This is a genomic window from Sphingobacterium sp. JUb56, from assembly GCF_014191365.1.
Taxonomy (GTDB): domain Bacteria; phylum Bacteroidota; class Bacteroidia; order Sphingobacteriales; family Sphingobacteriaceae; genus Sphingobacterium; species Sphingobacterium anhuiense.
Genome location: NZ_JACHWL010000001.1, coordinates 3,056,589 through 3,171,931, shown reverse-complemented (window position 1 = coordinate 3,171,931; position 115,343 = coordinate 3,056,589). Strand labels below are relative to the sequence as shown.

Sequence of the window (115,343 nt, the reverse complement as noted above, 5' to 3'; positions counted from 1 at the left end):
GGAGTATACAGGTTCTGATAATGCAAAGCATAGACCAGTGATGATTCATAGAGCACCATTTGGTTCTATGGAGCGTTTTATTGCTGTATTGATCGAACATTGTGCTGGAGAATTTCCATTATGGCTTGCCCCAGAACAATTTATCGTCTTGCCAGTGTCAGAAAAATATGAAGAATATGCGAAAAACCTTTTAGAATCGCTAAATAATTCCGATATTCGCGGACTGATAGACTTGCGTGATGAAAAAGTGGGTCGCAAAATCAGAGATGCAGAGGTGAAAAAACTGCCTTATATGTTGATTGTAGGGGAGAAAGAGGCTGAGAGTGGCACGATTTCTGTGCGTAAACATGGTTCAGTAGACATGGGATCCATGACTGCTGACGAATTTAGAGAAGTATTAATTAAAGAAATAACCGTTTAAATATTTAAACATTTGGCATTAAAAAGACCAGGTGGTCCTAGACCACCAATGAGGAAGAAAGAACCAGATCACCGCATTAATGAACTAATCCGTGTGCCTGAGGTACGTTTGGTAGGTGACAATGTGGAAACAGGAGTATATCCTACACGTAAAGCTTTAGAGCTTGCAGATGAATTGGAACTTGATTTAGTTGAGATTTCGCCAAATGCTGTTCCGCCGGTTTGTAAAATTATCGACTACAGTAAATTTGTTTACGAGCAAAAGAAGAAACAAAAAGAAATCAAAGCTAATGCAAAACAAACTGTTATTAAGGAAATCCGTTTCGGACCTAATACCAGTGAACATGATTTTGACTTCAAATTGAAACATGCGATCAAATTTCTTGAAAGCGGTGAAAAAGTTCGTGCTTACGTACACTTTAAAGGCCGTGCAATTGTACACAAAGAACAAGGGGAGATCCTGTTATTGCGTTTTGCACAAGCGTTAGAAGAAGTAGGTAAAGTTGAATTATTACCGAAATTAGAAGGAAAACGTATGTTTTTAACTTTGGCGCCTAAATTGGTAGCTAAAAAATAATAAAAAAATTCTAACAGATTGATATAAAATTTAAAGTATTATGCCAAAAGTAAAAACCAATTCCAGCGCTAAAAAACGTTTTAAGCTTACTGGAACAGGTAAAATCGCAAGAAAAAACGCTTTCAAAAGCCACATCTTGACAAAAAAGAGCACAAAACGTAAACGTAACTTAACAACAACAAGTTATGTATCTGATGGCGATATGGGCAACGTTAAACGTATGCTTGCTATCGGTAAATAAGTTTTATTCGATTTAATTAATAATAATTTTTTAACCGGGTACAGGGTTGTAAGATCATTGAGAAACATGACGCCTTTTACCAAATAATTTTAAAAATATGCCACGTTCGGTTAACGCAGTTGCTTCGAGAAGAAGACGTAAAAAAATCCTTAAATTAGCGAAAGGCTATTATGGATCACGTAGCAAAGTTTATACTATTGCTAAAAATACAGTAGAAAAAGGTTTACAGTACGCTTACCGCGACCGTAAAACAAAAAAACGCGAGTTTAGAGCTTTATGGATTCAACGTATTAACGCTGGAGCCCGTCAACAAGGATTATCTTATTCAGTGTTGATTGGTAAATTAAACGCTAAAAATATTGGTTTAAACCGTAAGGTTTTAGCTGATTTAGCTTTAAACAACCCAGATGCTTTCAAAGCAGTTATTGACGCAGTAAAATAGAGTTTTAACCCTGAGTCAATTTGTTAGATATTGGAAAGGAACCCATCAGGGTTCCTTTTTTGTTGTTACAGACTTTCGATTATTTATCGTTTTAATAATGAGCTCTTTTAAGCTTTATTTTTTTTAACTTTTTTGAAGTTTGGAATATATTTTTATTTTTATATAAAAGAGCCGTAGTTTATGAAGTTTCAAGATTTAGTTAATTTGTATGAGGAAGGAAGATATGAGGATTGTTTGTCCGAATTAGAAGTTTTTCTGGTACTGAATCCTCAAGATATCCCCACTCTAATTTTAAAAGCTACTGTACTTAAAGAACTTGATTTTCAAAATTCAGAAGAAGATAGTAAGGAATTATTATTAGAAGATTTTCAGGAAGTTATTACAATTTATAAATCTATTCTTGAAATAGAGCCCAATAATGAGGCCGCTCTTTTTGGTTTGTTGGAAACAACCCGATTCTTTTATAAAGATTTAGATTACGATGAGTATGCATCGTATATAGATAGGTTGAGTATTCATGAAGATGAACTGGAGAACGTATGCCGTTTTAAAGCTGATTTAAATTATTTGCATGAAAAGTTTAATGAATCTATAGGTAATATCAATGAATTATTATCTATTTATGAAGTGCTATACGCTCATGATCGTATTAGTAAATGTGCTTTGCTAACAGAGAGTTTACTCTTTAAAGCAATGATACTCCGTGAAAATTTAGATCAACATCAACAAGCCTTAGCTGAATTTAAAAAATACAAACATGATATTCTTTCCAATAATGTATTGCTTTACCTAGATATAGGACAGCTTGCAATGGAGTATCATGATTATGACATGATCGGTTGGGCCGGTACTAAGGCTGTGTTATATGGAAATGAAGATCCTGAACTTGACGCAGAGATATTTAAGTTTTATGAACAGGTAATAGATCTATTAAATAGTGGCTTAGAAAACAAGCAATGTATTTACTTTGCAATTATGGTCCAACGTAATTTTCGTGAAGAACTGGGATTGGACTTATCCGATCCTCTCATCGAAGCAAAACGTTATATAGATCTTAATCCAGATTGGTTTGTACCCTATCACTTTGCGGGAACTTATATTCTTGAAGGTGGTAACTACGAAGAAGCTTTACCTTATCTGGTAAAAGCTGTCGAATTAGGTGGTTTTTCAGTTACTATATACCGTTATATACTCACTTATTACGAAGTTCATAAACAATTGCCCGTCGTATTAAATTGGCCGGAAGATGGACCTATTGACTATTTTAATTCTGGTTGCGAATTTTCGGAATTCGAAAATTCAATTGGCTCACCAATACTCGATATGGCCTTATTGAATTATCGCTTACAGTTTTTTGAAAGAGCATACCTCGCATTTAAAGCTTATTTCCACGAAAATAAATTTGAAGCGAATTACTTCATTAACCATCAGCTCATGTCCATGTGCTGTAATAATTATGCATTAGCGCTGAGCAGTAAACGAAAATACGATGAAGTGATTGAGATCTGTAAAGAAGGACTGACATATAGTAGATTCTGGGAGCTGTATAATACCATGGCAGATGCCTATTTTGAAAAAAATGAATTTGAAGATGCACTAATCAATTATCACGAATTATTGGATGATAGTTTTAAAGAATTTGATTTACCAAACTACCTTCGAATTTCAGCTTATGTAACGAAATGCGAATTTAAGCTCGGGTATATTAAGGAAGCTGAAGAGCGTTTAAAAACAATTTCTCGGGAATATGATGAATTGATTCAATCTTCAGAATATGCTGAATACGATGAGGAAGATTTATTTGTTACACGTCAGGCCTATATGGAAATTCAAAATGCTCGTTTTGATTTAATCAATCATCGTGGAGATTCTGAAACGTTAAAAGATTGGCAGAAAGAGCTGGAAAGCAAACCTGATGATGCTTCAAATTGGTACATGTTAATGCAAAATTATTTCCAATTGGAACAATATGAACAATGTATTGCTTGTGCTAATAACTATGAAGCGACAAAACCCATACAGGAGATGGCATTAATAGATTATCGCAAGTTACATTACCTCAGAGGGAAGTCGTACTTTTTAACTGCAAACTATACAGCAGCATTGCAGGATTTATTGGTGGCGTATAGCTCTACAAAAGCAACTTTGGAAGAAGAGGAATCACATGGTGATTTTCATTTAATACTGCTTCATTTAATCCGTACTTATTTTCATTTAAATGACTGGAACAATGTCATTCGAATTGCTCAAGAGTCTGACGAAATGTATAAAAGTCAGAATTGGGAAGAAGATGATGATTGGTGCGAAATGTTCTTGATGTCTGCCGAAGCATCATTTCAATTGAATGATACAGAAAACGGTAAACAAAAAATACAAAATATTCTAAAGTTTTTTCCGAGGCATGAAAAGGCATTAGAGAAAAAGAAAGAATGGAGCTCCGGTTGGTTTAGCTGGTTGAAAAAATAAAGATTTTATATCCTGAATGTTTAATTTGATCATTGCTAATGTATGGTATGGATCAGCCAAAATGCACCTGTTTAATTAGCATCGTTTATAGGTATAATATGAAAGGACTGATTATTTATATTGGTCCTTTTTGTTTTATGAATGTATAAGATAAAAAAAACACGCTTTAAGCGTGCGACAAATTGTTTATAAATGTAGGTTAATCTTCACCCGATAATAAATCATCTCCATCAAATGTAAATTCGATTACATCCGTGTAGCTTTCTAATGTTTGTACTTCAAAATCTTTAATCATCTTTCTGTTTTTTATTTATTATAAAGATAAGTATCGTTTTTAATCTCTGCGTAAAATGTATGTGAAGTTTTTGTTAAGTATTTTGTGTATTTGATTTTGTTAACATTGGAGGTTTTTTTTTCATTCTAAAACCATCATTATTGAGGCAAAAAACCTGTTATTATAAAAGAAAAACTTATCTTAGTAGAATTACATAGTTAAAGTTCCGCAGTCATTTTGGAGCTTGTATATTTCCTTATTGATCACTAAATGAAACAGTCTTCATGTCAAAATTAATTAATCTAAAAATTTTTAAGCAGTTTTTACAGTCTAGTAATATTGGCGGTATTCTGTTATTTATCTGTGTTATTCTTTCTTTAATAGTAGCCAATAGTCCCTTAGCAGATTCATTCAGTAAGCTATTAAATACAACTCTAGGTTTTGAAACAGATCATATTCAGTTAAACTATTCGGTACTGCTTTGGATTAACGATGGTTTGATGGCAATATTTTTCCTTTTGGTAGGTTTAGAGATCAAGCGTGAATTGGTAGAGGGTGAATTATCTTCTCCAAAGAAAGCATTACTCCCCATATTAGCTGCTGTGGGTGGAGCTATTTTACCAGCCCTTATTTATTTGTTTATTAATAAAGGATTACCAACTGAGCATGGTTGGGGTATCCCTATGGCTACAGATATCGCTTTCGCCTTGGCTGTGATCACTTTATTGGGTAATCGGGTTCCGGCAAGTCTAAAAATATTTTTAGCGGCTTTAGCAATCGTTGATGATTTGTTGGCTATTTTAGTTATTGCATTGTTTTATAGTGGCGATCTGCATTATAATTATTTATTCATTGCATTAGGAATTTTTGCTTTCTTATTGTTGCTTAATTTTTTTGGAGTAAAAAAAATATGGGCCTATTTGATACCAGGAGTATTTATCTGGTATTTTATTCATCATTCAGGGATACATGCCACCATTGCGGGGGTATTGGTAGCACTATCATTACCAACAAATGCAACAGACGATGAATCACCGTTAGAAAAATTGGAACATATACTCACTTCTCCCGTCAATTTTATCATTATCCCTTTATTTGCAATCGCAAATACCAATATTACTATACAAAGTGAAATGGTGCACGGATTGACCACTGCTTTGGGTATTGGTATAATAGGCGGTTTATTGGTTGGAAAATCTGTTGGGATATTAGGGATATCTTTCATTGCTACGAAATTAAAGTTATGTACGTTGCCTGAAGGTGCAAATTGGAAACATATTTTTGGAGTAGGTTTACTAGGCGGTATAGGGTTTACGATGTCTATCTTTGTATCTATATTAGCTTTTACTGATCCCATGCTTATTGAAGAAGCAAAATTTGCAGTACTCATCGGATCTTTATTTTCAGGAGCAATCGGCTATTTATTTTTAGCAAGTATTGGTAAAAAGACAGCATAGCTAAATAAAAACTAAGCAGATAAAAGGCAGTCCTAATATTAGGACTGCCTTTTTATGTTTTGAACATATCTATGATTTCTGTCATTAAAATTTGAAAATAAATCGAATTAAATAGATTCTGATTATTTTTTTTCGAGGTAAATCATTTTTGTTAAGAATTAATCTAGAGTGGATCTTGATCATTTAAATTCATTCTTTAAACTAATGGATATTAAGTTAAATTGTCTTTTTTTTGTTACATGATGTACTTGTTACAATAAGGCTTTATAATTTTAATCGTTAATTATCAATATGTTATGGTAATGTTAAAAACATTTTTTCGGAATAATTATGAAAAATCAATCGATTGCGTACATTAGGTAACAACTAAACATATGGTGCTAGGGGAGATTCTTTCAATAGGGTTTAGCACTGATTAAATTACCAAATTAAACCTTTTTCACATTATGAGAAAACTATTACAGTTTCTTAACGAGGATTTTATTGAGCATAAAAAATCGATAAAATACTCCCTTTGGGCGTCCACAGCGCTCGTGTTAATTAGCCATCAGTCATTAGGTAATCCGATGTCAAAATTTGCTGATGTGTCAAGTTATGTAGTCAACACACAGATTACGCAAAACCCTGTTCGAGGAAAAGTTCAGGATGCCGCGACTAAAGAACCCATCGCTGGAGCAACAATTAGAGTCGTGGGAAAGACTTTAGCGACCTCTTCCGATGCGGAGGGTAATTTTCAGATTGATGCAGCCTTAAATGATGTATTGGAAATTACCTATGTCGGTTTTTCAAAGCAATCTGTGAATGTGACATCAACATCACTTCCACTAATTGTTGGGATGCAAGGACAAACTGGTGATTTGGATGAGGTAGTTGTGACAGGATACAGCACACAACGTAAAAAAGATCTGACCGGATCTGTTTCAGTTGTGGATGTTAATCAATTAAAAAGTACACCAGCCGCAAGTGCTGTAGAATCTTTACAGGGACGCGCTACAGGAGTTCAGGTTGTTACAGATGGTGCTCCTGGTGCAACTCCTCAGATAAAAATTCGTGGATATAGTACAATCAATAATAATGAACCATTATATGTCATCGATGGTGTACCTTATGAAGGAAAATTAAGTTGGCTGAATCAAAACGATATTGAAAGCCTGCAGGTCCTAAAAGATGCATCCGCAGCTTCTATATATGGTTCACGAGCCAATAATGGGGTTATCATTGTAACCACCAAATCAGGTAAAACTGGTAAACCTCAAATTAACTTTGATAGTTATTATGGTGTACAATCTCCAAATAAGAGCCGTTTTCCAAAAATGCTGAGTCCACAACAAATTTTAGATATTAATAATGGTCTTAGTAAAGGGAATGAAGTTTTACCGGATTATCTGCTTGCTGGGGCTAAAATAGGAGCTTCAATCACTGCTGCTGATGTTGATATGTCTAAATATAATTATGCAGACAATAAAGAAGAGTTTTATCAAATTACCAAAGCAAATAAGGCTGGTACCAATTGGTTTGATGCATTATCGAGAAATGCACCTACACAATCTTATCAATTAAGTGCTACAGGAGGAGGGGAAAATGCTTCTTATGCAGTCTCTGGAGGTTATTTAGGGCAAGAGGGGACAATTATCCATACTGGATTTGAACGTTTTAATGTGCGGTCAAACACCAATTTCTCAGCTTTTAATAAAAGATTGCGTTTTGGCGAAAATATGCAATATAGTATGACAAAGGGACATGGTATAGGAGTAAACACAAATACAGCAGGTGATTATATCGGTGAAGGAAGTGCTTTAGGTTTTGCTTACCGGATTAAAAATATTATTCCTGTCTATGATGAAGGAGGTAATTTTGCGGGATCTAAAGGTGGTTGGGGAAATGGCGAAAGTCCAGTTGCTATTGCTTATCGTGCAAAAGACGATGTGAACAAAAGTAATTTGTTTTTTGGAAATGCTTTTGGGGAATATGATATCATTAAAGGTCTGACGTTTAAAACAAGCTTTGGTATCAAATATGAAAACTATTATTCAACAGATTATACTTATCCAAATTTAGAGTTTCAGGAAGGTAGTGCAAATAATGGTGTTACAGAAACGTCTGGTTATAATACCGAATGGACCTGGACTAATACATTAAATTACAAGGCTAATTTTAATGATATTCATAAACTAAATATTTTATTGGGTACTGAGGCTATTGATAATACATATCGTCAGGTTCAGGGTAGAGGAAATGACTTTTTTATCAGTGATAATACCGATTTCTTTTACGTGAGTGCTGCTGCCAAAAAATCTGGTGAAAGTGAAGGTGCTTTTGGTTCCTTATTTTCCATTTTTGGAAAGGTAGATTATTCGCTGATGGATCGCTATATTTTTAGTGCTACAGTTCGACGTGATGGATCTTCTAACTTTGGTTCGAATAATAAATATGGTACTTTCCCAGGAGTAAGTGCTGCTTGGCGTCTATCCGAGGAAAATTTTATGAAAAGCGCTACTTGGTTAAGTGATTTAAAGGTTAGAGCGGGTTATGGTATCACAGGAAATCAACGCATACCATCTTTTCAATATCTAAAAAGATACCAGCTTTCGCAAAATTCATCTTCTTATCCGATAAACAGTGCATTGGTGAGCGGGATGTGGATTAGTGATTACCAAAATGAGAATGTAAAATGGGAGCAGGTAAAATCACTGAATATCGGTCTAGATTTTTCAATATTGAATGGAAAATTTGACGGATCATTCGATTGGTATAATAAAAAGACTTCCGATATGCTCTTTGCTTTGCCACTTCCAGCAACTGCGGCAGGTAGGGGTGCATCACCTTATTTGAATATTGGTGATATGCAGAATCAGGGAATTGAACTTTCTGTCAATTACCATCATCAGCAAAAAGATCCAGAAAAATTTAATTTTGATTTAGGCGTGAATTTTTCTAGAAATAAAAATGAAATCTTGTCCTTAGCCCCTGGAGTGGATGAAGTGATTTATGGTGCATTTAGAAGTATGGAAACTTCTGTTATGAAGACAGGTCAACCATTTGGTGCATTTTATGGATATCAGGTAGCTGGAATTTATCAAAATGCGAGTGAATTGGTTAATTTGCCATCTTACGATAAAGCACGTGTTGGCGGTTTTAGATATCAAGACTTAAATGATGATGGTAAAATTGATGCCAATGATAGAACGGTGATCGGAAGTCCTCATCCTGATTTTACCTATTCGATTAATTTTAATGCTAATTACAAAAATTTTGATATGATGATGTATTTCTACGGATCTCAGGGGAATCAGAATTATGAAGCAACACGTTATTTTACGGATATGGGTGTGTTTGATGGACAAAAAAGCGTTCGTGTATTGGATGCATGGTCAGAAGAAAATACTTCAGGTAAAGTTCCTAAGCAGGAATTACCAGGCTATGCTTTTGTAGACATCGAATCAGCTTCATCAACTTATTATATTCAAGATGCAAGCTTTTTTAAAATGAAAAATCTGCAAGTCGGTTATAACTTCAAAACTGAAAAATTATTTGGTGCTGACACGGGAATTAAAAAATTGCGTGCTTATTTGGGTGTAACCAATTTGTTTACGATAACTAAATATGAAGGATTAGATCCTGAAATTACGGCAACACCTTCAAAATATCCAGCATTGGGTGTAGATTTTGGGGTGTATCCACAATCTAGACAATATATGTTGGGCGTGAGTTTAGGATTTTAATTTAATTTTTAAAGTAAGTAAAATGAAAAATATAAAGATATTAATTGGTATTGCTGGGTTAGCAGTCGTGGGGATAAGTGGTTGTGGTAAAGGTTTTCTGGAGAAAAATCCTCAAGGTCAACTCATCGAAGAGCAGGTCAGTATTAAGAAAGGTGTGGAGTCCTCATTAATAGGTGCTTATGCTATACTAAATGGAAATGTTAACGGTACCTGGGGTAACTATGCTTCGGCACCTAGCCAATGGGTTTTTGGAGAAATGATATCGGATAATGCGCACAAAGGCTCTACTCCAACCGATCAGCCTAACATGAATAGTTTAGTGAACTTTGCTCCATTTTCATCAAATGATAATTTGAGTACAATGTGGCAGGTATATTATGAAGGGGTACTTAGAGTTAATAGTACTTTAAAATTACTGGCTCAGGATCAATCAGCAGGTAAAACTGTTCCAGCTGAGCGTGCTAAACAAATTGAAGGAGAAGCGAAAATGTTACGCGCCCATTATTATTTTCTGCTTTGGCGCGTATTCAAAAATATTCCTGTTATTGATGAAAATGTATCGATAGAGGATGCGAAAACGATTAAAAATGATCAAGATATTTTACCTTTAATCGAAAGTGACCTTAAAACTGCTGTTGCAAACTTACCTACAACCAAAATTAATAGTGAGGCTGGACGTATGGATCAATTTGCTGCGAAATCATATTTAGGAAAGTTTTATCTGTATCAGAAAAAATATAAAGAAGCACTTGATTTATTTAAAGATGTTTTATCAGGAAGGGATATTACTGCTATGCCATTTCAAGATAACTATGATGTATTGAAAGAAAATGGTCCTGAAGCGATCATGGTGGCTAAACATGTTATTAATCCAGATGGTTCAGGAGACAATGCTAATGTTGGAGATATGTTAGGCGGTTTAAATGGCGGACCTGTTGGTTGCTGTGGATTTTATCAACCTAGTATTGATTTAGTCAATGCTTATAAAGTGGATGCAAATGGTCTTCCTTTATTAGATGGTTCTTATCGTACTAATCCGTATATTTCAGATTTGACATTGACAGGCGCTGCTCTCGATAATTATAAAGTTAACATTAATTTACGTTTTGATCCACGATTAGATTATACCGTTGGTAGAAGAGATGTTAGTTATTTGGATTACGGAATTTTTCCTGGAGATCCTTGGTTAAGATCTGATAAAGGAGCGCGCCCCCATGCTGGACCATTTTCAGGACTGAAAACAATGATTCCCAAAGCACTCTTTTCTGGTCATACTTCAAATGATGGAGCTTATTTGACTGATTTAGATGTTAACATTATCAGATTGGCTGATGTAATCTTAATGGCAGCTGAATGTGAGGTCGAATTGAATAACTTATCTGAAGCTTTAAAGTATGTTAATTTCATCCGCTTAAGGGCAGCAAAATTACCAGGTAAAACGACCTCTGATGGTTCTCCGGCAGCAGTATATGTTGTAAAGCCGTATCCAACTTTTTCTTCGCAGGATTATGCACGTAATGCAGTTCGTTTTGAGCGTCGATTAGAACTGGCAATGGAAGGGCACAGGTTTTATGATCTGGTAAGATGGGGGACTGCAAAACAAGTAATTGAGAGCTACTCTGCATTTGAAGGTGGGTTTTTGCCCACATTTAAAGGGATTACATTTACACCCAACAAGAATGAAATTTTCCCTATTCCTCAAGTTGAAATCAATGCAAGTATGGGCAACTTAAAACAAAATACAGGTTTCTAATAGTAGTAAAACAAATAAATAGTAAAAGGGTTCTTCATATACTGAAGAACCCTTCTTTATTCTCGATTATTAAGTTAGAGAAATTTAGTATTTGATTGTTAGCATTTAAGTAATAAGGTCTTTCTACAAAATATTTTAAATACCATTAAAGTTGCTTTAAATCATTAATAAATGCATCGACATATTGTTCGTCTGTTGCCCATGATGTTATTAATCTAATGGCAGCATTGTCGTCATCTATTTCTTTCCAAACAAAGAACAAATAATTTTCGTGGAGTTTTGCAATCATATCTTTGGGTAAAATAGGAAAGATCTGATTTGTAGTTGAATTTGTTAAGAAAGAAAAACCTTTGAATTTTACAGTTCTTGCTATTTTCATGGCCATTTTGTTAGCATGATCTGCCAATTCGAAATATAGGTCTTCCTTGAATAATTCAAGAAATTGTATCGCAAGTACACGTCCTTTCGCTAACATTGCACCTCTTTGTTTCAGTACATAATCAAAATCTTCTGCCAGATGCGGATCTTTAAAAATAACAGCTTCGCCTAATAATGCACCATTTTTCGTTCCACCGATATAGAATACATCTGTTAATTTTGCAACATCAGCGAGTGTTAAATCATTATCTTGAGCCATTAAAGCGTGTCCCAATCGAGCACCATCAAGAAATAACAACAAATTATGCGAAAGACAACATGCTGCCAGATCTTCTAATTCTTTTTTGAGATAGATCGTGCCGATCTCAGTTGAATTGGAAATATAAACCATCCGAGGTTTTACTACATGTGGTTTTAGTGCATATTCTTGCAATGCTCTTTCAATAGCAACTGGATTAAGTTTGCCATCAGCGGTTTCTACAGTAATTACTTTATGGCCGGTTGCCTCAATAGCTCCTGTTTCATTAGCCGAAATATGTCCGGTTTTAGCACTGATCACCGCTTCATGGGGGCGTAAAAGAAAAGAAATAACAATTAGGTTGGTCTGCGTGCCTCCGGAAAGAAAATGTATGGTAGCTTGTGGGTTATTGAACTTATTTTTTAAAATATCTTTTGCTTGGATAGCATATTCATCTTCTCCATAACCAAGTTGTTGAACAAGATTTGTTTCTATTAATTTATTGAGAATATTTGGGTGTGTACCCTCAGAATAGTCATTTTTGAAATTGTACATTTTTTTATTTTAATATAACCAAGATAGAAGAGGCATAGTGGTAAATAGCTTCCTTCATTATTTATAACTTACAGCGCCACTCAATAGATCTGTAAAGATAAAATATAATTAATGATTTTATAACAGGTTAAATTTCATTGAATCGTCACAAGTTCACAATTAAATAGGCTAAACCATATCGGAATGATCTATATTAAGCCAAAAAACAAAAAATCACGGAGTGATAGTTCCGTGATTTTTAGATTTTATATGAAGGACGATATTTAACCCTTTTTCTTCTTCATGGTCATCTTAGCTTTTTTGCCGGCACCATAATTATATGTTTTACTATTACTTTCTTTCTTTTGATGGAAAGCTGCACCACGTGTTCCATCATTATCATCATCAATTAATGAGGTATTTCCCTTTTTTGCACTGTAAATTGATAATTTTTCTGGTAAATCAAGAACTTCCATTTTTTGACCTACTGTATGCTCCATCTTTTTGATTTCAGGTAACTCCAAATCTGTTGCAAAAGTAAATGACAGTTGCTCTTCTGTATTTGATTTAATGATTCGTTGTATAAGCGTATCGTTATTCTCGGGGATTTCAAAATGAAAAATATACGGTATTCCCGACAGATCTAATACTTCAGTTCCTTCATTGGCAACGATTAAGATCCGATGAGCATCCTCTTGTTTAAATAATTCGATGTCAGAAATGCTTTTATCTTCAAAAAATAAAGGGTTAAATATAACGATCTCATCGTTATATTTACGGTGTAAGCTTTTCCCTAATTTTTGTGCAGTAAGTTTACTATTAACAAAAATGATCACTTTATCAAAAACTTCGTTGTCCAGCATTAAGCTGTTGAGAAGATTGATTTTAGTTGTGAAATTTGGAACCTGATATAGGAACATATCATTTACATTAAGTTTTTCTGCAGCAAGTTCTTCTACTTCGATCAGGGCTGGTGAAACCATAAAACCATCAATCATCTGGTGCAATTTTTCATGCTCTACTGTACTAAAAACAAGATGCTGACACTTTTTAGCACTTTGAACAAGTTCTTTCACCGGAGTTATCATACCATTTTTAATTACCTCTTCTGCATCATCGATAATTATGGTATGTATTAAATTAAGATTTAAGCCCAATTTAAGGTAGACAGCTCTTGCTCTATTTGGAGTAGAAACAACGATTTCAACACCATCGACAAGTTTTTCAATTTCTTGCTCCATACTACCTCCAGCACGTAATCCAATAATACTAAGGTCTTTATTTTTACTGATCAAATAAAATTGATCAACAATAGCCTGAACACATTCTTGATCAGGAGCTAAAATCAAAACTTTTGGAGCATCAGGAACGTTGAATTTAAGTCCAGAAAGTACACTTAGGATATAAGTTGTCGTTTTACCTGAACCGTCAGGACCTATAGCGATAATATCTTGGCCTCCTAATATCCGAGACATTGATTTCACTTGTATTTCCTTGGGTGTTAAATAACCCAAACTTTCCATGGATTTTTGTAACCGCTTGCTTAATTTTAATTTATCGAAAGACACCTTATTGTCGTATTTAATGAATAATGGACAAAGTTACTTAAAAAATAATTGCAAATAGATGCTTATGGTTCTTTATGGAATATAACTAAATTCAGAGATTTAAAAGCGAAATTTATAGCAGCACCAGTAAAGGTAAAACTACTTTATTTATGACATCATGATAGTTTTCTTCAATTTAGCCTTAAACCGTTCTCAAAATAAGCCATTACGTTTTTCTTATTACCTTATTATGGTTATCTTTAAAAGGAGTCAAAATCATTAGAGAAAGGAATGGAAATGGTCACAGAATTAGAAAAATATTCATTGGTATTTCAACCCTGTGAAAAGGGTATTCAGATGGTAAGGTTAATCAAAGAAAGTTTAAAGAACAAGATTGGATGGTTTTCCAGTTGTCACTCATTGGCACATATTACAATTTGTGAGTATCTCGCGGATCGTGCGACTTTATCAAAGATAAAAAAACAAGTCACAGAGATTCTTAAATATGAAAATTCACAATATGTCTATTTCGATGAATATAGCGCTTTTCCAAAAAATGGTGCTTTTTTCATTGCTCCAGCATTAAAATCTAAACAGTTCTTGAAAAATAAAATGCAGGCCATAACCAGTATCGATTTTGATACGGAAATGTTTAAAAGTACTGAACCTCATTTGACAGTTGGGCGTAAGTTGGATCAGGAAAAGCTTGCAGTAGCTTTTGAAAATTTCAAAGCAATAGATTTAGATTTTTTTTGTTCTAGTATTTTCTTGCGAAGATTTAATCCCATTAGAAAACAATATGATACAATAGAAGAATTTAAATTTGGCAATCTTCCTAAACCTCCTAAAGAAGAGGGACAGTTGTCTTTTGATTTCTAATAAAAGGATAAAAATGTAGTTTTTCGTTTTAGGATTTATATCTTTATTTCCGCAAGATAGATGGCATATTAACGACATAGCAATCCTAATGAGTAAAGATCCTTACCAGCATGAAAAATCTCTTTCAGATGTGCACGAAAGTGTTGAAATCAGTAAGGGCAAATCAAAAATAAAAAAAATCCTCAGTTTTTTTGGACCGGCCTATTTAATTAGTGTAGGTTATATGGATCCTGGGAATTGGGCTACAGATTTAGCCGGGGGAAGTCAGTTTGGCTATGCCCTATTATGGGTTTTGTTGATGAGTAACATCATGGCTTTACTCTTGCAGAGCCTTTGTACCCGTTTAGGAATAGTGAGACGAAAAGATCTCGCACAGTGTAATCGGGAGACATACCCAAAGCGAATGAATTTTGTGCTTTATATCTTGGCAGAAATAGCAATCGCGGCCTGTGATCTCGCTGAAGTATTGGGAATGGCGATCGGATTAAACTTACTTTTTGGAATAGATATCCTTTGGGGCGTATTAATCAGTTTTGCAGATACATTTTTGATTATGTATCTACAGAAGTTAGGTATGCGAAAGATGGAACTTTTCATTATTGGTCTAATTACGATGATTGGTCTGTGCTTTATGGTAGAGATGTTTTTAGTTCAACCTGATTTCGGTGAAGTAATGACTGGCTTTATTCCAAGCTTACCCAATAGCGCTGCACTTTATATTGCAATAGGAATTATCGGAGCTACTGTAATGCCACATAATTTGTATTTACATTCAGCCTTGGTACAAACGCGAAAAATAGACAGAGATGACCATTCCATAAGAAAAGCACTCAAATATAATTTTTTTGATAGTGCAATTGCTTTAAATCTAGCCTTTCTGGTCAATGCCGCTATTCTCATCCTCGCATCTGCCGCTTTTCATAAAAACGGAATGCATGATGTAGCAGATCTGGAAGATGCTTATCACTTATTGGGGAAAACATTAGGAACAGATCTCGCTCCTAAATTATTTGCAGTAGCGTTGATATTGGCAGGTCAAAGTTCTACCGTAACTGGAACCCTTGCTGGACAGATTGTAATGGAAGGATATTTGAGATTACGGATCAGTCCCACCCTCCGAAGAATTATTACTAGATTATTAGCAATTATACCAGCAGTATTGGTCATATTAATTGCTGGAGAATCTCAAGTTGGCTCTTTATTAATTTTTAGCCAGGTTATATTAAGTATGCAGTTGGCATTTGCAGTTATTCCATTAATTCATTTTGTAAGTGATAAGGAAAAGATGGGAAATTTCGTTATAAAGCCTTATATGCAAATATTGGCATGGCTTATAGCTATTATCATCGCCGTACTTAATATCAAACTGGTATATGAGGAAATCTCAACATGGATTATTAAATATGATGTACTCTGGTTAACTATTTTATTAATTCTTGGGGCCGCAGGTATGATCGTTTTGTTGATTATGACCTTTATTTATCCTATACTTCATAAAAATAGAGCAATTGTATTGGATGTCCACCCCCCATTTGAAGATTTAAAGTTTGATGAACCCATATCGTTCAATAAAGTTGTACTTGCTTTGGACTACTCAACTTCAGATACAAAAGCAGTACAGTATGCCCTTTCTATAGCTAATACGAATTCTCATTTTATCTTGGTGCATATTGTTGAAAGTGCAGGCGTGAAATATACGGGAGAAAGTACGGATGACTTAGAGTCTAGACAAGATCTGGAAAGATTAGAGAAATATGCACATTTCTTTTCCGATAGAGCTTATCAAGTTAATTTTGAACTGGGTTATAATAATCGGGTTGCTTCTATTGCGAAGATATGTGAACAATATGCGGCTGACCTATTAATTGTTGGGAGCCATGGACATACGGGAGTTAAGGATTTTGTTTTCGGAGAAACTGTAAATAAATTACGACATGCAGTGAAAATACCCGTTTTTATTGCGCAATAACCTGAAATGATAATTATTTAAGATAAAAGATACTTAAACTGTTAACGATCTTTTTTATATTAGAGAATAAGATAAAATGCGAATGGATAATATGAAACAGGTTTATATAGAAAGAGATGTAGCAGAATTTCTAAATCTTTCTATGTATCAAAATCAGATTACTTTTTTGAGCAATTTGATGCTCTCTTCTAAGAGTGATCAAATTTTAGAAAAAATCCGAATTGAAATTGATACTGAGGGAGCGTGGATGGAACCCTTTTCTTATGAATTAGCCTATCTACCCGTCGGATTATCTGTTAAGATACCCACGGATAAAATTATTGTCAAGCCAATTTATTTCCTTCAATTAAGTGAGGTCGAACGAAGTACTTTTCAAATTAGAGTCTATCAGGACGAAAATTTATTAATAGAAGAAGTAGTGTCTATAGCATTGCATCCCTTATCATTTTTTGGAGGTTTTAATACTCTTCCAGAATTATTAGCATCTTATATTACACCTAATCATCCTTACATTTATGCTGTTAAAAGTAAGGCGATTGCCTATCTAGAACAGCAAAATTTACCTGTTAAATTTGAGGGGTACCAGGCTACAGATCCATCTCGGATTCTTGAAATGATGCGGGCGATATACCATGCTTTGCAAGCGCAAGAAATAGTATACAGCGCATTACCGCCTAGTTTTGAAGAGAATGGACAACGGCTGAGGATGGTTGATGTTATTGCAAAAAAACGTTTTGGTAATTGTATTGATATTAGTTTACTCTACGCAGCATGTTTGGAGGCCATTGATTTGAATCCAATAATAATAGTTACTAAAGGACATGCTTTCGTAGGATGTTGGCTTCATCAAGATCGATTTGCGCAGATTATTAACGAAGATAAAACCGCTATTACTAAACGTTTTGCTAAAGGAATAAGTGAAATTGTTGTTGTTGAGTCAACAAGTGTTTGTAAAGGAGCTAGTATTAACTTTAATCAGGCAATTGATCTTGCGGAAGCGAGCCTGATAGAAAGGAATGATTTCTTACTTTCCATCGACATAAAGCGTGCGCGTGCCAGCGGTATCAAACCGCTGCCATTAAAGATAGATGATTCTTTCGATCTTGAGCATGAGTTTATACGAAATCAAGTAGATTTGAAGATGCAAGAAGAAACGATTGAGGTAGGAAAAATTTATAAAGAATTTGAGGGAAATGATAATAAATCCATCAGTAAGCAGAAAGTCTGGGAAAGAAAGCTGTTAGACCTGTCATTGCGCAACAATCTTCTTAATTTGCGTATGACAAAAAATATGTTGCAGATTATGGATGTAAATATTCATGACCTGGAAGACCTGTTAGTTGATGGTAAAAGTTTTTCGATTAGTGCTAGTGCTGATGCTCCCATACTGAAGCAGTACAATATCTTGAATCCTTCATTACATCCTTCATCGCCAGCCTATCAATTGGCAAAAGAAGAATTAGCACATAACCGTTTATTATCTTATTATCATGCTGATGATTTAGATACAATTCTGACTCATATATCTCGCAATGCCAAATTATCGATCGAAGAGAACGGCTCCAGTACTTTATTCTTAGCTATAGGACTGTTACAGTGGCGGGATAAAAAAACGCTTGCCCAAGTTCGATCTGCTCCAATTATATTAATTCCGGTTGAGCTGATGCGACGTTCTATCAACAGTAAATTTGTCCTCAGAAGCCGCGAAGAAGAGGCGATGATCAATATTACCTTATTAGAGTTTCTTCGTCAAGAACACGGTTTGGATCTCCGGGATCTCGAAGAGCTTCCTAAAGATGGAAAAGGAATCGATGTTGCACAATTGATCGCACAGATGCGAAGAGCAATCATGGGACTTAAGGGATGGGATATTGTAGATCAGGTGATTTTGGGTAATTTCTCTTTTAACAAATTAATTCTTTGGAATGATATTGCACATCAATCTGAAGAAATTGCAAAAAGTAGCATTGTTCGTAGCCTTATCGATGGCCAGTTGCGATTAGATATTGGAAAAGAGGAAGTTCCATTAGATTTTGATAATATAAACCCCTCTGCTTTAGCGTTGCCTATAGCAACAGATGTATCCCAATTAGAAGCAATTTTCACTTCTAATCAGAATCAAAGTTTTGTTTTACATGGTCCTCCTGGGACAGGTAAATCCCAGACGATTACTAACATTATTGCAAATGCACTTTATCAGGGCAAAAAAGTATTGTTTGTTGCTGCGAAGAAAGCCGCATTAGATGTTGTATATAAGCGATTGGCAGCAATAGGTCTATCCAATTTCTGTTTGGAACTCCACTCCAATAAAGCAAAAAAATCAGATGTACTTTCACAGCTTGCAGAAACTTTGGAACAGCCACAGTTGAAGGGTAATTTTAATTTTCAAGATGAGGCCAATCATTTAATAAATGCTAAAAAAGAGTTACAGATTTATATTAGCCAATTGCATAAACAGCAACCTATTGGCTGGAGTTTGTACGATAGTATTACAGCATTAACAACTTTAGAATCTTATCAGTTCGCTAAAATCGATCTCCCTCAAACATTTTTTGATTCTTTGACAAATGAGAAATGGCGAACATGGAAAGATTTGGTAATCGATTTAAATTCTGTTTCAAAGATTATCGCTAATCCTAGTCAGAATCCGTTCAAAGGTATTGCTCTTGTGCAATACTCAAGTGCTATTCAACAGGAAGTTGTATCTTCTGCTGTAGAATTAAATCATACTCTGTTGGAGTATGGACAATTGCTACGTCAGTTCATATCAAATTTTGATATGCCTATTCAGAACTTATCTTGGTCAGATTTGTATTTATTCGATCAGCTTATTAAGTCCTTAACGGAACTTCCTGAGACGGATTTATCGCTTTGGAAGATGCTATTAAGCAAATCGCAAGAAGAGCGATTACAGAAATGGATCTCTGATTTTGAAATATATCAGAGTAGACGTCTGTTTTTATTAAATCATGCCCACAAAAGCGTGCTCGATGCTAATTTGACAGCATTAGAGTCTTTATGGAATGAGGCAAAACAGACCTGGTTTTTACCAAAATGGTTTAAAAAAAGAAAAGTAAAGAAAGGTTTGTCAGCTTTTAGTACCATACCTTTACATGAAGATGAAACCTTCGATCAATTTTTTGCTTATGTCAATGCCTTTCAACAAATAAGGACAGTAGTTGAGTCTAAAGAGTATGAGGCAATCCATCAAGGCTTAGGCAGCTCTTACCTGCAAGAAGATACTAATTTAAAACTTGTGCAGGAGCAAATTGAGACACTGAAAATAATTAATGGACAATTATTAGCATTAAGTAATGTTACAGTAACTGATATTGTACAAAAGTGGATTGAAAAGTCGAAAACAAAAACAACCCAATTGATCCCAAATCAAGAATATACTTTACACAGTTTAACAAAGGTATGGGGTAAACTACTTATTAAGAGTAGTGATTTTCAAACTTTAACGCAATTAGATATTCGGTCTTATCCTGTTCAGGTCGATTGGCTGACTGAAATCGAAGGTAAAATGTCTGGTATTATTGATCAAATTGATTATTTAAAGAATTGGACAAATTATTCGAAAACAAAAGAAAAAGCTATATCATTAGATTTAAACTGGTTTATTGAATTGTATGAAAAAGATGATCTTAAACAAGAACATCTTTTGGAACATTTTGATTACATCATTCATTACAATCTGGCCAATAAAGTGATCGCTTCGCATGAAGCACTTAATATGTTTAATGTCCGATTATTTGAAGATAAGATCGAAAAGTATAAACAAATTGCAAATTCTTTCACTGAATTGACTAAAAAGGAATTATTGTTACGACTAAATGAACGGTTGCCAAATAATACTATTGAAGCTCTTCAAGGATCTGAAATAGCAATTTTACAGCGTGCCATTAAAAATCGGGGACGTGGTGTAAGCATTCGAAAGCTATTCGATCAAATTCCAGCACTACTGCCTCGTTTAGCTCCGTGTATGCTTATGAGTCCAATTTCAGTTGCTCAATATTTTGAGGTAAATCCGGACCAGTTTGATTTATTAATTTTCGATGAAGCTTCTCAATTACCCACTTGTGAAGCTGTCAGTTCTTTAGCTCGATCTAAACATGCGGTTATAGTAGGTGACCCAAAACAAATGCCTCCAACATCATTCTTCATGACGAATAAAGTAGATGAGGAAAATATGGAAATTGAGGACCTTGAAAGTATTTTAGATGACTGTCTTTCTTTATCATTCCCTTCAAAATATTTGTTACGTCATTATCGAAGTAAACACGAAAGTCTTATTGCTTTTAGTAATGCACATTATTATGACAATAAATTATTAACATTTCCATCAGCAGATGATCTAAATAGTCGTGTCACTTACCAGCATGTATCAGGTCATTATGACAAGGGTAAAACCCGACAGAATAAATTCGAAGCACAGGCCATTGTTGAAGATGTCGCAAGACGGTTTCAGAATGCAAAAACTCGAAAACAAAGCGTCGGTATTGTCACCTTTAGTCAAGTACAACAGAATCTTATAGAAGATAAGCTAAACGAGTTGTATCGACTTGATTCGGAGCTGGAAGCATGGGCTACGGAAAGTGATGAACCTATTTTTATTAAAAACCTAGAAAATGTTCAAGGTGATGAACGAGATGTAATTTTGTTTTCAATTGGATATGGACCAGATGAAAATGGTCAAGTGAGTATGAACTTCGGACCGTTGAACAGGGAAGGTGGTTGGAGAAGACTGAATGTTGCGGTAACTCGGGCTCGAGAGGAAATGAAAGTTTTTGCAATACTTAGATCTGATCAGATAAACTTAAATCGTACCGCTTCAGAAGGAGTCGCGGGTTTGAAAAATTTTCTGAATTTTGCCGAAAAAGGACACCTTGTACTAGATGTTAGCCAAATAACCACGACAGATAATCATGCTAATTTAACCCAAAATATCGCAAATAGATTACGTGCCGAAGGATTAATCGTCAATGTCAATATAGGAACATCTGACTATAGAGTTGATTTAGGTATTGTTCATCCCCAACATCCCAAACGCTATATTTTATCGATTTTATTAGATGGACTTAATTATTTTCAAGCGGAAACTACCAACGACCGTGAACTGGTATTACCAAAAATGTTGGAAAGTTTAGGTTGGAATATTTTTAGAATCTGGACATTGGATTGGATTGAGAATGCGGACCTTATAGTGGAATCCATTTTAGAAAAAGTTAATGCATTGCTATTAAAAACAGAAGAGCATGACCATATTTTAGCTAACGTCACAGAAAGTATTCATCAGAATGGATATCATATTGAAGAAATTGATTATTCTCCTATAATTTCTAAACAGATCCCTTATGAGAGCACTCATTTGCCAAAAGCATTTGCTATCGGAGAAGAGGGTTTAGAAGATCTTGGAAATAGGGCATTGATCCATAGACAGATGGAGTTGCTTATTCATCATGAATCACCCATAAGTAAGTCTTTTTTATATAAGCGTATTATGGAACATTGGGAAGCGAAACCTAGTGTTAAAATCGAGCGAATTCTATCTGAAATAATAGTAGATGTTCCTTCGCATGTAACCAAACACCGTCAGCCATTTTATTGGAAGGAACAAAGTGTGGTTGATATCAACTATTATCGGTCAAATGCTGGAATAGGAAGAAATTCAGAAGATATAGCCCCAGAGGAAATTATAGTAGCATTGCAAGAAGCCGTCGAACAGAATTTAAGTATCGTTGAAGATGATTTAGTCCGATACTTGGCTCGTCAATTTGATTTTCAGAAAATGGGTAAGCAAATTGAATTTTCGATGCGTTATGCGATTGGCATAGCTGTCGAAAAACAACTTGTAACACAGGAAGAAGGCCGTATAAAGATGATCGATAATAAATAGTTTTTTTTAATCATTGTTAAATTGTAATGATCAGTTTTATAAAAAAACGAGCGTTATTCTTTAGGATAACGCTCGTGATTTGAAAATTATTTTAATTAAAATTTATAGCCCACCATGATGCCTACCGTTCTGTTTTTAGCATCAAGAGTTTTATCAATACTGCTAAATCCATGACTATAATAGGCATCTAATGTCAATTTGCTAATATCAAGACCTAATCCAATTCGACCATCAAAAGAAAACTTTTTATAATCAGTAGTTGCTGTTGATTTAACGGTTTTAATGTCATAATTCAATTGTGGTCCCAACATAGCACGTAAATTAAAATCGCCATCATTGATTAACTTATATCCTATCTGAAGCGGTAAATTTATCTGATAGAATTTTGGCGTTTTCTCATTCTTGTCAAAAGTATATTCTTTACGTAACAAGCTCACTCCTAAACCCGGTTGAAAGAATAATTCATTTCCAATACGGGCAAACCCAGAGACAGAAATACCCACTTTTCCATTATTATCTTTGACGGATTTGTTACCAAAAGATGTCATGTTATAATTGCTTCCAACTTGAAGTCCATAAGTAACTTCTTGTGCTTTTGCTGCGATGGACAATCCTAATAATGTCAATCCCATAAGGGCAGTTTTTAATGTTGTTTTCATTTTTCTAAACGTATTTGTATTTGTATGTGTATTGATTAATTATTCATTCATCTTTCCTTTATGACAACATACCATCACAATACCCTTGAAAAAAATTAAATTATTATCGTTTTATATATTTTAAATTTGAATCAATAAAAAGAAATGAAATTAGCGTAAGGGTATAGGCCAGTTCAGTTGTCATAAATAAAAGTAGATTGTTTCATGAATCCGGAAAATTCAATCAATGTCAGAAAATAAAGAAAAGAAATTTGAGCAACTGTTTCGTTTGTACTATAAGGAATTGCACCGTTCTGCATTTCGTTATTTGAGAGATAGTGAGAGCGCTGAAGAGATCGTACAACAAGTATTCTTGCGTCTATGGGAGAAAAATTGGCAGGAAGAAGTACATACATCTTTAAAAGCTTACTTATATCGTGCTGTCTATAATGAAAGTATGAATTTTTTTAAAAAAGAGCAGAGAAAGATGAAATATCAATCTTATCAGCAAAGTAGGCAAGAATTTGTTCCTGCTGCCGATCAAAGTGCAAAAGATCTTGATCAAAAACTACAAGTAGCACTAGCTAAGCTACCTGAAAAGAGTCGTACTGTTTTTGAGCTGAGCCGTTTTCAAGAGATGAAATATAAAGATATTGCTCAGACATTGGATCTTTCCATTAAAACTGTTGAAGGACATATGACCAAAGCGTTGCGACACTTACGTCTTGAGCTGATGGATTATTTAACTGTAATTATTTTTTATATCATTTATATATTATGAATAAGGAATTGCTAGAAAAATACATCATTGGAGAAACCAATGATGAAGAAAATATTAGAGTCAAAAACTGGTTAGAACAAGATATTAGGAATAGATCTGAATATTTAAAAATAAAAGATATGTGGGACCGTTTACCTAAACCACTTGAAGCACCAGAGGTAGATGTCGATCAAGCTTGGGAAAATTTTAAATTCGCTAGAGAAAATAGAGATGCTGGAGTAATAGAAGTTGCTGAGAATAAAACAGTAATGATGAAATGGAACTGGTGGGCAGCGGCTGGAGTGCTGGTCATCTGTTCATTAGGGTTTTATTTATTTAATAATAGTTATAAGCAAGAAAAAAATCTTTTTAGTGCTACCGCTGTTCTTTCAGATTCACTGCCAGATGGTTCTCAGGTTACACTTAATAAGAACTCAGAAATTGTTTATTCCCGAACATGGATGAGTAAACGGAGAAATGTAAAATTAGAGAAAGGAGAGGTATTTTTTGATGTGTTTAAAGACAAAGAGCATCCTTTTGTGATTAAATCAGGTAAGAGCCAGATTACTGTTGTAGGCACGAGTTTTAATGTGCGTCGTCATGAAGGAGCTACCGAAGTGATTGTAGCAACAGGTTTGGTTAAAGTTTCATACAGCAATAAAGAGGTTTACTTGCATCCTAAAGAAATGATTACGATCCAAGATAATGATACCACGAAAGTATCAGTCAAAAAGATGCCAGACTTGTTTTATAAGTACTATGTAGATCGTGAGTTTGTCTTCGAAAATACCAAGTTGGAGCGTGTTGTAGAACTATTAATTAAGGCGTATGATCAAAAAATTGTTATTGATCGCGAAGCAGACAAAAAGCTTTTGTTAACGGCAACATTTCAACAAAATGGTCTAAATCAAATTTTACAGGTCATATCGGACACATTTAAATGTAAGGTTATTATTAAAGATTCAATTATTCATATAACTAGATAATCATGTTTTTGGTAAAATTTATCAATCATATCACTACGAAGCCACTTTTAAAAAAGTTTAGTTACCTATTCATATTTTTAGTTTTGTTTAGCTTTTCAAAAGCGGATGCACAGCAACAGTTAGCGACCCAGATTCAAATACCTGCTTATTCGAATATGACAGTAGGTCAAATTTTTCAGGTGCTGAATGAAAAGCATGGTACTTTGTTTTCTTTTAATAGCAATATACTGCAGGCTGATAGTGTGATTCAAGTATCTGCATATAAGGGATCATTATATGGCTTTTTGGATCATACGTTAGGAAAGGAATATAGTTTTAAGGAAATTGGCAAGCATATTATTATACAATTTACGCCGCAACGTATGGCAGTAGACGTTGAAGTGCAGTCGCAGGATAAAAATAAAGTTGTTATCACAGGCTATATCAAAAATATCCGAACCAACACACCTATTTCTGACGCTAGTATTTTTGATCGCGATGCACTACTTTCTACTTTAACCGATAAAAACGGTTATTTCGAACTCGATGTTAAGAAAAAAATTAGTTTGATTGCTGTTAATGTAAGTAAAGCAATGTTTCGTGATACAAGTGTTTTAGTAATTTTTCCCATCGATACAGAAGTTGGCAGTAAAAAAAGAAAGTTTGGTTACTTTACGGAATATGAGCAAGACAATGGTTTTTATCGATCTTTTTTTGGACGAGTATTTTTATCACCGGCTCAAAGTATTCAAAATATGAATCTTGGCGGACTTTTTCTATATAGTCCATATCAGATATCGATGACTCCGGGATTAAGTTCGCATGGTTTTATTCGCTCACAGATTGTTAATAAATTTTCAATAAATATCCTAGGAGGTTCTACTGCGGGGGTAAAAGGTTTAGAAATTGGTGGAGTTTTTAATCTCAATCAATACGATATGGAAGGGTTACAGTTAGTAGGAGGGTTCAATGTCGTGGGAGGCGATGTAAATGGTGTTCAGGTAGCAGGAATATCGAATCAAGTATTTGGTGATGTCAAAGGACTGCAATTAACAGGAGGACTAAATAAGGCCGATACGGTGAAAGGAGTTCAAATTTCTGGAATAGGCAATATGATGAAAGAAAGTGCAGGAGCGACACAACTAGCAGGTGGATTTAATCACAGTAAAGGTACTGTCAGCAATCAAGTTGCAGGTATAGCTAACATTGGCAATAAAGTAAAAGGTATTCAGCTTGCTGGGTTAGTTAATATTGCAGATAGCAGCGACTATCCGATTGGCTTATTAAATTTAATTAAAAATGGTGAGAAGAGTATTTCTATTGCCATTGATCAAGATGCATATTTAGGTGTGCAATTCCGATCTGGTGGTCGTGTTCTCTATAGCATTTTAGGAGCACATGCATCATTAAAAGATGATAACACTGCCCGTTATGCTTTTGAAGCAGGTTTAGGAGCGGTTTTTTTACATGGGAACAGGTTTATGCTACGTGCTGAGATATCCAGCCGGAATCAGTTTACAGACAAATTTAAATTATTATCCAATAACCATTCTAGTTTTAGATTAATTCCGGAGCTACGTCTAAATAAAAAACTATCCGTATTCGTAGCCCCTAGCTTTAATTACGTGAGTAAAGAAGATGATGCAGTTACACAGGCGGGGAAAACCCTATGGAAAGTATGGGGACGAGATAAAAACAGAAATTCATTGTTTGGTGGTGGAGCAGTAGGTCTTATGTTAAAATTGTAATCCTGATATTATGAATTTTATAGCCGAGCTTTGTGTATGAACTCATTTTATTGAAATCCTTCTGTATAGATTTCATCATATGGATGAATGAAAAAAGAGCGTTATTATAAACTAACATAGCAATTTCATATTGAACTGAAATATGGAAAACTCATCTAGGAATATGCATAATATAAAAGAGGGTAATCATAAATAATATGATTACCCTCTTTTATTCCAGTAGATAGACAGACTGATTTAATATAAGCGCGATCTACGTCATAAAAAAAGGAGATAACCAAAATTATCTCCTTTTCTATATGTTAAACTGAATAAGAATTACTCAGCAATTACTTCGAAAGGAACTTGAACTTTCACTTCTTTGTGTAAGTTTAAGTTTGCTAAGTATTCACCAATTTCTTTAGGTTCTACTTCGAAAGTAATACGACGACGGTCAACATCAAAACCTTTAGCTTTCAAAGCATCAGCAATTTGAATGCTGTTTACTTTACCGAAGATTTTACCAGTTTCACCAGCTTTAGCACCGATTGATAACTTAATAGTTTCCAACTTAGTAGCTAATTCAGTAGCGTCTTTCTTAATTTTATCTTGTTTGAACTGAGCTTGTTTAATGTTTTCAGCTAAAACTTTCTTTGCTGATACAGTCGCTTGAATAGCAAATCCTTGAGGGATTAAATAATTACGACCGTAACCTGGCTTTACATTTACGATATCATTTTGCTCACCTAAGCCTTTGATATCTTGTTTTAAAATAACTTCCATGTTCTCTAGTCCTCCTTATTTTAATGAATCAGCTAAGTAAGGTAACAAGCCGATGTGACGAGCACGTTTAACCGCTTGAGCTACTTTACGTTGGAATTTCAATGACGTACCAGTTAAACGACGAGGTAAAATTTTACCTTGATCATTCACAAATTTCATCAAGAAGTTAGCATCTTTATAATCGATGTATTTGATACCATTCTTTTTGAAACGGCAATACTTTTTACGATTGTCCTCTACTTTAGGGGCAGTTACGTATTGGATATTTTCGTTAGCCATTAGTTTGATCCCTCCTCAGTTTTAGTTTCCGCTTTTTTGTTGAATGCACCGCTACGTTTTTTCTCGCTATAAGCTTTAGCATGTTTGTCTAAAGCAATAGTTAAGAAACGCATTACACGCTCATCACGTTTGTATTCAACCTCTAATTTATTGATTAATTCTCCTGGAGCCTTGAATTCAGTTAAGTGATAAAACCCAGTTGTTTTTTTCTGGATTGGATACGCTAATTTTTTCAAACCCCAATTGTCTTCAGCGACAATTTCGGCTCCGCCTTCTGCTAAGATGTTTTTGAATTTTGCGATTACTTCTTTCGCAGCATCTTCAGAAAGCAACGGGGTAAGAACGATTACAGATTCGTACTGTTGCATTTTGTTAAATAATTATGTTTATTAATTTTTCTCCGTACTTACGGAAGTGCAAAGATAATTAATAGATTTTAAATATACAATGATTATAGTATGGTATTTTATTTTAGTTTTTGCATTTCTGCTTTAATAGCAGTCTGAATGTTTGCTGATACCGGTATTAAAGGTAGGCGTACATAATCTTGACCGATACCCTTTTCTTGTAGGATATATTTAACCCCACAAGGATTTCCTTCAACAAAACAAAGATCTGTTATTTCAAGCAACGCATTGTGGATCGTTCTAGCTTCAGTAAAACTACCTGCAGTACATAAAGCAGCTAATTTTGAAACTTGAGCTGGATATGCATTTCCAACAACAGAAATGATTCCCACTGCACCTAAAGCCATCATAGGTAAGGTTGCAGGATCGTCACCCGAAATCAGTAAGAAATCAGCTGGTTTATCTCTTAAGATCTCGTTAAACTGAGCAAAGTTGCCAGAAGCTTCTTTTGTTGCAACGATATTCTTAAAATCTTTTGCTAAGCGTATTGTCGTGGCAGGAGTCATGTTGCTTCCTGTACGTCCTGGTACATTATATAAAATAATAGGTAGGGGAGAAGCCTCAGCTATTGCTTTATAGTGCTGATATATTCCTTCCTGTACGGGTTTATTATAATAAGGAGATACGGATAGTATAGCACAGAATCCTGTAGGATCAAAATTTTTGATCTGCTCTACAATCTCTGCCGTATTATTTCCTCCGATACCCGCAACCAATGGTACGCGAGCATTCACCTGTTTGACAGTGAAATCCCAGATACGCTTTCGTTCGTCTTTCGTTAATGTTGCTACTTCACCAGTAGTACCTAAAGAGACTAAATAATTCATACCTGAGTCAATTTGATAGTCAATTAGCTGTGCTAAAGAATCAAAATCAACTGTTCCATCTGCGTTGAAAGGTGTAACTAATGCTACACCAGCTCCATGAAGCTCGTTCATTGTGTTGTTTGTAAAGATTAATATTTAATTTATATACTTGTTGTATCTGCGATCAAAGCTAATAATTCATCTTCAGTGATCATCTTGATGTTTAGTTTTTCTGCTTTTGCTAATTTTGAAGGCCCCATTTTATCTCCCGCTACCAGGTAGCTTAATTTCGCTGAAATACTGGAAACCATTTTACCCCCATTATTTTCAATAAGTGCAGTTAATTCTTCTCTCGAATGATTTGTAAATACACCCGATATCAGAAATGTTTGGCCAGTTAATGCATTACTGTCCAAAATTACTTCTTTCTCTTCAATTTCAAACTGTAAACCGTAAGATTTTAGTTTTGCTATTAAATCTTCGTGGGCCGGTACATGTAAGTATTCATGTATACTTTCCGCAATGCGGATCCCGATATCTTGCACAGTAGCTATTTCTTCAACAGAAGCAGCCTTAATCGCATCGATTGTTTTGAAATGTTGTGCTAGTTTTTTAGCAATTGTTTCGCCAACATGTCGAATTCCTAATGCAAAGAGTAATTTTTCAAATGGCTTTTCTTTGGACTTCTCAATTCCCTTCAACATATTGTCGATAGATTTTTGTCCAAAACGCTCCAATTGCTGTAATTGATCCTGATGATCTTTTAAGCCATAGATATCAACAACATTCTTAAGAATCCCTTTCCTATAGAAAGTTTCTATAGTTTCATCGCCTAATCCTTCTATATCCATCATTTTACGGCCAATGAAGTGTTGCATTTTTCCTATAATCTGAGGCGGGCATCCATCTTCATTTGGACAATAATGAACGGCTTCGCCTTCCTGACGAATCAGTTCGGTATTGCATTCAGGGCAATGTGTCGGATATGCATAAGGTTTGGCAGATGACAATCTTTTATCTACATTAACTGCAAGTATTTTCGGAATGATTTCACCACCTTTTTCTACGAAAACAGTATCTCCCTCATGAAGGTCAAGTCTTGCGATTTCATTCGCATTGTGTAAAGAAGCTCTTTTTACAGTTGTCCCTGCTAAACTAACAGGTTTTAAATTGGCAACAGGAGTTACTGCTCCAGTACGTCCGACTTGGTAACTGATGGATTCGAGCTGTGTTTCAACACGTTCAGCCTTGAATTTATAGGAGATAGCCCAACGTGGATTCTTTGCTGTAAATCCCAGTTCCTCTTGTGCGCCATAATCATTTACTTTAATGACAATACCGTCAATTTCATAACTCAGGTCATGTCTTTTATCATCCCAGTAATCGATGAAGGAGAAAACATCATCTAGCGTCTGGCATTTTTGCGTGTGTTCACAAACGTGAAATCCCCATTCTTTGACAGCTTCGAGGCTTTCCCAATGATTATGGAATAGTTTGTTTCTATTTTCACAGTATAAAAAGTACAAGAAACAATCCAAAGGCCTTCTGGCGACTTCGGCAGAGTCCTGTAGCTTGATCGTTCCTGCAGCAAAATTACGTGGATTAGCATAAGTTTGTTCCTCGTTCTCTTCCCGCTCTGCATTTAAACGCAGAAACGCACTTTTATGCATAAAGATTTCACCTCTTATTTCAAACTCTTCGGGATAATTTCCCTTTTTTAGATGAATAGGAATGCTCCTTATTGTTTTGATATTATTGGTCACCACATCGCCCTGTGTTCCATCTCCGCGCGTGACCGCTTTTATCAGTTTACCATTCTGGTAAGTAAGGCTGATGGACAGACCATCAAATTTTAATTCACAGATGTATTCAAAGTTATCGCCGATTATTTTACGTACCCGTTGATCAAAATCACGAAGATCATCTTGATTATAAGTATTACCTAATGATAACATTGGCCAGCGATGTCTAACGGTCTCAAATTTTGTCGTTACATCACCACCAACACGTTGTGTAGGCGAGTTGGGATCTGCGAATTCAGGGTATTGTGCTTCTAAGGCTTCCAATTCTTTCATTTTCAGATCAAAATCATAATCTGAAATAAGGCTTTGAGCTAACACATAATATTGATAATTATAATGGTTTAGCTCTTGCGTTAGTGAAGTTATTTTTTGTTCAATATCCATGGATGACATGTTGCGAATTTACAAATAAAAAGTACGTTTGATCAATTTGTAAACATAAATTAATGAAAAATGCAGCTATTGATGAGAGCTGCATTTTTATGCGTTTTTACATCTTCTTAGTAAAACGTTTAAAAAAAGTTCTCTTGATCCAGATCAGAAAACTTTTGCTTCTTATCTAGGTAGAAATCAGTAATTATTGATTTCTTATATTGTCCAGTCTTATTTTCTGTTGGTATATGGTTTTTTCTCTTTTTAGCGTTTTTGAAAATATGCAGGAAGAAAGCCTGATGTGCTCTGCTAACAGCCCAAGCATCTTTAAACTTGCGATCAAGGATAAATTTCAATAAGGCTGCAAAATCAAACCAGAAACGAATAAATATAACTGTAAATAACTGCCCTATAGGAAGATTTTTTTGCAACATAAACAAATTGTTCCTAAAGTTTAAATAAGTCTTTTGTGGGTTACTGGCATTTAATGTTCCGCCTCCTACATGATAAACAGTAGAGTCGGGGCAATAACCGATACGATATCCCATTTTTTTTAAGCGCCAGCAAAGATCTATTTCTTCCATATGGGCGAAAAAATCTTCATCTAATCCCTGTGCTTCTTTCCAAGCCCAGCTTTTGATAAATAGTGAGGCTCCTGAAGCCCAAAATATTTCTTTTTCATCATCATATTGGCCAAGATCATACTCTACCTTGTCCATAATACGTCCACAGCAGAATGGGAAGCCATACCGATCGAGGTATCCACCTGCGGCGCCGGCATGTTCAAATTTTGCTTTATTATGGAAAGCAAGTATCTTCGGTTGTGCAGCAACAAGATGTGTATCCCTTTCTAACATTTCGATGACAGGTTCTATCCAGTTTGGCGTAACCTCGACATCAGAATTAAGCAATACAAAATAGTCAGCTTCCACACGCGAAAGGATATGATTATAACCACCCGCAAAACCGTAGTTTTCGGTGTTCTCTAAGATGGTAATTTTAGGATATGAAGCACGTACAAATGATAAAGAGTCATCTGTAGAAGCATTGTCTCCAATTACAAATTCTATATTAGGGTAACTGCTGTTGTATACAGAAGGTAAAAATTTTTCTAAGAAAAATCTCCCGTTCCAATTTAAAATAACAACTGCTACTTTAGGATAATTTTTCATTTTCTACGTTTTCTTTTCCATCTTCTGTGTGTCCAAAGCCAATATTGTGGCTCTTCACGGATTATTTTTTCCGTAAAAGCATTATGGATATGGGTGATTTCCTTGTCGCTGTAAGAAGATGGATCTTCAATTAATGTTGTAAATTTACAAAAATAATATCCTCTTTTTTCTTTTCTTCCGATGTGGCAAAAAACAACAGGACCATTTGTCATTTTAGAAATTCGTTCAACACCGGTATAAACAAGCGTTTCCTGATTTAGGAACTGCAAAAAATAGTCAGCATCAGAATATAGTGGAGCTTGATCTGCTACAAAAACGCTGACACTCGGTTTTCCTCTTAACTTAGCTAGATGTCGAACGATCTGCTTCATAGGAACCATAATTGCACCGAATCGAGAACGAACCTGATTGTAAACATTATCTATGGTTTTATTATTAAGAGGCTTGTATACAATGAGGGTAGGAGCTTCAGTAATTGCTCCCAGACGATGGATGCCATATTCCCAATTGGCATAATGTGCGGTGACGGCAATAACTGTTCTATTTTGGTTCAGGTGCCTGGTTAATTCATCTTCATCAACTAGTGTGATTCTTTTTTTTACTTCGGTAAGACTGATGTTTTTGAATTTTAGACATTCTAAAATCATATCAGGGAAAAAACGATAAAATTTCTTCGCTATTTTAATGATCTCTTCGTTACTTTTTTCTGGAAAAGAATTTCTAAGGTTATCGAATACGACATTTTTGCGATATCTTATGATATAATAGAATACATAGTACAACACATCAGATATCATATAGATGAACCAAAATGGCATCAAAGCGAAAAGGTATAAAAGTGCTGCTAATGCTTTTTGTTTCATGTAAACGTTGTAACTATTGTAAATCTTACCTGCAAATATCCCTAATTTAAGTTATTTTTGCAGTAGATAAAGTAAAATTCAACGTTTTTTTATGTCAACTCATTTATTATTAACGACTTGCTACCTTCCGCCGGTTTCTTATTTTCATTGTATCCAACAAAATGCATTACCTGTATTGATTGAGAAGTATGATAATTTTCAAAAACAAACTTATCGTTCAAGAACACGGATTGCAACAGCAAATGGTATACAGGAATTAATTGTGCCTATACAGCATAGTAAAAAGGAACGTTCACCAATGTCGGAAAAACGTATTTCTTATGAGTTTGATTGGCAACGATTACATTGGTTGAGTCTTCAAGCAGCATACCGCAATTCTGCTTATTTTGAATATTATGAAGATGATTTTGCACAGTTTTATAATAGGAAGTTCGATTTTCTCTTTGATTTTAATATTGCACAGCTTGAGCTTTTGTTAAAATCATTGAAATTAAAGCGTGAATTGTCGTTTACAGAAGAATATTTTAAATCTGTTCCAGATGCGTTAGATTTTAGAGACCGTATACATCCCAAGAAAGAAAGTCTCTTATTAAACCCGAAACCTTATTATCAAGTGTTTGAAGAGAAAAATGGATTTTATCCAGATTTGAGCATTGTGGATTTATTGTTTAGTCAGGGACCGCAGTCAAAAAATTATTTTTAATATAATTGATCATATATAAAACTTTTAGAGTCTATTATTGTAATACAATAATAGATTCGTTTTTTATGAAGAGTATTTTAACAACTGTATTTTGTTTGTTCTTGTGTTGCTCTGTTTTTGCCCAGTCGGGTGTAGATACACTTCATTACCGCAAAGTGTATTATTTTGGTGGAACAGGAATGGGCTTTCCGTTAGGTAAGACAAAAGATGTTCTGTCTCCAAAGTTTTCAGGAAGTTTAGGTTTGGATATTTCATTGAAAAATCCAAAGTATTATCTATATCCAGCTTTGTATACATTATCGTTTGATTACAAGCAAAAGATTCAGGACAATCAGTATCCTTATAAGATAGAGGATGCTAATGCTAATTTTTACATGTTCTCCCTAGCTGGGGGTATTCGTAAACAGCTAAAGAAATTAAATGCCTATGCTTATGCAGGTCCTGGTGTTGGATTCTTGACAGAACCAAGAGTGAAGGTCGATGCTGTCAACAGTATCGCTAAAATTGAAAATCAGAAGAAATTCTCTTTTTCGGGAAAACTCGGGGTTGGTGCTGATTATCGATTTAATGGTTTTTTCCTTGGTTTAGAAGTTGGTTATTTGCATTCTTTTAATAAAATACAGGAAACTCCAATCAATATTATGACTGTTATGGTTGGGCTTAAGTCAGACATAACAAGACTAGGTGATAAAGTAATTAAAGTAATAGGAGTAGATGGTTCAATTAGCGGAAAAGAGACGAAGTAGCGTACTCTTTTCCGATTACGCCTTTAATTATGGATTTTAACAAAATCTTCTGTTTTTTCTCTCTTTTGATTTGCAATCTGATTAATGATGATTTTGAACGCTTCAAGACGGGCTTTTTTCTTGTTATCCGTTTCAATTTCTATCCAGGGTGATAATTTGGTGCCGGTAGTTTTAAATAATGTCTTGATGTAACTGGTATAATCGCTCCATTTTTCTTGTGCCTGTTGGTCAAGAGGGCCAATTTTCCATTGTTTTAAAACGTCTGTTCTTCTTTCTTCCAGTCGCTTCGCCTGCTCTTCTTTAGATATACTTAAAAAGAATTTAATGACGATAACTCCATCCTGTATTAAAAGTTCTTCTACTTCATTAACTTGTTTTAAAAATAGCATATGTTGTTCCGGAGTACAGAAACCAAAAACTGGTTCAACAACGGCCCGGTTATACCAGCTTCTGTCAAAGAACACAATTTCCCCTGCATTGGGCAGCTGTTTGAAATAGCGTTGAAAATACCACTGAGTAGATTCTTCTGCAGTCGGTTTAGGGAGGCTGATTATCCTTAATTTTTTGGGATTTAAATATTCTACCAATCTTTCTATAGCGCCACCTTTACCAGCGGCATCTCTACCTTCAAAAATAATCAAAACACGTTTATTGTCTGCAATGACTTTATTTTGAATCGCCGTTAGCTCAATTTGCAGCTCATGTAATTCCTTCTCGTATTCATATGTCTCTAAAAACTTTTTTTCCTTGATTACTTTCTTATCAATCAAGTACTGAAAAACCTCTTTATTGTTTAAAATATTTACAAAGTCTTCTAAATTGAAATCTGCCATATCGATTGTGTTTTAATTGAATTACTCTTGTACAACAATAAATATACCTTAGAAGTTTAATATTCAGTGGAATTTGCATTATTTTTTTTGAGACATAATAAAAACATCCATGCTGTCGTTATAAATACATCAACTCTAATAATGGTATATTTAGGGAGGATAGAAGTTATTAACAAATATTAATTTTGATAATAATTATAAAAAAAAATAAAACGAAGCACAATAATTTAATAAGTCAGTCGTTTTAATTACAAATACTTTTCATAAAATAGGTTAATATATGGCTAACGATAAGCTTGAGGTTCCCCACTTCAAGCTTTTCTATTTTTTAGCTAGGCTTAAGCAAGTATAGGTGGTTATATGTAAATAAGACGTCAATTTTTTTTAAAACAGAAGAGTTTTCATTTTGAGAACCTATTTTTGCTTTCAAATCATAAGATATGAAATACATCAATAATGTTAATGCCTTCATTGCTGCCGAGCGAAATCAATTACTTGCACACCCCCTTTATTATAAAATAAAAACTATTGAAGATCTTCAAGTGTTTATGCAAGGGCATATATATGCTGTGTGGGATTTTATGTCGTTATTGAAAGCATTACAGCAGAAATTAACCTGTACAACAACGCCGTGGTATCCTTCAAAATTTCCGAATACAAGATATTTAATTAATGAAATTGTTGTCGCCGAGGAATCCGATGAATATATAGACGGTCGTAGATTGAGCCATTTTGAAATGTATTTGGACGCTCTAGATACAATAGGGGGGGATAGTAGTGAAGTTAATAATTTTCTACAGGATGTTTATGAAGGCGGTGATATTTTAAAAGTTATTGCCGAAAGCGCTTTGCATCCAAATATTAAAGAATTCTTAGCATTTACTTTTGATGTTATTGAAAATGGATCAGCTCATGAAATCGCCGCTGCGTTCACTTTTGGAAGAGAAGATTTGATACCGGATATGTTTTCTTCTATTTTAAAAGAGATCCAACTTAATTTCCCAAATTCAAATTTGGAAAAACTGCTCTATTATTTCGAAAGACATATTGAATTGGATGCAGATGAACATGGACCCTTAGCAATGAAAATGATCATGGAGCTGTGTGAGGCTGATCCTGTAAAATGGAAGCAAGTGGAAGAGGTTTCAAAAATTGCTCTACAAAAACGTATTAAATTATGGGATGCTATTGACCAGATGCTGTAAACAAAAATGATTTAATGAAGTTTAATCGTAGGGTTATTGTAATTTAATATGGGCGTTCTATATTTGTCATTGAAAATAGACTAGTTGTAAGCATATATGTTTTTTCAATATCTACATGAGTTATGGAAATCTTTGATAAGAAGGAAAGTCCGTGTTTTTATCCATGAACAAGAATATGAATTGTCCGATGATAGATCGGGCAATTTTTCTATTATAACGTATAATATTGCAGGTTTACCTCAAGTTATTTCGGCAGCCAAAACAAATCGGTCAACTAGTATCGCGACTATAGGAGTGCTATGTAATGAATTTGACATTGTGCATATTCAAGAAGATTTTAATTACAATACCTTCTTATACGAAGGCGGTAATTCTCATCCTTACCGTACCATCAGTATGGGGTTAGCTATTTTTGGGGATGGCCTGGATAGTTTGTCCCGATATCCGATAACCGATTTTAAGCGAATCGAATGGCAGAATAGGACGGGGTCAGATCGTTTAACACCAAAAGGCTTTAGTCATTGTACTGTGCATTTAGGCTTAGGTGTTGAGGTAGATTTTTATAATATTCATGCTAATTCTCAGGATCATCCGCGTGCAGCAAAGGCTAGGCGGGCTAATTATTTGCAATTGGCTACTTACATCAATAAGTTTTCAGTAGGAAAGGCAATCGTAGTTGCCGGTGATTTTAATTCTCACTTCTCATTCTCTGAAGATAACTTGGTGGAGTTTATGGATAAGACAAAGCTGGCAGATTGCTGGATCATGTTGCAACGTGATCACGTGATTCCAATTATTGACCCCCTGTTTTTATGTGTTGATATTATGGATATTAATAATGAATCAGAATCAATTGATAAAGTCATGTTCAGAAGTAATGATAAGCTGACGTTAATCCCAAAAGTTTATGAAGTAGAGAAAGAAAAGTTTGTCGATCAGTATGGCGAACCTTTGTCTGACCATTGGCCTATTTCAGTTGTTTTCGACTGGAAATTGAATGATGAGGTATAGATTGATATTTTTCCTAAGTAAAATAATTCCTTACAACAGATAGGAAATCAATAATTTTGTTTCGCATGAGATGCATTTATTATTATAGATAATACAAAATTATCTATGTTTGAAAGAAAAAAATATGGCTAACGCGACAGGATATTTAAAAAAGTTACGCTTAGAGGCAAAAAGAAATTTGGTAGAAGGTGAAGTATTTCTTAAAGAAAATGCATTGCGTGATACTGTGGTCAGCCTGCCTTCTGGTTTGCAGTATGAGATCGTAGAAGAGGGCAATGGTAAGAGTCCTAAACTAACCGATAGTGTGAAATGTTTTTATGAAGGACGCCTTATCAATGGAACTGTTTTTGACTCAACCGCCAAGAAGAAGAAACCTGTATCTTTTCCAGTGAATGAAGTGATAGCTGGATGGACAGAAGCACTGCAGCTCATGAAAGAAGGTAGTAAATGGCGTTTGTTTATTCCATCTGCGCTCGGATATGGAGAATTAAGTGTTTCGAAAGAAATTGGTGGAAATGCTGCACTAATTTTTGAAGTAGAGCTTGTATCTGTTCATTAAATTTTTCGGTCTCAATAAGAGAATAAAGCCTCATATGTCATCGCGCATGCAGGTTTGTTAAGAAAAATGTAAGTTTACTAGGGAGTGAGTTTGTGGGTCGATATGAGTTTTAAAAATTCGTCATTCTAAAATATGTATCCCTGCTGGATGATAGTCTACATAATTAGACTTTCTGTATGACAGGAAATTGAACTCATATTCTGTTTTATTCAGAATAAAAATATAGGTTTGTAGTATGAAGATAGTACAAACCGTTTTTTTGGAAGATGTTCGCGTATTTGCTCCAATTGGATTTTATGTAGAAGAGCAACTATTAGGTAATGAATTTCTGGTAAACGTTTCCGTAAAGTTTGATGCAGGTATTGATGATCACGAGAATTTAGATAAGACCGTGAATTATGAGATTTTATATCAGATCATCCATCGGGTCATGAAGCCAAAAAGGAAGTTATTAGAATCTGCTGCTCACGAAATACTAAAGGCTATACATGATCATTTTTCATTTGCAACAACAATAGATGTTTCTATAAAAAAAATGAATCCTCCCTTTGGTGGAGATGCTGCGCATTCTAAAGTTGCTGTTCAATACTCTTGCATTTAGTAGTAAGCGAGATTGATACAAATTGATAGTTTGAGCTCTCTGTTTCATCGGTATATAAACTAATTTATATACCATTAAATAAATAATCAGGATTATCATTATTATAATATCTAAGACAAAGTCACCAAGGCTTTGTCTTTTTTCTGAAATTTTTAAGACGGATCCAATTGTCTCCCTTTGCTTTGCTTCAAATTTTATGTATAAAGCAATGACCAAATTCTTCCTTATAATAAAATAAATTTTTAAAACCTTTTCTATTTGTTTTAAAAAAATCTCCAATTCTTTTATTGATCATCGTTTATCTGAGAAAAGTTGTAGCTGGAATAGACTAGTGATGTATTCGTTCGAAAATAGAAAGACCAGTTAATTTTCCTGCCTTGAAAGGATAGGGGGGAGGTTGGGAAATAGATCGAGACTGTTTAAAATACAATATATCTTAAGTAATTAGTATTGATTTGGATAAATTGTTTGTTTAAATAGTGGTAGTAAAATATTCTTATATATTCTTTTATATGTTTTTTGAATGAAAATAATATCCTTGCGCTGTTCCCTAATGTAATATATTATGTGTAGCACTGTCAGGATGTTAAGTGTGATTTAATATGAGGTGTTTTGTTAAAAAGCTCACTTAACAACCTTGTTCTTGAGCCTTGGTTTGTAATTGGAATAATGAAATGCGAAAGGCATTTAATAATATTGGTTTTACATTTTGAATTTAAGGTGTAAATGAAGCTTTTTGAAGCTGCTTTAAGCTCTTTTTAGTAATTGACCAGCTGATGCGCAGATATGGTGTTACGTGGCTTTAAATTGAGTTTGATTAAAAGTTATTGAAGTCATTAATAATGTAAAGAATGTCTTTAATGATTTTTTTAAGCTTCATTGATGCTGTATGTAAGTACTATACAAGTTGTCATTTACAGCATGTTTTATAATAAAATATGATAGCATTAAAAATTAAAATAGTGTAAATAATTTGTTTTAATTTATGTATTTAATATGTTGATTATTAATATTTTATTGCATTTTTTTTTATCATGTTAATGTCGTCTGACAAAGTTTTAAATGAGTTTTTATGATTTCATGTTTATCAACAGGAATTAAGCACCAGGCAATCTTAGTTAAACATTTTGCTATCTGAAACTAATCAATTCCTGTTTTATGGTTTGATTATAACACTTCGCTTTTATAAAAGAATATTTGTCATGCTCATTCTTATAGGGGAGGTAAAATATTGAGATGCTATTATTTTTAGTTTTCATGTTATTAAGAGCAAATGAATCTACTGTTTAAACCTTGTATGTCTAATTGAAGTATTAATGATTAATAATATGATTGCAAATTTCGCAATGTTAAATCAAATCATATTATTTTTCAATTATATAGTATTATTTAGTTAAATTAATTCTTTATATCATTTCATGTTTATATTAACTACTTCGTTTACAGTATATACCTGATGTCTTGATGGTAAAATGTATATTTTTGAATCCAAATGTTCATTAAATTTCCCTTATTTGTGATTGTTCGGTAGCTAGCTTTTAATAAAATGATCGAATCAGTTATAAAGTTGGACATCGTTTGGGGGCATTGTTGTCTAGTCAAAGTTCAAATTATTATATCTATTCATGTTTTTTTGAACAATTATAACTTCTGCTTTACTATTTATTAAAAAATGAATTACCTTCATTTAAATTTTAGCATATGAAAAATATCATCCTTTCTCTTTTATGTTTATTTTTTGCAACGGTTGTCAAAAGTCAGACGCACCAGTTGCTCTTTAAGACAGCGTATGGCAATATTAAAGTTGTCTTATATGACTATACACCAGCTCACCGGGATTTAATTTTAAATGCAATCAAGACTCAAGTGTACAAAGACGCTTTATTCAATCGTATTATTTCAGATTTTGTAGTGCAGGGGGGAGAGCATGATATTGATATTGAGAAGCGTGAATCTGCGGATCCGGCCAAAGAAAAACCTCGTCTAGCGGCTGAGTTTGATCCAAGAGCATTTCATAAAGTTGGAGCATTGGGAGCAGGAAGGGACGGAAATGCGGAGAAGGCCTCTTTCCTTAATCAGATCTATTTTGTCGTAGGAAAAAAAATAACAGCAAAAGAGCTTGATGATCTGGAAGTGAAGAAAAAAATAAAATATACTCCTGAGCAAAGAGCAACATATTTAAAAATTGGAGGACAGCCCCGTTTAGATCATGACTTTACCGTCTTTGGAGAAATATATGAAGGATTGGATGTCATTCTAAAGATCAGTAAAGTAAAAACAGACAGTCAGGATTACCCAGTACAGCCCGTTCATTTTGAGCTGTCAGAGATTAAGAATTAAACTATTAAATGTTGAAAAAAAGAGTGATACATCCTTTCTTGTTTAACGGCTGTTTATTCAGATAGTAGAAATTCCGCATAAAAATCAGGTATACCACTAGCTTTTATTTCATGAGCTACCGCAATAATATCAAATGGAACCTGTATGATTTCGGTATGTATTCGGTCTTCATGAAGTTCGACTAAAAGATAAGTTGCATCTTTGCACATCTTTTTTGATCTTCCCACGGAACCTGTGTTGATTGCCCATTTTTTGTCAATATCTTTGATGAAAGGGAGATGTGTATGACCCATAACTATTATATCAGCATGAGTTTTAAAGAAGATATCTTCAAAAGTACTGTTGGGTTCTGATGCATAAAGATATGCTTCATTGCTTTCCAGACTTCCGTGAATCAATTGAATCTTCCAGTGCTTATGTTTGACCTTAAAGTCCAATTGCATTAAGTAAGGGAGCTGCCCCAAGAATAATTTATTTTCATGTGTGATAGTTTCCTTACTGTGTTTAATGGCAATTATGCGGTTCTCAGTTTCTTCAGCATCATGTTTTTCTAATGGGATAATGGGGAGATCGAAAGCTATACGTTCATCGTGATTCCCCATTAAGCAGGGGATTTTTTCGTTTTTGATCAGTTCGATCACTTCATTACCCCAGGGAGCAAAGTCCACAAGATCACCTAAGCAATATTTATAATAAATGTTTTTTGATTGAATATCTGCTAGTACTGCATTCAGTGCAGGAAGGTTTCCGTGTATATCACTAAAAATGGCAATCTGAATCATGATCTAATTTTAAAACAAATTTAGATTATTATCAAGGCTACATATGGTGTTTTTTACTGATTTAATAGTGTTTTTGAATTGGTTTTCAATGACATCCAAATAAAAACAATATAAAATGTACAAAATTATGCGTAGATTTTTCTTATCCTACATCAATTAATTTGAGGCTTTCTTCCGCTAACTTTGTGGTATACAAAAGGAAAAAATATGAAAAATGTAGAAATTATTGCAAAACCGCAAGCAGCTCACTTTGTTGGAGATGGATTTCGAGTACATAATTTAATACCAAGTATTGCTTCTGCTAGTAGGATGAGTCCATTCATTATGCTGGATTATAACTCAACTTACCATTTTCCGCCAAGCGAAATTCCAAAAGGAGTAGGAGTACATCCACATCGTGGATTTGAAACCGTGACTATTGCTTACAAAGGTCGTGTAGAGCACGGAGATAGTTCTGGCGGCGGCGGAGTTATTAAAGAAGGTGATGTTCAATGGATGACTGCTGCATCTGGTATATTGCATAAGGAATTTCATGAAACAGAATGGAGTAAAACCGGAGGAGACTTTCAGATGGTACAGTTGTGGGTCAATTTACCTGCAAAAGATAAGATGAGTACGCCAAAATATCAAGCTATTGCAAATAACGAGCAAACTAAAGTGAAACTTGATCAAGGAGAGATTGAAGTGATTGCAGGAGAGTATCAGGGAAATAAAGGGCCTGCTTCAACTTTTACACCCATGCATGTTATGAATGCTAAGTTGGAAGCTGGAGGAAAAGCATCCTTTTCTTTCCCGGCAAATTATAATACTGCCATGATTGTCATTGAAGGAAATGTGCTAATAAATGGTAAAGATAAGGCTCCAACAGACCATTTTGTTATGTTCGGAAATGAAGGAGAGGAATTTAATGTTCAGGCGTTAGATGAGGCGGTAGTATTGATTATGAGCGGAGAGCCTATTTTAGAACCTATTGTAAGTCACGGACCATTTGTGATGAATACTAGAGCAGAAATCAATCAGGCATTTGAGGATTTTCAAACAGGTAAGTTCGGATATCTGGCTGATTAAGCTAAAAAAGACGTGCAGAAATGTAAAGCATGCTCCAAAAGTTAAATACTTTTGGGGCTTTTGGTAAAAAGTAATGACCCTATTCTTTAAAATGGCATAGTGCGATTAATTTTTAAGTGGTACTACTGCGAATTTCTTATCTTCAAAATATAGTTGTAACTGTTGTTAGCTTCATCCGCATTGTTTCTATATTTAAAATGCAGTGCTAGGTCTTTTTGCAAGTCTTTAAAAAGAGTCATCATCTGTACTAATGCTAACCAATTATTATCAGTAGACGCATCCGCATATGTTTGCAATATGCTTTGGTACAATTTCGGATCAAGGTGTTTTTCAGCAAATCTTCCCGATTTACCAAATGAAACCTGAAATTGTTTTTCAACCCCGATATGCCAAGCTATTAGATGCATGAACATAGGACGGATTACTGTTTCCATCGTATCTTTGGCATATAGAATTTCCCGGCGGGCAAGTCCTTTGGCAACATATGTGCAGACCCACCAAAACTCATTGCACGTCTCTATGAACATTCTTTCACTAGGTTTAGTGATGTGATAATCATGATCATTAGCAGGAGCGATCTTAGGAAAAAGTAAATCTTTATCTACCCAAACTTCCGTTAAACTATCACTTTTGAAATGTGAGTGGAACTTATCGATAGGGAATAAAGTTAGATCTACACGATTTTCATCTTCAAAAATCATTAAGTAAGCAAAAGTTATCCGATCTTGATCAGGATCATTTCCTAACAACATCTGATCGGGAAGTTGCTGTACCAAGACTTTACCAATAAAAGAGGTCCAATCTTTGTCAGCAATAAAAGATTCGATATCGGTTACAATAAATAATAGATCAAAATCTTGGTATTGATCGGGCTTAATTCTAGGATTTGCACGCGAACCATTCAATAAAACTGCGCGCACCCGATCATCTCTTTTCGCAAAAAAGAGAATTTTATTTTTTATGTTTCTATCGTTCATGATATGAAGGCATGATAAATAATGCTGTAAATTGGTGAAAAAAAAGCAATTAATAAATTATTAGATCTAGTAATACCAGATGTCTTTTTATTTTAAAATAAAAAACGGGAAATATAAAATCATTTTATATTTTGCCGTACTAAATATTTAAGACATATGGCTTCAGGTATATTTGCAATATTGGATGATATTGCTGCTTTAATGGATGATGTTGCGGTTACTAGTAAGATAGCAGCAAGTAAAACCGCAGGAATTCTAGGCGACGATTTGGCTGTAAATGCTGAGAAAGCCACAGGATTTCTATCTTCTCGTGAAATTCCTGTGCTATGGGCTATTACAAAAGGTTCATTTATTAATAAAATTATAATTGTTCCGATTGCACTGTTATTGAATGTTTTCTTTCCTATTGCCATCAAGTTTATTTTAATCATCGGAGGTATCTATTTAGCCTACGAAGGGGTTGAAAAAATTATAGAGTACCTTTTTCATCGCCAGAAAACAGGCCATGAAGTGGTTGTGGAAAGTGAAGAAAATAATAGTGAAACTGAGAAAATAAAAGTGAAATCAGCGATTACCACGGATTTTATTTTATCTGTAGAAATTGTGATTATTGCTTTGGGAACTGTATTAAATGAGAGTCTGACAATTCAGATTCTAACAGTAGCGGTAGTTGCTTTATTTGCGACTGTTGGTGTTTATGGAATTGTCGCATTGATTGTACGTATGGACGATGCAGGGTATAAGCTGATCAAGAGATCTAATGATGAGGGTGCTGTTTCTAAGCTAGGACATTTATTGGTTAATTCCTTACCTGTTGTTATCAAAGTCTTGGCAGTAGTTGGAACAATTGCATTGATTTTAGTCTCTGGTGGTATTTTTGAGCATAATATTGATTATTTGCATCATTTTTTACCTCAGGTTCCTTCATTATTAAAGCAAATAGCTTATGGTGCAGTTGCCGGTTTGGCCGCAGTTTTGCTTATGACAGGGGGAAAGAAGATTTTTGCCAAAAGTTAGTAGAAAATTAGAAGTTTTAAAAAAGGCATCCATCGGATGCCTTTTTTGTACATATATTGTTTCATTAAGATTCTGTAAATAATATAAAAAGAGGAATTGTATAGTATGCTGATATTATTTTAGGGGATTTAACGATTAAACTTTATGACAAATAGGGAAATAGATTTTTTAAGCCATAACGAATCAGCCTGGAATAAACAGGCATTGGATCAAAATGAATGGTCTCAGCCGGTAAGCTCAGCTTTAATTAATGCTGCTAAACAAGGTGTATGGGATGTACATCTTACCCCAGAGCCTTTACCAAAACAATGGTTAGGTGATATTAGGGATAAAAAGATACTTTGTCTTGCTTCAGCTGGCGGTCAGCAGGCTCCCATATTGGCAGCAGCAGGTGCCAAGGTTGTTGTTTTTGATATTTCAGAAGAACAGCTGAGACAAGATTCAATCGTTGCACAGCGAGATGGACTTTCTCTGGAAACGATTCAGGGAAATATGAAAGATCTGAGAATATTTGATGATCACTCATTTGATATTGTCTTTCATCCGATATCAAATCATTATGTCGAAGATGTAAATCCAGTATGGAAGGAGACTTATCGTGTGCTAAAAAAAGATGGATTTTTACTGGCTAGTTTTTTTAATCCAGTTGTATTTATTGGGGATAGAAATCCCCAGGAAATTACCGACGGTATAATTAGGCCCAAATTCAAGTTGCCATATGCAGATCTGAAAGATTTGGATGCTGACGATATTGAGAGAAAGATTGAACGACAGGAAGCATTGGTTTTTGGTCATACTTTAGCGGATCTTATCGGTGGACAATTGCGAGCGGGATTTATGATTGCTGATTTTATAGAAGATTCGCAGCCTCGACCACGATTCTTAATAGATCAGTATCTCCCCACTTTTATTGCAACGAAGGCTGTTAAGCTATAATTTGATGTGAAAATGAGAACTCCCAGATCAAGATCTTAAAAAAAGTATTGCAACGACATGGTAGTCGGGTTCTTTTAAGTAGTTTATCATGTTCAAAAAACTGGATTCAATATGGAGAATTTAAGTAAATTAAAAGGTAGTGCCGAATTTAAAAATCGAATACTTTCGAAAGATGATATTAAGCAGATCACACAGTCTAAAGGACTTTTAGGGATTTCCTTTATAAATTGTCCTGTTCAGGACGACGATATTTTGGAAATTTCTAAACTTAGCAAATTGGTCAATGTTACGCTTGAAAATACCCGTATAACAGATCGTTCGCTTGAATATTTAGCAGAATTGCCAAATTTAAATTACTTGTTCATTACGCAGGCGAATGTATCTGGGCAGGGATTTGAATATTTTATCGGACATAAAAAGTTGAATTGTGTTTGGGCCTGTCATACGAACTTAAATGATGAAACGTTGAAGATTGTTGCGCAGTTGCCTAAACTTAGTATATTGAGAATTGATGCTACGGCTGTTACATTTGAAGGTTTAATGTCAATTGCAGGTAATCCAAAGATTGAGATTGTTGCGAATGATCTATTTAGTAAGGAGCAACTAGAGCAGTTTGAGCAACAACAAAGAACCTTGGCCAAGAAAAAGAAGTCGGTTAATTCACAAGATATTACTGATGCTTCCCAAAAACTACTGCTGTTTTTTAATGCGATGACTGAATGGGAGATATATGCCGCTGTACATGGCTTTACAAATGAAACAAGTTTAAGATGTAAGTTACTTTTTCAGGAACATTGTACTTATAAACCTCGTAAAGGTTATCGACCAGATGGTTTATATTATTCCAACGCACCTAACCATACGTATTCGACGCACAAGATTGTGGATAGTGAGCAGTCAACAAAAAATAAGATCTATCTTTTTACCAAAGACCATATTGATTTTCAGTATCGTTTTATCTTGGTTCGGAATGATGATGAGTGGATGGTAGATGATGCACAAAGATTAGATGGAGGTTGGAAGAAAGTCGGATTGTAATGCAAGTTGGATTAATTTATAAATGTTAATAGTTTTAATGAAATTACTACGGATATAAGATAGGAAGGGCGAATTTAAATTAAATAAAAAGAGAACTGTTGAATTTGGTTATTATTGTTGACTACATATTAAGCGGACTATACAAAGGAATTAATTAACATGGATCCTACAAAAAACAAGCTCCAAATCGGTAAATTGTTATTGATAGCAATTCCATCTGTTTTTATCTTTTTATTGTTCTGGATTGCAACAGTATATATTGGTAATACTTATTTTGGTTCCAAATCGAGTTCTGGACAATTTTTACTCTGGATATTAAGTGGTATCATCAGTTTTATCTGTTATCCAATTGCCTCAAAACAAATTTCTAACCTCGTAGCTTTAAATAAGAATAAGATAAAGTATCCAGTTTTTGAAAGACAAAAATTTGATAAATCTGATTGGTTCTTTTTTATTTTCCTTCATAGTATTACAGCACTTCTATTATTCTGGATCTTTTCTGATTTAGAACACCATGTGCAGATCTATAATTTTTTTGTAGATACCTTTGGGAGGAATTATAAAGGAGCTCCAAATTTTCCAGTTCTATTAATATTTATTTTCGGAACGTTTTTCCTATTGGCCATAGTTTACGTCCTATTTCTTAGGATTAGATATGGTACTTTTAATGAACCTAAGAGTCTTTCAAGTATTGAAGAGAAGAATTTCAAACAAAAGCAGGAAATTTATTTTTCATATGTAGCATCAACGACACTGACGGTAATGATGCTTTATCTGTTGAAGTTGGTATTACTTGTGTAATGTATGGTAAAGATTTTTACTTTTAAATCTCTGTATTAGTAGTTGTTTATTATGTTCAAAACATCCATTTATTGTGTATCATGTAAGAGAAGAACATAAGTTTGGGACCAAGAGATGTAGTAGTATGATTATATTATTATTTTACAGCTTTGTTATTATTGTTATGGATTTAAATGCTGTTTGTATATACGGTATGTGCTTGTTTTTTGTTTCATATCCGAAACTGTTACTTGAACTTCATTTTTAGAAATGTTTGTGTAAACGATCTGTTTTGGGTAATCGTGATTCGGGTTTTCGAAAGTATATCCTTCTTTCTTTTCCACAAAATTAAAGGGTATATCTTTTCCTTTATTCTGATTAAGGACTGAGGCAATAAAGGTTATTCCTTTTTTATCTTGAGTAAGTTCCAGATATTCAGAAACGATTATCTGCCCATGCTTCATCTGGTAAGAAAAGCCTTTCATAGTGGACTCATTTAATTGATCCCAGTGTTCATAGTGCTCTGTGCTATTGATTTTCCATGTTCCTACTAAAAAAAGGGGAAGTTTTGACTGTCCGTAAGAAGCAATGCTTGCTAACCACATGATGCAAAGTAAGGCGGATTTCATATGAGTATTATTAGTTGAACTTACTTTTTGGCCGTATGAGATAATTCTTTCTGTTTTCTATATCATTCAGAAGCAGATAGTCACCGCCGATCGGTTTATAGATGAAATAATTGAATCTCTCTCGTAGTGTTCCATCTTCGTCTATTGTAACAAACTGTTTAAAGTATATGTTTTTTTTAGGCATTGTAATCTGGAAATAACTCGTGCCGTCCCAGCCATTTCCAGAAGATCCATTCCCTGTGCCCCATGTCAGGTGTTTAGATATATTCCAAAAGGAACTTTCTTTCCAATGCTCTTTTTGAACAAATGTTCGTTGGAATAGCGTTGAACTATCGTAAGGCGTCACTGTATATTTTACTTCTTTATCATTCTGGTTGTAAGTTGAAGAATGATAAAAAAGAGCATCAGTAATCAGGTAATGCCAGGTATTATTTTTTAAAAAGAAGAGTTTGTGAGTATTTTTATCCTCACCGGAAATCCTGTCCGTGAAGCTCACTGAAAGATATTTTTGCTGAGAAAGTAAATTTTCTACTTCATTTTGAGTAAATCTCTTATCGTCAGCGATATTTTTAATAGGAATCGCGTTGCTGTCGTTATTTATGATCCATGTCCTGTAGGTATTCTGGTCTATATCAAGGATATAATCATTAAAAGTATCAAAATGGTGGTTTTCATTCTGACGAAACTTAAGTTTAAGGGAATCAGTTAATTGCCCTTTTAGATTAAATTTGTACCAGTTATTTTCAATAAATACGTTGCTGGCTTTCTCTGTACGGCCACCAGTGATTATGATTATAGTGCTGTCGTTAGCTTGTAAAACTGGTTCGATAAACTCACTATCGGTCCTTATTATTTCGTAATAGTCGTCGATTACACTATCAAGTTCTGTATAGCCTTTGTATGGTTCGGGAAGTGCTTCAGTTCGTAATTTAAATTGTTGCCAGTACATCGAGGCATCTGGTAACACTATAATAACAGCGAAAGCAGCAGTCCATATTGCCAGTTTTTTATATTTTGCTTTCTTATTGGGTATTTTCATTGATATAAGGTCTATAGCTATATGCTTTGGACAAACCACTTTTGCTCTTTTTCTTGGGTAAAATTAGTGATTTTTTTGAGGAAGACAATATTTGCGTAATACAGTAAGTTTGTTGAAAAATTAAGGCTACCTGGTGTGAAAGTAGCCTTAATCTTGTAGTCAGATTTTACGGAAACAGTTTTTTGATTTTATCGATTTCAAAATTGTTCTGAGGGTTGAATGACACAGAATTCATATAATGCAATATTGATTTTTTCATTTGTGTTACCTCTAATCTTTTGTTTCGATTTTGGAGTAGATCTGCGGATGAAATTATTATTTTACCTTTTCCAATTTTTCCTTCGATGATTAGTCCTAACGATTGGTTTGTAAACCAGTCATCTATAATACGTACAATGGGTTCAACGTCTTCGCCGAGCTCTTTCAGTTTCAAAGCATTGGCATTGGTAACCAGTCCCCACCATTGGAAATCAGAATAGTAGTCTGTCGGAAATAGCTGTAAAGCAGGGTGATTGGGATTTACCAGTACACCCATTACATGTGGTGGTTGTTTATTTGTCCAAGCTGTGTTCCAAAAGATAGGGGAGTATCCCATCACAATCTCTCCGCCATTTCCTTTTTTAATACTTCCTGCTCTGGGCGAAAATAAAACTTTTCCGCCCTTTTCAAGAATGGTATACGCTTGTTGATCTAAGGTGTCGGTGATGTGTACATCGCCTTCATAAGAGGGTGACGTAGCAGGATAGACCCAGATATTCCAACTGTTACGATTTGATCCTACCTGTACAGTAAGTTTCAGTTGCATAGGCACAAGGATTTCTCGAAGGGGATATTTGATATGACCCAAAATATGCGCATTTCCTAAAGGGATCGTCTGTGTATCGAGATTTCCGCTCGCTATAATACGACCGTCAACTTGTGTGAGATTCCAAGTTGGAACAATATCCTTGATATTATCTTTTCCGAAATGGGCAATTTCTATAGATGCATCTAAACTTTCATCATTATTGTAAACCATTTTAGGAAGCCTGATCAGAGGTACGGTAGGTCCAGAGAATGTCTTAAATTCTTCAGGTGATATGTATCCTTTTTCTTCCCAAAAAGCATCGAGTACACCTACCAATGCAGTACCTTGACCAGGAAAATCACTTAGTCCAAGGAGTTGGAAGCCTGCAAATCCAGGAGTGCGCAAAGCAGCTTCGATATCAGCTTTGTAGGTCATTGCCTGATGTTTACCTGAAGCAAGCAAAAAGCTATCAGCTAAATGTTCTAATTTGTTTTCCTGAAGCGTTTCTTGAAAAACTTCAAAATTATGTGCTTTTAACACCCCTGTGTATTTATCTATTTCTTTAAAATTAGGGTATGCGCACCATTGTCCCACTTCATGAGAAATATAAGGAACTTTATATTTTCCTGTGATATTCAACCAATCAAAATCTGTGGAAGGCGGATTGGCATTGTTGTAGCTTTCGAGACCATCCCCCCATACATAAAGTCTCGGATACATGGCATTATAAAACTCATTCTCTTTAATATCGGGCCATCCTGCTCCCGATGTATAAAGGTGTCTGTTGTCATGTTTCTTTAAATGATTGACAAGTTTGCCTAAGAAATCTCCTTGGTTTTTTCCATCAGGTTCGTTTCCATAAGTATACAGTATAAATGAAGGATGATTCCCGTATGTATCCAATATACGGTCGGATTCTTCATATATCCATTTGTCAAAACCGTTTCCTCCTCCCACTAATGTCCATCCACCACCTTCTACCTGTATATAGATACCTAGTTCATCTGCTGCTTCAAAAGCAGCTTTTGGAGGACACCAAGAGTGAAACCGGACGTGATTTAATCCATGACTTTTGACTACATTGTATATGCGTTTCCATTCGGTTATTTCAGTAGGAGGGTAGCCAGTTAGTGGAAATACAGCACAGTCTAAAGTGCCCCTGAGGAATGTCAATCGATCATTAATTTTAAATTGTGTTCCCGATATCTCTAGTTTTCGCATTCCAAACGAGGTCTGGTATTCTTTCATATTGTGTTCATCTTGCATTTTTACAGAAAGTTGGTACAAAAATGGAGTAAATTCATCCCATTTGTAAAAATCATTCCCCATTGGATAGACCATCTCCGTTTTATTTTTCCCCGGAGCTATTACCTCCCGAATCTCAATACTTGGTGGTTGGTGGACTTTTGGCGTGAATTTGGAAGATGCCTGTAATATAAAGTTTGTATTTTTAGAAGATTGAGATTTATTATCTGTTTGAAGTACGATACGTACTTCTTTCTTTTCTATATCAGGATATACTGCTATTTGCGTAACTGTAATTTTAGGAATAGCACGTATGTGCAATTGTCCCACAATACCGTTCCAGTTTGTTTGGGTATGATCGGAAATACTGTGGGCGTTCATACCGACATCAATGTTTTTAATGCGATTGTCAACCCGTATGCTAATGTGATGATTCCCTGTTTTGAGTTTCCCCAAATTATATTCATGGGGTACTCCCAGTGCATTTTGCATACCGATTTGTTTGCCATCGATCCACAATGTGGTTTCCCAATGAACACGCTCCAGATGCAATACAAGTTCCTGATCGCTCATAGCTTTGGAAATCGTAAAAGCACGGTTATACCATGCTGGACCTACATAGTTTTTATTGGGCTGTAACCAAAATATGGTTTTATAATTATCTTTTTCACGGAATTTTGCATAACGATCTGATTTAAACCAGGTGGAATCAATAATGCGTCCCGTCCATTTTGTATCCTTATCTATTGTATAACCTTGATTATTGGAAGCTAAGGTACCGGGTAAGGTTAGTGTTTCTGTGAAGTCTGTTAACTGCCATTTTTTTGTTACACCCACATCTTCAGGGTCTAGTTTGAATTTCCAGACTCCTTTTAAGTCGATTTGCTGACCACAAACAATTGTTACATAAAAGAGTAATGTAAATAGAAATGCTATTTTTTTCATTTCAATATTTTTAAAGTTTATAATTTGTGTTTGCACTTAATGCGTGTGATAATTGCAAAAGTTGGTGATCATATCAGTATGATTTATGTACAAACATTACAACTTGCTCCATAAGGGCAAGACATTCCAGTAACAAATTTAACACGTGATATTTTTAGAAGAATGTACTATTTAATCAAAAACATGCATTTTTTATTCATTATTGAATGTCTTAAGCACTATTTGATAAGTTTTTTTTAAAATTATTTAATTTCGTTATTCTGAAGCAGTAGAATTATTAAAAAGGTATCACTAAATTTATAGTAATAATTTAAAATATAGAAATTATCATAAAATATGTTCGGTTTTCTTTTTTTAGGACTGGCGTTTCTTTTCATTGTTATTTTTTATTTTGCAATTGGGCGAAATAGGCCGATGTTGATCCTGAATGGGATCTTGACAACGATCATTGGTAGCCTGTCTTTTTTAGGTATTTTTAGGGCTTATCCACCATTATTTATAATGGCTTTAATCGGTAGCATTTTGTTGAATGTTGCTATATATCGGAAAGTGAAGAGCGCTCGGGTAAACGTCACGTTATTATTGATAATTCAGTCGCTTAGGATCGTCATTGAGTATTATCTTTATCAGTTATATCTCGAAAAATTAATTCCTCAGATTATGACATTTAAAGGTTTTAATTTTGATATTATAATAGGGATATTCAGTTTTGTGTTTCTGGTTATTTCCTTATTCAGGAAATCTATCTTGAATAATTGGATATTTGCACTGTGGAATTATGCTGGTATTGTTTCGCTGATTTCTATTGTCCTTATAGGGATATTTTCCTCCCCGGTACCGATACAGCAATTTAGTTTTGATCAGCCCAATGTTGCCGTTCTTTGTTTTCCCTATGCATTACTGCCAACAATTATTGTTCCTATAGCACTATTGTCACATATATTACTGCTAAGAGATAGAAAGCGGTAGAATAATTTTTTATAATTATAATTTAAACAGGTAGAAGCTGTTGAAAGTGCGGAAGTAATATTACTATTTAAGTACAAAGTCTGTCTCTTATCTTGAGAGACAGACTTTGTATAGCAGTATTACTTATTATTGATATTATTGGGTTATCAAATAAGCAGACACTAAATATTTACTTTCTGTTTTCTCAAATTCCGCATCTGGTATAGCTATCTTTATGCTATGCTTGCCTTTTTTTAGTGGTCCTAAATTGATAACACGAGTAGGAACTGGTCCTCCTGGGCACCAAGAACGACGTTCTTTACTGATGTTTCCGAAATATATGCCATTTGGTTGCGTATTATAGATTTCGTAAGGTGTACAGTCCTGGTTCATATCTATACGGATATATTCTTTAGCATCCACATCAATAATGTGCTGTCTCCAATTGTATTCTTCTCCACCTTCAGCTGCACCATGGCCAGATGAAATAAGATAAAGAACAGTCGTCTTGGTGTCTTCAGGTAATTCAAATTCTACCTCTTTACTATTTTTTCCAGCTGTTTTGTCCTTTCCATCTAAACTGTAGTAGCTTAATAGGGAAATTGCTTTTTCCGAAGATAAGGTTGTTTTTTTGTCGCTTATTAAATCAACAGATACGTTGAACGTTAATAATGAACCATCGCATCCGATTACTTCTCTTTGGCCTGCTCCGGTAGTTCCAAATACTTCTGTTACGAGATACATTTCTTTATCGGTTTGTTTGATCGTACTGATCATCTGATCTATTTGAGCTTCGTAAGGTATATGGTCTGGATGACGACTTCTGTACATGAACGGTGTCATAATACGTAATATTTCAAACTGTTCACCCTTTTCCTTGTCAAATTTCTCACCTTTTGGCATAACGACTAAAGTCACTCGGCCAATTCTATCGTAATTATCACAGCCCGCTTTGATTGTAACTTTAACCTTAAGGTTATTGCCGATTTGCTTTATTTCGCTCGGATTTAGCTGGTATAGGTATTCGGAATTAGTGATGCGCGTTACACCTCTAGGAACAGAATTGGTAACAGTTTGGGCATAGCCATCAAAAAAATCAACATTCTTTAAAATATTGATGGTTACGATCTTTTGTTTTAGTTTTCTTAAACTGGCTGTTATATCCTTACCTAATACAGTTATTTTTTGTTTCTTAGGTAGCTGATCGAAAAATAGCTGTGCTTTATCGAGGTCAAAAGCAGACCCATCAGTGCTTACATACATTTGCAATGCTTCAGCCGCATATGGTTTGGTAATATCTGCTGATAAAAACTCTGAAAGCTGTGCAAGCTTGTGGTTTTTTACACTGTCAATTTTTGCATCAACAATTTTACTTTGATTCGTATCTTCTGGTTTTACTCTTCTCTTCTCCCATCCTAGTAATCTTAAAGCAGTGTCTATCTTTAGATAAGGTTTTTTGAAAACCATATAATCATCGTTGGTGGTTGAACCTGTAATTATTGCCTTTCTTAGGTAGCCTTTTGCATTAATATTTACGATGCTTTGTGAAAGATATAAGTATAAGGAATTAGGATCTGCTAAAGCATTGGGTGAGGTATTGGGCTTTGTAAATTGTAATGTAGCACGAACATCTACATCGGCAGTACTTTTAAAATGAAATTTGTTGTTTTTAATAACTGTACTGTCTAATACTGCCTGTCCTTTACTTTGATAAGTCAAATAAATCATTCGGTTGGTAGAATCATAAGTTGGTATGTTGACTATTCCCTGTAATTGAAAGGAAACATCTGTGTTCTTTTGCGCCATCACGTTTGCAAATAATAGGACAGTAAACAAAAGCAATAAATACTTTTTCATATTTGAAATTTCGGTTTAAATTGTATTTGTAATTCTTTCTGTAATAAGTTTTATTCAATTTAAGGTACGAATAGGTCCTTAATGCCGTAAATATCTGTAAAATTTGAAACAAAGCTTCATTTTTATTAAAATACAGTTTCATTTCTATTTGTGTGCACTAGTGCTTTAAAAGACGGTCGCAAGCTCAGTTACTTGGATTTACTTAAAGAAGCATTTTACGTAGTAGTGAATGATAGTTACTTCCGGATATTTAATTTTTATTATATATAAAGTGGATTTAAGATAACCTTTGCTGAACATTGTTTTTTAAATTTATATGCAATTTCTTTTTAATCAAAAAAATTATTTTTAAATTGCAGTAATGAGTCATTTTAATGACGACGTTGTCATATATATTTTTCTTTAATAGTCTAAGAACTAAACATTTTTATCTTAATAAAATAAGTAGTCATGAAAACATGTATCAAACAAATTGGAAGCGCTTTGATTTTAACCGCAACTTTAATCGCTTCATCAATAGAAGCAGAAGCTTGTACAAGAGTGGTTTATAAAGGTCCAAACAACACAATTATTACAGCGAGAAGTATGGATTTTTCCATTCCTATTCCTTCTAACTTATGGCTATTCCCAAGAGGAATCGAGCGCGATGGAAGTACTGGAAAAAATACAATCAAATGGACTTCAAAATACGGGAGCATGACGACTAGTTCGTGGGATATTGCAATATCGGATGGTATGAATGAAAAAGGACTGGTTGCTAATATGCTTTGGTTAGTAAGCTCTAAATATCCCGAATTTTCCAAAGATATTGCCGGGAAAAATGGATTGGCTGTTTCACTATGGGCTCAATATGCTCTAGATAACTTTGCGACAGTAGCTGAAGCTGTCGCACATTTTAAGAAAGAAGAATTTGTTGTTGTAACAGACTTTATCCCAGGAACAGATAAGTTTACTACTGTCCATCTTTCTATGTCAGATGCCAGTGGGGACAATGCTATTCTTGAATACATTAACGGAAAATTAGTCATCCACCATGATCCTGCTTCTACTGTAATGACTAATGATCCGATTTTTGAAGAACAACTTGCAATAAATGAATATTGGAAAGGTATTCCTGGAAGTATATTTCTTCCTGGAACAAACCGCGCTGCCGATCGCTATGTAAGAGCGTCATACTATATTAAAGCTGTTCCGCAAACTGATGATACTAGAATTGCAGTAGCGAGTGCATTTAGCGTTATTAGACAGTGCTCAGTACCTTACGGTATTTCTACTGAGGGCTTTCCTAATTTATCAACAACCCGATGGAGAACAGTTTCAGATCAAAAAAATCTCGTTTATTATTTTGAAGATGCATTAAGTCCTAATGCGATCTGGGTAGATTTGAAAAAATTGGATTTTAGTAAGAATGGAAAAATTAAGAAACTTGCATTGGATAAAAATCAAATCTATGCAGGAGAGACATCAGACAAATTTTTAGATACTAAGCCTTTTGTATTTCAGGGAATATAAAACAAAAAATAACAGCCTTACTAAAATTAATTACTGCTACCGTGACTGTTATAACTTTGTTTAAGTTTTAATCTTCTTCAAGAAAGAAATGCCCAACATCTGATGAGCTTTTCTTTTTTGAACCGAGGCTACAATATGGCATACATTTAAACGATTTGTCGAAATGATATAACGAAACCATGTATTTTATCGGTTATCAATTATTGAATTGTATTAAAATTTCTATTTAGTTCCTGAGCTGACATATATGGTTCGACGAGCGTGAATTTAAATAATTAACTAACCTGATCCATCAAGCGAGTTCTACGGGTAATATTAATATAAGATTGGGATTGGTCATTCTTTTATGATGGGAGGCATTGTATGATTTAATAAAATTTGGAGGTAAAGCAGAGCTCCAAAGAAATCTTTGCTATATATTAAAAGATTGTAATTTATGGATTATTAAAATGTTATTTTTGATTTACAGTACTTTTAAACTGTTGTTTTTAACTGGATAAACTGCTATATTTAGATAAAAGTAATTCAGCTTTCCCAATATTCCAATAATATGAGACAGTTAGCAGTTAAAATATTACAGTTGGTAAGAGAAGACAAAGATCTTCAGCCCTTGATGGTAAATGAATCTTTTCAAGATGAATTGGCAATTTTAGAAAGGACTGGTTTTATTAGAAGTTTTAAGCCAGAAATTGGGCAAAGTCCTTATGAATGCTATGATATTACAAGAAAAGGTATTGAACGCCTTATTGAATTAGAGGCATCAAATTATAAAAGAGTAGGCTAATTACCTACTCTTTTTTATTTATGTACCTTTTTAAGGTAATGATTGCGCCTAATTGAAATAAGGTATGTGCATTATGCTTACGCTTAAGATCATTTAGTGTTTTTTCAATTGATGATAAACTGTAAGGATTATGCCCCTTTTCTTTGAGTTCGCGCGCAATTTCAGGCTGTGTTTTGCCTTGCAGTAAGGAGTCAATTAGAAGTTTTTCAAATTCGGTTTGCATTTAATAAAGATAATAAATTCGTACAACTTACGTCTATGTGCTTCTATAAACATGGATATTAGACTACTTTTTAGTTTACACTTGTATCCTAAAATAGCGTCCATTTTATGTAAATAGCCCACAATTCTACTATAGTAAGCTTTGGTTTATTTCGTAACCATTCTCATTAATGAATTTTGTTAAGATCCCTACGTAGGCATTTTTTGGAATATTTTCTCCTAAAATAATACAACCGCATTCAGGTCAACTGAATGCGGTTGTATTTGTGGAGCCGGAGAGATTCGAACTCTCGTCCAGTCATGGTACTGTGTACGCTTTCTACATGCTTAGCTTCTCTTTAATTGTCGAGCGAGGGAAGGTGAGTTGCTGACCTATACCGTACGCCGTATTTGCTGAGTCTTACAAGTGATTAGCAAAATCACACCTGCCAGTTCTATTGTTCGATGCCCCGAATGTTAAACCAAAGAACAGGATCTAACGGGACAAATAGCTATGTTAAGTCTAACTTAAGCAGCTAAGGCGTAGTTTTCTTCGCCAGTTGTAATTGTGAAAGTTCCGATTAAAGTGCTCTACTAACAACGCACTGCATGCTTACATAACCGTCTCCATCCTGTCAATTCCGGTCGACCCCAATTATGTAGAATACAAAAATACAAATATTATTTCAATTATGAAGGAATATACACGCTTGGAATACAATATATTTTGTATCTTACATATATTGATATACAAACAATTGTTAATCAGAATTGTTATAAGTGTGAAATATTCATTGAATCAAAAAATAAATCTACATGGCTAAGGAAATAAAATCTAAAAATTCGAAAAAGACAAATAAAAAAACGTCTACTCCAGTTGCTAAAAAGAAGTTCGCAGCTGATGTAAGCAATGTAAAAACAATTGCAGAAAAATCGAAAACACCGCGCAAATTAAAGAAATCATCTAAAAAAGAGACTTCAAAAGAGGAATCTAAATTAGTAAAGGCATATAAAAAGCTGAATAAAAAAGTGAAAGAAACACTTTCGGAAATTCAGGAAAAATTGCCCTTTTTTCATGTAGATGAAACGATCAAACGAGTCACTTCTAATAAGAATGATGATGCAATTAAATCTGATAAGAATAAAAAGAAGAAATCAAAGGATAGTAAGTCTTTAAAAAAAGATGCAGTTTCTAAAAGTAAGAAAAAGGATAGTAAAACTGTCGCAGAAAAAAAGATCGAAGTAAAAAAAGAAGCTGATAAGCCAAAAGTTACTGAAGGACCTAAACCAGTAACCGCAAGTAAACCTGTAGCAACAGCATCAAAACCAGTCGCTAAACCTGCTGCCGCGAAAGTAGCACCAAAGGTTGTTGAAGCTTCTAAGTCCACAACTGTAAGTAAGCCTGTAGCAACAGCATCAAAGCCTGCAGCAAAACCTGCTCCTGCGAAAGCAGCTCCAAAGGTAGCGGAAGCTCCGAAAGCCACCACTGCAAGTAAGCCTGCAGCAACAGCATCAAAGCCAGTGGCTAAATCTGCTCCTGCGAAAGTAGCTCCAAAGGTAGCGGAAGCTCCGAAAGCCACTACTGCAAGTAAACCTGCAGCAACAGCATCGAAGCCGGCAGCAAAACCAGCTCCTGCGAAAGTAGCTCCAAAGGTAGCGGAATCTCCGAAAGCCACCACTGCAAGTAAACCTGCAGCAACAGCATCGAAGCCTGCAGCAAAACCAGCTCCTGCGAAAGTAGCTCCAAAGGTAGCGGAAGCTCCGAAAGACACAAATACAAGTAAATCTACAACAACAGCATCAAAGTCAACGCCTAAAACTGCTCCTGCGAAGGCAACGGCAAAGGTCGCGGAAGCCCCGAAAGTCGCAACTGCAACTAAGCCTGCTACAACAGCGTCAAAACCAGCTTCGGCAAAAGCAACTAATATTTCGAAACCAGCATCAGCATCAAAGCCAGTAGCTAAAGCTGCTGCTACAAAGGTAGCACCAAAGGCTACTGATAGCACAAAATCAGTGGAAGCAGCTAAACCTGTTGCATCACCTTCTGAAGTTAAAGAAAGTCCGGTAACACACCCAAGCCTTGCTCCCGATAATAATACAAAAACGGTAACTGCTACAAAAGATAACACCGATAAAAATACGGTAGCTGACGAAAAAGCTGAGGCTACAAAATAGGGACTATTAAAAAAAAGAATAATAAAAAAGGATGCCTTACGATCATAAAGCATCCTTTTTTATGCATTGACAAATATTTACTTCATTAAACCAGCACGTTTCAATAAAGCTTCTACCGTCGGTTCCTGGCCTCTAAATTGTTTGTACAAACTCATTGGATGTTCAGTGCCACCTTTGGATAAAACTGTATTTTTAAACTTAGTTGCAATCTCTTTGTTAAAAATGCCATTTTGTTTAAAGTAATCAAACGCATCTGCATCTAACACCTCAGCCCATTTGTAACTGTAATAACCGGAAGAATAACCGCCATTAAATATATGGGAAAAAGATGTACTCATCGCATTATCAGTAACATCAGGATAGAGTTGTGTCGATGCAAATTGATCATTTTCAAACTTTTTGAGGTTATCGATCGTAGTCGGATCTTGACCATGCCAGCCCATATCTAATTTTCCAAAGCTGAGTTGGCGAAGTGTAGCCATACCTTCTAAAAAGGAAGCACTTTCTCGAATTTTTTCAACGAGATCCATTGGGATCGGTTCTCCAGTTTCATAATGCTTAGCAAATAGCGCCAATGCTTCTTGTTCATAACACCAGTTTTCCATGATCTGACTAGGCAATTCAACAAAATCCCAAAACACCGCAGTTCCTGAAAGCGTAGGATAAACGGTATCTGCTAGCATACCATGTAAAGCATGACCAAATTCATGAAATAAAGTTGTTACCTCATTAAATGTTAAAAGCGAAGGTTTGGTTTCAGTAGCAGGAGTGAAATTACACACGATTGAAACATGTGGACGTTCATTTTTACCATCTTTTTTATATTGTGGCTTAAATGAAGTCATCCAGGCACCATTGCGTTTACCTTTTCTTGGAAAAAAGTCTGCATAGAAAACAGCGATGAAATTATCTTCATCATCTTTTACTTCAAATGTTTGTACATCTTTATGATACTTGTCAATAGTTTGCACTTCACTGAAGCGTAAGCCAAATAATTTTCCTGCTATTTCAAAAGCTCCCTGCAGTACATTTTCTAATTTGAAATAAGGTTTTAACTGTTCATCATCAAGCTGAAACTTCTTTTGTTTTAATTTTTCAGCATAATAAGCTCCGTCCCATTTTTCTAAAATAGTAATACCATCAGTTTCACTGGCAAAAGAGCGTAATTCCTGAAATTCATCTTTCGCTGCTGGTTTTGCTTTGGTCAATAAATCGTCTAAGAATGCGTTTACCTTATCTGGATTCTGTGCCATACGTTCTTCTAAAACAAAGTGGGCGTGCGTTTCATACCCAAGCAGTTGTGCGCGTTGAAAACGAAGTTTCGCAATTTTTAATACAATTTCTTCGTTATTATTTTCATTATCCTGATATGCTTTTTTACCGGCGGCAATACTGATTATTTTACGCAATTCACGATTTTCGGCGTAGGTGACAAATGAGATATAAATTGGATAGTCTAGGGTAAAGATCCAACCTGTTTTTTCCTGAGATCTCGCTAATCCGGCTGCAGCTTCTTTAACTCCGTCCGGTAAACCAGCGAGCTCAGCTTCATCTGTAAGATGAAGTTCATAAGCATTGGTGTCGGCCAATACATGTTCTCCGTACTTTAATTTTAGTAGCGAGAGTTCAGTATCAATAGCACGAAGCTGCTCTTTTTTATCATCAGACAGAAGCGCCCCATTGCGAACAAAATCTTTGTAGTTTTTCTCTAATAAAGTTGTTTGCTCTAATGTCAGATCCAACTTTTCTTTATGGTCATAAACCTGCTTAATTCTTTTAAAAAGATCAAAATTAAGTGTGATATCATTACCAAGTGCTGCAAGTTTTGGAGCAACGTCTTGAGCGATCTGTTCTAATTCATCGTTGGTTTCCGCTGAATGTAGATTGAAAAATATAGATGATAAACGATCTAAAGACATTCCCGAAAATGCCAATGCAACAATCGTATTGTCGAAAGTAGCAGGTTCAACGGTATTTGCTATGGCATCAATTTCAGTTCTAGTGCTAGCAATAGCTTGATCAAATGCAGGTATATAGTCTTCGTTATTTATTTTAGAAAATGGTGCGGTATTATGCACCGTCTCAAAATGTTGTGTTAAGATACTCATAAAGTAAATTTAGTAGAATATTTTGAACCTATGTAGAAAAATCAAAATTACGACAGCGAGATGATATTCAAAATTCGCTCTATTCATGATTTAGCTTTTAGTTTAAGGTGTATAAGGTTTTTTTGGTTCAAAATAATTCCATAATAAATGTGAGATCTTTCTGGTGATTTCCTCAGCTTCATTATTTTTAGTCCAGCTTTGATCTTTAATGTTGTTTGTCAATACACAAAATACATAATTACCACTAGGGGCATTTACAAATACAACTTCACCTCGGGCTTCATCAACAGAGCCTGTTTTGGATGCGGTCTTTACATATGGCGGTATTTGAGAAAGGGATCGTTCGTTGTAAAAGATATTTCCTAAATAACGGTACATTTTATCTGATGCTTTTGTGCTGACAACTTTACCCTGAAAAATCTGCGTTACTAAGGTTGCCATTTCTCTGGGGGTAGTCTGTCCCCAACCATATTTTTTCCAGATTTCATTGCGACCTTCAGTACGGGAATTAACTTTTGTATTGACTAAGCCTAAGTGATCCATGAGTTGGTTTATTGTCGAACCCCCACCTGCTAGTTGCTGATTCCAAATAGACGTGACATTGTCACTGTAAGAAATCATTAGACCTATCAAAGTCGCGAGATCTGTTTCACTACTATCTTTAAAAAATTGCATCAGACCTGAACCACCATATTGCTGTGATGACCGGTAAGTGAATTTTTGATCCAGTGTCAGTTCTTCTTTTTCTATTTTATCAAAAATACCTACCAGTATAGGTACTTTAACAATACTAGCTGTGGGGAAAATGGAGTCAGCCTCAATAAGTACTTCTTTTTGAGTGTTAAGATTTTTTACATAAATACCAATATCTCCACGAAAGTCCTGTGTTAAGGCTCTTAATTTACGGTCTAATTTTCTATCAATTTTCTGAGCACTGATGCCGTAAGGAAATAGAATGCCGCTGATTAGAAGAAGGAATAATTTTTTTGCTCTCATTAGATTTTAATTGTACCTTATAAAAGTAATGATAATAAAAGTATAATTTATCGAAGGAAATATATGAATCTTTTTATGTTATTGTTAGGGTGTAAGCCATCAAGTAGACATGTTGAACAGCATGATATCTATTTTGGTATTGCGGAACGGTTGGGAGAACTGGTTCCATCTATAGAAGCCTATTGGCCCGAGGCAAAAGGGGAGATTCATGTTGATGCTTGGCGAGCAGTGACAAAAGTCGGATCTTATCAAATTTCAATCTCGGAAGAGCCTGTAAACAATGGAAGCTTGAAACTCTATTTTGTTAATATGGGAGGGTATAAACCCAATGATATGGAAGAGTATCATTATAAGGAAATGGTTGTTGCTTATAACTTGGAGGAAGCAAAGGAAGTCGCAAAAGAAACGGTTTTCTTTAAACATCATATTTCTCCGCATATTGATGATAAATATGGTATCGATGTCGATGATGTATATGAAATTGAAGAGCTTTTACCGGCATTATTTAAAGGGAAATATTATGTTAAGATTCGTGAAGAGCAACATGATTTCTTAAAGGAAGATGATATTACTAATGGTTACTTTACAATGGAAATCTTACGAGATCAATTGGAATAAATCAGACAAGTATTGTTATAAAACGTACCTCTATTTTGATTTAGTTTACTTGTAATTTTATAACAAAAAAAGAAAGTGAATAATTTGAACCATTTATCCCGTAAACAATTCATACAAAATGCCGCTATAGCTGTTGCTGGCGCATCTCTTCCGTTAAGCACATTGAGCGCTAAATCTATCAATCCAATGCATACAGAAATAAAAAGTAAAATGCTGAAATTTAAGAATGTACGTTTGGAAACTGGTTTTATTTATGATGAGGCTGATGTAATTGGTACTAAGACGGATTTATTTTATATTGAAGTTGAAAATGGTAAAATATCAAAAATCGGTTCCAATCAAGCCAACGCAGATGCTATTGATGCAAAAGGATTACTAATGTTGCCTTCTTTCAGAGATATGCACATCCATTTGGATAAAACTTTCTATGGTGACAAGTGGCAGGCAATAAGACGTGGAGCTGGCGGCGTGAAGGGCATGATTGCTTTAGAACAAAAAATACTTCCCGATTTATTGAAGAATTCAACTTTCAAAGCAGAGAAACTGATCGAATTATTACAGTCGAAAGGTACAGGATTTGCACGCAGTCATGTTAATATTGAACCTACTTCGAAGTTGCAGTCGCTAAAAAATCTACAAAAAGCGCTTGAGAACAAACATAAAAGTTTTAGTGCTGAGATCGTCGCTTTTCCGCAACATGGCGTATATTATACAGATAGTGTTCCTTATTTAAAGGAAGCAGCACAAATGGATATTGATTTTATCGGTGGGGTAGATCCATATTCTATTGATGGACAAATTGAAAAAACAATAGATTTTACAGTTCAGCTGGCATTGGATAACCAAAAAGGAATAGATATTCATTTGCATGAGTCTGGAGAATCGGGATTGAAAACAGTGGAGTACCTGATTGATAAAGTTAATGAGAACCCTACATTGAAGGGTAAAACTTTTTTAAGTCATTGTTTTGTATTAGGCAAGATTGATAAAGTAAAACAAGAAGAGATTGCTGAAAAATTAGGAAGTGCTCAAATCGGTATTGTTTCTACTATTCCTTTCGGTGGTTTAATTATGCCGATCCCCACTTTATATAAGTATAACGTTACGGTTATGACCGGAAATGACAGTATTGTGGATCATTGGAACACATTTGGAACGGGAAGTGTCCTACAAAAGGCTAATTTGATGGCACAGTTGTACGGATATTCGTCTGAGTTTTTATTGTCAAGAAGTTTAAAGATAGCAACGGGAGGCACTTTACCTCTAAATGATAAGGGTGTAAAACAATGGCCAAATATTGGAGATCAGGCCGATTTTGTGTTGATCAAGGCGAGTTGTTCTGCAGAAGCAGTATCACGGATCTCTGATGTGGAGACTTTGGTATATAAAGGCGAGTTGGTGTAGATATCTCTAGATTAAAAAAATGGTTGATTATAATCCATTCTCCTCTGTTTTTAGTAAATTGAATTACTAAATTTGAGGAGAAATGGATAACCAGCACGATTATTTTCCGGTTTTAAATATTCAAGAATTTACTGAGGCACCCTCAGGATTTACAAATTTATTGTTTCATGAGATCAGAGGTTCTCGTCATATTGTTGAACCGCATAAGCATGATTTTTTAATTATTCTGCTGTTTGAGAAAGGGAGTGGTACTCATACCATTGACTTTAAAAATTATGTTATCGAACCTCAGCAGGTTCATTTTTTATTCCCGGGACAGGTTCATCAATGGCAATTTCATGAAGAAACAGTCTGTTATCAATTGATGATCAGTCGTGAATGGTTTGAAAGTTTTCTTCCCGATCTTCGATTTTCTTCGCTTTACTATCAGCAACATCCTGTTTTTCAGATTTCTCTATCGCTGTATGCAGCTTTACTTTATGAATTTCGAGCTATAGAACAGGAATTGCAAGAAACAAATATTCTTTGGGAAATTATTCAGACACGCAGCAAATTGATCGGTTTGTTATTGCGCAAGTCTTTTGAGGTTACATTCCATGATTTTGAGAAATATCATTCAAATCCGATTATTTCAAAATTTGTACAGCTCATCGATCTTCATTTTAAATCAAATCGGTCGGTAGGTTTTTATGCAGAAAAATTACATATCTCCGCTAATTACCTCAATATAGTTAGTAAAAAAGTGATTAATACCGCCGCATCGACATTGATTCATGACCGTATTTTATTAGAATCAAAACGTTTGCTTAAAATATCGGAAATGAGTGTTAAGGATATTGTATATGATTTAGGGTTTTATGATCACGCCAGTTTTTCGAAATTTTTTAAAAGTCATACCGGAATGACACCATCTCAATTTAAAGAACAAGGATAATTTTGACAACAGTTGGCATAATCTGTACCTAATCGGTCAGTAGTTGATTTTTATATTTGTTATATAATCATTGATCTTATGTTGCCATCTCATAAATTAATTGCCAAGGGGCATTACACACTAAAAAATGTTCGTTTAGAGACCGGATTCGAATATGAAAACCAGGAGGTGATCGGTACTCTTACTGATCTCTTCTGTATTGAAATTGCAAACGGAAAGATAATAGCTATAAAAGCTAATAATGCAGCTGAAGAAGCTGTTGACATGAAAGGAAGGCTGATGTTGCCTTCTTTTAAAGACATGCATATTCATATCGATAAAACTTTATTTGGTTTACCATGGCAAGCGCTATCTCCAAAAAGAAAAACGGTTGCAGATATGATTGCTTATGAGCAAGAGATCATTCCCAGATTGTTGACAACCTCCACAGCACGTGCCGAGCAACTCATTGCTTTATTGCAGGGATATGGTACAACTTATGCGAGAACTCATTTTAATGTAGATCCGACCTCTGGGCTTCAATCTTTTGAGAATCTTTTGCTAGCGCTCGAACATCAAAAAGATTCTTTTCAAGCGGAGCTTGTTGCTTTTCCGCAACACGGGCTTTATTATACAGATTCTGCTCCTATTATGAAAGAAGTAGCGAAGTCTGATCGGGTTGATTTTATAGGCGGACTTGACCCACTCAGTATTGATGGAAGCATAGAGAAACCTATAGAATTTACTGTACAGTTGGCATTGGATAATAATAAAGGAATAGATATTCATCTTCATGAAGCAGGTCCTTCGGGAATGAAAACAATTCAATATCTTATCGATAAAGCAGTTGAAAACCCTCAGTTACAGGGGAAAACATTTATTAGCCATGCCTTTGCTTTAGCACAACTGAATGCAAAGGAGGTAGAAGAGATTGCTGAGAAATTGGCTTTTGCAAAAGTGGGTATTGCTTCTTCAGTGCCATTTAAAGGACGTCCCATGCCTATTCCAGCATTAAAAAAGCATGGAGTAAATGTGCTGATCGGAAATGATAATGTACAGGATTATTGGAGCACATTTGGTACAGGTAATATGCTGCAAAAAGCAAACCTTATAGCAGAGCTATACGGATATACGACCGAATTGCAGCTTTCACGTACGCTACGCTTTGCAACACAGCAACTCTTGCCTTTAGACGATGAAGGAAAACAACAATGGCCAAAAGCGAATGATGATGCTAACCTTGCTTTTGTAGATGCGACCTGCTCAGCTGAAGCAGTCTCTAGAATGTCTTATATACACGCATTTATGCACAACGGAAATCTTTTTGTGTCAGATTAAGCTCGTTATGAGCTCATAGGGGCGGTGATTATACTTGGCTTTTCGGCAGTATTGCTAAGTTAAATACATAATTTATGTATGTAAAATATGAAATTACAAAAAATTAACATACAATTGTTCATTCTAAAATATAATTGACGTATTTTTGCAAATCCTAAAATCAATATGGTTTGGTTGGAATAGGGAAAAATAAATATTATGAAAAGAATAGGTGAATCCAAAAAGATTTTTGGTATTACAAAAAATGAAGATTTAGCGACGTTAAAAAAGATATATCGTGACTTAATCAAAGCTTGGCATCCGGATAAATTTCAAGATGAAGTACAAAAAGAGGAAGCTGAGTTAAAAAGTACAGAAATTATTGAGGCTTACCACTTCTTAGTTAGTATTTCTCCTGAGACACATGAAGCAAATTTAGAAGAGTATAACAATACGATCAATAACTTTTTTATTGAAGATTTTGAATTTAAGGGTCAGACATTACGCGTTACATTTCAGGATAAAAGTACTTATGAGTATTTTGGTGTTCCAAAAACAGTGTACACGAAATTCATTAATGCTGAGTCTCGTCCAAGATTTGGTAGAAGACAAATTTTCAACTCATATACATTCCGCAAAAGTGCGAATGCAATGGGAGCATAGTTTAATTGCTTATCATAAAAAAGCCTTATTGTTATTAACAATAAGGCTTTTTTTATACAATTTTATTTAATTATGCTTCAGATATTGCATTGATAATATCATACTGTGTGATGATATTAATTTTTTCGAATTCATCTTCTACCAGTACAGCTTGTGTATCTTTATTGATCAAAGCCGATATTTTATCAATCGATGTATTTAAGTCAACAAAGGGAAAGGGTTTTGTCATAACTTCTTGTACTGACGAGGATTTCAGAGCTGGATTTTCTAAAAGAGCATTTAAAATATCAGACTCTGTTATTTTTCCGACCACCATTCCCTGCTGTGTTACAGGTATTTGAGAAATATTAAGTGTTTTCATGAAGTTGAACGCTTCAAAAACAGTTTGTTCAACATCTGCTGTTACAATTGCTTGCTCACCTCTTCTTTTTAAGATACTTTTTGCGTTGAGTTTCTCATCTTCTAAAAATCCACGTTCTCTTAACCAATCTTCATTATACATTTTTCCCATATAGCGCGAACCGTGGTCATGGAAAATAACGACAACAATATCACCTTCTTTTAAGCGATCTTTTAATTGAATAAGACCTGCTAATGCTGATCCAGCTGAGTTTCCGGCAAAAATTCCTTCCTTACGAGCCAGTTCTCTAGTCATTAATGCAGCATCTTTATCCGTAACTTTTTCAAAATGATCAATTAAACTAAAATCAACATTTTGCGGTAAAAAATCTTCACCGATACCTTCTGTTATGTAAGGGTATATTTCATTTTTATCGAAAATACCGGTTTCCTTATATTTCTTAAATACAGATCCGTAAGTATCTATTCCCCATATCTTTATATTCGGGTTTTGCTCTCTCAAATATTTAGCTGTACCTGAAATGGTACCACCAGTACCGACCCCGACGACAAGGTGGGTGATTTTTCCTTCAGTTTGTTCCCATATTTCAGGACCAGTTTGTTCATAATGTGCCAGTGCATTTGAAGGATTGTCGTATTGATTGGCTTTCCAGCTATTGGGAACTTCGCGTTCCAGACGGCTCGATACTGAATAATAGGAGCGTGGATCTTCAGGATCCACATTTGTGGGACAAACGATCACTTCTGCGCCAAAGGCACGTAAAGCATCGACTTTCTCTTTGGATTGTTTATCTGTTGTGGTAAAAATACATTTATAGCCCTTGACAACAGCAGCCATGGCTAATCCCATACCTGTATTTCCAGAAGTTCCTTCAATGATTGTTCCTCCTGGTTTTAATAAGCCAGCTTGCTCTGCATCTTCAATCATTTTAAGTGCCATTCTGTCCTTAATCGAGTTGCCAGGGTTACTGGTCTCGATCTTCGCTAGGATGGTTCCTTTTAAATCTTTGGTGATTTTGTTTAGCTTAACAAGAGGGGTATTTCCTATTGTTTCTAAAATGTTATTATACCACATAAATTTACTGTTTGTTTATGCAAAAATACCAAAAAATGTCTGTTTCCTAGAATTTCAAATGTTTCACAGTCAACCCATTATTTTTAAGTTGCTTAAGCGCATCAATACCAATACTGATATGAGCATCTACATATTTCGCTGTTACACTAACATCACTATTAGCTGTCTTTACGCCTTCTGGAATCATAGGTTGGTCCGAAACAAGTAATAAAGCACCCGTTGGAATTTTGTTTGCAAACCCGACACTGAAAATAGTGGCTGTCTCCATATCAACAGCCATAGCACGTATCGTTTTTAAATATTTTTTAAAATCTTTATCGTGTTCCCATACCCGTCTGTTGGTTGTATAGACTGTTCCGGTCCAGTAGTCTCTGGAGTGGTCGCGAATAGTAGTTGATATTGCTTTTTGCAATGCAAATGATGGTAATGAAGGCACTTCAGCGGGGAAATAGTCATTGGATGTACCTTCTCCTCTGATGGCTGCAATTGGTAAGATGAGTTCTCCTACACCAATTTTTTTCTTCAACCCCCCTGTTTTTCCTAAAAATAGGACTGCTTTCGGAGCAATAGCAGACAATAGATCCATGACGGTTGCGGCCATTGGGCTCCCCATACCAAAATTGATAATAGTGATACCGCCTGCAGTAACACTTTGCATGGGTTTATCTTCACCATAAATAGGTGCATTATCATGCATTTCAGAAAAAATAGTGACGTATTTTGAGAAGTTTGTTAATAAAATATAATTACCAAACTCTTCTAAAGGTCTTCCTGTATAACGTGGTAACCAGTTGTGAACAATCTCTTCTTTTGATTTTAAACCTGGTGTGATAGGGCTATCTACGTTTTTTTTACTTTTTGCCATAATTCTTCAATTTAATAATTTAACCTATTTGAAGGAGGGCCTATGGGAAGAAATTTGTGCGGTTAAAAAAAATCCCCCGCGGTATGCGAGGGATTTCTTATTTAAGCGACTTGCAATTTTTTGATGTCCGACTTTTCAAATTTTTTCGTCGCATATTCTAACGTAATATGCAGTTCTTTTTGATTCGTCTTTTCCTTTGACGTAGGAATTTCAAACATTGCGTCGAGCATAATAGCCTCACAAATACTTCTTAAACCACGAGCTCCAAGTTTAAATTCATCAGCCTTGTCTACGATAAAGTTGTAGACTTCGGTATCAAATTTTAATTCAATTCCTTCGTATTCAAATAATTTTCTATACTGTTTTATTAACGCATTCTTAGGTTCTGTCAAGATACTTAATAGTGTCTCTTTGTCCAATGGGTTCAAATACGTTAATACAGGTAATCTTCCGATCAATTCCGGTATTAAACCAAAACTTTTTAAATCCTGAGGTGTGATGTACTTATAAAGATTTTTTAAATCAATTTCTGCATCATCCTCATTCATTCTGTAACCTACTGTCTGAGTACGAAGACGATTGGCAATTTTCTTTTGAATGCCATCGAATGCGCCACCACAGATGAATAAAATGTTGCTTGTATTAACAGCAATCATTTTTTGATCAGGGTGCTTACGGCCACCTTGAGGTGGTACGTTAACAACTGTTCCTTCTAAGATTTTCAACAATGCTTGTTGAACACCTTCTCCAGATACATCTCTGGTAATGGAAGGGTTATCACTTTTACGTGCTACTTTATCAATTTCATCGATATAGATGATACCGCGTTCGGCTGCCGCAACATCGTAATCTGCCGCCTGTAATAAACGAGTTAATATACTTTCAACGTCTTCACCGACATAACCGGCCTCCGTTAATACTGTAGCATCTACAATACTGAAAGGTACATTTAAAATCTTTGCTACCGTTTTGGCCAGTAAAGTTTTACCAGTACCGGTTTCACCTACAACAATTAAATTTGACTTCTCAATTTCAATTTCATCTTGATCAACTTTTTGATTTAGACGTTTGTAATGATTGTATACAGCAACAGAGATCACTTTTTTTGCGTCATCCTGCCCGATAACATACTGATCTAAGTGTTCTTTTATCTCTAAGGGACGAATGAGTTTTAACGCAGTTTGTAATGTTTTACTCTTACGTTGTTTCAATTCTTCCGCTAGAATTTCGCCAGCTTGATTGATACAGCGGTCACAGATGTGAGCTCCATCTCCAGCGATAAGCATTTGGGCATCATTTTTACTCATTCCGCAGAATGAGCAATGAACGCCACTATTATTATTTTTAGCCATTATTATTTAATAATCTCCTTTTTAGGAAGTAAAATCTCGTCAATCATTCCAAAGTCTTTTGCTTCGGAAGCCTTCATCCAGTAATCACGGTCAGAAGATTTTTCTACCCATTCGTAAGTTTGTCCTGAGTGGTCAGCAATAATAGTGTAAAGTTCCTCTTTCAATTTCATCATCTCACGAAGATTGATTTCCATATCTGAAGCAACACCTTGAGCACCGCCGGAAGGTTGGTGGATCATGACACGTGAATGTCTCAATGCAGCACGTTTACCTTTTGCTCCAGCAACCAATAATACAGCACCCATAGAAGCTGCGATACCTGTACAGATTGTAGCAACATCTGGTGCGATATATTGCATCGTGTCATAAATACCTAATCCTGCATAAACACTACCACCTGGTGAATTGATGTAGATTTGAATATCTCTTTGGGAATCTGTTGATTGTAAAAACAACAATTGTGCCTGAATGATATTTGCTACCTGATCGTTGATACCATCACCTAAGAAAATAATACGATCCATCATTAAACGTGAAAATACATCCATTTGAGCAACGTTTAATTGACGCTCTTCTACGATGTATGGAGTCAAGTTCGTAGGTGTGTTTACTTGCGCACGTGCAATAAATCCATCAACATGTTGACTTCCAATTCTGTGATGCTTGATTGCATATTTTCTGAATTCGTTTTTATCTATATTCATATTCTTTGTGATTCAAATTTATAAGACTAATATAAAACTATATTTTAAATAATAAATACTATACGCCATTTGTTTTACACATGAGTTACAATTCTCTTAAAGTTGATCATAACTCGGTAGCTCTTTTATAAAGGCAAATGATTTGTTTTCAAAATCAATTTTACAGTAGTAATGCTGTAATCCATTGCTTACTAAGAGTAACGGAATTTTATGAATAGAATTGTAATTAGCGATCTGTTCGAAGGTCGCCTGTGTAATTTTTATATGTGGTGCCTTAAATTCAGCTAGTACTATTTTTTCTCCTTGATTATTATATATGAGTAAATCACTTCGTTTTTGAAGGTCATTCAGTCGTAAGCCACCTTCTATCTTCATTAAGGATTTAGGATACTTTTTGTTGATATGGAGAAAGTGTACCCAATGTTGGCGAACCCATTCTTCCGGAGTTAAAACAAGTTTCTTCTTTCGTAAATCGTCAAAAATGAAAATGGTTTCATTCTCTTTTGTCAATTTCGCTGGATATGGCGGTAAATTTAACGGAATTGGGTTAAACATAGGACAAAGATACTAATTTTTGAATTATTCAAAATAGAAGTGATGTAGGATTCCGTTATTCAAATTTTACGGTTCGTCATTTTAGTTGTAATTTAGTGGCATCATGAATATCAGTCCTATTTTAACAGACATTAAAAAACGTAAATTTCAACCGGTCTATTTGTTGCACGGTGAGGAAAGCTATTTTATAGATGTCATAAGTGATGCATTAGAGCATACGGTTCTTAATGATGCTCAGAAAGGTTTTGATCAAACTGTACTTTACGGAAAGGATACTGATTTCTCGACAATTGTGAATGCTGCCAAGCGTTATCCAATGATGAGTGATCACCAACTGATTATTATTAAAGAGGCTCAGGATCTGAAATGGAAGGATGACGAATTGCTTCTCAAATATGTAGAGCAATGTACAGTGAGTACGGTTTTGGTGTTTGATTATAAATATGGCAAGTTTGACAAGCGTAAAAAATTATACAAAGCCATTGAAAAAAAAGGCCTTGTCGTAGAATCAAACAAACTTTATGACGATAAAGTAGCCGCATGGGTTATTTCTTATATTAAAGAACAGGGATGGAATATTCATCCTCAAGCAGCTGCCCTACTGTCAGAATATTTAGGTACAGAACTTTCTAAAATTGTCAATGAGCTGAATAAACTGATGCTCAATGTACCAAAGGAAAGAGAAATTGTTGTGGCAGATATTGAACAAAATATTGGTATTTCAAAAGATTTTAATGTTTTTGAACTGAATACTGCTTTAGCGAAGCGCAACGCATTTAAAGCATATCAGATTATAGATTATTTTGCCGCAAATCCAAAAAGTAATCCTTTAGTGTTAGTTCTAGGTACTATAGCTGGATATTTCACCAAGATTTTAAAATATCATTATATCATTGATAAAAGCACAGCAGCTAAAGAGCTGGGTGTTCATCCTTTTTTTATGAAAGAATATGAACTTGCAGCACGTAACTACAATAGAAGAAAAACATTTACGATCATCGAAGCATTAAAAGATGCAGATTTAAAATCAAAAGGAATGAATGTAGGAGGTAATACGAGTACTAAAGATATCCTGACAGAATTGATTTTTACAATACTTAATTAGCAATTTTACAAGAAATTACGATTAAAATATTCTCAATATTTTTATAAAGAAACCTTTCTCATTTGTTTGAGTGAGGTTTTTTTTATGGAAAACCTAACGTAAACCAATGTTATTTATCTTATTTACAGTGATATCGAATTAATGTTATCTTTTTGTAAATTTTAAATTAAACGCTTGTTTAAATTAAACGCTTGTTTAAATTTGCACACGGTTTTTAAAATCCCAATAATGGAATTCAGTGAAAAACAATTAGAAATATTGCATGTCGCAGAAAAGCTTTTTGCTACAAGTGGATTTGATGGTACATCTGTACGTGATATAGCACATGAAGCCCAGGTCAATGTCGCTATGATCAATTATTATTTTGGTTCTAAGGATAAATTGCTAGATGATCTTTTTACCTACAGGGTTGAAAAATTCAAGATGGATGAGAGTATTTTACAATTGACTATTCCTGTGATGGATATCCTTGACGAGATGGTAAAATCTTATATTAAATATATGAATTCTAGTCTGGCGATCTATCATATTTTGGCAATAGAAGCCGGAGTGAAAAAAAGGTTGATGCTTTCCGATTCCTATAAAAATTTAAAAAAGCACAATTTAAATGTCATTTCAAGTATTCTTCAAAAAGGAGTAGATGCAGGCGAGTTTCGATCAGGTAATGATCCAATCTTGATACATGCCACAATGATGGGGACGTTCATGAATTTTCAGATGAACAGATCTTTTCTAAAATCAGAATTAAATCTTACTACTGATGAGGAGTATAGTCAATATATGGAGTCAACTTTAGTAACCCACTTACAAAGAACGATTAAAGCTTTATTAACATATGAATATTAAAATAGGGAAGTTGGCACTCTTACTTTTCTGTCTACAGGGGGTTGCATTTGCGCAACAGGGTGATCCCCTCACTTTGCAAGAAGTAATCCGTCTTGCTCAGACACAAAGTTTGGAAGCAAAAGCTTCAGAAACAAAAATTAAAGGAAGAAAATTGGAGTTGGATGCTTCAAAGAATAGTTTACTTCCTGACGCTAAGTTGAGCGGACAATATTTAGCAATGACTTCTCCGGATGTTAAACTTCGGATACCTGTATCATCATCTTCAGATCCGATGGATATTAAAGCTAATCAGTTAATGCTAGGACAGGCTTCTGTAAGTATGCCCATCTATACAGGTGGAAAAATTAAAAACAGTATCGCAGCAGCTGGCAATGCTGTGAAGATGGAGGAGTTCTCAGCTTTAGCGTTAAAAGATCAATTGGCTGAACAAGGTATTAGCTTGTATATCAATTTGTATAAAGCGCAACAGACTGCACTTTTAATGGAAGAAAATATTAAAAGATCTGAGCAACGTGTGACAGATTTTAAAGCTATGGAGGCGAATGGGATCATTCCACGAAATGATCTTTTAAAAGCTGAATTGCAATTGTCTAATTATAAGGTTTCTCTTCAGGAAGCAAAAAAAAATGCTAATGTTTTAAATTATCAGTTGGTTAATTTTTTAAAACTAGATGAGGCTACTCAAGTTTCTGCGATCAATCTGGATGAGGCACCTATAGCAGGAGATTTCTCTGATGTTCAAACCGCGTTGGCCAATAGGAATGAATTGAAGGCCTTACAGGCACAACATGATATTGCTTTGAATAAGGTCAATATTGAGAAATCTAATGCATTGCCCAAAATAGCATTAACGGGTGGTTATGCTGCACTGGACGTACATAATTTGGTAACAGTGAAAAATGCCGTGAATGTTGGTGTAGGAGTTTCTTATGATATTGGATCACTTTATAAAAATAAGAAGAATGTCAATATCGCCCGTAATCAAGTAAGCCAAGTGGATGAAAATGTAGTTATTATGAACGACAAAATTAAAGTTCAGGTACAACAGGCGAATGAAAATTATCACTTGACGATTTCTCAAAATCAATTGTATACAGAGGCAGTAAATCAGGCGAATGAAAATTATCGTATTGTAAAGGATAAATATGATAATGGTGTGGCGGATACAGATGATTTATTAGAAGCTGATGTACAACAGTTGCAATCAAAAATTAACTTAGCGATTTCTAAAGCTAATACTGTAGAGAAATATTATGATTTACTTTTAGTAAATGGTCAATTAACAACAAAATAATTATAAATATCAATGGAAAATCAAGAAGAAAAGAAACCATCAAATAAGAAATTTGTCTTCATTCTTATTGCTCTTATCTTAGTTGGAGGAGGGTATGGTGGTTATAAATACATCCACAGTCAGTCGCATGAAACAACAGATGATGCACAGGTTGATAAAAATATGAACCCGATCATTCCTAAAGTAGGTGGTTATATTGCACAAGTGTATGTAAAGGATAATGATATTGTTAAAAAGGGAGATACATTATTTACGATTGATACACAGGATTATCTGATAAAGGTAAAAGAAGCTGAAGCTGCTTTGTTGGGCGCAGAGGGATCTTTTGAAGTATCGAAAGCTGATGTGAATGCCACTTCTGCTAATGTAGCGATTTCTGATGCGACGGTTCGTTCTAATATTGGAAGTATTGATGTTGCGCAAATTCGTGCAGAACAAGCTCAAAATGATTTCAATCGTTATTCGAATCTTTATAATAACCATTCAATTACGAAACAGCAATATGAACAAGCTTTAACAACTAAGTTAGAGGCAGAGAAACAAGTTGAGATTCTAAAACAACAACGAAATGCATCAAATTCACAACGTCAGGCTGTGCTGAGTAAAACAAATGTTGCAAGTAAACAAACAGCAGTAGCACAAGCTAACATTGAACGTGCTAAAGCAGCTGTTGACGCTGCTAAATTGAATCTTTCGTATACAGTAGTTACTGCTTCTGCAGACGGTCAGATTTCTAATGTAAAAATAAGACCTGGACAGATGGTTAATCCTGGAACAGCATTATTTTACATTGTTGATAATCATGAGACTTGGGTTGTTGCTAATTTCAAAGAAACACAGATGAATGATATTCGAATTGGACAAAAGGTAGCAGTTACTGTTGATGCGTATCCAAATATCGAATTTGAAGGTGAAGTGAATTCATTTTCACCGGCAACAGGTTCTAAATTTTCTTTACTTCCTCCGGATAATGCTACTGGTAACTTTGTGAAAACAGTACAGCGTCTTCCTGTGAAGATATTATTAACGAAAGCTAACACAGCTGATCATATTGCTTTATTGCGTCCAGGAATGAACGCTGACGTTGACGTTCACTTAAAATAAGATTATGACAGCTACACTTGATCAGGATAGTCTCATTGAATATGGGTATCGGCGTGTCATCATCACCATTATAGCAGTTCTTTGTGCTTTATTGGAGATTGTGGATACCACCATCGTCAATGTTGCTCTCAATGATATGAAAGGAACATTGGGTGCGACGTTAACGGATATCGCTTGGGTCATTACAGCATATGCAATCGCAAATGTGATCGTGATCCCCATGACAAGTTGGCTATCGCAACAGTTTGGGCGCAGAAATTATTTTGCAGCCTCTATTATTATTTTTACGGTTGCTTCGTTTTTATGTGGCAATTCAACCAATATTTGGGAACTGGTATTTTTTAGATTTATACAGGGAATGGGTGGTGGAGCATTATTAGTTACTGCTCAAACTATTATTACCGAAAGTTATCCTCCGGCAAAGAGAAGTATGGCGCAGGCCATCTACGGAATGGGGGTTATTGTTGGGCCAACGCTAGGTCCTCCTCTAGGTGGTTATATCGTAGATCATTTCTCTTGGCCTTATATTTTTTATATCAATGTTCCTTTAGGTATTATTGCTGTTCTTTTGACGCTTACATTTGTTAAGAGTCCTAAATATGGTGAAAAACAGGCTGCTAAAGATGTGGATTGGTGGGGTGTGGTTTTCTTGATTATGTTTATTGGTTCTTTACAATTTGTACTGGAACATGGACAGCAGGATGATTGGTTCTCCAATAGTACAATTGTTATCCTATCGGTTACATCAGTTTTAGGATTACTGTTTTTCGTCTGGAGAGAGCTGACCTATGATCGGCCGATTGTTAATTTGCGGGTTTTAAAGGATAAAAATCTACAGGTTGGTGTCGTGATGAGCTTTATACTCGGTTTCGGCTTGTTCGGTTCGACATTTGTTATTCCGATTTACACCCAGTCTATTTTGGGATGGACAGCAACAGATGCAGGTTTACTGCTTATTCCGAGTTCTCTGATGACTGGTTTCATGATGCCTTTTATTGGTAAGATGATTCAGAATGGGGTTCCTCAGAAATATATGGTCGCGATAGGTTTATGTGTATTCTTTGGTTTTTCATTTGTGATGTACAGCCGTCTGACAAATGATACGGGAGCGGAACACATGTTTTGGCCTTTAATATTTAGAGGTGTGGGTTTAGGTCTATTGTTCGTGCCAGTAATGACTTTATCATTGTCGACCTTATCGGGTAAAAGTATTGGTGAAGGGGCGGCTTTTACGGGAATGATGCGTCAATTGGGTGGTTCATTTGGTATTGCTTTGATTACGACATTTATTTCTCGCTTTAGTCAAAGCCATCGGGTTAATTTATTAGCTAATTTAGATCCAACTGATTTTGAGGTACAGCAACGTATCAATCAGATGCAGGCTAGTTTTATAGCTAAAGGATTTACCCCGAATGAAGCCTTAGGAAAAGCTTATCAATTATTAGAAGGTTCAGTCATGAAGCAGGCTACTGTTTTATCTTATATGGATGTGTTTTTATACATCGGAATATTATTCATAGCCTGTGTACCATTCGTGCTGATGATCAAACAAGGTAAGAACAAAGTGGATACATCAAGCTTACACTAAATAAGCTAAAAACGTAAAAGAATAGAAACAGCCGTAAATATACATACGGCTGTTTTTTTTTGTGCCTGATTTCGGATTAATGTAAAAAGCAGGTAAAAGTTTATCTGAAAAATAGTGCTAATGAAAAGAACTGAATCTACCAGATCATTTTGATTGTAACAAATCGTTAATTTATTTGTTTCTCAAGTGATGCACTTGTAAACTTAAAACAAGATTTAGATTAGGACAAACTAATGATCGACTTATGAAATTATTACTTATTCTTTTTACAGCTTTTTTTCTTGCCCTGATAGGCACAAAATTAGTCTACGGTTTTTGGGATTTTTTATTTGCAGGTAATCTTGGTATGACTGTTTTTATCATTTTCACTGGTTTGTCGCATTTTAGATTTCAAAAAGGTATGGTGATGATGATGCCAGATTTTATTCCTGCAAAATTATTTTTAGTATACTTAACGGGAGTACTCGAAATTGCCGCTGGAATCGGATTAATGATACCTTCATTAAGAGCAACCACTGCAATATTGCTCATTATCTTTTTTGTTGTCGTTTTCATTGCAAATGTTAATTCTTCGAGAAAGATGATCAATATTTTTAAAGCCGATTATACGGGGCCGGGGATGAATTATTTATATGCACAAAGACTTCCGATGCAGCTTATTTTAATAGCATGGGTATGGTATTTTGGGCTTTATTTAAAATAAAGTTTAAAAAAATCCTCCGTCATCGAGAAATGAGGAGGATTAAACCAATTATAATAGAAGGGGGGAGGGAATATTATTTCGTTAAGATGTTATCAAAAGTTATAGCCATATAGTATAAAGCGCCAAGTGTCGGTCCACCTGCATATTGTATATAATGATTGTTTAATATATTACTTCCACCAAGTTTAATAGTTGTTTTAGGCATCTTGTAACTAACCTGTGCATCAATATTATTATAAGCGGAGACACGGGCATTCACAAGCGGGCTTTCCCAGTCAAATGCATCCTGCCATTTCCAAACAAGATTAAAACCTACATTTGGCAGAATCTGTCTATTTCCGAAAGATAGATTAGATGCCCACTTAGGAGTATTGAATCCGGTAACAAATAAATCAGATTCTTTATTTTTAGTAATATCACTGTAGTTAATATTGCCGGATACTGTATAGTTACCACTGAAGTTATAAGTAATGCCAAGAGAACTTCCATAATTGTTATAACTGTTTTTGGCATTCGTATAAACACGGTAACGGGTTTGTTTGGATCTATTACTAGCTAACATATCAATAACAGATGCATCTGTTGTGATCTTATCTGTAGATGGGACGGCGACTTCTACCTGACCTAAAAATCCATTATAGACATTGCTGTAAAGATCCCAGTCAATAGCTAATTTGTTTTGAAACAATACCGCTTTATAGCCAATTTCGAAAGACTTGATACTTTCTGGCTCTGTTGCCTTTAAATTTGTAACAGCTAAAAGTCCCCGGTTTTTAAGTGCCGCATCATTAGCTGTCAATCCAGTTGCGACATCTTTGTTTACCGCTGCATTAAAACTATTTACGGATTGAAGGGTATATGAATTATCTAAGTATCCAAGTCCTTCATTGATATAGGACAAGCCTCCTACGCGACGTACATTTCCGTTATTGACAAATGATAGTGCTTCAAATAGAGCAGGAAAGCGATATCCATTTTGAAAAGATGCTCTAAGGTTATGTTTTTCTTTTAGGGTATATACTGCTGCAATCCTAGGATTAATTTTAGCTGAGAATTCAGGATTATAATCAACCCGTAATGATCCAAAAAGTTTTAATTTCTCATCCAGAAGAGATTTTGTAATCTGTCCAAAACCCCCAACTTTTTTGTAATAGACATTTTCACCAAAAGAACCATTTGACAAAGGCTGACTCCTGTCTGCTATAGGTCTTTTAAAATCCACAAAGTTGTTTCCGTCAGGAACTACTTCATAAATGGTCGCATCACCCCCTATTAATAAGTTGAAAATATTGATGTGTCGGCTTAAATCCCATTGTGCATTAACGTGGTAAGTTCTGCTCATTTGTTTCAATTGAGCACCACCTGTTGCAGTACCGGTTTTAACGCCTGCATTCAAATGATCCCAATTATTGATTTTAGTAATGGTATTCTTTAGTTCATCAAAATCTTTTGTACCAGGTTCTACACGACCTTTGTCAGCTACTATTCTAGCATTTCTTAAAGCATCTGTTAAAGATATTCCTTCATTTAACTGTGTTTGCAATGAGTTTTTATAAAGATCTCGCCATGCATTATTAGATAAATGAGTCAGGTCTAAATTGTCTGCCAAAGGTTTAATATTGTAGGAGTCACCCGTGTTTTCAGTAGAAAGGTAGGTTTTTATAGAATAGTCATTTCCTTTTAATTCTAATTTATGATTTTGAACCTTTACATTATCCAATTGAATTTTATTTCCTCTTTGAAAGACGCCATCCATTTGACCAAATCGGTAGCTATAAGATAATTCCGCATTTTCAGTAAGGCGATAATGTAATGCGGCATCAAATTTTAAATTTTCAACTGTAGGCTTTGAAAGATCTTCCTCTTTGTAACCTGTACGTCTCACAATTAGAGATTGGTTTGCTTTACCATTAATGTTCAAACCCGAAAGGGTCACAGCATTATTATTTTCGTCACCATAAATATTCCAGCCATCGTAGGCTGGGTTGTTACTACCCGAAAGTTCTGGGAAGCCAGGGTTTGCTGTGTTTAATGTGTTTGGATTTTGATCCTGATAAGAATTAGACAACCAGTCAGTTCCTCTTAAATAGCTAAGATTGACTTTAAATGCAAATTTATTATTGAAAGATTTGGCAAAACGGACGGCATTCTCTGTCAAATTACTCAATTCTCGACCAGTACCGCCGGTATGATTTAGCCCATTTTTGGAGTAAACGCTTAATCCTTCGTATAAAAACGGATTTTTTGTCAATAGATTAGCCATCCCATTAATGGCATTCATACCATAAAGAGCGGAAGAAGCGCCAGGAGTTATTTCTATACTTGCAATATCCAATTCTGTGGGACCTATGGCATTACCTAATGGAACACCTAATGTCGCCGCTTGCATATCTACACCATCAGCCAACTGAACAAATCTAAAGTTATTAGGAATATTGAAACCTCTGGTATTAGGAATTTTGAAAGTAATGCTTGAAGTGGTCATTTGAACACCCTTAACATTTTCAAGTGCATCATAAAAACTAGGGGCAGGAGATTCTCTAATAGCTCTGATATCTAATTTTTCAATTGAAACAGGAGATTTTAAGATACTTTCCTGTGTACGTGATGCCGTGACTACCACTTCTTTTCCGAGAATTGTTTGCGTCAATAATGCTAAATTTAAATTGGATTCTGGACCTGTTACTTCGTAAGTTTTTGTTTCAAAACCAACTCCTGATACTTTTAATGTAAAAGGATATTTTGCCTTTGTGTTGAGTTTAAAATCACCTTTGTTATTCGTTGATGTTCCGTTTACAGTTCCTTGAATTGTAATGGTAATTCCGGGCAAAGGTTCTTTTGTGTTCTGGTCAATAATATGACCGGTGAGTTCAATAATATTGGACCCTTGAGCAAAAGATGGAGTAGTTTTGGCCACCCCAATAATCGCGATGATAATAAAATTTAGTAATGTTCTTTTCATATTTAATATTAAATCTATCGATTTGGTAGACAAATATATTTTTTAGTTTTCACATTACAGCATTTATTTTTAAATAATAGTAATTATTAGTTTTTAACTATCTGTAATTGAGTGCTTATAATTTAATATGAATGTTGTTTTAAGTTACGTTTAGAAAGGTTTTTTTAAAAAAAATCAATATAGAATAGTCAATCATGATCTGTTAAAAATTTGTGATTTTTTTCGTATACAAGCTACCTGCAGTAATTATTTTCGTTTGATTATATCATTAATATCTTTCCGCTGTATAAGAAGATAAAAAGAATCACAATAATTTTTTTAGATGTAAGTAGGAGGGGGGAATAAAAAAAAATCTAGCTATTAATGATTCAGGTTTTGAGCACCTCTATTAGAAATTTAAATCTATTCTGTGTTTACTTGCCTAAATGAATTTTAAGCCACACTCACTAAAAGAAAATCAGTTTTATGACCTCATCACTGATCAATGTGCTTGTAATTTTTCTTTAATAGTAATTAATATTTTGGTTGTGAAATAGTTTTCACTATGCTTTTGTTACAAATAGTTTAGTTGATTGCGAAAAACAATCGTTTGCGTTAAGTAAAATATTATATTTTTTAAATAATTTTTTTTAAAATGATTTGTCTTTTATAAATTAGGTTAACACCATTATAACATAAAATATGAAGAATAAATCTTTTTACGTACTCTGTAGTATAGTGCTACTTACTGTATTCTCTTGTAAAGACATTACACAGGATTTGAGTAATTATGACAAGGATGAATCCGGTCTAGGCAAAAAGCAAGCGCTTAATCTGACTAATGAATGGCGCAACAATCCCTACAAATTAAATGTTGTTTACTTTGTGCCGAATGATTTGGATTCTATACCAAATTTCAGAAAGCGCCTGAGTAAGATATTACTCGATGCGCAGGAAATGTTTGCTTCGAATATGGACCGCGAAGGTTTTGGTCGTAAATCTTTTGGTTTGGATCTGATCAACGATTCTTTAATTAACATTATCTACATTCCAGGTAATTTTGGAAAAGCAACTTATCCTTATGAGGGGGGGAGTGGCGCAGTGAAATCGGAAGTGGATGCTTACTATGCTTTAAATCCTTCTGCAAAGAAAAGCGAGCATAATCTGATTGTCATTCCTACTTACAATAGTGATCCGGCGAATCCAGGAGGTCCGCCATTTTATGGAACGGGTACCACATGTTATGCGCTGGACTATGTGAATTTAGACGCTAAAAATTTAGGAATAGGTGGCGATATCGGGTGGAAAGCAACAGTATGGATTGGAGGAATGATTCATGAGCTAGGTCATGGTCTTAACGCTAGCCATAACCGCATGAATAAAACATTGGCTCCTACTTTAGGTACGGCATTGATGGGAAGTGGTAATTCGACTTATGGCATCTCTACAACTTCGCTGACACAAGCTACTACAGCAACATTTAATAATAGTCAAGTATTCAGTACGGTAACACGTACAGATTGGTACCAAGCAGCCTCTGTAGATATTACATCATTATCAGCTTCTGTAGCTAGTAATAAAATTATTGTTTCAGGTAAGTTTACAGCGACTAAGCCAGTGAAAGATGTCGTGATTTGGCATGATAGAAGTCCATATGGTGGTAATCAGGATTATGATGCTGTGCAATGGTCGACTAAAGTAATTGGCGTTGACAGCTTTAGATTTGAGTGCCCATTGGCAGATTTTTACGATTTAACTGGAGACTATCAGCTTCGTATTGGTTTTATGCATGAGAACGGTAGCCGGTCGACTTATAGTTACTTATATAGTTTTGTCAATAATCTTCCTGATTTGTCTAAAGTTGTTGTTCATAACTTGTTACCGACAACAGGCTGGTCAATCATAGCAGCTGATAGTCAAGAAAATGGTGCGCCTGCAAGCAACGTTTTAGATAAAAATAGAAGTACAATATGGCATACGCCTTGGTCGTCAGCTCAAACGCCACAGCCGCATTATTTTTCTGTGAATATGGGGGCTTTGAGATCTGTAAAAGGAGTCGCTTTTAGAAATCGGGATAACCTAAACGGGGCGATGAAGGATATTAATATTTACTCAAGTACAAATGGTACTAGCTGGTCGTTGGTAAAAACAGCTCAATTGATACAAGTGTCAGGAAGTTGGATCAATGTAGATTTTACATCGGTACTAAATACACAGTATCTAAAAATAGAGTCAACAAGTTCGTGGGGTAATTTCTTCTATTCACATTTAGCGGATTTTGGAGTTTATTCAAATTAATATAGATTATGAAAAAAGAGAGGCCTTGATTGTTATAATCAAGGCCTCTCTTTTTTATAGATAATAATTCTTATTTATACATTTCAGCACGCTGTGCTTGTACAACTTCACTATTAATATACTCATCGTAAGTCATCAACTTGTCGATAATACCTTTTGGCGTTAATTCAATAATACGGTTTGCTACCGTTTCAGTTAATTCGTGGTCACGAGAAGTGAATAACATGGAACCTTTAAAATCTACCATACCGTTGTTCAAAGCAGTAATGGATTCTAAGTCCAAGTGATTCGTTGGCTCATCAAAGATTAAGAAGTTTGCACCTTGAAGCATCATTCTGGAGAACATACAGCGCATCTTCTCACCTCCGGAAAGTACTGAACATTTTTTCAAGACTTCTTCTCCAGAGAACAACATCTTACCTAAGAAACCGCGAATAAATTGCTCATCAGCATCAGGGTTTGTTGTGTAATCTCTTAGCCAATCAACCAGATTTTCTGTTCTACCTTCGAAGAAAGGTGAATTATCCATTGGCATATCTGCAGGAGTGATCGTAATACCCCATTTAATATCTCCTTTAAAATCTTTGTCACGTCCTGTAAGGATATCATAGAATGCAGAAGTAATCAGTGAATTGGCTCCTAAGACAGCAATTTTATCACCTTTATTAATCATGAAGGTGATGTCTTTGAAGAAAACTTCTCCGTTAACTGTTTTGCTCAATCCTTCTACCTGTAAAGTTTGATCTCCTGGTTCTCTGTTCATGGTATTAAACATGATCGCAGGATATTTACGGTTAGAAGGCTTAATTTCATCAATGTTGATCTTATCTAAAGCTTTCTTACGTGAGGTTGCTTGTTTTGATTTTGATGCATTGGCCGAGAAGCGACGAATAAATTCCTGCAATTCTTTAACCTTATCTTCAGTTTTCTTATTCTGATCAGTACGTTGTTTCAACGCTAATTGAGAAGACTCGTACCAGAAAGAGTAGTTACCGGTATAGATCGTCATTTTACCAAAATCAATATCTACTGTATGCGTACATACAGCATCTAAGAAGTGACGATCATGGGATACAACTAATACGATAGCTTCATAAGATGCTAAGAAATCTTCTAACCATGCAATTGTATTAATATCAAGATCGTTGGTAGGCTCATCGAGAATCAAAATATCTGGTTTACCAAATAAAGCCTGCGCCAATAAGACACGTACTTTTTGATTACCGTCAATTTCTGAAACTAATTTATAATGGAATTCTTCTTTAATACCTAAACTACTTAAGAGTGTTGCGGCATTTGATTCAGCATTCCAGCCGTCCATTTCAGCAAATAAGCTTTCTAATTCACCAGCGCGTTCACCGTCAGCATCAGAGAAATCTTCTTTCATATAGATCGCATCTTTCTCTTTCATGATTTTGTATAGCTCATGATTACCCATCATTACGGTTTCCAAAACTGTAAATTCGTCAAAAGCATAGTGATCTTGGCTTAATACCGACATTCTATCGCCAGGTGTAAAAGCAACAGAACCTGTAGAAGGATCAATTTCTCCAGAAACAATTTTCAAGAAAGTCGATTTTCCAGCTCCATTGGCACCAATAATACCGTAACAGTTACCAGGCGTGAATTTTAGATTGACATCTTCGAACAATACGCGTTTACCGTAGCGAAGAGAAAGATTGGATACATTAATCATTAAAATCTATTTTTTTTAATATTTTACTATTTAATAAGTTGATTATAAATATGTTATGATGCTATTCTTTTTAGTTTTTTAAAACCTTGTGCTAAGAAAAGCAGATTTATTTGTTTACTTTGTAAAAATATAGTTCACAAATAATTTACAACAACATTTACAATCTCTATGGCTTCTATATCGGCAACCATTTTAAAGCATCATAAAAAACAGAATAACACCTGGAGTGTGAAAATTAGAATTTCACAGAAAGGAAGATCCGTTTATGTTGATACTTCGATCGTTGCTACAAAAGAAGACTTGGATACAAAGTTACGATTAAAAAAGATATTTATTGACAGGTATCTAAGTGTTGAACTAAATAGACTTAGGGAAATAATTAATTCACTTGGAATCCGAGCTGACAGGATGAGCGCTGATCAACTCAAGACGGTTATAACCCAAAAGGGGGAGACTATGGACTTCTTTAATTTCTTTGATGAATATGCAGAAAAACATCTTGGTCGTGTGAATACCATAATTAAACGCAAATCATCTGTTGCAAGATTAAAGGAGTTTGTTGGTGGTAGTGCTTTGTCGCCTCTAGATATAAAATCTAAATTCTTATCAGATTTTCAAGATTTTCTGAAAACACCAATCAGAAGAGATGCAGTCGCCAGAGGTGCGCGATCGAATAGAACAGTTTTGAATATTATTACAGATATCCAGGTTATCTTTAATTTAATGAGGGACCGGTATAATGATGAAGATACTGGGGAGATCAGGATTCCAAATAATCCATTCAGAAAACTTGTAAAGGTGGTTCCAAAGAAAACAAGGAATAGGAATTTATCCATCGAGCAAATAAAGGCAATTAGAGATGTGGAATTAAAAGCTGAAGCTGATATCATTTCAAGAGACTTGTTTATGTTATCCTTTTATCTATGTGGTGTCAATTCTGTCGATTTGATGAAAAGCCTAACAGATGAAAATGCTATCAGATTAAATTATAATCGAGTGAAAACATCCGGAAGTAGAAATGACAGTGCCTTTATCTCTATCAATATTCCTTCTGAGGCTAGAAATTTAGTGGTTAAATATGCAGGCTTTTTGCAAAGAAGATATAAATCAGTTAAATCTTTAAATAATCGACTAAGCGATTCCTTTATTTCAATTGGGAAAACATTGGGGATTGAAAATCTAAGTTATTATTCTGCTAGGCATTCTTTTGCTTCATTGGCTCGGAATGAATGCCGTTTTAGTAAAGATGATGTGGCCGCTGCACTTAACCACTCATCAAATACAATTACTGATACCTACATCGCTAAAGATTGGTCCATTATAGACGATGTTCAAAATGGGGTGCTAAATTTATTAAAGGATTAGTCAGTAACCCTAGATTTATTAATCTTTTCAGGTTTAGCAATATTTCTTGTTGAAAGCTTTTCACCGGTAAGTAGCCAGTTAAGATCCATATTGAATTTTGTATGCATATATACCATCAATTCATGACTTGGTAAACGGCGACCTTGTTCGATCCTTGAAATATTTTGCTTTTGCATTACCTCGATATCAGTCTGCTTAATATTGTATGTCAACCGGAATTCTTTAAAACGTTTTCCAACCTGAACTTCTAGTTCATTTACATCTTGTTCGTTATTCAACTCTGTCATTTTGTTTTTTCTTTTTATATAAGGTGTTATTTGTGATTTCAAAATAGTTATTTCCAAGCCATAGGTAAGGTGAAATTTTACTTACTTCTTTGCGATTAGATTCGAAAAATAGATTTCTAATCACGGAATGGTCCATTATGTTGTAAATATATTCTGTCACTTCTTCAACTAATTCTTGATCTTCATCTTGATAATTAATGTTTACGAAGAAGAACCTTATTTGACTTAATGAAGTTGCCGCATTATAATTTGTACAATTGAGTTCAATTACTTTTAATCGAATATTTTTAGGTTTGTACTTTAAATGTATACCACCATCAATAATTCCTTCATATTTACCCAGGTCTAATTCAAGGTGCTTTTTTATTATATTAAGAACCTTTTCTTCTAAATGAGATGTTGGCCATACTATAGGCATCATTAATAATGGTCAATTCTCGTTTTTCCCTTCACTAAAAACATTCCTATTATTGCATTCTTTTTAACTATAGTATCGCCCTTGAAATTCGGATTAGATGCTCTTAGTATTATTTTAGACTCATCTTTATCATAAGGGTGAACCGTTTTAATAGTTCTTAAATTATCATATTCAGAGTTAGAAATAATCAAGTACGCTTCACCCCACAATATTGATTCAATATTGAATACCTGCTTAACGGCTACGATCTCTCCACTCCCATATTTTGGATACATACTATCTCCATAAACCCGAAATAAAGCGTCACAATCATTAAAAGGCTTGAAATCTACCCAAAATGAGGGATCTTCTTTGATATCTGAAAAGCTTCCAACTATAGATGCAGTAACATCACCATCATAAAAAGGAACCCTATTAGTTTTTTTTGATGTATCAGTTTCAATATTAGTAGATTCATTCTCTATTGATCCCACACCTGTTATTACCCAATTTTTGTTTAATGTCGGGTAAGAAGCAAGAATCTTCTTAAAAGAAGCTTCTCTTATACTGTCACCAATCTTTGAAACAAAGCCATTACTTAGACCGGAATTTCTCTCAAATGTCTTAACATCAATTCCTTTTATTCTAGTGAACTCTCTAATTCTAGATTGTATCGAACTTATTTTTTCACTCTGATTATCAGTCATTTGTAATTTATAATAGAAAATAAATCTATTATCTATTGTTGATAGAAAATAAATCTATTACATTTGTACCATACGAACAAAACAAAGATACAATTAACAGTCATTTACCACAATAGTATAATAGTACCATTATGCATAATAACAGAATATACGCAGGAATGATTGACAAAGGAGCTGAGTTTTTCAGTGTGAAATCAAGACTTTATTGCGTTCACAATTTTAAAATTCACACTTGGCCAGATCTACCTCCAAAAGTACTAGAGTGGGTAGAGAACGATATGCTAAACCAGCCAGACGCATTATGGTCATTGTCAAGTTGGGAAAATTTAATACGTGAAGATTGGACTTACAGATATATCCTTTGTCGATTTGGTGGACTTGATGATAAACCTGATTTCACAGATAAAGGTGAAGTTAACCATACGGAATATGTTGAATGCGAATTAAGAGGCACATGTAAGTATGAGGGCAAGTTGTGTTGCTCAATCAAAGTTATAAATGGAATATTAACGAAATCGGAAATTGAAGTTTTGAAGATAGTTAAACAGCCAGATAAGATCATTGCATCTGAATTGAATATTTCCCCAGATACAGTGTCTACTCATCTGCAAAATATTCGAATCAAAACAGGCTTAAAGAACAAAGCAGAACTATCAATTTTCGCTTACCAAAAAGGACTAATAAAATCATGAAAATCATAAAAATAGAACCTCAGCCGACAGTTGCTGGATTGATTTCTGAAATGAAAATAGGTGAAACGCTTCATTTTGATATATCACATACACGAGCGGTTCAGGAGGCAGCAAGCAGAAAGATGAAGTCTGCTTCTCCGAATTTTAAGTTCCCTACGGTTGTAAATAGGGAAATGGGGATTATTCAAGTAACAAAGGAGTCATTATGAGATCGGTATTTGATTACGAATTAAGAAACATGCTTACAGATGCTGCAAAGCTAGGAGCGACACAAGCATTAGCTGATACAGGAGCAATTAAGCCTTATATGAATAAATCAGAGGCATATCGCTTATACGGAAGGGGTAAAGTTGACAACTGGATTAAAGATGGGCTTATTACTCCCAGAGGTGAGATCGGTAAATCTTGGCAAATCGATCGTGTGGAGATCCAGGCTTTGTCTTCATCCGGTACCGTTGCTCAGTATATAAATACTCAATATTTCAAGGACAAAGGTGTTAAAATCAATCTAGACAAAGAATGCTAACAAACGAAAAACTTTTAGCTCTGGGATTTGAGAGGAGCGAATGGGAGGACGAAGATGAACTCTTTGTCGATCACAGAATCCAAAAAGGAAATGTTGTCATCGAGATCTCGAATCTTGAAAAAGTAGAAGTAACGACTAAAGGTAACTACATCGAACTTCCAAAGGTTGATAACGACCAAAAGCTTGAACAATTATTAAATCTATTATCATAAATCATAAAACAATGAATATCCTAATCAAAACTCTAACATTAATCAACTTCAAAGGAGTTAAGAAACTTACAGTTGATTTCAATTTCATCACCAACATTTATGGTGCCAATGCATCTGGAAAAACTACCATCTTCGATGCTTTTACTTGGATGCTCTTCGGAAAAGATTCAACTGATCGTAAAGATTTTAATGTAAAACCTTTAGATGAAGTCGGAATAACTAAAGATCGAACTGAAAATGAAGTTTCCGCGGTTCTTGAGGTAGATGGTCAAGACATTTATATCCGCCACATCCAAAAAGAAAAATGGACTAAGAAAAGAGGTGAGGAGGTTGCTGAATTCTCTGGAAATGAACATTTATACTTTTGGAATGATGTTCCTTTACAGGCAGGTGAGTTTCAGTCTAAGGTGAATGATCTAATGCCCGAGAATGTATTTAAACTGATTACTAATCCGCTTTATTTCAATTCTCAAAAATGGCAGGATCAAAGAGCCGTGTTGTCTGAGATTTCAGGTGAGATCACTGATAGCTTCTTGACTGGAAAATATCCTGAGTTGCAGGAACTGCTTAATTCTTTGGATGGTAAAACTTTGAAAGAGTTCAAAGCAAAGGTCTCAGGTGAGAAGAAAAAGCTGAAAGAACAATTAATTGAGATACCTGGTCGTATCGATGAAGCAGAACGCGGTAAACCTGAACCAGTTAATGAGGAGGAAATTAACGCTCGCATAGCGGAACTACAAACCGAATATGATGCTTTGGATCAGGCTATCGAAGATAAGAACGCAGCTAATGAATCAGAAAACATTCGTATTCAATCCGTTCAAAAGGAGATTCATGCTCTAAAGCTCGAGATCCAAAATATAGAATCAGCACATCGCTCTGCATATAATTCAGAGTTATCAACGGCTAATTCGGGTGCAAATGAAGATAAAGCAAGATTATCTCAATTAGAATCGCAATTGCGTTTGCAAGAAAATCAATTGAATCAATTGCAAAGTTCTCATACTGATCAATTGGCACGTATTGAACGTGATAAGACTGATATCAACGATCGTATTGCAAGCCTACGCATTCTTTTCACATCCGTAAATGCTCGTACTCTGGATCCTAATGAAACAATGTGTAAAGAGTGTGGACGTGAGCATGAATCGCATAATGTTGAAGAAATCCGTACTAAATTCAACGAGATCAAAGTCAATGAACTGAAAGTGTTGAATGTTCAAGGTGCTGGGTTAAATGCTGATTTGGCAAAACGTGACGAAGATATACTTCAGGCTAATGAAAACTTTGAGACAACGAAAAGTGCAATTTCATCATCGATTGAGACTTTGAAAGGGTCAATTACCGATCTAAAGATAAAGATCTCAAATGCTGAATCTAATAAGGTTGTTGTTAAATCTTATGAAGATCGCGTAATGGAAGATGATTCAATTGCTACTAAAACAGCAAAGATTACGGAATTGACCGGACAATTAGAAACTACTCCAGTAGATCTGTATGATCTTAGATTGAAAAAAGGAGTGATCAATGCAGATCTGAATTCGTATAAACTAAAACTAAACACTGCAGATCAAATTGCTAAAGCTGATGTACGTATTAAAGAGTTGAAAGATCAGGAGAAAACCATGTCTCAGGAACTCGCTTCTCTGGAGAAACAAGAATTCGCCGCTGAAAAATACGAGAAGGCAAAATCTGAGGAATTGGAGAATCGCGTTAATGGAATGTTCAAGTATGCAAAATTCAAGTTATTCTCAAAGTTGATCAATGGTGGTGAAGAGCCTACTTGTCAAACGACTTATAATGGTGTGCCATTCTCTGACCTTAATACTGCTGGTAAGATCTTGGTAGGAATTGATATTATCAATACGCTATCCGCCCATTATGGTGTAACTGCACCCGTATTCCTTGATAACCGAGAATCTGTATCCGTAATTCCAGATACTGCAGCGCAAACCATTAACCTTATTGTTTCACCTCAAGACGAGAAATTAAGAGTAGCGTAATGAGAAATAGAACTTGGGATTATCATTTAGGTGATAATGGAGGATCTAGCCTTGTTGAAAAACAAGAGATATTACTTCCATTAGGGGCGATTTTTAGACATGAATACGGAATTTATCGTGTAACAAATTATCTAAATGCTGGAGGTTTAGAGGAGACTCGGTATAGCCACATTACTGATGTAGAATGTGAAAGGGATTACAATTTAACTAGAAAACTTACGCCTAAAAATGGCTAAAAAATCCACCACACCACTTTCATTAATAAAAAAGGTGTCATGCTCGGGATGCAAATTTATGCACTCGGGCGATCACCCAGCAATAATGTGGTGTGGTAAAATCAGAATGCCAATGCCTTCTGAAAAATTAAATCAATGTATTTATAAAATTTTAAAATAATAACTATGTCTAATCAACAATCTGCAGTTGCAGCACAACAAGAAGAAAAAAATATTACTACGTCAGTATTAGCAAAGATCACTTCTTTTCAACAATCGGGTGAACTTCGAATTCCCAAAGATTATAGTCCTGAAAATGCTTTAAAAAGTGCTTGGTTAATTTTGCAGGAAACAGTGGATTCAAATAAACAGCCAGTCCTTGCAACATGCTCCAAAGAGAGTATAGCAAATGCTTTACTGAAAATGGTAGTTTGGGGACTTTCTCCTCTTAAAAAGCAAGGTGATTTTATAGCGTACGGAACCAAATTGGAATTTACACCAGAATATACAGGTAATCTAGTCCTAGCTAAACGATATGGTGGTTTGGTCAATCATAATCAAAGAGCCATTTTCAAAGGTGATGAGTTCGAGTTTGAAACAGACTTAGAATTTCCCTATCGTACTAGAATTTTAAAGCACAAGCAATCCTTAGAAAATATAGGAGGTGAGGTTATTGGTGCGTATTTCGCGTTCGAATTAGCGGATGGCACTAAGGATGTTGAGATTATGAATATCTCACAAATAAAACTTGCTTGGGGGCAAGGTGGATCAAAAGGTAATAGCGGTGCCCATAAAAATTTTAGTGATCAAATGGCTATTAAAACAGTCATCAACCGGGGTTGTAAACTATTGATAAGATCTTCAGATGACAGTGTTCTTTATGAAAAGGAAGATCAGGAATATGATGCTATCACAGATCAAGTTCGAACTGATATCCGTGCAAATGCGAATAAGCAAACAATTTCTTTTGAGGATGCAGTGATTGTTGAAGAAATCAAATCAAGAGATGCGATTAAAGAAAAGAAACCTGCTTCTATTCCAGACGAGCCAAAACGTTCAGCTATGCAACCAAATGAGAATCCTGGTGGTGATGACCAAGTTGAAATGAACTTCTAATGAGGTTACACATCATAAACAGTAATAGTGATGGTAACTGTTACCTTTTCACCGACAATAATGGGGAAACCCTTATTGTCGAGTGTGGGGTAAGATTCGAAAGGATAAAGCAAGCTTTGAATTTCGATTTGAGCAAGGTAGTGGGATGCTTAGTAACACATGAACACGGCGATCACTGCAAAGGTGTGAAAGACGCGGTAAAGTCTGGAATTGACATTTATGCTACTGCCGGAACGATCAAAGGTTTAAAATGTATTCATCACCGTTTCAATGCTGTTAAAAAAGGAGGAATCTACAAACTAGGTCCATTTGATGTTATTGCTTTTGATACTCACCATGATGTTAATGAGCCATGTGGATTCTTAATCAAACATCCTGAAATGGGTACAACGTTATTCCTTACCGATACGATCTACTGCAATTATCAATTCCCTGGATTAAATAACATTTTGATCGAAGCTAATTATAGCCAAGATATAATTGATGAAAAGTTAGCTGGTAATCGCTTTCTAAGAAATCGGGTTATTCAATCCCATATGAGTGTGGAAACATGTTTAGAAACGCTTCAAGCAAATGACTTACGAGCTGTAAACAACATTGTTCTTATTCACCTGTCCGATAGGAACTCGGACGCCAAAGTCTTCAAACAAAGAATTGAGGATGCAACATTAAAAACTGTTACGATCGCTACTGCAGGACTAACAATTGACAACTTTAATATACATCCATTCTGATATGAACGAATTATCAATATTACAAAAAGTTTGCTTTCATTGTAAACAGGATAAGCCTTTGAAGGAGTTTTATAAACATCCTAAAATGCCAGATGGTCACGTTAATAAATGTAAAGTATGCAGTAAAGAATATGCTAAAGGGAACTATAAATCTAACACTTTAAAATCTGGCTTCTATGATAAAGAGCGATCTAGATGGAAACGCAGGTATAGAAAGAAAAATGAATCTAGGGGGAAGCCTGTCCAGGATCAATTACCTAAGATTTATTCAGAAACATGGAGAAACTTTTTTGAAAAATACCCGGAGAAATATAAAGCTTATAACGCCGCTCAAAATATAAAAGTAAAAGTTAAGGGAAATCATAAACATCACTGGAGTTATTCTGATAATAACCTTAAAGATATTATTGAGCTTTCTCAAAAGGACCACGTTTTTGCTCATACTAAGATATATTATGATCAAAATTTACTCTGCTTTCGAGGACTTGACGGAACAATTCTAGACACAAGAGAATCACATATTGCTTATTTATCATTATTTGGAATCAAAATATTTTAAATTAACCATGACAGACATTGAAAAAGTAAATAACCTATACTCACGAATCAAAGAGTTTGATTTTCCTGAGTGTCAAGATGAAAACCTTAGCAAATTGGTATCTGAAGTAAAGGAAGGTTTTCAAATAATTTTAACGGGTTTTTCTGCCGCTTCAGAGAATATCAGAAACTTAAGATCTAAAAATCATGAATCAAATAATAATTCCCAAGCCAGCAATCAAAGTTAAATTAACTCCGCAACGAGAGTTCAATATCTTGAAGGATGTTCAATTTATTGGAACTATTGCTCAGCTCGTTGAAAATAAATGGAGAAACAATCTATTTGATTCCGAGGTGAAGGATCAAACTTTAAAAAACTTTAGTGCACAGATCTATAAAGGCGCTCAGGGCATGAAAAACTCTTTAATGCATAAGTATAACCTGAAGGATGCAGATGAGCTTGAATACGATATGGCATCGGCTATGGATAGGGTAGTTTCGTTCTTTTGTTTACTTCCCCATCAGCTAGTTGAGAATATAATGGATAAGTTAGAAGAAGAGAAGAGAGCGATAGAACTTGAGCACGCCGGAGTTGTACCTATCGAGGTTCACAAGGATGTTTATGACATCGCTCCTGAGTATCATGAAGTGGGCGATTAATTTAATTTTACGAAAATCAAGTAATCCATTTGGATTACTTAAAATTAAGTTATACATTTGGATTACTTAATTGTATCATCTCACATCAATACAATTTATAAAGACATTTTAGCCCTTGATAGGATGAACCAGTTGTGAGATGCTGGGGATTCCTGCCAAGGGCTTTTTTAATCTCAAAATTATGGTAGTAGAACTCAAAAAAGTGAAAATCACCAAGTCGATTTTTAACCAATTAACCGGTCCATTGCTTGATACAGATTCAAAATACGAGGTCTTGGGATGGGTATTCGATAAAGGAAAATATATTTTGCTTTACAATAAGGAAACCAATTCTTTAGCGAAGATGAGAACATTCTCAAATCTTTCTATTGATCCTAAAATGCCGAATTGCGCTTTAATAGCCGTTAATGGATTAAATAAACTTAAATCATTTCCTACTGGCCAAGACGCTTTAAACTGGTGCGCAAAAATCAACATTATTCAAACAGAGGCCAACTTAAAAGGCCAATTATATATTTAAATTATGGAAAAATTAACATTACAAAACCTAGCGCCTTATCTTCCTTATGGTCTAAAATGTCACAACATGGGAAATCATGATGATGACAGCACCCCAATAGTTCAAGAAATAATAGGATTAGATCAAGATGGTGTCTTGGTAAGTTTTGAACATGAGGATGAACATTATTCATATTCCGATACATTCCCATTGCTTAGACCGATGTCTGACCTAATAATGGTAATTGAGCATAATGGAAGAAGGTTTATTCCTATGCACCGATTAAAAAATGGCGGTACTGATCTTAATGAATATAGATTCTTAGAATGGAAAGGATATTCTGCTATTGATAATGAAGAGCACGAGACTTGTTATAATCCCGATAATAGATCCTTTAATCAGTATTTTATGGGTGATACTAGAGAGTGCCGCGACCAGTGCTCTAAATTTCAAAATCTTTTTGAATGGCACTTTGATGTTTTCGGACTAATCGAAAAGGGTTTGGCAATTGACATTAACAAGTTAGAAAGCGAGGTGAAATAATGGGCAGGGCAGCAGATAGAACAGCAAGGCGCAAAGCTGAAGCGATAGAATGGAGGAAACAGTTTGATCAAAGAAAAGAATCTCTTAAAAATCAAGGGTATGAAGTGTATTTATCATCAAAGGCACATGGTGAAGAGGGGTGGTCTTATCGTAAAGATGGTAAACTAATCGAAGGTTTGGCATGGGAAAGTGAAAACGGTGCTGTTAGTTATTTAGAGGAAAAATTGAAAATATCAAATCAATAAATTATGAAAGCACTTAGTATAAAACAACCATGGGCATCCCTGATCGCGTATGGCATAAAAGACATAGAAAACAGAACTTGGAAAACCAAATTTAGAGGGAGGATCTATATTCATGCATCTGGTAAGCCATCGTTTAATAATCTGACTTTGGGGTTATCTAACGATCAAATTGATTACGTCTTCTTAAAAACAGAATTTCCATTACTAACTAAAGATATATTTTATAGTAAATCAGCTATCATTGGTGAGGTTGATATTGTTGATTGTATGATAAATCATCCGAGTATATGGGCAGAGAAAACGGAGACATCCGCAGGATATCCAATAAAGCATATTATTTATAACTGGGTACTTGCAAACGCAGTGATTTACGATGAGCCGATATTAAATGTAAAAGGCAAGCTTTCACTTTGGGAGTATGAAACAGTGCTGTAATTTTATATAAAATAATTTTAAAAGAAGCATATGAATACAGATGAAATTATAAATAAACTATTCTCTTGTTCAAGTCAGGAAATAGTATCAACAATAATGGGAATCAATAGGGAGTCATTTATATTCCAATTACATAATTATTCGAAAGCAATAGTGACAATTAATGATTGGGGTGAAACAGAGTTTTATGTCACTATAATAATTATTGTAGAAAATGATGTGGATCAAACTCATTTGTATCTAGGTGATATTTATAAAGAGTATTTCGAAATTAATTTGAAAAGGTTTAATCCTCATGTTATTAGGTCAGTTTTGTGCTCCGTAGATAATAAGGTTTTAAATGAAGAATTTATTGATAATCATAGACATCCAGATGGGCCATTGATTTTTTATTTTTTTGATTCAGAATTTAATGTGAGTTTGTAATATGGCAAAAGAAGTTGAAATAAACGGGTATTCACTTTCTAGGGCATGGTTTGACTTCTCCTTTGAAAATCAAGGAAAGGTTACTGGTAATCATGGATGTATGTTTATGTGGTTCTTAGAGCTTAATAACCGTATGGGATGGGTTAAGGAGTTTGGGGCACCAAGAGAGCAAACTATGGTTGCTGTAGGGATATCATCGTACAATACGTATAAGAAAGTGTTTAATGATTTGGTAGAATGGGGGTTTGTGAAAGTTGTAAAAGAAAGCAAAAACCAATGGACTGCAAACATAATTGCCCTATCAAATTTTAACAACACACAGTATAAAGCACTTGACAAAGCACTGATACAAGCAAGCGAATGCCCTATCAAAATTTGCGAAAGCAACATAGAGGGCACTGATACCGGCACCATACAAGGCACTAATACTGGCACTGTAGCCATAAATAAACCATTAAACAATGAAACAAGTAAACCAATAAACAATATTCCGCTTGCAGCGGTAATCACTGATTTTAAAAATGATTGGGAGCAGTACGATCCTGAAGATTTTGAAACTCCCAAGAAGGATTTGTTGAATGATAAAGTTTTTATTTCCGATCTGATTGAAGCTTATAGCTCTCATGGAATAAATGAACATGACTTAATCAGATTGATCAATATTTTCTTTACTCAGATAAAAATAAAAAGGGAACCAAAGACAAATTTGAAAGGATATAGATCTTACTGTACTAATTGGTTGAAAATTGAATTAGACAAATTGATCAGTAAAACTTTGAAGTTTTCAAATAAGATCACTGATGTAGAATCGGCACCTCTTCATCAAGGTTTAGAAAAAGAGAAAGTTGGAAAGTGGCTTTGGAACAACAACGGCTGGAGGGATACTACACTCTTCACAAAGGAGCAAAAAAAGAAACACGGTTTAGCGTAGGATTATGAAATCAGAAACACAGGCAAAGAATAGTTTGGGTAAATTACCACCTCAGGCAATAGATTTAGAAGAAATCATCATTGGATCTATTTTGATCGACAAGGAGGTTTTTGTTGAAATAGCGGAAAAGTTAAGGCCTGAAATGTTTTACAAAGAGGCGAACAAAATCATTTATGAGCATTGTGAAAAGCTTTCAATGAACTCTGAGCCTATTGATATTTCATCTGTAATGACATCATTGAAAACTGCTAATAAACTTGAAGCAGTGGGAGGAATTACATATTTGATTGATTGTTCTGACCGTGTAATTTCAACTGCTAACCTCGATTTTCAAACTCAAGTTGTCATTGAGAAATCAATCAAACGTGAAGTGATCAAGCAAGCGGCCGACACTATGACGAAATGTTATAATGATGTTGATGATGTCTTCGAGATAATTGCTTCTAACGACTTAAAAATTGATGAAATAATTAACCAAACAGTCAAAAAGAAGGAAGTCAGCATTGCTCAGGCATTTAGTGAAATGATGCAAGAGCAAAGAGATGCATACAACAATCCTGGCGAAAAAAACGCTAAAGGAATTCCTACTGGATTTAAGGAAATTGATAGAATCACCGGTGGCCTGCAAAACTCTGATTTGATAATTCTTGGAGCTCGTCCAGGTATGGGTAAAACTTCTTTAGTTATTCAAGTAGCTAATAATGCCGCAGATAGTGGTGCTCCTGGAGCAGTGTTTTCTTTGGAGATGTCAACAATTCAATTGGTCAAAAGAACAGTATCAAGTGTTACTGATATCCCGTTATCAAAATTTGTAAATTCTAATTTGGATCGTCATGATTTTGAAAGAATTGACACTTTCGAAGAAAGGATAAATTCAAGTCAAATCATTTTTGATGATACCGCAGGTCTAACACTTTCAGAGCTTGTCGCAAAGGCAAAAAGATTCAAACGGAAATACGGAATAGAGTGGATCGTAATTGATTATCTGCAATTTATCGAAATAGGAAATGCCCTACCTCGAAATGCTGATATCAGAGCTCAAACAGAAAAGAAATCAAAGGTTTTGAAAATGTTGGCCAAAGAATTAAATATTCCGGTGATCGCATTATCACAGCTTAGTAGGACTCTAGAATCACGTCCTGGTAATTCCAAAAGGCCTATGCTTTCGGATTTACGCGAATCAGGAGCTATTGAGCAAGATGCGGACATGGTATGGTTTCTTTATCGTCCTGAGTATTATGGACTCAGTGAAACAGAAGATGGTGATTCAACAGATGGACTTGCTGAATTAATCATAGCTAAGCATCGGAATGGAGAAACAGGTATTGTAAATCTATTCTTCAAAAAAGAAACAACAGGATTTTCAGACCCTATTGATTCTGCAGATACATCAGGTATGATCACTGATTTTTCCTTCGTTCAAAGCGCTATTACATTGCCTTCAAACGATATGAGCAAGTATACGAATTGGGATAATCCACAGCTTGACGACACTCCATTTTAAAAACTAAGTAATCTATTTGGATTACTTAGTTTTTGTAATTAGCTTTGCTAATATGGAAAAATTCATTTTAAAACTAGCAACTCAGCGTAATCCTGATATCCCATTTGAGGATTATAGGGAAGCATTGACAGCTCAGAAACTGGATGAAACCATCGTGAAAGCAATCTATAACCATGTCAATCCTGGACCAAAGAAGTGTAATTCTGAAATTCTTTTTGCTGCTTCAGTGCTTTTAATCTTTTCACCTAAGTCAATTTTACTCAGTGAAAAAGTTGAGAACGGAATCTGTAGCACAATCAAGAAGTTTCTTGGTATCAATCAACAAAGTGCTTCATACCGCATTAAAGTGGCTCGGGAAGTATATCAAGTTGATAAGGTGTTTAAACATCTAGTTGATGAATTAGTAAAGGAGGTGAAAGGTGAGTGAGATCAACGAAGAGCTAACCGAGCGACAACTGAAGTTTTGCCAAGCTTACCTAGATAATAATTTTAATAAAACAAAAGCAGCTAAGGAAGCAGGATATGCTGTCGCAAGTGCAGCCGTTGAAGGTAATCGGCTGCTAAAAATTGCTAAGGTGCGTGAAGAAATCAAGCGTTTGGCGGAAGAGCAGACTATTACATCTGAAGAGACCGTTAAGCTAATTTCGGATATCGCGAAAGCTGATATTAAAGACTATCTCGTAACCCGTAAAGTTGAACGTTCAAAAAAAATTAAGAAGCCTTTATCTGATATCATAAGAGAGAAGAGAGATCAAATTGATTTTGAAATTGAGTATGCCAATCGGGTGACGTTCGAAGAAAAAGAACTCAAAGAGCATCTTAGTAGAATTGATCAAATCCAAAGAAGTATTATCCGTCTAGAGATTGAACTTGAGAGAAATCCCAAAGCACATCGCATTGTCTATTCTGAACCCGAGCTAGTGGATGAAGTTGAGCTTGATCTCGTTAAGATCAAGAAGGATAAGGAAGGTGGTAAAATAAAATCATTCAAATACGGTAAATATGGACCTGAGATTGAGTTTTATTCTGCCGCTGATATGGCTGTTAACATGGCTCGTATTTACGGTAGGTTTAAAGACAATCTTAATGTTGATGCAGATGTAAAAGGTTCTATTAGTCCGGAAAATTGGTTGGCTTTGCAGGGGGGAAAGTGATATGGTAATCGTTAAGCCAAAGTTTCAATCGATGTATACAGACAAGGTTCACTTCGTAATTCTTGTCACTGGCGGACGAGGATCAGGTAAGTCTTTTGAAGTATCTACATTCATAACTCGCTTAACTTTTCAAGAAGGTCATAAGGTTCTGTATAGTCGCTACACTATGAAATCCGCTGATATTTCAGTTATTCCAGAGATTAAAGGTAAGATTGATCTTGACGGTGTTGCAAAACATTTCAATGTTTTATCCGAAGAGATTATAAATGAGTTTTCGGGCAGTGAGATTATGTTTAGGGGTATTAAAACCTCATCAGGTAATCAAACTGCAAATTTAAAATCTATCGAGGGACTGACAACGTTTGTTGGCGATGAGATGGAAGAGTGGCAAAGTGAAGATGATTATGATAAATTGATACTTTCTATTCGTAAAAAAGGAATACAGAATCGTGTAATTCTTATCATGAACCCATCAGATGATGAGCATTTTGTTTATAAGAAATATATCCAAGATACACATCGTATAGAGGTTATAGATGGCGTAGAGGTTCAAATTTCAACCCATCCGAATGTATTGCACATTCACACTTCATATCTAGACAATGTTGAGAACGTTAGTGAAACCTTTCTTGCTGAAGTTGCAGATATTAAACGAAAAAGCGAGAAGCAAGCACACGAAGCTGCGATTGCTGAAGTCGGGTTGTGTACAGCTATTGAAGGTTCAGATGCCGCTTGGGCTTGGAAAGTGAAGTACGACAAGATTTATCACAAAGCTTTTCAAAAAACGAAATATGCATATGTTGTTATTGGTCGATGGGCAGATATTGCTGAAGGGGTAATATTTACTGATTGGGAAGAAGGAGATTTTGACGAGTCATTACCATATCTATATGGCCAAGATTACGGTTTCTCTATCGACCCTACTACACTTATAAAGGTCGCTGTTGATGAACGACGTAAACGTGTTTATGTTAAAGAAAAATTCTATACCAAGACACAATTGAAGCTTAATGGAGTGTACAACATGAATTCAAGCCATATTGATGATCCGGATGATTTAATTGTTGGAGACAGTGCCGAAGATCGACTTATTGCAGATCTAGCTGAATTGGGATTAAACATTGAAGAATGTGAAAAAGGTCCAGGATCAGTAAAAGCCGGAATTGCAGACTTACAAGATTATACAATTGTTGTAAGTCCTGATTCTCCAAATATTAAAAGAGAGCTTAAGACTTATGTTTGGAGCGATAAGAAGGCTGGTATTCCAGTAGATAAAAATAATCACACAATAGATCCAATACGTTACGCAAAGAGAAGATTTAAAAAGGGCTTCTCAGATATAGACGACTCAATATTTGATTTATTCTAACTCCTAACCGCAATAAAAAAATAATGGCAAAAGAAACACTTAAACAAACAAAGGTAGCAGATTTACCTGCTCCTGTATTGCCCGCTGTTGTTGAAGCGGTTGGGACTACATTAGCACCTACCTACGAAACAGCAGCAGCTGAATATGATGTAACACAACATAATATCTTCAGTGAAACTCTTAGACCTAAGAAAAGAGTTAAGAGGGTTCAGAAAGACGCTGATGGTAATCCAATCTTGGGTAAAGATAAAAAGCCTCAGTATAAAACAGAACGCATCGAGGTTAACCGCATCGGTATACCTCTTCAAGCATTGATCGTTAAGCGTCGTGTATCGTTCATGAACGTAGGTAAGATGCAATTAGAAGCAAATCCGGTTGATGATGCTGAAAAGAAACTCTATGCGATGGTTAAGAAGATTCGCGAGGATAATAAATTGGAGTTTCTTGAAAAGGAAATCGCCAGACGCATGTTAAGCGAATTACAGGTTGCCAAGCTTTGGTACTCTGAACCTGTAGATCCTTTGTACTGGACAAGCATTGGTGCTAAGGGCAACTTTAGAATGCGGTGCAAAGTGATATCTCCAAAGCTAGGTGATAAACTTCTTCCTGTATTTGATGATTACGGAAATATGATCTATTTCGGTCGTGTTTATGAGTCAAAAAGAAGTTTGGCTGAAATAACAGGTGAGTCTGATGCTTCAACATTAGCTCAAATAGCAACTACCAAGGAAAAGAGATTTGATATCTACTCTGACAAGATGATATATAAGTTTCGCCAGGAGCGAACAGGGGAGAAGTCAGAGACTGGTGATGGCTGGATCATGGAATCGGCGGCACCTCATTCTTACGGTAAGATCCCAGTTATCTATTATTCGAAGCCTGAGCCTGTATGGGCCGAGGTCCAAGCATCTATAAGTCGTATTGAAACGTTGGTCTCAAATTTTGGTGATACCAATGATTATCACGCTTCACCAGTATTCGTAATGACCGGTAATGTAGGTGCTCAGTTCTTAGAAAAGGGTGAGCAAGGTAAATCATTACAGATCAAAGGTGAAAAAGGAGATGCTAAGTACGTTACTTGGGAGCAGGCAACAGAAGCCGTAAAGCTTGAATTAGATACTTTGGTAAACTTCATCTTTACTTGTACTCAAACGCCTCAAATGTCAATGGAGGATCTCAAAGGGTTGGGTGCCGCATCGGGAGTTGCTTACGATCGTATTTTTATGGATGCTCACTTAGCAGCTCAAGATGAAATCGATGGAGAATATGGGCAAAGTACTCAACGTGATATAAACCTTAATAAATCGTTTTGTGCAGCGATCGACACATCATTGATCAAGGCAGCTCAATCGCTAAGTATCAAATTTGATATTCCTTTATTTCGGATCAATGATGATGCTGAGACTGTTGGCTTACTTCAAAAAGCATCTGGAGGTGCTAAGTTATTATCGCAAAAGACCGCCATTGAATACTCTCCTTTAACTAAAAATGCTGAAGAGGAGATGGCAGAGATTAAGAAGGATGAAGCTGAGAAAGCAGCTTTGGAGGCAGCAAAGGTTAAGCAACCGATTTTACAATAATATTAATTACTAAATTTTATAAATATGAATTGGTTTTACATCACTATGGGAGCACTTCTCGTTATTTACGTTATTCAGGTTTTATGTGTTTTAAGAGAGTTAGGAGAAGGTGAATATACTCGAAAGTATCGTGTTTTACTTGACCTAATTCCATTCTATTTTCTGTTAATACTTGTAATTGAGCTATTCATATTCATATATGAAATATGCTTTGAAAGTCTATTGGATGAATTTAAAAAGTTAAAGTGAAATACGAAATAGAAGTTGTTAATTATGGGCCTGATCTGCATAATCATTCTGCTATTTCTTCATTAACTGGATTGTGCTTTGAGGAAACGGATCAAGCGGTCAAGAAAGTCAATAGGACGTGTTGGGGCGGACAAACTTATGTAAAATTATTTCAAAACCTAGGATTTAACACTAATCCTAGGTTTATTAAGTTTGATCCTGCAACACCTTATCCCTGCATAATGAGATGCTCCAACCATGTGAAAGGATATTGGTATCTATTCATTTATCATGATGGCGTTGTATATGACCTTTATGGCAACTCATTTCGGCTTGATGATAAGATACATGTCTACAAACGTAATGGATCTTATTTCTTGAAGCATTACGGCATGAAGGTTACTAGTATGTTGCAGGTCTGGATATAGTTATTTTACAATAAAACCATCGTTTTCAGAGGCCTCATATTTCTTAAGCGCTACTAAAGCAATGTGACGTTCGTTATAAATGCCCCCATCAAACCATACACATTCTGCTTCAGGTTCATCAATATTCTCTATTGTCATTTTTTGGCCACCACTTTTTAACTGCACAACGTCACCAGCCTTTAATATTTCTTCCATGTTTTAAGTTTGTTGGTATAGTTACTAATATAACTCTTCTTTTTGTAATCACCTAAATTACAAAATCACTCATCTTAATTTAGTAATCCAATCGGATTACTTTTGTGTTTAAAGTTATTAACCGAGGATTGGACGGAATAGCTCTCTGGACTAGACTCTAAATACAAAAAACACATGTCATTAAAAGCACAAATCATTTCCAAATTGAAAGCAAAGGCAACCGCTTTGGGTGTCAATCTTTCAAATGTCAGAATCAACGGACTTGCGGACAAGTTAGATGGATTAATATCTACTGAGGACGAGATCGACGGTGAGATTGACAAACTAGATCAAATTTTAAGTTTCAAGGACTTGGCAGCACTAGATGATGCCAAGCGTAATGCAGACAAGAAAGCAGCAGAAGATAAGGATAAAGTTGAACCTCCAGCGCCAGCAAAGGTTGATCCTCCTGCTCCGGTTGAAAAAGATAAGGATGAAGCTCCGGCTTGGTTCAAAGCTCATGTTGATAACCAAAACAAGGTAATCGAGACTTTGACAACCACTGTAGCAAACCTTCAAAAAGGCAATACAATTCAAACTCGTCTCCAACAACTTGAAACCAAATTAACTAATGCACCTGAAAAATTCAAAGCTCGCACTCTTCGTGATTTCGAACGATTAAAGATCGATTCAGATGAGGATTTCACAAGCTACTTAGCAGATGTGGAACAAGATGTTGCTGAGGAAGTTCAGGCTGCTAGTGATGCTGGTCTTGGTAATGATGCTCCTGCGAGAAGTGCAGGTGGTGGCAAATTGAAGGACGACGAGGTGTCTCCTGCAATGAAAGATATTATTACACAGCGTGCAGCAGAAGCGAAAGCTAAAGCAGGCGCATAATAATTTATTAAATGGGATTAATTGGAGTTAAAAGAACGGGTACTCAAGGCTTTCAAAAAGTAGTTTTTGAAAATGTTATTGATACCCTTCCAGCTGGATTAATGCTCGAAGTTGCTAAAGCAAATTATCCCGATGGCTATGTTCCAGAGGGTTCTTTAGTAGGTCGAGATCCTGCGACTGGAATTGGTAAGGTGTTAACAGCGGTTGATGGTGCGATTAAACCTATTGGTTTTACACATCGTGCTTCTGAAGTTGTAGATGGTGGCAATACTAATGCAAATGGTGTGGTAATCAGTGGTACAGTTCGTATCAAAGCTTTGCCTGCTGCTTTGCAAGCAATCATCGAAGATCTAAGAACCGCATTACCGCGATTCACCTTCGTATAATTAACAGAATTAGAACAAAACATATAATCATATAAAATGATAAATGTACAAGAACTAGTGCCGGAATTCCGTAGAGCAGATGCACAGGCTTATATTGAAACATATCCATTCGATGCGTTACAATATCAAACTGCATTCCCTTTACAATTTCAGCCAACATTAAAATGGTCTGGTCTTGAGGCTCAGTTTGGCGCTAAAGTAATGGCTGCTGTAACAGATTTCAATAGTGCAGCACCTCGTTTTGGTCGTAATTTACCGACTAAGATCGAAGGTGATATGCCTAAGATCGAGATCGCACGTGATAAAGTTGAAACCGACTTTAATACACTGCGTGAATTGGAAGATGCTGTTCGTCGATTACCTGCAGGACCTACTCGCAGAGAAGCTGCTCAACGTGTCCTTGATTGGCATTATGAGGATCAAGTATTTGCTCGTAATGGTATTGAGGCCCGTAATGAGTGGTTGGCGAAACGTATTGCTTCAACAGGTAAATACAAGCTTACTCAATTGAATAACGAACAAGGTATTCAAACGGTAACTGATGTTGATTTTGCTATTCCAGTTTCGAACTTTTTAAATGCTACAAAAGATTGGAGTGATCCAACTGCCGATATTGTCGGGGATATCAGAAGAGTTAAAGCAGCTGCAAAGCTTGCGAATAAACCTATTCCTCAATTTGCATGGTGTGAAGAATCAACAATTGACTTAGTAGCTCAAAATGCAGGTATCCAAAAGTTCACTGCAACATATGTTGCTAATGCACTTGGTTTACAGCAAGAGCCTGGTCTTGAAGAGATCAATAGAGCATTGCGCTCTAAAGGCTTACCAATCTTTAAGGTTTGGAAATCAGAAATGGTTCAAGAGTCTAAAGATGGTACTCAAACTGTTGTTTCTGGATGGGAACCAGGTAACGTTACTTTCTCAGTAACTGAGCAATTAGGAAATACTCAACACACAACTTCTGCTGATGAATACGTTCAAGCAGGTGTTGCAACTAAAACTAAATCAGGTATCGTCTTGATCAAAGTTTGGGGCTTGGAGGATCCTATCACTGTTGTTACTAAGGGTACTGCCTACTGTACACCAGTTATGAACAACAGTAAATCAATCATCATTCTTAAAACTATTTTACCAGGTGGATAAGGGAATTAAAAACGAGAAAGCCGGAGTATCAACTCCGGCCACTCCTTCTAAAGTAGAAGGAGCTCAATCATCTGATCAATCAAAGTTGGATCTAAATACTAATGCTTCATCTGAAGAAGTCCAAAAGCTTCATGGTGAATTGGATGCTAAAGACAGTGAAATTATTTCATTGAAGGACGATTTGAAAGCAAAGACTGATCAAATTGCTGCTTTAGAAACAGAGCATCAGGCATTCAAGGATAAGTTGAAACCTGAAATCGAAAAGATGCAAGCGGAAAACAAAAATATTAAAGATCTAGTTGAGAAGCTTCAAGGTGAATTGGTAAAAGCAGGTGGAAAAGCTAAAACAGTAAAATCTGAAAAGAAGTTTATTGTTATCAGTCCTTTCCGTGATAACCAAGGTGATGAAGGTATTTTCAATATTGGTGACGATGTATCGCATTTAGATGCTGATCGCTTGGAAAACCTTGTTAGTCGTGAATTAGTTCAGAAGGGATAAGTTATGACGAATAGAGAAGCGCTGCTAAGCAAAATTAATATTCCCGTCAAGCCTGGATCCGTAACGACGGTCTTATTGGAGCAAAATATTATTCCAGATGAGGAATATACTCCACAAAATGAAGAAAGCAGGAAAGGGGTTGATCTTGCTTTAGCAGCGCTAATCTTCGTTGTAGCACTATCACCGGATTCTGTCAAGGAATTAGACTATCTGCTTACCCAGCGTAGTATTGATGGTCTTCTAAAGCTTCGTAAAGGTCTCCTAAAAAGATGGGGAATGCCTGACGAAATGGAAGAAGATGATACCCCAACTATTACTAGTGTGTCTGACTTATGGTAGAAGATCAATATCCGGATACATTAACCTATGAGGATCAAAACGGTATTGAAGTGACAGTTGAATGTCGCTTTGTTCCTGTTAGAGGTACATCGTTCTTCAGAAAACAAGATGGTACCGAGGTTCAATATAGTTTTGATATCGCTTTTCCTTATGGGACTGAACCTATTTTATCAGGAATTGAGGTAACAGGTAAGGATATGTCTGGAACCTTCATAGTTTATAAGCAAGAATTGATTTGGTTTCATATTGGTCAAATGCACTGTAGAGGTAAGATGTAATGAAAATAGAACTTGAAATAACGACCAATATGAATGCTTTGGCTCTTGAGGTCCAACGTGAGATAGATAAGGAAGTGATACAGCATTTATCTAAGGTCCTGGAACGTGGTGTTGAGTTGGTAAGGAACAAGATCACAAATGGAAAAGCTTACGATGATCATACTGGTAATCTAAGAAGCTCAACGGGATTCATCATCTATAAAGATGGTAAAATCGTTCATACAAGCTTTAAAGAAAGTCCAGTAGGAACGGATAGAGCAACAGGAGTGAAGGAAGGATTGCAGATTGCTCTTGATGTCTTGAGAGAGTCAACGGGATGGGGAGTAGTTCTTGTTTCAGGTATGGAATATTCTAGTTGGGTTGAGAAAAAAGGATTTGATGTTTTGCGTGGTGCTTATATCAACTTAGATAGCGCGCTAAAGCAAGCATTTGCTGAGTTAGGATCATTTGAATAGTATATGGCAACAAAAGTATTTAAAACAGCTGTTCAAGCGATGGATGATATCAAAGATGTAATTGAAATGGCTGATGTCATGACCAATACTTTTTTGACCGGTGAGATTAGGATTATGAACAGAAGGCTTAATTCTGATAAAGAAGATATAGTCATTAATACTATTGTTGTAAGTGCTGAGCAGATCACAGAAGGTTATTTCAATGTGAATACCCATGTTCCAAATTTAAAAAATCAATTAGCGGCCAATCCTACAGCAACCGATACAACGCAGCCTAATATTCAAAGGATGCAGGAAATTGGATCGTTTCTAATGGAAGTCATTGATGATTACAGAGGTTTTGATTTTATCCTCCAACTTGATAGCGGTGGCGAGATAGTTCCGGACGGAAAGAACTGGTTTTACGGTTTCACTGTAAAATACACCTACTTGCGTAGAGATAAAAATTAACAAAAATATTAACATGGCAGTGCAGGCCACAAATCATAAATATTATGGCAGCTGTTACAGGTGTTGAAAGTATTGAGTTAGCCCCAATCGGCTTGAATGGAGCTATGCCAACCACAGGTTGGAAAAAGATTGTTGATATCGAGATGGACTCGGTGAACATGACTATTCCACCTTTAGAAAAAGTTCGTTTCCGTGTTGAAGATAAATCTGGTGTTCGCTGGGTTTTACCTGGAGAAACTGATCCACCAACATTCGCAGCAAACTCTTTGGATCTGTCCATTGACAACGCGAACTTATTGTTTAAAGGTGAGGTCACAACCGCAGCAACTGAATTCAAAGCACCGGTTAATGATGAAATTCATTATTTGGCTATTCGTTTCACTTCAAAACCTTTTGAAGGAAAGAAATTCGTTTTGGAAATCCCAGTTGCAGCCATCTCAACAGGTATCGTAAATAACTTTACAAAATCAGGCTTTGTTGCTTTGAGTTTAAGCGGTGACGCTACAACTCCCTCGGATGCGACAGGTGCTGCAGTTCCTGCATTTGGATTTAAATACGTTGACGTAGTCCTTCCAGAAGGATAATAACAATCTTAAACAAGCCCGAAAGCCGAGGTTAGGCGGTAAGTAGGGCTTTTTTACCCTAACCACATGATCATACATAATACAGAATCGGCTAATCCAGTTGGCCAAGAAATCGTTGATACCATCAGCGATCGTAAACAATTCGTTAAAAAGGTAAAGATCAATTACGCTAAGAAATGGCATAGACTACTGTCTTTCCTCTTTATCCTTCCAAGATCCAAGAAGATTTATTTATCAGATCCTTTTCCTGGTACTGTTTACCGGTTGCTTGGAACTTTGATTGACTTGAAAACAACTAAGGATGATCAAGACACTGAGGACCTAGGTTTATATAAGATCATTCGAGCGAATATTCCGATTTTAATCAGTTTCATTGCAATTGCAATTCATAATAAAACATCAGAACCACCTCGTTGGCTCTATCATGCATTGAATAACCAATTCTCAACTAAAGAATTAGAAAGCATTTCATTTGACATCTACCGGAGGTTAGATGTTGAGACTTTTTTCGGCATTACGGCATCACTCAGAAAAGTTCAGGATCTAAACCTCAGCCTGGAGCCCGAAGTCCGTGGGGATTTATAGGAAGCATCTGTAAATATAATGGATGGAGCGAGCATGATGTAAAGTGGAAAGTATCATGGCGCAATCTGATTATGTATAATGCAGTCATTCCAGAAGTATCAACAGAATCATCTTCAGAAGGAGGAAGCTCACAAAATAGCAAAAGTGTAAGTGGATCGATGTCATTCTTTGATGTTGGTAAAAGACTGCAAGAAGGTAAAGGAGTATAAAAATGAAAGGTTGGGGTACAGCATTAATCAAAGATGTGAAGTCTCGCGGTTACGTTGAGGTCAATGGTGTGCTGTATCCACCTAATTCTGAACAAGCCTTATCAATACCCGTTAAAGCAAAGAAACGCTCCAAAACGATTAAAACAGGTTGGATTGATGATAGTCGAAATATCAAAAATAAAGAGAAGTATAAGGATCCATTTATCCAGCTTGTAAAACAGGAGCTCGGAATCGAGGTATGGCCAGAGTTCTATTTTTCTACTGAACGTCTTTTTCGAATTGATTACGCGATCCCAGAATATAAGATTGCGATCGAGCAAGAAGGCGGCATTTACATGAAAGGCAATAGTGGTCATTCCTCCGGTACCGGAATAGCTCGAGATATGGAAAAGAATAATTTGTTGGTAGAGAAAGGTTGGAGGTTGATTCGTAGACAGCCTTCAGAAATGTTGACGATGGCGACTTTAGATATTATAAAAAAAGCCTTACAGTAATGTGTAAGGCTTTTAAATAATAGAATATTTTTCTTTATCTTTTTTTGATATAAGTTTGCTATGAAGAATTTTTATATATATTTTTTCTAAAATATCTGGCTGTATATTACCTAAAAGTCTTTTAGGATTTTTAACAATACAGTCAATAATATCTTGTAATTTATGGTTATGAATTTGAGTACAATCTACAAAACTATCATAATCCAAAAATTTATGTCGCTTAACATCAATTAAAATATGCTGACTTTTTAGAAAGGCATTTCTGTTTACATTTTCATTTATTTCAGAATTGATTATTATCAATCCACAGCATCCTTCGTTTTTAACATCATTAGCAAAGTAAATAGCAAATTTTTTATGAGATATATTAAAATCTGATATTTCTACGAGAACAGCTGATCCAAGATCAATTTCATTGAAATGCTGTTTTACAAAATCTTCAGGAAATGAAGCTGCTAGGCTCATTATTTACTATTAACAAAATGTTATGTTATCATTTAATAATTGAGCTTTAATAAAAGCTTTCATATCCTCATTAGCACCACCTTCTTCCGCAATTTTTTCATAAGATATATCCCACTCGCTTGTATTATAAGCAAAATCATGAGAAATGTCAGTTAACTCGGTAAAATTATAGGAAGAAAATGTTTTGACTGAATTCTCAAGACATTCTATTTCACTTTCAGATAAATCATCTAAATCTGGTTCAACATTCTTATTGAGAATTTTTCCACTTCTACTAATTATACCTTTAAAATCAGTGATTTCATCATTTGCTACATAATTGCTAAAAGATGGAACCGGTCCATACTGTAACTTTAGATAGGTATCACCAGTAATAGGGAAGCCATAAGTAACTAAATGCTCTCTGTCAGCAAAATACATTAATTTCATGACTTTATGAATATCGGAATCAATTCCTCTATCTTGAAGAATGCCAATGATATAAAGCATTGAATTTATGGATTTACTTCTGTCGATTTTAAAGTTCATTTTATAGTTGATATATTGTAATATAAAATTAAGCTGACTATATAATAATAGCTAATTCTATTCATTAAGTATTAACAATAATAATTGTAAAATGTTATATAGTATTTGATATGTAAAGGTTAACAAAATTTGTGTTTACACTTTATTCATCACTGTTAATTGCACAAGTATAAACAATATATCACACACACACGTAAAAACCTTTAGTAATACTTTGAGATACGAATAGATACAAAAAGATATATAAGAGCACAACTAAAATCATATGAAGCGTCGTTAATATCGTCACTAGTATCACTTTTATAATCTCTATTCACTTCATGGGTGCATCGGTAACTCATTTCGTTATCGCGGAAAGATAATCCGTTAAAAGGCTTAATTTTACGGAAACCCATAATGTCATGGAAATGTCAATTGTTATTTATTGTATCAATTTTGATGTAAAAAAGCAGGGTTTTATGTTTTTGTCAACGAAAAAGTGTAGTAACAATAAAGCCTTGCGGTTTAATGCAAGGCTTTATTATTACCAATCACTACTACTATCCTGTTTTAAATCTAGGTATAGCTTTTGAATCAGGTCATTTGTAATTTCATTTATCTTATGATTTCCACTTTCTTTAAGGATCTTCCCTTTTTCATTAAATAACCCTGTAGATGTTCCAAGTATTTTTTTACCAATAAGATTTATTTGATCATCATCATCACTGTTTGATAAGAATTTAAATATTGGTGATACTTTAACCTTATTATCTTTGAAATCAAGGATCATTTTGTAATGATAATACCATAGATTGGACCCGCTTAATCTATAAATTACTTTGATATAATCTGAAGTAGCACCATCAATTACTATTTGATCGTTTTCGATTGTGCTAGAAACAAATTTCGGGTTATTGTAATATTTACCTACGAATTTTAATGCTTTGTTATACAGCGTCTCTTTTGAGCTATTTTGCACATCAAGAACTACATAGTTATTCGTGGTGTTTTGTTTGTCCAAAAAACCTTTTGGTGTGATCTCTACTTCTTGAGCAATTGTAGTTTGAGACAATGCAGCCAATGTTATAAATAATACTAAAAATCTTTTCATAATGTGTGTGTATTAACACAAACTTAAGGAAAACATGGGATAAAGAATAATTTGGTTTTTAGTTTCTACATTAACTGCGATATTGTTATTTCTTAATAAATCTATTTTCAATATCGTTAATGTAGGTATCATAAAATTTAAGTCCAAGCATCCCTACTTCACATATATCTCCGATATCTTGAAGTTTTTTACCTAGGTGCTCGGAAGGTGGATCGTAGATATTTCCTTTTATATCTCGTACTGAACGTAATCTAATATATAAAGGCACCGCCTCGCTTATGATACTTTTGAACGATCCATCTGCAAATCCTATCTCCGCTTGATGAGGAAAAGTCTCAGCTCCAGGAATTGGCTCTCCTCCTACAACATCCCTGATATCATGAGTATATGTATTTCTAGCTTCTTTAAGATACCTCAGTAATGGATCTTCCATTCTAATACTATATACTTCTTTATGGTACTTCTTTAAAGATGGTCCGAGGTCTCTACAACCTAATTCTACTTTTATAAATGATTGTTCTAAATGAGTCAAAAACCGATGCCACTCTTCATCATCAAAAAAATTGCTATCTACGTATTTGTTATAACAGTCAACTGCTAAGCGGAATTCTTTTTTTGCATAATATAAATTTGCCATAAAATAAATTATAATTGAATGGTAAATATAATTAAATAATTACTCTATATGGAGTTTAAGTTTAGTATTTGAATTCTACTGACAATTACAAGTAATCCACATAATTCTATTTTTATATAAACCAGTAAATAATATGATTCTTTCTAAGTCTTTAATAAAAGAAGTATGAAAAAAAGCCGTGGGAAAACGGGGAGAGTTCCCACGGCTAAGCCAATTATAAACCTAAAATTATGAAGTAGTTGTATAGGGATTCGAACCCCAAAGACCCAAGCAACAAGACCAATTGATACGCTTGTCAACAACTATTTAGCAGCTTACCTGCCAGCATTGAGTTTATCCGCCTGACGCTAACCTATTCTCACAAGTCAATTAGCACCCTTAGTTTGCATGAGTGGACGGAATCGAACCGTCGTATGGCGGTTTTGGATACCGATGCCTTACCGCTTGGCTACACTCAAGTTTTGCCTTACTTACCCTTTAAATAGTTGATAAGCTCTTTGTAGATCACTATCCCAATTGGAACAACGATCACGATAAAAATTATAAATGCAATCGTTGCCCTCATTACCTTCGCTCAATTATTGGGAGACCTGCCTCGGTCGGGATGTATATCTTTTCACCTTTTGAGCCTCTAATGGCATCAATTTGAAGATATCGCAAGTACTCGCTATTCCCTTTTAAGCTTTCACCAATAATCTTATTGGCCTCCGCAACTCCTTTTGCTCGCTCGATCTCCGCTTGAGC

Annotated in this window: 113 protein-coding genes, 1 tRNA gene and 1 other RNA gene (2 of these 115 cut by a window edge); 77 read left to right on the top strand and 38 right to left on the bottom strand. The window is 35.1% G+C overall.

What is annotated here, in order from left to right; all coding sequences use genetic code 11:
- The 8 genes from thrS to FHR29_RS13580 all read left to right on the top strand — a co-directional run.
- Positions 1-421 carry the end of a threonine--tRNA ligase gene (gene thrS / locus FHR29_RS13615; protein WP_132773759.1) on the top strand. The gene continues 1,505 nt to the left of window position 1, outside the view, so only the last 421 of its 1,926 coding nucleotides appear in the window; its start codon lies off the left edge, out of view; it ends in the stop codon at positions 419-421.
- Positions 422-433: 12 nt separating this feature from the next.
- Positions 434-997, top strand: a complete 564-nt coding sequence (infC, locus tag FHR29_RS13610) for a translation initiation factor IF-3 (protein ID WP_021191520.1) — start codon at positions 434-436, stop codon at positions 995-997.
- A 40-nt stretch (positions 998-1,037) separates the two neighbouring features.
- The gene (gene rpmI, locus FHR29_RS13605) at positions 1,038-1,238 is read left to right on the top strand and encodes a 50S ribosomal protein L35 (RefSeq protein ID WP_021191519.1); all 201 of its coding nucleotides are present in this window, start codon (positions 1,038-1,040) and stop codon (positions 1,236-1,238) included.
- 97 nt (positions 1,239-1,335) lie between these two features.
- A complete protein-coding gene (gene rplT / locus FHR29_RS13600) occupies positions 1,336-1,680 on the top strand; it encodes a 50S ribosomal protein L20 (RefSeq protein ID WP_021191518.1) in 345 nt (114 codons plus the stop codon).
- A gap of 180 nt (positions 1,681-1,860) precedes the next feature.
- Positions 1,861-4,146 carry a lipopolysaccharide assembly protein LapB gene (locus FHR29_RS13595; RefSeq protein WP_183915317.1) on the top strand — a complete coding sequence of 762 codons (2,286 nt, stop codon included), beginning with the start codon at positions 1,861-1,863 and terminating at the stop codon, positions 4,144-4,146.
- Positions 4,147-4,704: 558 nt separating this feature from the next.
- Positions 4,705-5,877, top strand: coding sequence for a Na+/H+ antiporter NhaA (gene nhaA, locus FHR29_RS13590; protein WP_132843220.1), 1,173 nt, complete (start codon positions 4,705-4,707; stop codon positions 5,875-5,877).
- A 446-nt stretch (positions 5,878-6,323) separates the two neighbouring features.
- Entirely contained in the window at positions 6,324-9,599 is a 3,276-nt protein-coding gene (locus FHR29_RS13585; RefSeq protein WP_132843222.1) for a TonB-dependent receptor, read from the top strand.
- Positions 9,600-9,621: 22 nt separating this feature from the next.
- Positions 9,622-11,352 carry a RagB/SusD family nutrient uptake outer membrane protein gene (locus FHR29_RS13580; RefSeq protein ID WP_132843223.1) on the top strand — a complete coding sequence of 577 codons (1,731 nt, stop codon included), beginning with the start codon at positions 9,622-9,624 and terminating at the stop codon, positions 11,350-11,352.
- Between the two features lie 145 nt (positions 11,353-11,497).
- Here FHR29_RS13580 and FHR29_RS13575 read toward each other — a convergent pair whose 3' ends face one another.
- The gene (locus FHR29_RS13575; RefSeq protein WP_132843225.1) at positions 11,498-12,523 is read right to left on the bottom strand and encodes a low specificity L-threonine aldolase; all 1,026 of its coding nucleotides are present in this window, start codon (positions 12,521-12,523) and stop codon (positions 11,498-11,500) included.
- Between the two features lie 263 nt (positions 12,524-12,786).
- A complete protein-coding gene (locus FHR29_RS13570) occupies positions 12,787-14,025 on the bottom strand; it encodes a DEAD/DEAH box helicase (protein ID WP_221197856.1) in 1,239 nt (412 codons plus the stop codon).
- Between the two features lie 321 nt (positions 14,026-14,346).
- Here FHR29_RS13570 and FHR29_RS13565 point away from each other — a divergent pair, with 321 nt between their 5' ends.
- The 3 genes from FHR29_RS13565 to FHR29_RS13555 all read left to right on the top strand — a co-directional run bounded on the left by FHR29_RS13565 (position 14,347) and on the right by FHR29_RS13555 (position 22,796).
- Positions 14,347-14,928: a 2'-5' RNA ligase family protein gene (locus tag FHR29_RS13565; RefSeq protein WP_183915313.1), complete on the top strand. Its 582-nt coding sequence runs from the start codon at positions 14,347-14,349 to the stop codon at positions 14,926-14,928.
- A gap of 88 nt (positions 14,929-15,016) precedes the next feature.
- Positions 15,017-16,897: an Nramp family divalent metal transporter gene (locus tag FHR29_RS13560; RefSeq protein ID WP_183915311.1), complete on the top strand. Its 1,881-nt coding sequence runs from the start codon at positions 15,017-15,019 to the stop codon at positions 16,895-16,897.
- Positions 16,898-16,979: 82 nt separating this feature from the next.
- Positions 16,980-22,796: a DUF4011 domain-containing protein gene (locus FHR29_RS13555; RefSeq protein ID WP_183915309.1), complete on the top strand. Its 5,817-nt coding sequence runs from the start codon at positions 16,980-16,982 to the stop codon at positions 22,794-22,796.
- Between the two features lie 95 nt (positions 22,797-22,891).
- On the opposite strand, the gene FHR29_RS13550 is transcribed toward FHR29_RS13555, so the two are convergent.
- Positions 22,892-23,455 carry a porin family protein gene (locus FHR29_RS13550; protein ID WP_183915307.1) on the bottom strand — a complete coding sequence of 188 codons (564 nt, stop codon included), beginning with the start codon at positions 23,453-23,455 and terminating at the stop codon, positions 22,892-22,894.
- Between the two features lie 226 nt (positions 23,456-23,681).
- Here FHR29_RS13550 and FHR29_RS13545 point away from each other — a divergent pair, with 226 nt between their 5' ends.
- Genes FHR29_RS13545 through FHR29_RS13535 form a run of 3 tightly spaced genes read left to right on the top strand, consistent with a single transcriptional unit; the run spans position 23,682 to position 26,907 of the window.
- Positions 23,682-24,215, top strand: a complete 534-nt coding sequence (locus FHR29_RS13545; protein ID WP_183915305.1) for an RNA polymerase sigma-70 factor — start codon at positions 23,682-23,684, stop codon at positions 24,213-24,215.
- Complete coding sequence (locus FHR29_RS13540; RefSeq protein ID WP_183915303.1) at positions 24,212-25,180, top strand: FecR family protein; 969 nt, start codon at positions 24,212-24,214, stop codon at positions 25,178-25,180. The genes FHR29_RS13545 and FHR29_RS13540 overlap by 4 nt, the downstream gene beginning before the upstream one ends.
- Positions 25,181-25,182: 2 nt before the next feature.
- Positions 25,183-26,907, top strand: a complete 1,725-nt coding sequence (locus FHR29_RS13535; protein ID WP_183915301.1) for a hypothetical protein — start codon at positions 25,183-25,185, stop codon at positions 26,905-26,907.
- Between the two features lie 318 nt (positions 26,908-27,225).
- On the opposite strand, the gene rplI is transcribed toward FHR29_RS13535, so the two are convergent.
- From rplI to FHR29_RS13500, 7 genes are all read right to left on the bottom strand, one after another.
- Positions 27,226-27,669: a 50S ribosomal protein L9 gene (rplI, locus tag FHR29_RS13530; RefSeq protein WP_021191491.1), complete on the bottom strand. Its 444-nt coding sequence runs from the start codon at positions 27,667-27,669 to the stop codon at positions 27,226-27,228.
- Positions 27,670-27,684: 15 nt separating this feature from the next.
- Positions 27,685-27,948, bottom strand: a complete 264-nt coding sequence (rpsR, locus tag FHR29_RS13525; protein WP_021191490.1) for a 30S ribosomal protein S18 — start codon at positions 27,946-27,948, stop codon at positions 27,685-27,687.
- Positions 27,948-28,316, bottom strand: coding sequence for a 30S ribosomal protein S6 (gene rpsF / locus FHR29_RS13520; RefSeq protein WP_021191489.1), 369 nt, complete (start codon positions 28,314-28,316; stop codon positions 27,948-27,950). Before rpsF ends, rpsR begins: the two co-directional genes overlap by 1 nt.
- Positions 28,317-28,414: 98 nt before the next feature.
- Positions 28,415-29,293: a 4-hydroxy-tetrahydrodipicolinate synthase gene (dapA, locus tag FHR29_RS13515; RefSeq protein WP_132843240.1), complete on the bottom strand. Its 879-nt coding sequence runs from the start codon at positions 29,291-29,293 to the stop codon at positions 28,415-28,417.
- A gap of 29 nt (positions 29,294-29,322) precedes the next feature.
- Entirely contained in the window at positions 29,323-31,356 is a 2,034-nt protein-coding gene (gene ligA, locus FHR29_RS13510; protein WP_183915299.1) for an NAD-dependent DNA ligase LigA, read from the bottom strand.
- Between the two features lie 119 nt (positions 31,357-31,475).
- A complete protein-coding gene (locus tag FHR29_RS13505) occupies positions 31,476-32,507 on the bottom strand; it encodes a glycosyltransferase family 2 protein (protein WP_183915297.1) in 1,032 nt (343 codons plus the stop codon).
- Positions 32,504-33,370 carry a lysophospholipid acyltransferase family protein gene (locus tag FHR29_RS13500; protein ID WP_183915295.1) on the bottom strand — a complete coding sequence of 289 codons (867 nt, stop codon included), beginning with the start codon at positions 33,368-33,370 and terminating at the stop codon, positions 32,504-32,506. The genes FHR29_RS13505 and FHR29_RS13500 overlap by 4 nt, the downstream gene beginning before the upstream one ends.
- A gap of 91 nt (positions 33,371-33,461) precedes the next feature.
- Here FHR29_RS13500 and FHR29_RS13495 point away from each other — a divergent pair, with 91 nt between their 5' ends.
- Positions 33,462-34,073, top strand: coding sequence for a WbqC family protein (locus FHR29_RS13495; RefSeq protein WP_183915293.1), 612 nt, complete (start codon positions 33,462-33,464; stop codon positions 34,071-34,073).
- Between the two features lie 65 nt (positions 34,074-34,138).
- Positions 34,139-34,819 (top strand): outer membrane beta-barrel protein, encoded by a 681-nt coding sequence (locus FHR29_RS13490; RefSeq protein ID WP_183915291.1) that lies wholly within the window; start codon positions 34,139-34,141, stop codon positions 34,817-34,819.
- A 23-nt stretch (positions 34,820-34,842) separates the two neighbouring features.
- Here the strand turns inward: FHR29_RS13490 and ppk2 are convergent, their stop codons facing one another.
- The gene (gene ppk2 / locus FHR29_RS13485; RefSeq protein WP_183915289.1) at positions 34,843-35,652 is read right to left on the bottom strand and encodes a polyphosphate kinase 2; all 810 of its coding nucleotides are present in this window, start codon (positions 35,650-35,652) and stop codon (positions 34,843-34,845) included.
- A 440-nt stretch (positions 35,653-36,092) separates the two neighbouring features.
- Here ppk2 and FHR29_RS13480 point away from each other — a divergent pair, with 440 nt between their 5' ends.
- The 5 genes from FHR29_RS13480 to FHR29_RS13460 all read left to right on the top strand — a co-directional run bounded on the left by FHR29_RS13480 (position 36,093) and on the right by FHR29_RS13460 (position 41,368).
- Positions 36,093-36,857: a DUF3050 domain-containing protein gene (locus FHR29_RS13480; RefSeq protein ID WP_183915287.1), complete on the top strand. Its 765-nt coding sequence runs from the start codon at positions 36,093-36,095 to the stop codon at positions 36,855-36,857.
- A gap of 96 nt (positions 36,858-36,953) precedes the next feature.
- Positions 36,954-37,868 carry an endonuclease gene (locus tag FHR29_RS13475; protein ID WP_132843260.1) on the top strand — a complete coding sequence of 305 codons (915 nt, stop codon included), beginning with the start codon at positions 36,954-36,956 and terminating at the stop codon, positions 37,866-37,868.
- A gap of 124 nt (positions 37,869-37,992) precedes the next feature.
- Positions 37,993-38,427, top strand: coding sequence for an FKBP-type peptidyl-prolyl cis-trans isomerase (locus FHR29_RS13470; RefSeq protein WP_132843262.1), 435 nt, complete (start codon positions 37,993-37,995; stop codon positions 38,425-38,427).
- Between the two features lie 235 nt (positions 38,428-38,662).
- Positions 38,663-39,028 carry a dihydroneopterin aldolase gene (gene folB, locus FHR29_RS13465; RefSeq protein WP_132843264.1) on the top strand — a complete coding sequence of 122 codons (366 nt, stop codon included), beginning with the start codon at positions 38,663-38,665 and terminating at the stop codon, positions 39,026-39,028.
- Positions 39,029-40,729: 1,701 nt separating this feature from the next.
- Entirely contained in the window at positions 40,730-41,368 is a 639-nt protein-coding gene (locus FHR29_RS13460) for a peptidylprolyl isomerase (RefSeq protein ID WP_132843266.1), read from the top strand.
- 53 nt (positions 41,369-41,421) lie between these two features.
- Here the strand turns inward: FHR29_RS13460 and FHR29_RS13455 are convergent, their stop codons facing one another.
- On the bottom strand, positions 41,422-42,150 hold the full coding sequence (locus FHR29_RS13455) for a metallophosphoesterase (protein ID WP_132843268.1): 729 nt from the start codon (positions 42,148-42,150) through the stop codon (positions 41,422-41,424).
- A 207-nt stretch (positions 42,151-42,357) separates the two neighbouring features.
- Here FHR29_RS13455 and FHR29_RS13450 point away from each other — a divergent pair, with 207 nt between their 5' ends.
- On the top strand, positions 42,358-43,218 hold the full coding sequence (locus FHR29_RS13450) for a pirin family protein (RefSeq protein WP_183915285.1): 861 nt from the start codon (positions 42,358-42,360) through the stop codon (positions 43,216-43,218).
- A gap of 122 nt (positions 43,219-43,340) precedes the next feature.
- On the opposite strand, the gene FHR29_RS13445 is transcribed toward FHR29_RS13450, so the two are convergent.
- Positions 43,341-44,195, bottom strand: coding sequence for an aminoglycoside 6-adenylyltransferase (locus FHR29_RS13445; protein ID WP_132843272.1), 855 nt, complete (start codon positions 44,193-44,195; stop codon positions 43,341-43,343).
- 156 nt (positions 44,196-44,351) lie between these two features.
- On the opposite strand from FHR29_RS13445, the gene FHR29_RS13440 reads away from it, so the two are divergent.
- The 4 genes from FHR29_RS13440 (at position 44,352) to FHR29_RS13425 (ending at position 47,987) form a co-directional block, all read left to right on the top strand.
- Entirely contained in the window at positions 44,352-45,212 is an 861-nt protein-coding gene (locus FHR29_RS13440; RefSeq protein ID WP_132843274.1) for a DUF808 domain-containing protein, read from the top strand.
- Between the two features lie 144 nt (positions 45,213-45,356).
- Positions 45,357-46,148, top strand: a complete 792-nt coding sequence (locus tag FHR29_RS13435) for a class I SAM-dependent methyltransferase (protein ID WP_132843276.1) — start codon at positions 45,357-45,359, stop codon at positions 46,146-46,148.
- Positions 46,149-46,259: 111 nt separating this feature from the next.
- A complete protein-coding gene (locus FHR29_RS13430; protein ID WP_132843278.1) occupies positions 46,260-47,186 on the top strand; it encodes an NTF2 fold immunity protein in 927 nt (308 codons plus the stop codon).
- A gap of 159 nt (positions 47,187-47,345) precedes the next feature.
- Positions 47,346-47,987 carry a hypothetical protein gene (locus tag FHR29_RS13425; RefSeq protein WP_132843280.1) on the top strand — a complete coding sequence of 214 codons (642 nt, stop codon included), beginning with the start codon at positions 47,346-47,348 and terminating at the stop codon, positions 47,985-47,987.
- Between the two features lie 161 nt (positions 47,988-48,148).
- Here the strand turns inward: FHR29_RS13425 and FHR29_RS13420 are convergent, their stop codons facing one another.
- From FHR29_RS13420 to FHR29_RS13410, 3 genes are all read right to left on the bottom strand, one after another.
- Positions 48,149-48,595, bottom strand: a complete 447-nt coding sequence (locus tag FHR29_RS13420; protein WP_132843281.1) for a DUF6265 family protein — start codon at positions 48,593-48,595, stop codon at positions 48,149-48,151.
- Between the two features lie 10 nt (positions 48,596-48,605).
- Positions 48,606-49,634 carry a hypothetical protein gene (locus FHR29_RS13415; protein ID WP_132843283.1) on the bottom strand — a complete coding sequence of 343 codons (1,029 nt, stop codon included), beginning with the start codon at positions 49,632-49,634 and terminating at the stop codon, positions 48,606-48,608.
- A 166-nt stretch (positions 49,635-49,800) separates the two neighbouring features.
- Positions 49,801-52,611, bottom strand: a complete 2,811-nt coding sequence (locus FHR29_RS13410) for a sugar-binding domain-containing protein (protein WP_183915283.1) — start codon at positions 52,609-52,611, stop codon at positions 49,801-49,803.
- Between the two features lie 414 nt (positions 52,612-53,025).
- Between FHR29_RS13410 and FHR29_RS13405 the strand changes: the two genes are divergently transcribed.
- A complete protein-coding gene (locus FHR29_RS13405) occupies positions 53,026-53,580 on the top strand; it encodes a hypothetical protein (protein ID WP_183915280.1) in 555 nt (184 codons plus the stop codon).
- Positions 53,581-53,715: 135 nt separating this feature from the next.
- Here the strand turns inward: FHR29_RS13405 and FHR29_RS13400 are convergent, their stop codons facing one another.
- Entirely contained in the window at positions 53,716-55,416 is a 1,701-nt protein-coding gene (locus tag FHR29_RS13400; RefSeq protein WP_132843288.1) for a peptide-N-glycosidase F-related protein, read from the bottom strand.
- Between the two features lie 450 nt (positions 55,417-55,866).
- Between FHR29_RS13400 and FHR29_RS13395 the strand changes: the two genes are divergently transcribed.
- Together FHR29_RS13395 and FHR29_RS13390 are read left to right on the top strand one after the other, a co-directional pair.
- Positions 55,867-56,928, top strand: coding sequence for a linear amide C-N hydrolase (locus tag FHR29_RS13395; RefSeq protein WP_183915279.1), 1,062 nt, complete (start codon positions 55,867-55,869; stop codon positions 56,926-56,928).
- Between the two features lie 550 nt (positions 56,929-57,478).
- Positions 57,479-57,712, top strand: a complete 234-nt coding sequence (locus FHR29_RS13390; RefSeq protein WP_132843291.1) for a hypothetical protein — start codon at positions 57,479-57,481, stop codon at positions 57,710-57,712.
- 4 nt (positions 57,713-57,716) lie between these two features.
- Here the strand turns inward: FHR29_RS13390 and FHR29_RS13385 are convergent, their stop codons facing one another.
- Positions 57,717-57,935, bottom strand: a complete 219-nt coding sequence (locus tag FHR29_RS13385; protein WP_132773706.1) for a hypothetical protein — start codon at positions 57,933-57,935, stop codon at positions 57,717-57,719.
- Between the two features lie 263 nt (positions 57,936-58,198).
- Positions 58,199-58,566: a transfer-messenger RNA gene (ssrA, locus tag FHR29_RS13380) on the bottom strand.
- 163 nt (positions 58,567-58,729) lie between these two features.
- Here ssrA and FHR29_RS13375 point away from each other — a divergent pair.
- Entirely contained in the window at positions 58,730-60,088 is a 1,359-nt protein-coding gene (locus FHR29_RS13375; RefSeq protein ID WP_183915277.1) for a hypothetical protein, read from the top strand.
- A gap of 77 nt (positions 60,089-60,165) precedes the next feature.
- Here the strand turns inward: FHR29_RS13375 and FHR29_RS13370 are convergent, their stop codons facing one another.
- Both FHR29_RS13370 and FHR29_RS13365 read right to left on the bottom strand, forming a co-directional pair.
- A complete protein-coding gene (locus FHR29_RS13370) occupies positions 60,166-62,196 on the bottom strand; it encodes a M3 family metallopeptidase (protein WP_183915275.1) in 2,031 nt (676 codons plus the stop codon).
- A 102-nt stretch (positions 62,197-62,298) separates the two neighbouring features.
- Positions 62,299-63,192, bottom strand: a complete 894-nt coding sequence (locus FHR29_RS13365; RefSeq protein ID WP_183915273.1) for a serine hydrolase — start codon at positions 63,190-63,192, stop codon at positions 62,299-62,301.
- Between the two features lie 63 nt (positions 63,193-63,255).
- Here FHR29_RS13365 and FHR29_RS13360 point away from each other — a divergent pair, with 63 nt between their 5' ends.
- From FHR29_RS13360 to FHR29_RS13340, 5 genes are all read left to right on the top strand, one after another.
- Complete coding sequence (locus tag FHR29_RS13360) at positions 63,256-63,810, top strand: DUF1543 domain-containing protein (RefSeq protein ID WP_183915271.1); 555 nt, start codon at positions 63,256-63,258, stop codon at positions 63,808-63,810.
- A gap of 75 nt (positions 63,811-63,885) precedes the next feature.
- Positions 63,886-65,214 carry an amidohydrolase gene (locus tag FHR29_RS13355; protein WP_311732296.1) on the top strand — a complete coding sequence of 443 codons (1,329 nt, stop codon included), beginning with the start codon at positions 63,886-63,888 and terminating at the stop codon, positions 65,212-65,214.
- A gap of 82 nt (positions 65,215-65,296) precedes the next feature.
- On the top strand, positions 65,297-66,148 hold the full coding sequence (locus FHR29_RS13350; RefSeq protein ID WP_183915269.1) for a helix-turn-helix transcriptional regulator: 852 nt from the start codon (positions 65,297-65,299) through the stop codon (positions 66,146-66,148).
- A 78-nt stretch (positions 66,149-66,226) separates the two neighbouring features.
- The gene (locus tag FHR29_RS13345; RefSeq protein WP_183915267.1) at positions 66,227-67,465 is read left to right on the top strand and encodes an amidohydrolase; all 1,239 of its coding nucleotides are present in this window, start codon (positions 66,227-66,229) and stop codon (positions 67,463-67,465) included.
- Between the two features lie 198 nt (positions 67,466-67,663).
- The gene (locus tag FHR29_RS13340; RefSeq protein ID WP_132773691.1) at positions 67,664-68,107 is read left to right on the top strand and encodes a KTSC domain-containing protein; all 444 of its coding nucleotides are present in this window, start codon (positions 67,664-67,666) and stop codon (positions 68,105-68,107) included.
- Between the two features lie 70 nt (positions 68,108-68,177).
- Here FHR29_RS13340 and FHR29_RS13335 read toward each other — a convergent pair whose 3' ends face one another.
- From FHR29_RS13335 to FHR29_RS13315, 5 genes are all read right to left on the bottom strand, one after another.
- Positions 68,178-69,542, bottom strand: a complete 1,365-nt coding sequence (locus FHR29_RS13335) for a pyridoxal-phosphate dependent enzyme (protein ID WP_183915265.1) — start codon at positions 69,540-69,542, stop codon at positions 68,178-68,180.
- A gap of 46 nt (positions 69,543-69,588) precedes the next feature.
- Positions 69,589-70,407 (bottom strand): AMP nucleosidase, encoded by an 819-nt coding sequence (locus FHR29_RS13330; protein ID WP_021188870.1) that lies wholly within the window; start codon positions 70,405-70,407, stop codon positions 69,589-69,591.
- A 101-nt stretch (positions 70,408-70,508) separates the two neighbouring features.
- Positions 70,509-71,759: an ATP-dependent Clp protease ATP-binding subunit ClpX gene (gene clpX / locus FHR29_RS13325; RefSeq protein WP_132773687.1), complete on the bottom strand. Its 1,251-nt coding sequence runs from the start codon at positions 71,757-71,759 to the stop codon at positions 70,509-70,511.
- Positions 71,760-71,761: 2 nt separating this feature from the next.
- Positions 71,762-72,463 carry an ATP-dependent Clp endopeptidase proteolytic subunit ClpP gene (gene clpP, locus FHR29_RS13320; protein ID WP_132773685.1) on the bottom strand — a complete coding sequence of 234 codons (702 nt, stop codon included), beginning with the start codon at positions 72,461-72,463 and terminating at the stop codon, positions 71,762-71,764.
- A gap of 96 nt (positions 72,464-72,559) precedes the next feature.
- Entirely contained in the window at positions 72,560-73,018 is a 459-nt protein-coding gene (locus FHR29_RS13315) for a type I restriction enzyme HsdR N-terminal domain-containing protein (protein ID WP_132773684.1), read from the bottom strand.
- Positions 73,019-73,121: 103 nt separating this feature from the next.
- Here FHR29_RS13315 and holA point away from each other — a divergent pair, with 103 nt between their 5' ends.
- The 6 genes from holA (at position 73,122) to FHR29_RS13285 (ending at position 79,658) form a co-directional block, all read left to right on the top strand.
- Positions 73,122-74,123, top strand: coding sequence for a DNA polymerase III subunit delta (gene holA, locus FHR29_RS13310; protein WP_168125835.1), 1,002 nt, complete (start codon positions 73,122-73,124; stop codon positions 74,121-74,123).
- Positions 74,124-74,351: 228 nt separating this feature from the next.
- On the top strand, positions 74,352-74,969 hold the full coding sequence (locus FHR29_RS13305) for a TetR family transcriptional regulator (RefSeq protein WP_132773680.1): 618 nt from the start codon (positions 74,352-74,354) through the stop codon (positions 74,967-74,969).
- Entirely contained in the window at positions 74,959-76,263 is a 1,305-nt protein-coding gene (locus tag FHR29_RS13300) for a TolC family protein (RefSeq protein WP_168125836.1), read from the top strand. The genes FHR29_RS13305 and FHR29_RS13300 overlap by 11 nt, the downstream gene beginning before the upstream one ends.
- A 12-nt stretch (positions 76,264-76,275) precedes the next feature.
- Positions 76,276-77,367, top strand: a complete 1,092-nt coding sequence (locus FHR29_RS13295; protein ID WP_183915263.1) for an HlyD family secretion protein — start codon at positions 76,276-76,278, stop codon at positions 77,365-77,367.
- Positions 77,368-77,371: 4 nt separating this feature from the next.
- A complete protein-coding gene (locus FHR29_RS13290) occupies positions 77,372-78,955 on the top strand; it encodes an MDR family MFS transporter (protein WP_021188462.1) in 1,584 nt (527 codons plus the stop codon).
- A 244-nt stretch (positions 78,956-79,199) separates the two neighbouring features.
- The gene (locus FHR29_RS13285; RefSeq protein WP_021188461.1) at positions 79,200-79,658 is read left to right on the top strand and encodes a membrane protein; all 459 of its coding nucleotides are present in this window, start codon (positions 79,200-79,202) and stop codon (positions 79,656-79,658) included.
- A 73-nt stretch (positions 79,659-79,731) separates the two neighbouring features.
- On the opposite strand, the gene FHR29_RS13280 is transcribed toward FHR29_RS13285, so the two are convergent.
- On the bottom strand, positions 79,732-82,620 hold the full coding sequence (locus FHR29_RS13280) for a TonB-dependent receptor (RefSeq protein ID WP_183915262.1): 2,889 nt from the start codon (positions 82,618-82,620) through the stop codon (positions 79,732-79,734).
- Between the two features lie 681 nt (positions 82,621-83,301).
- Here FHR29_RS13280 and FHR29_RS13275 point away from each other — a divergent pair.
- Complete coding sequence (locus tag FHR29_RS13275; protein WP_183915260.1) at positions 83,302-84,897, top strand: discoidin domain-containing protein; 1,596 nt, start codon at positions 83,302-83,304, stop codon at positions 84,895-84,897.
- A 70-nt stretch (positions 84,898-84,967) separates the two neighbouring features.
- On the opposite strand, the gene FHR29_RS13270 is transcribed toward FHR29_RS13275, so the two are convergent.
- On the bottom strand, positions 84,968-86,593 hold the full coding sequence (locus FHR29_RS13270; protein ID WP_132773672.1) for an ABC-F family ATP-binding cassette domain-containing protein: 1,626 nt from the start codon (positions 86,591-86,593) through the stop codon (positions 84,968-84,970).
- Positions 86,594-86,821: 228 nt separating this feature from the next.
- On the opposite strand from FHR29_RS13270, the gene FHR29_RS13265 reads away from it, so the two are divergent.
- Positions 86,822-87,958, top strand: coding sequence for a phage integrase SAM-like domain-containing protein (locus FHR29_RS13265; protein ID WP_183915258.1), 1,137 nt, complete (start codon positions 86,822-86,824; stop codon positions 87,956-87,958).
- On the opposite strand, the gene FHR29_RS13260 is transcribed toward FHR29_RS13265, so the two are convergent.
- From FHR29_RS13260 to FHR29_RS13250, 3 genes are read right to left on the bottom strand one after another with little or no spacing between them, the layout of a single operon-like run.
- A complete protein-coding gene (locus FHR29_RS13260) occupies positions 87,955-88,245 on the bottom strand; it encodes a helix-turn-helix domain-containing protein (protein WP_183915256.1) in 291 nt (96 codons plus the stop codon). The genes FHR29_RS13265 and FHR29_RS13260 overlap by 4 nt on opposite strands.
- Entirely contained in the window at positions 88,229-88,666 is a 438-nt protein-coding gene (locus FHR29_RS13255; protein WP_183915253.1) for a hypothetical protein, read from the bottom strand. The genes FHR29_RS13260 and FHR29_RS13255 overlap by 17 nt, the downstream gene beginning before the upstream one ends.
- Positions 88,666-89,349 carry a S24 family peptidase gene (locus FHR29_RS13250; protein WP_183915251.1) on the bottom strand — a complete coding sequence of 228 codons (684 nt, stop codon included), beginning with the start codon at positions 89,347-89,349 and terminating at the stop codon, positions 88,666-88,668. Before FHR29_RS13250 ends, FHR29_RS13255 begins: the two co-directional genes overlap by 1 nt.
- 131 nt (positions 89,350-89,480) lie before the next feature.
- Here FHR29_RS13250 and FHR29_RS13245 point away from each other — a divergent pair, with 131 nt between their 5' ends.
- From FHR29_RS13245 to FHR29_RS13140, 22 genes are all read left to right on the top strand, one after another.
- Positions 89,481-90,041 carry a response regulator transcription factor gene (locus tag FHR29_RS13245; protein ID WP_183915249.1) on the top strand — a complete coding sequence of 187 codons (561 nt, stop codon included), beginning with the start codon at positions 89,481-89,483 and terminating at the stop codon, positions 90,039-90,041.
- Positions 90,038-90,250, top strand: coding sequence for a hypothetical protein (locus FHR29_RS13240; RefSeq protein WP_183915247.1), 213 nt, complete (start codon positions 90,038-90,040; stop codon positions 90,248-90,250). Before FHR29_RS13245 ends, FHR29_RS13240 begins: the two co-directional genes overlap by 4 nt.
- The gene (locus FHR29_RS13235) at positions 90,247-90,567 is read left to right on the top strand and encodes a hypothetical protein (protein ID WP_183915245.1); all 321 of its coding nucleotides are present in this window, start codon (positions 90,247-90,249) and stop codon (positions 90,565-90,567) included. The genes FHR29_RS13240 and FHR29_RS13235 overlap by 4 nt, the downstream gene beginning before the upstream one ends.
- Positions 90,561-90,779 carry a hypothetical protein gene (locus FHR29_RS13230; protein ID WP_183915243.1) on the top strand — a complete coding sequence of 73 codons (219 nt, stop codon included), beginning with the start codon at positions 90,561-90,563 and terminating at the stop codon, positions 90,777-90,779. The genes FHR29_RS13235 and FHR29_RS13230 overlap by 7 nt, the downstream gene beginning before the upstream one ends.
- An 11-nt stretch (positions 90,780-90,790) precedes the next feature.
- The gene (locus FHR29_RS13225; protein WP_183915241.1) at positions 90,791-92,782 is read left to right on the top strand and encodes an AAA family ATPase; all 1,992 of its coding nucleotides are present in this window, start codon (positions 90,791-90,793) and stop codon (positions 92,780-92,782) included.
- Positions 92,782-93,018, top strand: a complete 237-nt coding sequence (locus tag FHR29_RS13220; RefSeq protein WP_183915239.1) for a hypothetical protein — start codon at positions 92,782-92,784, stop codon at positions 93,016-93,018. Before FHR29_RS13225 ends, FHR29_RS13220 begins: the two co-directional genes overlap by 1 nt.
- Positions 93,019-93,183: 165 nt before the next feature.
- Positions 93,184-94,113, top strand: a complete 930-nt coding sequence (locus tag FHR29_RS13215) for a recombinase RecT (protein ID WP_183915237.1) — start codon at positions 93,184-93,186, stop codon at positions 94,111-94,113.
- On the top strand, positions 94,113-94,847 hold the full coding sequence (locus tag FHR29_RS13210; protein ID WP_183915235.1) for an MBL fold metallo-hydrolase: 735 nt from the start codon (positions 94,113-94,115) through the stop codon (positions 94,845-94,847). Before FHR29_RS13215 ends, FHR29_RS13210 begins: the two co-directional genes overlap by 1 nt.
- A 1-nt stretch (position 94,848) precedes the next feature.
- A complete protein-coding gene (locus tag FHR29_RS13205) occupies positions 94,849-95,406 on the top strand; it encodes a hypothetical protein (RefSeq protein WP_183915234.1) in 558 nt (185 codons plus the stop codon).
- Positions 95,407-95,413: 7 nt separating this feature from the next.
- Entirely contained in the window at positions 95,414-95,632 is a 219-nt protein-coding gene (locus FHR29_RS13200; protein WP_183915232.1) for a hypothetical protein, read from the top strand.
- A complete protein-coding gene (locus tag FHR29_RS13195) occupies positions 95,592-96,044 on the top strand; it encodes a hypothetical protein (protein WP_183915230.1) in 453 nt (150 codons plus the stop codon). The genes FHR29_RS13200 and FHR29_RS13195 overlap by 41 nt, the downstream gene beginning before the upstream one ends.
- A gap of 181 nt (positions 96,045-96,225) precedes the next feature.
- Positions 96,226-96,564: a hypothetical protein gene (locus FHR29_RS13190; protein WP_183915228.1), complete on the top strand. Its 339-nt coding sequence runs from the start codon at positions 96,226-96,228 to the stop codon at positions 96,562-96,564.
- A 66-nt stretch (positions 96,565-96,630) separates the two neighbouring features.
- Entirely contained in the window at positions 96,631-97,086 is a 456-nt protein-coding gene (locus FHR29_RS13185; protein ID WP_183915227.1) for a hypothetical protein, read from the top strand.
- A complete protein-coding gene (locus FHR29_RS13180) occupies positions 97,086-97,331 on the top strand; it encodes a hypothetical protein (RefSeq protein ID WP_183915225.1) in 246 nt (81 codons plus the stop codon). Before FHR29_RS13185 ends, FHR29_RS13180 begins: the two co-directional genes overlap by 1 nt.
- A gap of 3 nt (positions 97,332-97,334) precedes the next feature.
- A complete protein-coding gene (locus FHR29_RS13175) occupies positions 97,335-97,766 on the top strand; it encodes an ASCH domain-containing protein (protein WP_183915223.1) in 432 nt (143 codons plus the stop codon).
- 30 nt (positions 97,767-97,796) lie between these two features.
- Entirely contained in the window at positions 97,797-98,192 is a 396-nt protein-coding gene (locus FHR29_RS13170; protein WP_183915221.1) for a hypothetical protein, read from the top strand.
- A 1-nt stretch (position 98,193) separates the two neighbouring features.
- Complete coding sequence (locus tag FHR29_RS13165) at positions 98,194-99,123, top strand: hypothetical protein (RefSeq protein ID WP_183915219.1); 930 nt, start codon at positions 98,194-98,196, stop codon at positions 99,121-99,123.
- Positions 99,124-99,127: 4 nt separating this feature from the next.
- The gene (gene dnaB / locus FHR29_RS13160; protein ID WP_183915217.1) at positions 99,128-100,627 is read left to right on the top strand and encodes a replicative DNA helicase; all 1,500 of its coding nucleotides are present in this window, start codon (positions 99,128-99,130) and stop codon (positions 100,625-100,627) included.
- Positions 100,628-100,679: 52 nt separating this feature from the next.
- Positions 100,680-101,054, top strand: a complete 375-nt coding sequence (locus FHR29_RS13155) for a hypothetical protein (protein WP_183915215.1) — start codon at positions 100,680-100,682, stop codon at positions 101,052-101,054.
- A complete protein-coding gene (locus FHR29_RS13150; RefSeq protein ID WP_183915213.1) occupies positions 101,047-101,781 on the top strand; it encodes a terminase small subunit in 735 nt (244 codons plus the stop codon). The genes FHR29_RS13155 and FHR29_RS13150 overlap by 8 nt, the downstream gene beginning before the upstream one ends.
- Position 101,782: 1 nt before the next feature.
- Positions 101,783-103,150 carry a PBSX family phage terminase large subunit gene (locus FHR29_RS13145; protein WP_183915211.1) on the top strand — a complete coding sequence of 456 codons (1,368 nt, stop codon included), beginning with the start codon at positions 101,783-101,785 and terminating at the stop codon, positions 103,148-103,150.
- A 23-nt stretch (positions 103,151-103,173) separates the two neighbouring features.
- Entirely contained in the window at positions 103,174-104,730 is a 1,557-nt protein-coding gene (locus tag FHR29_RS13140; protein ID WP_183915209.1) for a phage portal protein, read from the top strand.
- A gap of 656 nt (positions 104,731-105,386) precedes the next feature.
- Here FHR29_RS13140 and FHR29_RS13135 read toward each other — a convergent pair.
- Positions 105,387-105,581 carry a YodC family protein gene (locus FHR29_RS13135; RefSeq protein ID WP_183915207.1) on the bottom strand — a complete coding sequence of 65 codons (195 nt, stop codon included), beginning with the start codon at positions 105,579-105,581 and terminating at the stop codon, positions 105,387-105,389.
- Between the two features lie 174 nt (positions 105,582-105,755).
- Between FHR29_RS13135 and FHR29_RS13130 the strand changes: the two genes are divergently transcribed.
- From FHR29_RS13130 to FHR29_RS13075, 12 genes are all read left to right on the top strand, one after another.
- The gene (locus tag FHR29_RS13130) at positions 105,756-106,457 is read left to right on the top strand and encodes a hypothetical protein (protein ID WP_183915205.1); all 702 of its coding nucleotides are present in this window, start codon (positions 105,756-105,758) and stop codon (positions 106,455-106,457) included.
- Positions 106,458-106,468: 11 nt separating this feature from the next.
- Complete coding sequence (locus FHR29_RS13125) at positions 106,469-106,843, top strand: hypothetical protein (protein WP_045753928.1); 375 nt, start codon at positions 106,469-106,471, stop codon at positions 106,841-106,843.
- 36 nt (positions 106,844-106,879) lie between these two features.
- Positions 106,880-107,986, top strand: coding sequence for a major capsid protein (locus FHR29_RS13120; RefSeq protein WP_183915203.1), 1,107 nt, complete (start codon positions 106,880-106,882; stop codon positions 107,984-107,986).
- A complete protein-coding gene (locus tag FHR29_RS13115) occupies positions 107,979-108,485 on the top strand; it encodes a hypothetical protein (protein WP_183915201.1) in 507 nt (168 codons plus the stop codon). Before FHR29_RS13120 ends, FHR29_RS13115 begins: the two co-directional genes overlap by 8 nt.
- Positions 108,486-108,488: 3 nt before the next feature.
- Entirely contained in the window at positions 108,489-108,824 is a 336-nt protein-coding gene (locus FHR29_RS13110; protein ID WP_183915199.1) for a DUF6706 family protein, read from the top strand.
- Positions 108,818-109,102, top strand: a complete 285-nt coding sequence (locus FHR29_RS13105) for a hypothetical protein (protein ID WP_183915197.1) — start codon at positions 108,818-108,820, stop codon at positions 109,100-109,102. The genes FHR29_RS13110 and FHR29_RS13105 overlap by 7 nt, the downstream gene beginning before the upstream one ends.
- A complete protein-coding gene (locus FHR29_RS13100) occupies positions 109,102-109,557 on the top strand; it encodes a hypothetical protein (protein WP_183915195.1) in 456 nt (151 codons plus the stop codon). The genes FHR29_RS13105 and FHR29_RS13100 overlap by 1 nt, the downstream gene beginning before the upstream one ends.
- A 3-nt stretch (positions 109,558-109,560) precedes the next feature.
- Complete coding sequence (locus FHR29_RS13095; RefSeq protein ID WP_183915193.1) at positions 109,561-110,007, top strand: hypothetical protein; 447 nt, start codon at positions 109,561-109,563, stop codon at positions 110,005-110,007.
- Positions 110,008-110,051: 44 nt separating this feature from the next.
- Positions 110,052-110,591: a hypothetical protein gene (locus FHR29_RS13090; RefSeq protein ID WP_183915191.1), complete on the top strand. Its 540-nt coding sequence runs from the start codon at positions 110,052-110,054 to the stop codon at positions 110,589-110,591.
- 66 nt (positions 110,592-110,657) lie between these two features.
- Positions 110,658-111,176 (top strand): hypothetical protein, encoded by a 519-nt coding sequence (locus FHR29_RS13085; protein WP_183915189.1) that lies wholly within the window; start codon positions 110,658-110,660, stop codon positions 111,174-111,176.
- 71 nt (positions 111,177-111,247) lie between these two features.
- Positions 111,248-111,385, top strand: coding sequence for a hypothetical protein (locus tag FHR29_RS13080; RefSeq protein WP_183915187.1), 138 nt, complete (start codon positions 111,248-111,250; stop codon positions 111,383-111,385).
- Positions 111,386-111,387: 2 nt separating this feature from the next.
- The gene (locus FHR29_RS13075; RefSeq protein ID WP_183915185.1) at positions 111,388-111,879 is read left to right on the top strand and encodes a hypothetical protein; all 492 of its coding nucleotides are present in this window, start codon (positions 111,388-111,390) and stop codon (positions 111,877-111,879) included.
- Between the two features lie 12 nt (positions 111,880-111,891).
- Here FHR29_RS13075 and FHR29_RS13070 read toward each other — a convergent pair whose 3' ends face one another.
- The 6 genes from FHR29_RS13070 to FHR29_RS13045 form a co-directional block, all read right to left on the bottom strand.
- Entirely contained in the window at positions 111,892-112,344 is a 453-nt protein-coding gene (locus tag FHR29_RS13070) for a hypothetical protein (protein ID WP_183915183.1), read from the bottom strand.
- A 9-nt stretch (positions 112,345-112,353) separates the two neighbouring features.
- On the bottom strand, positions 112,354-112,872 hold the full coding sequence (locus FHR29_RS13065) for a Panacea domain-containing protein (protein ID WP_183915180.1): 519 nt from the start codon (positions 112,870-112,872) through the stop codon (positions 112,354-112,356).
- A gap of 523 nt (positions 112,873-113,395) precedes the next feature.
- Positions 113,396-113,962 carry a DUF4468 domain-containing protein gene (locus tag FHR29_RS13060; protein WP_183915178.1) on the bottom strand — a complete coding sequence of 189 codons (567 nt, stop codon included), beginning with the start codon at positions 113,960-113,962 and terminating at the stop codon, positions 113,396-113,398.
- Positions 113,963-114,047: 85 nt separating this feature from the next.
- A complete protein-coding gene (locus FHR29_RS13055; RefSeq protein WP_183915176.1) occupies positions 114,048-114,599 on the bottom strand; it encodes a hypothetical protein in 552 nt (183 codons plus the stop codon).
- Between the two features lie 386 nt (positions 114,600-114,985).
- Positions 114,986-115,056 (bottom strand) — tRNA-Trp (locus FHR29_RS13050).
- Positions 115,057-115,163: 107 nt separating this feature from the next.
- Positions 115,164-115,343: the final stretch of a hypothetical protein gene (locus tag FHR29_RS13045; protein ID WP_183915174.1), read on the bottom strand. 225 nt of this gene lie beyond the right edge of the window; only the last 180 of its 405 coding nucleotides appear in the window; its start codon lies beyond the right edge, outside the window; the stop codon is at positions 115,164-115,166.

What these genes read in the sequence shown, in the direction of transcription:
- rpmI (WP_021191519.1), top strand. Translation starts at nt 1,038, where the DNA reads ATGCCAAAAGTAAAAACCAATTCCAGCGCTAAAAAACGTTTTAAGCTT.
- rplT (WP_021191518.1), top strand. Translation starts at nt 1,336, where the DNA reads ATGCCACGTTCGGTTAACGCAGTTGCTTCGAGAAGAAGACGTAAAAAA.
- FHR29_RS13595 (WP_183915317.1), top strand. Translation starts at nt 1,861, where the DNA reads ATGAAGTTTCAAGATTTAGTTAATTTGTATGAGGAAGGAAGATATGAG.
- nhaA (WP_132843220.1), top strand. Translation starts at nt 4,705, where the DNA reads ATGTCAAAATTAATTAATCTAAAAATTTTTAAGCAGTTTTTACAGTCT.
- FHR29_RS13585 (WP_132843222.1), top strand. Translation starts at nt 6,324, where the DNA reads ATGAGAAAACTATTACAGTTTCTTAACGAGGATTTTATTGAGCATAAA.
- FHR29_RS13580 (WP_132843223.1), top strand. Translation starts at nt 9,622, where the DNA reads ATGAAAAATATAAAGATATTAATTGGTATTGCTGGGTTAGCAGTCGTG.
- FHR29_RS13575 (WP_132843225.1), bottom strand. Translation starts at nt 12,523, where the DNA reads ATGTACAATTTCAAAAATGACTATTCTGAGGGTACACACCCAAATATT.
- FHR29_RS13570 (WP_221197856.1), bottom strand. Translation starts at nt 14,025, where the DNA reads ATGGAAAGTTTGGGTTATTTAACACCCAAGGAAATACAAGTGAAATCA.
- FHR29_RS13565 (WP_183915313.1), top strand. Translation starts at nt 14,347, where the DNA reads ATGGTCACAGAATTAGAAAAATATTCATTGGTATTTCAACCCTGTGAA.
- FHR29_RS13560 (WP_183915311.1), top strand. Translation starts at nt 15,017, where the DNA reads ATGAGTAAAGATCCTTACCAGCATGAAAAATCTCTTTCAGATGTGCAC.
- FHR29_RS13555 (WP_183915309.1), top strand. Translation starts at nt 16,980, where the DNA reads ATGGATAATATGAAACAGGTTTATATAGAAAGAGATGTAGCAGAATTT.
- FHR29_RS13550 (WP_183915307.1), bottom strand. Translation starts at nt 23,455, where the DNA reads ATGAAAACAACATTAAAAACTGCCCTTATGGGATTGACATTATTAGGA.
- FHR29_RS13545 (WP_183915305.1), top strand. Translation starts at nt 23,682, where the DNA reads ATGTCAGAAAATAAAGAAAAGAAATTTGAGCAACTGTTTCGTTTGTAC.
- FHR29_RS13540 (WP_183915303.1), top strand. Translation starts at nt 24,212, where the DNA reads ATGAATAAGGAATTGCTAGAAAAATACATCATTGGAGAAACCAATGAT.
- FHR29_RS13535 (WP_183915301.1), top strand. Translation starts at nt 25,183, where the DNA reads ATGTTTTTGGTAAAATTTATCAATCATATCACTACGAAGCCACTTTTA.
- rplI (WP_021191491.1), bottom strand. Translation starts at nt 27,669, where the DNA reads ATGGAAGTTATTTTAAAACAAGATATCAAAGGCTTAGGTGAGCAAAAT.
- rpsR (WP_021191490.1), bottom strand. Translation starts at nt 27,948, where the DNA reads ATGGCTAACGAAAATATCCAATACGTAACTGCCCCTAAAGTAGAGGAC.
- rpsF (WP_021191489.1), bottom strand. Translation starts at nt 28,316, where the DNA reads ATGCAACAGTACGAATCTGTAATCGTTCTTACCCCGTTGCTTTCTGAA.
- dapA (WP_132843240.1), bottom strand. Translation starts at nt 29,293, where the DNA reads ATGAACGAGCTTCATGGAGCTGGTGTAGCATTAGTTACACCTTTCAAC.
- ligA (WP_183915299.1), bottom strand. Translation starts at nt 31,356, where the DNA reads ATGTCATCCATGGATATTGAACAAAAAATAACTTCACTAACGCAAGAG.
- FHR29_RS13505 (WP_183915297.1), bottom strand. Translation starts at nt 32,507, where the DNA reads ATGAAAAATTATCCTAAAGTAGCAGTTGTTATTTTAAATTGGAACGGG.
- FHR29_RS13500 (WP_183915295.1), bottom strand. Translation starts at nt 33,370, where the DNA reads ATGAAACAAAAAGCATTAGCAGCACTTTTATACCTTTTCGCTTTGATG.
- FHR29_RS13495 (WP_183915293.1), top strand. Translation starts at nt 33,462, where the DNA reads ATGTCAACTCATTTATTATTAACGACTTGCTACCTTCCGCCGGTTTCT.
- FHR29_RS13490 (WP_183915291.1), top strand. Translation starts at nt 34,139, where the DNA reads ATGAAGAGTATTTTAACAACTGTATTTTGTTTGTTCTTGTGTTGCTCT.
- ppk2 (WP_183915289.1), bottom strand. Translation starts at nt 35,652, where the DNA reads ATGGCAGATTTCAATTTAGAAGACTTTGTAAATATTTTAAACAATAAA.
- FHR29_RS13480 (WP_183915287.1), top strand. Translation starts at nt 36,093, where the DNA reads ATGAAATACATCAATAATGTTAATGCCTTCATTGCTGCCGAGCGAAAT.
- FHR29_RS13475 (WP_132843260.1), top strand. Translation starts at nt 36,954, where the DNA reads ATGTTTTTTCAATATCTACATGAGTTATGGAAATCTTTGATAAGAAGG.
- FHR29_RS13470 (WP_132843262.1), top strand. Translation starts at nt 37,993, where the DNA reads ATGGCTAACGCGACAGGATATTTAAAAAAGTTACGCTTAGAGGCAAAA.
- folB (WP_132843264.1), top strand. Translation starts at nt 38,663, where the DNA reads ATGAAGATAGTACAAACCGTTTTTTTGGAAGATGTTCGCGTATTTGCT.
- FHR29_RS13460 (WP_132843266.1), top strand. Translation starts at nt 40,730, where the DNA reads ATGAAAAATATCATCCTTTCTCTTTTATGTTTATTTTTTGCAACGGTT.
- FHR29_RS13455 (WP_132843268.1), bottom strand. Translation starts at nt 42,150, where the DNA reads ATGATTCAGATTGCCATTTTTAGTGATATACACGGAAACCTTCCTGCA.
- FHR29_RS13450 (WP_183915285.1), top strand. Translation starts at nt 42,358, where the DNA reads ATGAAAAATGTAGAAATTATTGCAAAACCGCAAGCAGCTCACTTTGTT.
- FHR29_RS13445 (WP_132843272.1), bottom strand. Translation starts at nt 44,195, where the DNA reads ATGAACGATAGAAACATAAAAAATAAAATTCTCTTTTTTGCGAAAAGA.
- FHR29_RS13440 (WP_132843274.1), top strand. Translation starts at nt 44,352, where the DNA reads ATGGCTTCAGGTATATTTGCAATATTGGATGATATTGCTGCTTTAATG.
- FHR29_RS13435 (WP_132843276.1), top strand. Translation starts at nt 45,357, where the DNA reads ATGACAAATAGGGAAATAGATTTTTTAAGCCATAACGAATCAGCCTGG.
- FHR29_RS13430 (WP_132843278.1), top strand. Translation starts at nt 46,260, where the DNA reads ATGGAGAATTTAAGTAAATTAAAAGGTAGTGCCGAATTTAAAAATCGA.
- FHR29_RS13425 (WP_132843280.1), top strand. Translation starts at nt 47,346, where the DNA reads ATGGATCCTACAAAAAACAAGCTCCAAATCGGTAAATTGTTATTGATA.
- FHR29_RS13420 (WP_132843281.1), bottom strand. Translation starts at nt 48,595, where the DNA reads ATGAAATCCGCCTTACTTTGCATCATGTGGTTAGCAAGCATTGCTTCT.
- FHR29_RS13415 (WP_132843283.1), bottom strand. Translation starts at nt 49,634, where the DNA reads ATGAAAATACCCAATAAGAAAGCAAAATATAAAAAACTGGCAATATGG.
- FHR29_RS13410 (WP_183915283.1), bottom strand. Translation starts at nt 52,611, where the DNA reads ATGAAAAAAATAGCATTTCTATTTACATTACTCTTTTATGTAACAATT.
- FHR29_RS13405 (WP_183915280.1), top strand. Translation starts at nt 53,026, where the DNA reads ATGTTGATCCTGAATGGGATCTTGACAACGATCATTGGTAGCCTGTCT.
- FHR29_RS13400 (WP_132843288.1), bottom strand. Translation starts at nt 55,416, where the DNA reads ATGAAAAAGTATTTATTGCTTTTGTTTACTGTCCTATTATTTGCAAAC.
- FHR29_RS13395 (WP_183915279.1), top strand. Translation starts at nt 55,867, where the DNA reads ATGAAAACATGTATCAAACAAATTGGAAGCGCTTTGATTTTAACCGCA.
- FHR29_RS13390 (WP_132843291.1), top strand. Translation starts at nt 57,479, where the DNA reads ATGAGACAGTTAGCAGTTAAAATATTACAGTTGGTAAGAGAAGACAAA.
- FHR29_RS13385 (WP_132773706.1), bottom strand. Translation starts at nt 57,935, where the DNA reads ATGCAAACCGAATTTGAAAAACTTCTAATTGACTCCTTACTGCAAGGC.
- FHR29_RS13375 (WP_183915277.1), top strand. Translation starts at nt 58,730, where the DNA reads ATGGCTAAGGAAATAAAATCTAAAAATTCGAAAAAGACAAATAAAAAA.
- FHR29_RS13370 (WP_183915275.1), bottom strand. Translation starts at nt 62,196, where the DNA reads ATGAGTATCTTAACACAACATTTTGAGACGGTGCATAATACCGCACCA.
- FHR29_RS13365 (WP_183915273.1), bottom strand. Translation starts at nt 63,192, where the DNA reads ATGAGAGCAAAAAAATTATTCCTTCTTCTAATCAGCGGCATTCTATTT.
- FHR29_RS13360 (WP_183915271.1), top strand. Translation starts at nt 63,256, where the DNA reads ATGAATCTTTTTATGTTATTGTTAGGGTGTAAGCCATCAAGTAGACAT.
- FHR29_RS13350 (WP_183915269.1), top strand. Translation starts at nt 65,297, where the DNA reads ATGGATAACCAGCACGATTATTTTCCGGTTTTAAATATTCAAGAATTT.
- FHR29_RS13345 (WP_183915267.1), top strand. Translation starts at nt 66,227, where the DNA reads ATGTTGCCATCTCATAAATTAATTGCCAAGGGGCATTACACACTAAAA.
- FHR29_RS13340 (WP_132773691.1), top strand. Translation starts at nt 67,664, where the DNA reads ATGAAAAGAATAGGTGAATCCAAAAAGATTTTTGGTATTACAAAAAAT.
- FHR29_RS13335 (WP_183915265.1), bottom strand. Translation starts at nt 69,542, where the DNA reads ATGTGGTATAATAACATTTTAGAAACAATAGGAAATACCCCTCTTGTT.
- FHR29_RS13330 (WP_021188870.1), bottom strand. Translation starts at nt 70,407, where the DNA reads ATGGCAAAAAGTAAAAAAAACGTAGATAGCCCTATCACACCAGGTTTA.
- clpX (WP_132773687.1), bottom strand. Translation starts at nt 71,759, where the DNA reads ATGGCTAAAAATAATAATAGTGGCGTTCATTGCTCATTCTGCGGAATG.
- clpP (WP_132773685.1), bottom strand. Translation starts at nt 72,463, where the DNA reads ATGAATATAGATAAAAACGAATTCAGAAAATATGCAATCAAGCATCAC.
- FHR29_RS13315 (WP_132773684.1), bottom strand. Translation starts at nt 73,018, where the DNA reads ATGTTTAACCCAATTCCGTTAAATTTACCGCCATATCCAGCGAAATTG.
- holA (WP_168125835.1), top strand. Translation starts at nt 73,122, where the DNA reads ATGAATATCAGTCCTATTTTAACAGACATTAAAAAACGTAAATTTCAA.
- FHR29_RS13305 (WP_132773680.1), top strand. Translation starts at nt 74,352, where the DNA reads ATGGAATTCAGTGAAAAACAATTAGAAATATTGCATGTCGCAGAAAAG.
- FHR29_RS13300 (WP_168125836.1), top strand. Translation starts at nt 74,959, where the DNA reads ATGAATATTAAAATAGGGAAGTTGGCACTCTTACTTTTCTGTCTACAG.
- FHR29_RS13295 (WP_183915263.1), top strand. Translation starts at nt 76,276, where the DNA reads ATGGAAAATCAAGAAGAAAAGAAACCATCAAATAAGAAATTTGTCTTC.
- FHR29_RS13290 (WP_021188462.1), top strand. Translation starts at nt 77,372, where the DNA reads ATGACAGCTACACTTGATCAGGATAGTCTCATTGAATATGGGTATCGG.
- FHR29_RS13285 (WP_021188461.1), top strand. Translation starts at nt 79,200, where the DNA reads ATGAAATTATTACTTATTCTTTTTACAGCTTTTTTTCTTGCCCTGATA.
- FHR29_RS13280 (WP_183915262.1), bottom strand. Translation starts at nt 82,620, where the DNA reads ATGAAAAGAACATTACTAAATTTTATTATCATCGCGATTATTGGGGTG.
- FHR29_RS13275 (WP_183915260.1), top strand. Translation starts at nt 83,302, where the DNA reads ATGAAGAATAAATCTTTTTACGTACTCTGTAGTATAGTGCTACTTACT.
- FHR29_RS13270 (WP_132773672.1), bottom strand. Translation starts at nt 86,593, where the DNA reads ATGATTAATGTATCCAATCTTTCTCTTCGCTACGGTAAACGCGTATTG.
- FHR29_RS13260 (WP_183915256.1), bottom strand. Translation starts at nt 88,245, where the DNA reads ATGACAGAGTTGAATAACGAACAAGATGTAAATGAACTAGAAGTTCAG.
- FHR29_RS13255 (WP_183915253.1), bottom strand. Translation starts at nt 88,666, where the DNA reads ATGATGCCTATAGTATGGCCAACATCTCATTTAGAAGAAAAGGTTCTT.
- FHR29_RS13250 (WP_183915251.1), bottom strand. Translation starts at nt 89,349, where the DNA reads ATGACTGATAATCAGAGTGAAAAAATAAGTTCGATACAATCTAGAATT.
- FHR29_RS13245 (WP_183915249.1), top strand. Translation starts at nt 89,481, where the DNA reads ATGCATAATAACAGAATATACGCAGGAATGATTGACAAAGGAGCTGAG.
- FHR29_RS13240 (WP_183915247.1), top strand. Translation starts at nt 90,038, where the DNA reads ATGAAAATCATAAAAATAGAACCTCAGCCGACAGTTGCTGGATTGATT.
- FHR29_RS13235 (WP_183915245.1), top strand. Translation starts at nt 90,247, where the DNA reads ATGAGATCGGTATTTGATTACGAATTAAGAAACATGCTTACAGATGCT.
- FHR29_RS13230 (WP_183915243.1), top strand. Translation starts at nt 90,561, where the DNA reads ATGCTAACAAACGAAAAACTTTTAGCTCTGGGATTTGAGAGGAGCGAA.
- FHR29_RS13225 (WP_183915241.1), top strand. Translation starts at nt 90,791, where the DNA reads ATGAATATCCTAATCAAAACTCTAACATTAATCAACTTCAAAGGAGTT.
- FHR29_RS13220 (WP_183915239.1), top strand. Translation starts at nt 92,782, where the DNA reads ATGAGAAATAGAACTTGGGATTATCATTTAGGTGATAATGGAGGATCT.
- FHR29_RS13215 (WP_183915237.1), top strand. Translation starts at nt 93,184, where the DNA reads ATGTCTAATCAACAATCTGCAGTTGCAGCACAACAAGAAGAAAAAAAT.
- FHR29_RS13210 (WP_183915235.1), top strand. Translation starts at nt 94,113, where the DNA reads ATGAGGTTACACATCATAAACAGTAATAGTGATGGTAACTGTTACCTT.
- FHR29_RS13205 (WP_183915234.1), top strand. Translation starts at nt 94,849, where the DNA reads ATGAACGAATTATCAATATTACAAAAAGTTTGCTTTCATTGTAAACAG.
- FHR29_RS13200 (WP_183915232.1), top strand. Translation starts at nt 95,414, where the DNA reads ATGACAGACATTGAAAAAGTAAATAACCTATACTCACGAATCAAAGAG.
- FHR29_RS13195 (WP_183915230.1), top strand. Translation starts at nt 95,592, where the DNA reads ATGAATCAAATAATAATTCCCAAGCCAGCAATCAAAGTTAAATTAACT.
- FHR29_RS13190 (WP_183915228.1), top strand. Translation starts at nt 96,226, where the DNA reads ATGGTAGTAGAACTCAAAAAAGTGAAAATCACCAAGTCGATTTTTAAC.
- FHR29_RS13185 (WP_183915227.1), top strand. Translation starts at nt 96,631, where the DNA reads ATGGGAAATCATGATGATGACAGCACCCCAATAGTTCAAGAAATAATA.
- FHR29_RS13180 (WP_183915225.1), top strand. Translation starts at nt 97,086, where the DNA reads ATGGGCAGGGCAGCAGATAGAACAGCAAGGCGCAAAGCTGAAGCGATA.
- FHR29_RS13175 (WP_183915223.1), top strand. Translation starts at nt 97,335, where the DNA reads ATGAAAGCACTTAGTATAAAACAACCATGGGCATCCCTGATCGCGTAT.
- FHR29_RS13170 (WP_183915221.1), top strand. Translation starts at nt 97,797, where the DNA reads ATGAATACAGATGAAATTATAAATAAACTATTCTCTTGTTCAAGTCAG.
- FHR29_RS13165 (WP_183915219.1), top strand. Translation starts at nt 98,194, where the DNA reads ATGGCAAAAGAAGTTGAAATAAACGGGTATTCACTTTCTAGGGCATGG.
- dnaB (WP_183915217.1), top strand. Translation starts at nt 99,128, where the DNA reads ATGAAATCAGAAACACAGGCAAAGAATAGTTTGGGTAAATTACCACCT.
- FHR29_RS13155 (WP_183915215.1), top strand. Translation starts at nt 100,680, where the DNA reads ATGGAAAAATTCATTTTAAAACTAGCAACTCAGCGTAATCCTGATATC.
- FHR29_RS13145 (WP_183915211.1), top strand. Translation starts at nt 101,783, where the DNA reads ATGGTAATCGTTAAGCCAAAGTTTCAATCGATGTATACAGACAAGGTT.
- FHR29_RS13140 (WP_183915209.1), top strand. Translation starts at nt 103,174, where the DNA reads ATGGCAAAAGAAACACTTAAACAAACAAAGGTAGCAGATTTACCTGCT.
- FHR29_RS13135 (WP_183915207.1), bottom strand. Translation starts at nt 105,581, where the DNA reads ATGGAAGAAATATTAAAGGCTGGTGACGTTGTGCAGTTAAAAAGTGGT.
- FHR29_RS13130 (WP_183915205.1), top strand. Translation starts at nt 105,756, where the DNA reads ATGTCATTAAAAGCACAAATCATTTCCAAATTGAAAGCAAAGGCAACC.
- FHR29_RS13125 (WP_045753928.1), top strand. Translation starts at nt 106,469, where the DNA reads ATGGGATTAATTGGAGTTAAAAGAACGGGTACTCAAGGCTTTCAAAAA.
- FHR29_RS13120 (WP_183915203.1), top strand. Translation starts at nt 106,880, where the DNA reads ATGATAAATGTACAAGAACTAGTGCCGGAATTCCGTAGAGCAGATGCA.
- FHR29_RS13110 (WP_183915199.1), top strand. Translation starts at nt 108,489, where the DNA reads ATGACGAATAGAGAAGCGCTGCTAAGCAAAATTAATATTCCCGTCAAG.
- FHR29_RS13105 (WP_183915197.1), top strand. Translation starts at nt 108,818, where the DNA reads ATGGTAGAAGATCAATATCCGGATACATTAACCTATGAGGATCAAAAC.
- FHR29_RS13100 (WP_183915195.1), top strand. Translation starts at nt 109,102, where the DNA reads ATGAAAATAGAACTTGAAATAACGACCAATATGAATGCTTTGGCTCTT.
- FHR29_RS13095 (WP_183915193.1), top strand. Translation starts at nt 109,561, where the DNA reads ATGGCAACAAAAGTATTTAAAACAGCTGTTCAAGCGATGGATGATATC.
- FHR29_RS13090 (WP_183915191.1), top strand. Translation starts at nt 110,052, where the DNA reads ATGGCAGCTGTTACAGGTGTTGAAAGTATTGAGTTAGCCCCAATCGGC.
- FHR29_RS13085 (WP_183915189.1), top strand. Translation starts at nt 110,658, where the DNA reads ATGATCATACATAATACAGAATCGGCTAATCCAGTTGGCCAAGAAATC.
- FHR29_RS13080 (WP_183915187.1), top strand. Translation starts at nt 111,248, where the DNA reads ATGTATAATGCAGTCATTCCAGAAGTATCAACAGAATCATCTTCAGAA.
- FHR29_RS13075 (WP_183915185.1), top strand. Translation starts at nt 111,388, where the DNA reads ATGAAAGGTTGGGGTACAGCATTAATCAAAGATGTGAAGTCTCGCGGT.
- FHR29_RS13070 (WP_183915183.1), bottom strand. Translation starts at nt 112,344, where the DNA reads ATGAGCCTAGCAGCTTCATTTCCTGAAGATTTTGTAAAACAGCATTTC.
- FHR29_RS13065 (WP_183915180.1), bottom strand. Translation starts at nt 112,872, where the DNA reads ATGAACTTTAAAATCGACAGAAGTAAATCCATAAATTCAATGCTTTAT.
- FHR29_RS13060 (WP_183915178.1), bottom strand. Translation starts at nt 113,962, where the DNA reads ATGAAAAGATTTTTAGTATTATTTATAACATTGGCTGCATTGTCTCAA.
- FHR29_RS13055 (WP_183915176.1), bottom strand. Translation starts at nt 114,599, where the DNA reads ATGGCAAATTTATATTATGCAAAAAAAGAATTCCGCTTAGCAGTTGAC.